Consider the following 115,343-nt stretch of genomic DNA (forward strand, 5'->3'; position numbering starts at 1 on the left):
TGTCGCACCAATACAATGCAGTTCACCACGTGCTAGCATTGGTTTTAGCATATTTCCAGCGTCCATTGCACCGTCCGATTTTCCAGCACCAACTATTGTATGAATCTCATCGATGAACAAAATAATTTGACCTTCACTGTCTTTCACTTGTTTTAAAACTGCTTGCAGACGCTCCTCAAATTCTCCGCGATATTTTGCTCCAGCGATTAAGGAACTCATATCTAGCTCAAAAATTTCCTTCTCTTTTAACCCTTCAGGAACGTCCTTGCGTACAATGCGCTGTGCAAGCCCTTCTACAATGGCAGTTTTACCTACACCTGGCTCTCCAATCAGGACAGGATTATTCTTCGTTTTTCTTGATAAAATACGAATAACATCTCTAATTTCCTGATCGCGACCAATAACAGGATCCATTTTCCCTTCCTTAACTGCAGTAACTAGATTTCGACCATACGTTTCTAAAGGACTTTTTTCATCCTGCTGTTTCATTTGCATATACAAACATCTCCTTTTGAAGTAGTTTGACCTTCTTTGACTAATGTAATTATACGACCTAGCTAATCACTTTGTAAAGAAATATGGCTATCTACGTCTAACTAAGAAGTTCGAGTAAATATGCTATTATAGTAGAAAGTGCAAACACGACTTCGAATGTGAATAACGGAAAGGAAGTAATAATCATGACTGAACAAAGTTCCAATTCACAAGGCATACATGCACTGTTTGAACAATTTGGTGCAAACTTAAAACTAGAAAAGGATCGCTCCGTCTTTTTAGAAGGTCAAATTGCGGAAGATGTCTACCTCATCAAAACAGGTACCGTTCGCATAAGCAAGGATACGGAAAGCGGTAAAATATTGACTTTGCGAATTTCAGGAAATAGCACATTTATCGGAGAAGCATCTATATTTTGCGATACTATTTATCATTCAGTTTCTGCTAATACGATAGAGCCGACTGAATTATTAGTGTTGTCACGTGCCACACTTGAAAAATATTTATCGGAGTGTTCTTCTCTCATGATGGAATGGATCCAAATCATGCAAACGCATAATTTAAAAAATGAAACTCGCTTTAGAGATTTGTTGCTGCATGGGAAAAAAGGTGCGTTAATGTCCACATTGATACGACTAACAAATACGTACGGGGTAAAACAAACGGATGGTAGCATTCTCATTAATCATGCTATGACCAATCAGGAGCTGGCTAACTTCTGCGCTACAAGTAGAGAGGTCGTTAACCGAATTTTAAATGATCTAAAGAAAAAAAATGTGCTTTCGTTGGATAAAGGGATGATCACGATTCATGATCTACATTTTTTAAGGACAGAAGTAGAATGTGATAATTGCCCACTGTATATTTGCCGAATTGACTAGGTTGGGTGGATTTTAAGAATACCCGGGCCAAAAAACTCCTATTTTTGAAGTACAAAAACCAGATATGCCGTTGATTGTAGTGTAGATCTTACTCTTTCCATCTTACTCTTTCCGTGGGCACGGCTCGAGCCTGTGGTCTCTCCCTCGTGCTGTCCCACATGGATTATTTACTAAAATTTACCCAATCTCATAAGAAAAAGTCGAATCTTTAATTCCGATTCGACTTTTTTCGTTCATGTATATAGTTTTTATCTTATACCTAAAGCTATTTTAGCGTAACGAGACATATTTTCTTTTGACCACGGTGGATTGAAAACAATATTAACATCTGTCTCTTTTACTTCTGGCAGTTCGCCAAGGGCTGTTTTTACTTGATCGACAATCTGTGGACCCATTGGGCAGCCGATTGATGTTAAAGTCATTGTAACTTTTGCAATATCATCATCTGCTAATTGTACATCATATACTAAACCTAAATTGACAATATCAATACCTAGTTCAGGGTCGATAACGTTCTCAAGAGCGGCCATCATACTATCCTTCATATCTTGTTCTGCATCTTGACTCATATTGAAAACCTCCTCTATTTTATCCCGGTTTAACAGGCTGTAATACCCCTATCTCAACTTTTTAAAGAAAATCAAGAGAAAAGTTAGGGATAAACAGCCTGTAAATCCCCGATTGGTTCAACTAACCATCAGCGGGGAAGAAGTAAATCCTCGCTGATGAAAGTTTCACTTTATATCTCAATCATATCAAACTCATCTGTTTATGCCAAACTGTTTGCTAGCCACTCCATAGAAGCTAACATTCCTTTTCTTGACACAGCGTGCCCTGCCAATTTTTCATTCATCAGTACTATATTTTGTTTATCATATTGTTTTCTGAGAGACGCGATAAATTTGGCAGTTGGTTCATATGGTACAACTGGATCTTTTTCTCCGTGCCAGAAAAACAAAGGTGTTTCGATCAGGTTGTCCGGATGGCTAGAGGCATCAAAATTAGATAATGTGTCCAACATCTTTGTTCGCTCATCTGCACTTAATGGCACCTTGAATCCTTTTTGCTCTACGGATGCAATTTGTGCCTTGGCAAGTTCTACATAACCAGGAGTTCCCATCAAAATGACTGCCGCATCAATCCATGGATAGATCGTTAAACAGCCTAAAGTAGTTATTCCTCCCATTGATGTACCGGCTAAAGCGATTTTTTGTTCTGTTAAATAGTTACGTTTTTCTAATTCCTGTTTAATTGTATTAACTTCTTCAATAGATGTTAATACAATTTCCCAAAAGCGCAAACTTATCTCTACTTCATCTAATTTTTCATCTCGTTGACCATGTAGATGTGCATCAGGTAAAATTACCCGACATCCCTTTTGTACTAGCTGATATGCGTAATGTAGGTTATGCTCTTTTGCACTTTCAAATCCGTGTAAAAAGACGACAATTGGAGCATCCTTCTTTATTTCTTCATTTTGAATATGTAATAACGGAATGCTTCCCCAAATCTCAGTAGTGACTATCATCTATACCCCGCCTTTCTATTATTATTCTACCAAAGTAATTCTGTGAGTACAAAGAGGTTGAGTTTTTTCATTTTGACGTTATTCATTGAAAACGATACACTTTAAAGTAAGATAGAAGGGAGTTTTTTTATGAAACCGCATTTAATCGTGTTAGATTTAGATGGAACTTTATTGACCGATGAAAAAGTAATTTCAACAAAAACTAAAAACATTCTGCAACTGGCAAAAAATGAAGGACATGAAGTGATGATCGCAACTGGAAGACCGTATAGATCCAGCGAAATGTATTATAAAGAGCTTGGTTTAAGCACACCGATTGTTAACTTCAATGGTGCATTTGTTCATCATCCTAGAAGTTCTTCTTGGAAAACTGTACATACACCGATTGATTTAAAAGTTGTGAAAGAAGTAGTGGAGGCTGTAGAAAGCTATTCCATTAAAAACATGCTTGCTGAAGTTCTCGATGATGTATATTTACACTATCATGATGAAAAAATTCTTTCTGCGTTTTCATTAGGAAACCCTCAAGTAACTACTGGTGATTTAAGATCACTTTTAAAAACTGACCCAACAAGTTTACTAATACATGCTGAGGAAGATTCGGTCGATTCGGTTCGTCAGCATTTAAGAGATGTACATGCAGAAGTCATTGATCATCGTCGTTGGGGTGCACCATGGGATGTCATTGAAATTGTACGCCATGGATTAAATAAGGCAGTTGGATTATCGCAAGTATCCAAGTTTTTAAACATTCCAAAGGAACGTATTATTGCATTTGGCGACGAAGATAATGATTTAGAAATGATTGAATATGCGGGTGTCGGCGTAGCAATGGGAAATGCTATAAGCCCACTTCAGAACATTGCCAATGAAGTAACATTAACAAATAACGAAGATGGTATTGCAGAATTCTTAATAGAGAGATTAAACTTAAAGAAATAGTAGAGATACAGGAGGATGGGAAATGAGAATTATCGCTGATAGCGCCACTGATCTACCAAAAGCTTTTTTTGATGACAATAAAGTCCTTTTAGCGCCACTAAGAGTTCATATCGATGAAGATGAATATGAGGACATTATTGGTATTGATTCTTCTGCAGTTTATACAGCAATACGTGAAGGAAAGCAGCCAAAAACCTCACAAGTTTCACCCGAGTTATTTTTACGTTTGTTCGAGGATCTTGCAAAGTCTGGTGAGGAAGGATTATATATTGCCTTTTCATCCGCTCTTTCCGGAACCTATAGTACAGCTATGATGATGCGCGAGCAATTATTAGAAACGTATCCAGATTTAAAGCTAACAATTATTGATTCACAATGTGCATCGCTTGGCTATGGGCTAGTTCTAAAACAAGCAGTTAAATTACGTGATGAAGGAATGGATAACGCTCAATTAATTGAAAAAGTACGTTTTTATGCTGAGCATATGGAGCATTTATTCACAGTTGAAGATTTGGATTATTTAGCACGCGGAGGACGAGTTTCGAAAGCGAGTGCGTTTATAGGTGGGTTATTAAATATTAAACCGCTACTTCACGTAGAAGATGGTAAGCTAGTACCTATCGAGAAAATTCGTGGGCGTAAAAAAGTCTTTAAACGCATGCTTGATCTTATGGAAGAGCGTGGTGAAAATTTTAGTGATCAAGTTATTGCTATCAGCCATAGTGACGATGAAGCAACTGCTTTAGAATTGAAACAAATGATTGAAGACAGGTTCCATCCAAAAAGCATTGAAATCCATCTCATCGGCTCTACTATTGGTGCTCATGTTGGTCCTGGAGCTATAGCATTATTCTTTTTAAATAAATTATCTTAAATTGTAAAAAAAAGATCTATATAATGTAGATCTTTTTTTCATGGCGAATACTTTCCCGTTAGCTCCACATACTACCATTTACATGGAGAAAATCTGTGAAAATAAATGCTAGGAGTGAAATAATGGGTATTTTAAGTGGAAATCCTAAAGATGAGCCGCTACATTATGGTGAAGTGTATGCCATATGGACAAACTTAGCAGTAAATAACGGGCTAATAGCTGCATATCAAACTTTCTATAATCATACAGGAGATGACGATTTAAAATCGTTAATAGAAGAGTGTATCAAGGCTATGGAAGAGGAAAATAAACAAATCGAAAAAATACTCAAAGAAAATGCTGTTGGTTTACCACCAGCTCCACCAGCTCGCCCCGATGCTCGTCTTGAAGATATTCCAGTTGGTGCACGATTTAATGATCCTGAAATTGGCGCTGCCCTAGCAATAGATTCAGCTGCTGGTTTAGTAGCCTGCAGTGAAGTAATGGGACAATGCATCCGAGAAGATATAGCAATGCTTTATGGGCAATTCCATATGACAAAAGCCCAAATTGGAGCTAAAATACTCCGCTTAAACAAAAGCAAAGGCTGGTTAGTACCGCCTCCTCTTCATGCTTTTCCTAGTAAATAGGAGAATTTTCTCGCTCGTGACGGTTTAGTTGGAATAATGCTCCATTTAGTTGGAATTTTTGGTTGTTTAGTTGGAATTTAGAGCTCTTTAGTTGGAATAGGATCATTTTTACAATGCACTTCCTTTAAAAAAACTGTCCTACCTAATAAATAGGTGGACAGTTTTTTTAGTTCTTCACTTTTTGCTCTTCGTCTGCTCGACGCTGCTTTCCTTTTCGCCAAACAATAATTAAGAATAACATAAACAGTAAATAAGCAACCGCCATGGCTGCGATGTAGGCTCCATTCAGGCCATTGTCGTCTTTCACTTGATACACTTCGACTATTTCTCTATCTAACACTAAACGGTACGAACCATCGGCGGTAGCACGAATGATATCCGATTCAAATAATCCACGCAATTCTTTATCGTCGCCGATTTCCTCGCTATCAATATCTATTCTTTGTGTCACACCTGTATTATTAACGACAATGATAAATGTTTCTTCATCTGAGAATCGTTTGTAAACAGCGTATCCATCTTTATTTTCCAGTAGCTCTATTTCACCAGTTCGCATCGTTTCTGAGTTTGATCGAATGGAAGCCATGTCTTTTATATATTCAATTAGCTCCTCATCTACACGAAAATTCATGATTTGATGGCTATCTTGTGCAGTCTGTCCATTCATAGCTATCTCCGTACCGTATGTCATATAAGGTACACCTGGTAATGTTAGAAAAGTACCCATCGCCATTTTAATACGAGTAGGCGGGAACTTATTCTCTAAGGCGCTATAATATGTGATTCTTTCCGTCAATAAATGATCTACCATCAAAAGATTATTTTCATTCGCTAAAGAGATAGAGTCGGAAGGTAAATCTGTATTTTTGAAAGTTTCCCGGAAATCTAGCATTAGCTGCTCTGAATAGTCCACGTCAAAATCAGCTTCTGACTCCTCTAGAGCAATGACGTACATAGGATCGCGAACTTCTTTTAGAGCAGCGATTACATCATTGATAAAGGAAGTAGGTGCTCCTTCTAATTCAGACAATTTAACTCCGTCTATTTGGTAAGTTTCTGCAAAGTTTACAATCGTATCGATAAGAGCCTGCTGCACGTCATTATTAGTCAAATCAAGCTGTATTTGACTATCTTCTTTTGAGAGGATCCATTCACTCTTGTCAGTGTCAGTTGCCCAAATATGGTTCTGACTATAATTATTTAGAGGAAACTCAACCATAATTTTCATATTTTGTTCGTGCGATTTGTCTAATAGCTCGTTAAATTCTTCTGGTGTCCCAAAATGTCTTTCCAATTCATTAAAATCTAAAATTCGCTTACCATCATAAGATTCTGTTGCAAAAACAGGACCAATCGAAATAATAGTGAAGCCCATATCTTTAATGTGTGTCATTTTTTCCATAACACCTAGGAAATCTCCACCTGCGAATGCATTCGGATCCTTGGGATTGGTATCATAATCGTTCGTTCCTACTTTATTGAAATAACGATCAACATACAAATCATAAATACTTTCATTATGTATAGAGTTATTTATTTCTGCTTTGCCTACTTGAGTTGTCGCTAGAAAAACAGTGCTCATTAGCAAGCCAGATATAATCCATCTTGTTACTTTCAAGGTAAATCCTCCTTTGACGCATATACATCCCATTTTATCAAAGCTATGTTTTAATCGCTATCGTTTCGCAATTAAAGGAATAAATATCTAACATATTTCGTCCAAACTGTGACAGTCTTTCGATAAAAAACGGGCAAAACAGCCAGGTTCTTTAAGAATAAAATCCAGATATTCCGTTGATTGTAGCGAAGGTCGGACGTTTTCCGTGTGCATGGCTCGAGCCTGTAGGAACTTTGTTTGACCAATGTCTTTGTGACGAGTAACCGCAGAAGCATATATATTCAAGCGAGGAGTCTGAGGCAAAGCTTAGCTAGAAAGCGCCCACCTGAAATGGAAATTATAGGATTATTTATTCTTACTAGTCCCTTAATCAAGTGTTCACGAGACATTTTTATAGTTATCTTTCAAAAAAGCCACCAATCATTTCGGTGGCTTTTGGGTTTTTTGGAATTCTTGAAGGATATGTGATTGGAGTTCACCTGGAGAATTTGTGTTGTTTTTTTGTAGGTTGTAAATGACCAATGCCGTAGCTAAAAATGCAATCATTAGGACAAATACTAATAGTAGCAATGTTATTCCCATTAACAGTTCCTCCTCTCTTGTACTCTCAAAAAAGCTTAATAAGGAAAAGAAGCTCCCACTAGTGGAAGCTTCCCAATACTTAAGCTAAGAAATTAATACCCATTGGTAATTTGAACCCAAGGAAAAGTGCGATAAAGAAGAAAACAAATACTAGCACTAAGAAAGTTGTGTACGGTTTTCCTTTTGCTTTTTTCACTAATGTCATTTCCATCATACCAATTACTAGTATGCCTGCTAGGAATTTTAATCCATAAAGCATTCCTTGACCGAAGTCCATACCTTTGATAAACAAAGCAACTCCAGTAATGATAATTAAGATGTAAAACAAACGTAAAATCATATGAACTACTTTCGGATTTGCAATCGCTAATGCTACAAAAAATAGGATTAGTGCGACTACCCAAGTGGTAATGTGTAAATGTGTTGATGCTAAGAAATCCATTTTTTCCACCTCAATTATACTTGTAGTTTACTACTATCCTATTTAGTGTAACATGTTACTCGAATTTGTTCACTAATGTACCTATTCCTTCAATCGAAATTTTGACTACGTCTCCTGATTTTAAGAAACGTGGTGGATTAAACCCTTTCCCTACACCAGCAGGAGTTCCAGTTAAAATAACATCTCCCGGTTCAAGGGTAACTGACTTGGAAATTTCCGCAATGATTTTTTCAACTGAAAATAACATGTCGGACGTTTTTCCATTTTGACGAATTTCATCATTAACTTTTGTCACAACTGCTAATTCCTGTGGTTTCGGCAACTCGTCTTTTGTCACTAGGTATGGTCCCATCGGACAAGACCCTTCTAAACTTTTCCCTAAGAAGTATTGCTGATGCTTCGTTTGCAAATCACGCGCTGTTAAGTCATTGGCAATTGTATAACCAAAGATATAGTCATATGCGAGCTTTTCAGGAATATTTTTTCCTTGTTTACTAATAACGATTGCAAGTTCACCTTCGTAATCGTAGGAATTTGTTATATCCGCATGTAAGGAGAGCGTTTGTTCATCTGCAGCAATGGAAGTTGGAGACTTCGTAAATACAACAAAATCACTCGCTATTCCTCCCATTTCTTTCGCATGATCTGCATAGTTTTTACCGACTGCCATAATGTTTTTAGGTGTACGTGGAATAGGTGAAAGCCATTCGATTTCTGTAAAAGAACGTTTAAAGTTATTTGGATTTTCAGCCTTTAACGCTGCTTCTACTAATTTACGGATTTGTTCGACAAAATCCATCCCTAAACCTACACCTTCTACAATGGTAGCTGGAAACTCAGGTAATACTTGGAGCGTCTCCTGAATGTGCAGTACATCCCATACTGCCTCTTCTTTTTTGACTTTTGGTCCGAAGTAAATTTCATCTTGTAAACGGTAGGATAACAGTTTCATCTTTTGGACACTCCCTTAATAGTTTTGACTCTATCTATAAGTCTATTACAAATTAGATTTCTTTTCATCTATTTTCGACAAACTATTCGAATAAGTCAGTTTTCTCCACAACAACTCCACAGGGCCTTGCTTATATTTCATAAACCAAATCTCTGCGAAAACTATTTGTAATGCGTAAATACCGACTGCCATCCAAGTACCTGTGGTTATATCAATCTTTCCATATAAACCAAAACCATAGGCATAAAAAATAGTTGTGGCAATTATCGATTGCAGTAAATAGATGGTCATAGACATTCTACCAACCTTGGAAATTGGAGAAAGTATTTTTGCTCCAATTGGAATCGAGCAGATCATGGCAATGACTCCTGCATAAGCAATTGCCTGTAGTGGCCCACCAAAAGTGTCCTGGATATACATAGTTAGTGCATCTGCTTCCTTAAAATAAGGAACCCACTTAATAGACGTACCCACAGCGAATGCCACTACTACTGTAACAAGCCAAAAAGCTTTTAACTCTCTCGCTCTTTCGATCAGCTTCCATTTTGCTGCTGCTGCACCTAACAAGAGGAATGGAACAATAGTGATGAACATTAATAAGAACATTGCACCATTACCATTCATATATAGCCAATCATCTAATCGTTGCCAAAATATATCCATCCAAGACCCTTGTCCGTAAGCAAGCATACTGGCTTCGATTTTCTGTATGCCCGTATATATAATCATGTCATTGGGACTAACCTTGGAACCCAAGTAAAGTAAGCCACTAAGTAAACCATTTGGTATTAAGAACAAGAAAATACTTATAAGAAATAACCATAGAGGCTTCAATCTAATCATAAGTAATAAAACAAATCCTGCTAATGCATATGTTATCAATATATCTCCTGCCCAAATTAGAAAAGCATGAATACATCCGATTAATAGTAAAACGGATAATCGTCGAACAGCAAATTTAGAAAAATGGCTGCCATTTGCTTCAGCCTTCATAAATTGCATAGCCAAACCGTATCCAAATAACATCGAGAATAATGGATACACACTACCTTGTACAAAAAGGTCAATCATCTTAAACGTCTCATAATCACTTGGATTTTGATACCAAGTATATGGATTAATATAAATATATGGAGTATGGAAAAACAACATATTCACGACAAATATCCCGAGTAAAGCGAACCCTCTCATTACATCTATAGAGATGATACGTTCCTTTACTCCTGTTGGTTTGATCAACAAACTTTCTCCCCCTATAATGACAACGTTCTATTTACATCAAATAAATATAGTACTTTTTCTTTTATGTGCACTTGTAAAATTGCCTCAATTGCCTGCGAATATAGAGACAATTGAAGTTGATAGCGTTTATGCATTTCTTGTTGTAATAACGATTCATCCTTAACTAAATGCATCACTTTGTCCGTTTTATAGTCAAGTAAAACCCAACTTCCATCATTCTCTAAAAATAAGCAATCGACGACCCCTTGAATAATCTGTTTGTCGCCCTCTGTATCCTCTAATGCATACGTGAAAGGAAACTCTCTCATAACTTCTTTAGCATTTCGGAGCCGTTCAGCGATATTTGAATGGAAGAATGGAACGATCTTACTAGGAACAATGGCAGCCTGTTCAGCTTTCGTTAAAATTTCCCGTTCAGCAAGCCTTTCAGCAAAAAGGAGAACCTGCTCCTCATTTTTTTCTTCCTGCAGATCGACGTTTTGCATAAAGGCGTGCACTGCAGTACCAGCTTCTGCACCCGTCAATGTTGTTTCCTGCTGTAAGAAAAAAGGACGCTTCGCAATTTTTTTCAAACTAGTAGGACTAGACATTTGAAAATAGTCATCGTCTGAGCGTTCCATCAGCTGCTGTATTTTCTTCATCTCGCTTACCGTTTGCTTAGAACGTTTATGAGTAGATATTTCATGTGAATAGGGAGTATCGAAACGAGACTTAACTTCCTTTAAATACGTACCTTTTGCAGGATCAATTAGCTGGTCCAAAGCTGCAACCTCTTTTTCCTCCACTTGTACAATACGTTTTAAATCATCCACACATTTAGTAATAATTCTCCATTTGGACTCACTATCCACTATATTTGCTTCATTTACAGTCGATAACTGGCGGAAATTTGTATGTCTTGCTAATGCTGATCCGATCCAGTCTAAATAGCCTTTTGCTTTTGCCCGCATATAGCCTGGCAACATTTCATCACTCATAACATTTTGAGCATCTGACCATTTTTCCAACGTTTTGGTTAAGTCTTTAATAGATCCAATGAGGAATAAATGCTCTTTGGCACGTGTCATAGCAACATATAAAACGCGCATTTCCTCTGCCTTCAATTCCATTTGCTTTTTTTCCTTCATAGATAAAAATGGCAGCGAAGTATAAGAAATTCGCTTTTCAGGATCAATGGCTTTCACCGCAAGACCAAATGACTGGTCAAATAAGTAGGACTCATTAAAATCCATTTGGTTAAAGGGTCTACCCATACCAGCTAAGAATACAACCGGAAATTCTAAGCCTTTTGAAGAATGAATTGTCATTAAACGAACGACATTTTCCTTTTCTCCTATAGCACGTGCAGCTCCTAAATCATCCCCTCGTTTACGCATACGATCGATAAAGCGTAAAAAGCGGAACAACCCTCGGAAAGAAGTCTTTTCATAATCGATTGCTCGGTCATGAAGGATACGAAGGTTTGCTTGTCTTTGCTTACCATTTGGCATAGCACCTACTATTTCGTAGTAATGCGTGTCCAAGTATATTTGCCATATTAAATCTGCGAGTGAGCCTCTTCTACTTAGATCGCGCCAATCTTCATACCGAAGTAAGAACCTTTGTAGCTTCTCAGCAGTATCTGACGCCAGCCCAGCTCCACCAATAGCTACAAATGTTTTTAATGCATCGTAGAAAGGTTCCTTTGGAGCAGATAATCGGATAAGTGCTAGCTCTGATTCTGTTAATCCTACAAATGGCGACCTGAGAACGGATGCTAGTGATATGTCCTGATAAGGATTATCGATTGTACGAAGCGTATGAAGCATGATTAACACTTCAATTGCTTCAAAATATCCCTTCGAAAGCTCTGCATATAAAGGAATACCAGCTTCTTTAAACTGCTCGGTAACTTCCCTAGACCAAGTCATCGATCGCATTAATATGACCATATCGCTGTACCTGACAGGACGATGAGCTTTTTTCCATGGATCATAAACAGTTGCTTCAGATTGAATCATCTCGTTTATTTTTGAAATGATATAACGGGCTTCGGCTTGTGATTTTTTTAGTTCCTCTTCTGCTATAGCTTCGATTGTTTCTTCCTCTTCTGTCGGTTCGGCACTGCCATCTTCTACTTCATATAATAGTGCTAGCTCAACAGGTGTTTCTGTTTCTTCATAAGGTGCCCCAGGTTTTAACGAAGCAGCTTCATCGTATTCAATTTCCCCAACTTGTTCACCCATAATTTGACTGAAAATATAGTTGGTCGCATGCAGCACCTCCTTACGACTGCGGAAGTTTGCATTTAAATCTATTTTGATACCCGAATCTATTGGAAGATCATTGAATGTTAGATATTTCCCTAAGAATAGCATAGGCTCTGCTAGACGGAATCGATAAATGGACTGCTTCACGTCCCCTACCATAAACATATTCCCTGTATTTTCATCGCCACTTTTCACAAACTGTAAAATGGTCTCCTGCAGTAAATTTGTATCCTGATATTCATCCACTAGCACTTCTTTAAAACGAGCCGTATATTCTTTTGCTATATCTGAAGGTATAAGTTTCCCATTTTCATCGTGCTCAGATAGAATATCTAAAGCGTAATGCTCCAAATCTGAAAAGTCGACGAGCCCTTTTTCATTTTTAGCTGCGGTATACCGCTCGCCGTAAGCTATAGTCAGTTCCACTAGTTTTTGCAACTGCGGTGCCATTAATCGCATTTCCTCTAGCAATCTTTCTGGTGTTCGAGTGAAATAATTATCCTTTAAGTCATTTACAATTTTCTTTACTTTAGTGCGTTTGTTTGTCGCTTGGTTTTTCAAAGCTTCATCACAGGAGTCTTTTTTTATCGCAGCTGCTCTTCCCCATTTAATTCCTTGGAAATAATGAAAAACGCTTTTCCACGAGCTATTCTTCATCAAATCTACTGCTTCTTGAATCATTTGCTGATCGATCATAGCAGTTTCTGCAAGAGGTGTTGGACCATTTGGATCTTTTGCAAGTCTACGAATCTCCTCTGTTATAGCGATTGCCTCTTCTAAATGATGAATAATTGCAAGCTTCAATGGACCAATAAATGATAGCTCATCAATGGTCATATCTTCCGGGAGGTTATATGCTTCCGGTATTGCCAGCAACCATTTCCCAGGCTCTGGATGTACGCGCGAATAGGAATAAAGTTTTTCAATCATTACTTCTATCGATTGATCGTCACGATCGGACGTAAAGCTATCAGACAATCGGTACATCGCTTCTGGATTGTCGACATGATAAGCCTCTTCTAGCACTTCAGCTAACATATCGTCACGCATAATTGCTGCTTCTGTTTCATTTGCAATACGGAAACCTGGATCTATCGTTAGCATATACGCGTATTGCCTTACGATATTTAAACAAAACGAATGCAATGTAGAAATTTGTGCTTTGTTTAACAGACTTAGTTGTTTTCGCAAATGATTCGATGTTGGATCGTTGGCAATGGCCTTCTCTAGCGCTTCGCCCATACGATGGCGCATTTCTGCAGCAGAAGCATTTGTAAAGGTAACGACTAATAACTCATCGACATTGATAGGAGATTCTTTCGAAATAACTTTTTGAATGAGTCGGTCGATGAGAACAGCCGTTTTCCCCGAGCCTGCAGCGGCGGAAACAAGCACATCTGAACCCGTTGCCCAGATAGCCTTCCATTGTGCAGGGGTCCATGTTAGCTCTGCCGGCATATTAGGAATGTTCATTTGGACTCATCTCCTCTCGAATTTTTTCTGCTACTATTTCTGGCTGATCTACCTTCAATACACGAACTTGTTGATTAGGATCTTGCGGATCGAATTGGCAAACACTGCGATAAGAGCAATAAGTACATGGCATTTTATCTTTTATTCGATAAGGTAAAACGCGTGTATCTCCAGCATTCATGCCGTTCCCTGCTTGCTCATGCTTCTTACGAACAAAGGATTGCAGCAATCTCATTTGTGCCGGTTCTACTACTTTGGACGATGATTTAGAAAGGTTACCGTCTTTGTTCATACGAACGGGAATAACTTTAGAAAATCCTGAAATCTGATCATCCATTTCCATAATAACTTCTGGATTATCGAGCAAAAGACCATTCATTTTATAGGATTTATAAACGGCATCCTCTAATTCAGCCTCTTCCATTTCCTTTTGAGACTGTATGAAAGGGTTATGCATATGAACATATAAAACTCCTGCTGGATCCGCATCTTCGTGTAGCCATATATCGGCATTTTCTACAGCAACGTCTAAATACGTTAACATTTGAAGAGAAATACCATGGTAAACCTCGTTCAAATCAATACCTTTTTTAGAAGATTTATAATCGACTATCCGAACAAACATATTCCCGTTAATATTAGCTGCATCCACTCTATCAATTCGACCACGTAATTGCATTTTGCGATTTCGCTTCAAGGGAATTTCCAATGCTGGTAATTTCTCTCCAGGACCAAATCCTGCTTCTATAGCAATTGGAACAAATCCTGAGCCTTTCGAATGCTTACTTAAAGCGATTAATGTATTGGCAACGATCTGTTCCAATTTACGTTGAATATATCGGTAGCGGTTTGTACTTAATAATAATTGGTGCACAAAGACTGGTACGATATAATCGACCGCTTGTCTAGCGAGCTGATAGCATTGCTGGGAGGTTAGCTGTGACCATTGTATATCGAGACGTTGCGTCTCATCGGCGATCCATTTTAGCGCCGCATGGAATAAGTCTCCCATTTGTGGTGCTTCTAATTTATACTCTGCACGTTCTTCTAGCTTTAAGCCATAAGATGCGTAATGTGCAAACGGGCAGCTATAATATTTCTCTACACGAGATACGCTAGAAATCATCGTTTCCCCGTATAGAGCAGCAGTCATTTCCTCATTTAATCTTTCAGTTTTATTGCCATGAATTAAGGGCGTAGTAATTCTTTTCACTAATTTCGACCAATATGGATCCTCTAAATAATATTGGTAGACAGACTGCCACACTTCGGATAATTCCCCTGTTTCAAGGGCTCCTCGAAGTTGCATAATAACATATGGCAAAGTAGGACGTGGGTGACTGATGGAATTCAAATCCAATTCATCGGTTGGCATATCGCTTGGATCTACTACAGCAATTTCAATCGGCAAATTACTTATCATTTGCTGAAGCTTTTTGATGTATGTGGAAGGTAACAGCGCTTTTCCTTCATTATCTGCCATTGGATAGGATACGAATAAGAAATGGGATGGAGTGACGAATGCTTTATAGATTAAATAATTTTCGTCCATCAATCGCATTTTCGACGTTGGCGCAAGTTCAAATCCTATTTGCGTGAACCATTCACGTTCTGTATCTGTTAGTAGCCCTTCATGATCCATCCGTTTTGGATATACCCCATCATTTACTCCAAGCACAAATGCTGCTTTTATATTTGTTAAACGAATGATATCCACATTCCCAACAATTACTTGATCAATCGTAGGCGGAATGCTAGAAAAAGCAAGCTGGTCATAACCCTCATCTAAAATTTTTGTTACTTCCTCTAGGGACATTTCCTTTTCCCCAAACATCAATACAAACTGATCAATAACATTTACCCACTCATTCCAAACTTGCTCATGTTCGGAAGCTAACAGTAATTGACCGTTTTCCTCTTCTGATCGCTTCAAGCTTTGCAGTTTTTCATATACGTTTAGTTTTTCTATAAATGCATAGATAGCAATTGCATAATCCTTGCCTGTTTTACATTGTTGCAGCTGATTGAAAAGCACTTTAATCGGTTCGACGATCAAGTCTCTTATTTTATGGATATCTGCTTGAATACTCTTTTCTTCATCTGTCTGCACTTTGGAGTAAAATTCCAAGCCACGATATTTTTTATAAACCCAGCGCCTTTCATCCATCCATCTATCTCCGTAGATTCCGAATGCGAGTACAAAATTCTCTAAACGATCCGCACGCTCTCGCCAAATTTTTTTAGGAACATCTAACGGGAAAAATAAATCTGTCTTCACCGCTCGAAAAACCGGTTCATACTTCCAGTCTGTTCGAATTATCTCTAGAATGGTCCGACTTAGTTCGATTAGCGGATGATGTAGCATCGGTTTCTTTTTACTAACGAAAACGGGAATATCATACTGCGGAAAAATAGTCTCGATTAGCCCTTCATACGTATCTGCATCTCTATGCAAAATCGCCATTTCGTTATATCGAACATTTTTCTGTTGCATTAGTTCACGTATTTGTCTTGCTACAGCATGCATTTCCGCACGGCGATTGGAAGCTTCCGTTATTCGGATACTGCCCTCTGAGTTTGTTTGTTCGGGAGGTAGTTGATCCAGATTTGCTTCGATATGTGCAATTTCATGTGACTTGAAGCGCTTCTGTTCACTCAGATGGGCGGTCTCTTCTAATTCCACTTGTTCCTTTTGTGCAATTTCTAAGAGCCTAACGCAAGTATTTGCAGGTTGGTAAAACAGCGATTGTTCATCTATAGCATCCTGTATCGATTCCATCGGAAGTGCAATGGTCAGACGCTTCACCTGTATCATTAATTCCTCGATAATCTCTAATTCTCTCGTTGTAAAGGAAGTGAAACCATCGATATAAATTTCTGTTTTGGCTAGCAGGGAAGAGTCTTTTATTTTCGTAGCTAATAAGGTTAAGTACCCTTCCCCGTCAATATAACTAACTCCTAGCTTTTCCTCCATCTTTTCAAGCATTAGCATTATATCGGAGGATTTATCTAATAGCGTTTTGGGAGCATTTACATGTTCCAAATTGCTTAGGGCATTTGCCATTGTAGAGTAATCCATACAGTATCTACTAAACTCTTTTAGTAAAACTTCGATTTGATCGGTGAATCCTCTTTTCGTTGCTGCTCGTTTAAACAGCGTAAATTCGTCTTTGTGGTTATCAAGCAAGCTACGAATGAGCATACGGTAACCGAATCCACTTATTTCTTCTTTGGCAATTCCGCCAGTTTCTTGGAGAACACGCCATGCTAATCGTTTAAATGTCGTTACTTGCGCTCGAATTAGTCCTGGAAGTCCCGATTCTGCTGCAAGGTCATATTCACTGGAAAATGACATCTGGTCAGGTACTATGTAGAATATTGGATCTCCGAGAGGAGCTTTTTGTAGTTCGGCTATTATTTCTTGATGGATGAAAGTTGTTTTTCCATAGCCTGATCGGCCACTAACTATTCTTAACGACATTGGTTTTAGTCTCCTTTCTTGAGAAGAAATTAATATTCTAAAAGTTTTAAAATAATAGCTGAGAATTGACTCTGTGAATTGCGTTTCAGGCGGATGCTTTCCGCGGGCGAGGCTAACAGGATGTTGGTCACGAAGGCATTGCCACACGAAGTGGCGTTCTTAGCCTTCGTTCCTTTATCCGCCTCCTTTGGAGTCTCACCTGGACACGCTTTTCCCGCTGGAGTCGCCGCCTTTCACTCCAATCAATAAGTGAGTAAGTTTAAATTGTAAGATTGGGAAATGATAGTGTTATAAAAAAGATGATTGGAAAAGTTTAGTTAAAGAATGAAGTTCAAAATCTTTAGATTAGCAGCTTTTAGCTATTTAGAAAATACCTTACCAAGCCTTCTCTGCTTAAGTACCAGTTACTCGCTTTGGATACTTCCTTACTCGCGCTCATCCATAGTTTACTATCGCTACTTTATCAGTTAATCTAGCTTATGGTTCGTTTACTCGCGAAACGGAAAATTGATCCACTTTATTTATTCGTCCTAAGTAGTATCAAAAAAAAGAATAATCTCCTATCTCTATTGTACAAAACATACAACAGAGAGGGAAATTATTCGGAATAGAATTGAGTGGTTGCTTGGGACAATGGCCAGTAGCGTGCCTGCACCTCTCCAACCACTTCTGTTGTATCTACAAAGTGAAAATACCGACTATCCATGCTGGATATACGGTTATCACCTAAAACAAACAGCTTATCAGGTGGAACCCGTTTGCTTCCAGTTAGTTCATCCAATTCAAAATCCTCCGTAAAGTTTTCATCGGGATTGTCATATGCACTAAAAGACTGAAGGTAGGGCTCTTTTACTTTTTTATTATTTATAAAAAGCTCATCGTTCTTATAGCTTATCATGTCTCCTGGTAGACCGATTACACGCTTCACATAATCTTCCTCTTCATCTCCATGGAAAATCACAATATCCATATGATCTATTTTAGAAAGCTTATTCACCAATACTTTATCCTTGTCATGCAATGTAGGCATCATTGACTGACCGACTACTTCGTAATTTGTCACCAAGAACATTCTAATGAACATTACGAGTAAAATTCCAATTACTAAAGCTGTCAGCCATTCCAACATTTCTTTCTTAAAATTATTCAAAACTTTCTCCTTTTTTGCTTTTTCTTTCGTTACCGATTGATTTAAAATCGGCTTCTACTTTTTTATTTATCCTTTTTTCGATGGCTTTTCCGACAAACCACAGGATAGCGATTACTAAAACGACGATGGCAGTTTGAACAGGCTGGGTGATCAACGCTTTAATGTCAGCTCCGATAAAACTAACGACGAAAATCATAATGAGCTTCCCTAAAGCTAACGTCCAGAAATAAGTATTTTTCTTCATATCGGAAAGTCCTGCAACTATATTGACTAATGCAGAAGGTGTGAATGGGAAACAAACGAGTAAAAAAAGAGGACCAAATCCATTTCGCTCTACCCATTTTATGAGCTTTTGGATTTTCATATGTTTCGTTATAAACCCTAATACACGAGCTCGTCCATATTTTCGAATGACTAAGAATACGGCATACGATCCGGCCACTGATCCTATCCAGGATATAAGAAATCCGAACAATAAACCGTAGGCAGTGACGTTTGCGACGATAAATACGACTAACGGTAAAAATGGTAGGAAGGCCTCTAAAAAGGGCAGTAAAATACCGAAAAGTGGTCCAAGTGCTCGATATTCCTGTGTTAAATTCGTTAAAGTTTCTAATGAAAACCAGTCCGGCATTTGGCTCTCCTCCAAAATATGTATATTTATACTATTCCCAATATTACTGTACATAAAACTAGCTACTTATAGTATAATTTGTTGATTATGTATATAGGTGGTGAAAGATTTGTGAATAACAATTCATTTTTTTCGGGATTGAAAGCTGGGATTAGTATTGCGATCGGTTATTTTCCGGTTGCGCTGACATTTGGCTTGCTCGCTAAAACGACCGGACTTTCGATTTGGGAAGCCACTGCTATGAGTATTTTCGTCTATGCGGGAGCAGCGCAATATATGTCCCTTACGCTTATTTCAAAAGGGGTTGACCCTATTTTAATCGTTTTAAATACATTTGTCGTTAATATTCGTCACTTCTTAATGACGGCGGCACTAAACGAAAAGATGCAAAGTGAAAAAAGGTGGATTAAAGGGGTTTACGCTTTTGGTATCACAGATGAGAGTTTCTCGGTATTAGCTACCCAAAAAGAAAAGAAAATAGCTACTCCCTTTGCGTTTGGTGTAGCAGTAATAGCATATAGTAGCTGGGTTGTTTTTACTGCTGTTGGTCATGTTATTGGCGCAAATCTCCCAGCATTTTTACAAGCAGCGATGTCCATCGCTCTGTATGCCATGTTCGTAGGTCTACTCGTACCATCAATGCGAGGTAATAGGAAAGTAGTTATGCTAGCGCTGGTAGCAGCTATAATAAATGGATTCTTTTATTGGACCGGACTATTATCGACTGGTTGGTCTATCTTAGTCGCAACATTGGCATCTTCTATTTTTATCGAAATAATTTATACAAAGCGTGGAAAAAATTTACCGAAAGGGGCTTAAAATAATGGGTATGTGGTATTGGTGGACAATACTTGGAATGGCAGTAGTTACATATATTCCGAGGGCATTTCCTCTCACCTTTTTAGAGGGGAAAGAATTGCCTCCGGTCATTTCTGGTGTATTACGCAATATTCCGTATGCCGTGCTGGGTGCTTTAATCTTCCCAGCCATTTTATATGTTCAACAAGATAATTTATTATTTGGATTGATAGGAACGGCTGTTGCTTTTAGCTTAGCTTTTCTTTTTTCAAATGTAATGGTTGTTGTCCTTGGAACAATTGGAGTCCTAGCTATATATAGTTTATTGTTTTAATAATTTTGTACATAGTATTAAACGCAAAAAATCCGCTCTACTCTGAGCTCAGAGTGGCGGATTTTTTTTATTAGTATTCGTATTCATATGGGTACTATACCAGAAGCCAATTGTAAGAGATGCAGCGTCGATCATATAAATCCACCATCGATGCGTGTAGCCTGCATAGACTGACGCGGTGAAAAGGGCGACAGTTAATATTAACGCAACATAATGATTGAACGTGATGCGTGTAAACAATATGACAAGTAATGCAGGGGCAAAAATAGCCAATATTATTTGGGTTGTGAGTGATAGTGATTCCATAATTTCTCCTATCTTACTAGGATAAGACCTAGTCGATAATGATCATGTCTAAATAGTATGTGCTGGCGAAGACGTAATTCCCCATTTGAGTCCAATACTTCTAGCCTGCAATGCGCTGCGTTTATTTGGACTGCTTCATATAATTCCTGTTCGTTTTCAACCTTCTGTCCGTTTACTTTTACGATACGCTCACCTATTAATAGACCCATTTTCTCCGCTGGAGAATCTGATAGAACACCCGCAATCATAACACCATTCGATTGTGGTGAGACTGCATAATTGCCTGTCTTTTCTTGTTGATACTTGATGATTGTTATAAGCAATCTTGCTAGAACACCGATTAATAGAGCAATTGCACTAACTAGCGGCTCAAAATAACCGATAGCAGCAATTATTGTAATAACGATCCCTAGCTGCCAAACCATCTTCCCGTAACCTGTAAAAAAATGAATAGGTAGAGAATGTCGAGATTTTTGTTGGAAGCCAATTACAAATGGAAATAAAATTAAGGAGAAAGCATTTTCTCCAAGCGAAAATTGTGGCCAATAAGGTAGATAGGTTGGAATTACATCGCCCGGAATGATTAGTAATATAGGTAATAACCATAATCTTTTCACATGATAGACAATTGCTTCCATGCCTCTAGCAGTTGTCACTAGCTTTGGAGAAGCTTGTGTAGCACCATGTTTTTGAATAAGTACACCTTCCACGATTAATAAAAACCCCGCTATAATAGCTATTGGTACAATTCCAGCCTGTAGAATATCCTGTCCAGAAAAAGTCCATGAAAAAACGTCAAAAGACCAGCTGTATGAATACATCACATAGACAGTGGCTGCACCTAATGCAATTGCATAAACTGCTGAACCAAACTGGTATGTAAATAAGAGTACAAATATTATCAACCACGCACTATAGATCCATAGCCATGTATTTGGAATAACTAAACCTATAACAATACTAATGGCAGACAAAATAAGAGCCCAAACTAACCCGTCAAGTAAAAATCCCTTTGTTTCCGTCCAACCCCAAAGTAATCTAGTGCGGAACTGCCTTCTTTCTCTCTTCACTCGAACATATCCGATCAATACCGAGAAGAGAAGCGTAATATATACTGCTGGATGAAGGAAAAAACGTCCAATTCCTTTAACCAATTCGATTAATACTTCTTGCACCATACGCATCCCCCTACTTGCAACTATACTTCCTATTATTGTAACAAACGTAGAGGGCTTTGCGTATAGGATTTTGTATTTACTTTGTTATTTCAAATCATGCAGTAAATAACTAACTCCCATTTGGAACTGTTTATCGTTATCTCTGCTAGTTTTATAATCTAGAATTGTTTCTGATATAGACTTAAATAGTGCATCATCAATCTCGTTTAAATCAGCTAAGCTTCTCTCTTGACGATACTTTTCAATAGCGTCTTCTGTATCTTCATCAAAATAACCATCCTGGCGACTTAAATTATAGCCAAGTGCTCCTAATACCTGTTGCACATACTTTATCTCTTCGCCAAAATCACCAACTCTAAAATTACCTTGATAATATTTTAAATCCATCGTATACAATTCATCTGGCTCTACCTGTAAATCAGCTTGAATTCCTTTATGATGAATCCACTCCTGTTTCGGGGTTAGCCATTTATGAGTAGAAATTTTTAGCTTCCCGCCGTTTTGCAGATCACGAGTTTCTTGAACTGTCCCCTTACCAAAACTTTTTTCTCCCACAATCATCGCACGCTTATTGTCCTTCAGTGCCCCGGCCAAAACTTCACTGGCAGAAGCACTACCACCATTTTGTAATAGCACAGCAGGAATCTTGTTTAAATACTGATTGTCCTTTGTTTCTGTATTTAACATTTCCAGTACACCTTTGGCATCTTGCATATAAGCGAAAGTAGAGCCATTCGGCAATAAAGTACCTATAATAGTAGAAACACTGTATAAATAGCCGCCTGGATTTCCTCTTACATCAATAACAAGACCATCAATCCCTCGTTCTACTAATGCTTTTGTTTGCTTCTCCCATTCTTCTCCTGTCTTCTCCCCAAATAATGAGATATTAACAACACCGATTGAATAATCATCTACTTCATAAATATCACTAGAAACCGTATGCATCGCTATCGTGTCACGTTTCATATGTAATTCGACATGGCGATTCTCACTAGACCGATAAACAGTCATTTTAATGCTAGTACCTTTTTTACCACTTAATAGCTGCATTAACTCAGTCATTGACTTTCCTTCAACTCGTTCTTCATTTACACGAACAATTTCATCCTGAGGCTTTAAGCCAGCTTTAAAGGCAGGAGAATCCTTTAACGGTGCAACTACGACAAATTTCCCTTCGGAGAGCATAATCTCTGCACCTATTCCAACCCGTTCCTCGGCAAGTGATGCCTCTTGGTTCGCTGCTTCTTCTTTTGTTAAATACGTACTATGTGGATCCTCCAATGCTTCTGCCATTCCACGAATAGCACCTTCCACGATTAGATTATCATTTTTAGAGAATACCGCCTCTTTTTTGATTAACTGAAACGCCTGATCAATAACCTGACTATTGCTGACGCTTTTTTGTTCTGTAGCTGAAGGTTTCATCAACCACATATACCCGATACCTAAAACAACAACTACTATCAATCCATAAAGAAAAAACCGACTTTTGCGCAAGTTCAACCTCCTACTTTTCCACTAATATATGTGTGAAAAAAGGAATTTAATACTTGCCCAATAATCGATTCTTAATTTAAATTATTAATATAGTCTGTTAACATTTGCTCATCCATTGGTCCAACAATCTTATTTTGTATAGTTCCAGTCGTATCTATCATGTAAGTAGTAGGAATCGTAATCGCTTGATATGTATCACCAACTAAACCTTCTTCATCTAAAGGAATAGGAAAACTTAACGCATAATCCTCTTGAAACGCCTTCACTTTATCTAGCCCTACATCCGTACTCGTCAGATTGACCGCTAAAATTTCTACATTTTCTTTTTCAGCCATATCCTCGTAATAATTTTGCATATGTGGCATTTCTGCTTTACATGGCGGACACCACGTTGCCCAGAAATTTAATACTATTTTCTTTCCTTTATAATCTGCGAGTGTGACTACCTCGCCATCTAATGTAGTCAGTGTAAAATTAGGTGCAGCATTTCCTTTACCTAAGCCCTCATTGGCAGCATTATTTGCCATATCGGTACCCATTTGTTCACCAGCAAAAGCTTCTTGTTCATCTATATTATCTCTCACAAAGGAAATCGTTGCGATTGCTACCATTGCGGCAACAACAAAAAGCCCAATAATTTTCTTCTTCATATTATACCTCCTGTTGGTACGATAATATTTCACTGCCCTTATTATATGTTATTTACTCCGTTAAATACGAATTAATTGGACTGGAAATATGACTATGTAGTGAAAAGTAAGCGTACAAGATGCATAAATAATCTGTCTCGTAAATAAAAGATTCATTATAGAGAGTAAACTACCAGTGTACACGAGTAACTAATAAACGACGAGAGTATATGCTCCTTAAGAGCGAGTAATAGGCGTAAAAGTAGAACAATAGAAAAGAAACTTTCAGATACGGATATGCGCTTACCGCACGCTTCGCATGGTGAACCTTCAAGGATGATCGCTTGCAGCTCCTTCATCCTTTTGAAGTCTAATTCCCCGCGCTCATGTAGTTTGGAAGGTGCACATCCTGTTTAGCACCGGCGATACCTTATTGATTTTATAATAGTAGTTTTTAATTATTTCCTTTTTATTTAACCATATCCAATCATCGTTTTTATAATACTAAGATAGTCCAATTATTAAGTTAATATCTACTCACTTATTGATTGGAGTGCAACGTGGCGACTCCAGCGGGAACAGCGAGAAAGTCGAGACCCCACAGAGAGCGTAGCGAACGAGGAGACTGGACCTCGCCCGCGGAAAGCGTCCGCGTGAAACGGAAATCACAGTATTACTTGTTTACTGTTATTTAGAATTTTACTATCATACTTACAGTGAAGCTGCTTTATCAATTTACTATTTAATCAAAAAAAACGCTTCTCCACGAATGGAAAAGCGTTGTATTATTATAAAGAAATATATCTCATTGGGTTAACAGAGTTTTTCGCCATACCTTCCCAGTTACCTGCATGAATTTCAAAATGTAAATGAGGTCCAGTAGAATTACCAGTAGTACCTATTGCACCGATAATCTGACCTTTTGATACAACTTGTCCAACACCAACTTTAATACTGCTTAAATGTGCATATAACGAAGTGAAAGTCTGACCATCGATAGAATGTGTCACCATAATTACATTTCCGTATGTGCTAAGCGGAGAAGCATAAGATACAACCCCATCTGCTGCAGATACTACGGGTGTACCAGTACTGTTCGCAATATCAATACCGTAATGGGTTTTTGTCCCTCCATAAATCGGATGAGTTCTCGTTCCGTATCCAGAAGTGAATCGTCCAGATGCAGGCTTTGTCCAAGAACCAGACGATACATTTGGAATTACAGTGGAAGAACCACCGCTAGCTGCTTGCTGACGTTTTCTTTCTTCTGCTGCTTTACGTTTCTTTTCTTCTGCTGCTTTTCTAGCAACCTCAGCTAATCTTTTTTGTTCAGCAACAATTTTATTTTGCGTTGCTTGGCTTAAGTTTAGAATTTCATCATATTCTGTTTCTAATACTTCTTTTTCTTCATGTAATTTCGCTTGTTCTACTTCCAATTGGTCTACTAATTTACCTTTTGAAGCTTTTTGGCCGTCTAGAGAAGCCTTTAAACTAACTAGCTTGTTTTTGCTGTCTTCTTGCTGTTGAAGTTTTTTCTCGAGGCTCACTTGTTGTTCTTCTAATTGTTTTTTATCATCAGCCTGTTCTTGTAGGATTGTGCGATCTGCATCCATCAATGTATTGACTGCAGAGAAACGGTCGATAAAATCGATGAAGCTATTGGCCCCTAGTAATACATCTATATAGCTAACAGATCCTCCACTAACTTGAACAGCGCGAATACGCTCTTTTAATAGTTCATCACGTTCTTCGATTTTTCTTTCAAGCTCTTTAATTGAAGCACGTAATTTTTCAATTTCAGTTGTCGTTAATTTGATTTCATTTAACACTTCGGAAATCTGTGTTTCAGTGTTAATAATTTTTGAATCTAACTCTTTTATTTGTGCCAAAATTTGATCCATTTTTGATTCATTTTGATTAATTTTACCTTCAGTTTCTTTAATAGTTGAGTTAATATTACCTTTCTTTTGCTCTAACTGTTTTTGTTCGTTCTTCAAATCATTTAACGTATTTGCAAAAGCACTCGGAGTCGTTATTAAAAGTGCTCCTGTAGTTGCTAAAGCTATAATTCTTAGCAACCATGTAGACTGTTTTCTCAAAATTTCTTGCTCCCTTCAATTTACCAATTACACACGTAGAAATTTACGGACCGACATGAAACTTCCCCATACCCCAATAAGTACTCCCATTAATAATATTAAGCCGTTTACTTGATAGATAAATGGCGAAAAATCTAACAGTTCAAATAGTTTTCCCTGTTCTAACTTTGGAGCTAGCAATTTAAAGACATTATAGTAGAGTACTGTTACTAGCGTAATAGGAACTATCGCACCTAATATCCCTAGCCACATACCTTCTAAGATGAATGGAATACGTATAAACCAATTCGTTGCCCCAACTAGCTTCATAATTTCAATATCTCTTCTTCTGGCAACAATCGTAATACGAATCGTATTAGAAATTAGGAACATTGCTGTAAATAACAATGCCAAAATCAATACTAACCCCACGTTTCTACCAGTGTTCAAAACTGAGAATAGTTTTTCTATCTTACCTTCTCCATACTTTACTTCAAACGTATTATCGAGACGTTCTAATTTCTTTGCAACTGCTTCTGTTTCCTGAGGATTGTTAGCTTTAGCATAAAATACATTATGTAATGGATTTTGTTGTTCAAATAATCGTAAATCGTCACCAAAATCAACTACTAATTTATTTAATTCGTCTCCTTTTGGAGAATATTTCACTTCTGCGATTCCTGTTGTCTCTTTAATCTCTTGTTCTAGCTTTGTTATAGAAGCTTCATCGGCAGTTAATTCGACATAAACTTTAATCTCTACGTCTTTTTCCAGATCATCCGCTACTTTGTTTAAGTTCATCATAATCATCACGAAGACTCCAACAAGTAATAATGTAACTGTTACTGCACTTACTGAAGCAAATGTCATCCATCCGTTGCGACTAATGCTTTTTATACTTTCTCTGAAGTGTCTTCCTATAGTTCTACCCTTCATAACCGTATTCTCCTCCGTATTCGTCTCGAGTGATTAATCCACCCTCAACTGCTATAACACGGTGTCTAATAGTATTAACAATTTCTCTATTATGCGTTGCCATAATAATTGTTGTTCCTCGAGCATTTATTTCTTCGAATATATTCATAATTTCCCATGAGGTTTCTGGATCTAAGTTTCCCGTAGGCTCATCAGCGATAACAAGCATTGGCGTATTAACGATGGATCTTGCAATAGAGACACGCTGTTGTTCTCCACCTGAAAGCTCTGTTGGAAACATTCTTGCTTTGTTCTTTAGACCGACTAACTCTAATACATCTAGCACTTTTTTACGTATTACTTTAGGAGTTTCTTCTATAACCTCTAAAGCAAATGCCACGTTTTCATATACATTTAAACGTGGTAATAATTTAAAGTCTTGAAACACTACACCGATTTGGCGTCTTAAAAGTGGTACTTTACTGTTTTTGAGTGTAGCTAAATTTACACCATTTATCAAAATATCACCAGAAGTTGGACGCTCTTCTCGATACATCATTTTGATGAATGTCGATTTCCCTGCTCCACTTGGTCCTACTACATATACAAATTCGCCTTGCTTTATCTTTATATCGATACCGTTTGCGGCAACTATACCATTTGGGTACTTTTTGTAGACATTTATCATTTCTATCATTAATAAACCACCTAATTAATTTCGTCATAAAATGCAACACGCCTATTATAACATCTGTAGCTCATTTTTTTGTTACAATAAGATTTCAATTTATAGGTAAAATTAATTATGTTACCTAAAATTCAATCTATGTTTTTGCCTAACTAGTGAATTTTACTGACATACATTTTACCTACTTCCTCTAAATTCTACAGCATCCGAGGATATTCCTTCTTTTATTTCAAATAAAAAATCAGCTACTCAAAAGAGCAGCTGATCTCACTTACAGTTATACTTTTTTACATTATTTCTTAGCTGCTAACCACTCAGCTACTGCCTGAGCTTCATCGCCAGAAATAATTCCACCAGGCATTGCGCCTCTACCGTTTTCAATAACATTTAAAATTTCATCTTGTGATAGGCGTGAACCTACATCTTTTAAGGCTGGGAAGTTACCTTGCCCTTCTAAATTTTGACCATGACAGCTAATGCATTTTGCGCTAACAATTTTTTCTGCATCAACAGAGGCTGTTTCAGTTGTTGTTCCAGTGTTTGTAGATGTATCCTTAGAAGTATCGGCATTATCATTACCGCCACCACATGCAGCTAGAACTAACCCTGCTCCAAATATTAAAGCTAATAGTTTTTTGTTCATGTTACTACCTCCTTAAAGTGTATTTGGTTGCATAATTATTATACCAAACCTATGATCTTTTGAAACCTTCTCCCAATACCTCATAGGCATCCGAAACTATGACAAAAGCAGCAGGGTCAATAGTCTTGACGATATGTTTCAACTTTGTGAATTCTGTTTGATATGCCACGACCATCAAAATTGGTCGTTCCACATTTGTATATCCACCGTAAGCTGGGAGTTTTGTTACACCGCGATCAATCTCGGTATAAATAGTATCCCTAATTTCATCTTGTTTATTCGTAATTATATAAATCATTTTTGATTGACTAAATCCTAATTGGACCAGATCAATCGTTTTTGTCGTAACAAACAATGCTATTAGGGCATATAGGGCCTTTTCGATATCAAAAACGATTGCAGCGCTTAGAACTATTAACCCATCTAATATAAGTACACTAGTACCAAGGGAAAATCCTGTATACTTCGTAATAATTTGTGCAGCTAGATCCGTCCCACCTGTGGACGCACCGCCTCTAAAAACGATACCCAGTCCCAAACCTACAGTAATTCCTCCAAATAAAGCTCCTAGTAGCGGATTCATTGTCCAAGGATCCCAATTTGCAGTCACTAGCACCACCGCCGGCAACACTAATGTACCTACAAAGGATTTAATACCAAATTTTGCACCTAAAAAGAAAAGTCCTGCTATAAACAAGGGAATATTGAAAGCATACTGCACAAGTCCTGGCTCCCAACCAAAGACACCTTTTAAAATTGTACTAATTCCGCTAACTCCACCAGAAGCTACTTGGTTTGGTAATAAAAAGACGTTAAATGCAACAGCAATAATGGCTGCGCCAATAATTACATATACATAATCCTTCGAATTTTTTATAATGGGATGTGGTTCTTTATATTTTCTACGGTTAATATTAGTTTCCATTTTAATATCCTCTTTCATCCATTTTCTTGTTTGCCTGCACTAGTATAACAAGGGAAAAGTTATTTGTGAACTTCATCAAGATAGCGTGTTGACGAGGTGAAGTGAATGAAAATGAGGAGTTGTGGAAGGTTATATATATATGTTATCTCTCGACTATAGAAATTTATACATACGCAAATGATGGTTATTGTCAAAAGCAGTATATTTAGTTTTCATAGAGCTTTGGACAGACTTTTAGCTATATTATTAACGTTTGATTTTTTAGAGATGCTGATATGCCAGATGTCTGTCCGTCGCCCTCTTTCAACCTTAGGAACTAATCGACGGTGATAGTTCATCGCTCACCCCGCGAAACGCGTCCACCTTAATGGAAATCAGCAGTAATACTAGGGTGATCTTAGTCTTTTAATGGTTTCTTGTCTTTAAAAAAAGAGCATGTCTCGAGGACACACTCTTTCTATAACATTTATTTATTATTAATGCTTTGAGCTTCTTTGTAGGTCTCATCTATATACTTAGCAATCGCTTGTTGATCTTCCGTTATTTGAACAAGTGTAGCGTTAAATTCCTCTACAGTCGCTGTGCTTTCTTCAATAATTGCCGCGAACTCATTCGTACTAATATTAATGGATTCCGTATTATTAGAAATAACATCTACATCTTGCAAGAATTTAGCTAACTCGTCTTGTAAATTCTTCATTGTTAAATGCAGTTTATTAAATGATTTATTTGATTCGTCAACTGTAGATACTTGAGCGTAAATTTGATTTACACCATTTTCTAGCTTGTTTAGAGCTTCTTGATTATATTTATTTAACTGATTTAAATTGTCATCAATTTTTTCTAATGATTGATCAGTAACACCGGCAAGTTTTCTAATTTCATCTGCAACCACCGCAAATCCTTTTCCTAGTTCTCCAGCTCTTGCAGCCTCTATCGATGCATTTAATGCTAGAAGATTAGTTTGTGCTGTAATTTGACGAATATCACTCGCAAAAGTATTTGTTTCATTAATCTTTTCAGAAAGACCATTGAATGTTTTATTTAGTTCAACGAAAAAGACTGTAAATTGATCAATTTCTTTTTTCATTTTTTCCATAACCGTTGAGCCATCCGACGCATTCTGTTCTGCTAATTCAGCCTGTTTAACAATCTCCTCTAAATGATCAGCCATTTCTTTTACTGAATCAGAAGTTGCCTCTGCACTTTTTACAATATCAACAACGTGATCAGCTTGTTTTTGGGAGCCAATACTAACTTCCCCAACAGCCACAAGCATTTCCTGCTGTGCATTGTTCGTGTTGAATGTATTTGTGCGTATTTGCTCCAAATTAGTAGTAATAACAGATACTGCAGTTTCCAGTTTTTGATGTAGGAAAGCATCTTCATCAGACTTCACTTTAGCTGCTTGAATCAGCTTTTCGACATTAGTGAATAACTTCTTACTTTGTCTTACTTGCAAGAAAATACCTAGAGCCATGATAAACTGGATAAAGAAAACATTTACAGTTCGGCCTTCAAATATACCTGAATTATCTAGCACCACATTTAAAGCCATTGCTCCTAAACTCAGTATGTATCCAAATAAAAAAACACCTTGGTTAGAATGCAAGCTACTTAAGATTAAGATAAAAAGTGCTAAAACGATTGTGGCAATACTTACTTCATTAAAATAACTCATACTTATCGCTGTTATCGCTCCGGAGAGCACAACAAAATAAGGAAAAACACGTGCAATTTGTATTGACTTTCTAGCAACAAAATACAAAGTAATCGTTATAACAAAAGGAATTCCAATTGAAATTATGACAACTGCTGCCTGTTGAATAATAATTTGTACTAGTAATCCTAGACCTCCTGCTAATCCATAAGCTAAAAACAGTATGAAGTTTTTTCTCATTAAATCTTCGTTTTTCAACTCATTAATATTCATTTCTTTTTCCCCCACGCTTTTATTCTGAAAAATTAAAAAACCGATGTTATATAATTATAACATCGGTGTGTAAAACGTCTATTAATTTATTTTTGAACGTAGATATGCGTGAATAAACGGATCAATCTCACCATCTACCACTGCATGAACATTACCACTTTCTTCATTGGTACGATGGTCTTTTACCATTGAATATGGATGGAATACATAAGAACGTATTTGACTTCCCCATCCAATTTCTTTTTGTTCTCCACGGATTTCCAATAATTGAGCTTCTTGTTCTTCAATTTTCAGTTGATATAGTTTTGATTTTAATAATTTCATCGCTTGTTCACGGTTTTTAATCTGTGAACGCTCTGTTTGGCATGTAACAACAGTGTTCGTAGGTAAATGGGTAATACGAACAGCTGAGTCCGTCGTATTAATATGCTGCCCACCAGCACCTGTTGCACGATACGTATCGACTTTCAAATCTTCTGTACGGATATCGATTTCAATTTCATCCGTAAACTCTGGCATAACTTCACAGGAAACAAATGAAGTATGTCGGCGCCCTGAAGAGTCAAAAGGAGAAATACGAACAAGACGATGGACGCCTTTTTCGGCTTTTAAATAGCCATATGCATTATGTCCTTTGATGAGTAACGTTACCGATTTAATACCAGCTTCATCACCTGGTAAATAATCAATCGTTTCTACTTTAAATCCATGCTTGTCTGCCCATCTTTGGTACATACGGAGCAATATAGAACCCCAATCCTGTGACTCGGTACCACCAGCACCAGGATGCAATTCTAAAATCGCATTATGCTTATCGTATTCTTCACTCAATAACATTTGCAATTCAAAATCACTAAGCTTATTTGTGAATTCTTGTAGTTGATGGCCAAGGTCTTCTTGTAATTCATCGTCTGGCATTTCTTTGATTAATTCCAAAGTCATCTCTAAGTCTTCTTGCATCGACTCCAGATTACGATACTCTTCTACGATGGCTTTTAATGCATTGGTTTCATTGATTACTTTTTGAGCACCTTGTGCATCATCCCAAAAATCAGGAAATGTCATCATCTCTTCTAATTCTTGAATACGAACCTCTTTGTTTTCTAAGTCAAAGAGACCCCCTAAAGTCTTTTAACTTTCCTGAAGTTCTATCTAGCTCGTTACGTACTGTTGCAATTTCTATCATTTGTTTTCCTCCGACTTTCGTTTATCTATTAATTCACTGCACCATGGCAGTTTTTGAATTTTTCGCCGCTACCACATGGACATGGATCATTACGTCCTACGGAAACTTGCTTGCGTACTGGTTGTTTCTTTACTGGTCCGCCTTCTTCTTTCGGATTGACAGCCTGCCCTTTTGCTACTTCTTCACGTTCTAGGTTATTGCGAATTTCTGCTTTCATCGCATACTTCGCAACGTCTTCTTGGATAGAATCGACCATAGCTTCGAACATTGCAAATCCTTCACTTTGGTATTCGCGAAGTGGATCCGTTTGACCGTATGCACGTAAATGGATTCCTTGGCGAAGCTGATCCATTGCATCGATATGATCGATCCATTTCGAGTCAATTGAACGAAGTAATACTACTTTTTCGAACTCACGCATACGTTCAGCAGTCATTTCTTCTTCCTTCGCGTTGTAGAAGCGAATTACTTCTTCTTTTATTTTTTCAATCATCTCTTCAGGAGTTAAATTTTCTAGCACTGATTGAGTTATTACCCCTTCAGGCAATAAATTCGCTTGAACGTAGTCTTCAATCCCTTTTAAACTCCAGTCTGCCTTATTCTCAGAGCTCGTATGAGAGGAAACTAAACGATCAATTGCTCCGAATAGCATAGACTCTACAAGTGCACGCATATTTTCTGTTTCTAATACTTCGTTACGTTCTTTATAAATGATTTCACGCTGTTGACGTAATACATCATCATATTGTAACAAACGCTTACGTGAATCGAAGTTATTACCTTCTACGCGTTTTTGCGCTGATTCCACTGCACGAGATACCATTCTCGATTGAATTGGTTGAGAGTCATCCATTCCAAGCTTAGACATCATAGCACGCATATTATCAGAGCCGAATCTGCGCATCAATTCATCTTCCATGGAAAGATAGAACTGTGTTACCCCTGGATCTCCTTGACGGCCAGAACGTCCGCGTAATTGGTTATCTATACGACGAGATTCATGTCGCTCGGTCCCAATTACTGCTAAACCTCCGACCTCAACTACGCCATCGCCTAATTTAATATCTGTCCCACGACCAGCCATATTCGTGGCAATCGTAACAGACCCTAAATGTCCAGCAGTTGCAATAATTTCTGCCTCATGTTCATGATTTTTAGCATTTAATACATTATGCTTAATGCCATGTTTCGTTAACAATTTAGAAATAATTTCAGAGGTTTCGATCGCTACAGTACCTATTAAAACAGGTTGGCCATTTTTGTTACGTTCTGCGATATCAGCAGCCGCTGCTTCGTATTTGCCATTCATCGAAGCATAGATTAAATCTGCACGGTCATCCCTAGCAATCGGACGGTTTGTTGGAATCGCAATAACATTCATATTGTAAATATTACGGAATTCTTCCTCTTCCGTTTTTGCTGTACCCGTCATACCCGAAAGTTTGTCGTACATACGGAAAAAGTTTTGGAACGTGATCGTAGCCATCGTCATTGATTCATTTTGGATTTCTAATCCTTCTTTTGCTTCAATTGCTTGATGAAGACCATCGCTATAACGACGACCTTTCATAAGACGACCCGTAAACGAATCGACAATAACAACATCGCCATCCTGAACGACATAATCGACATCCAAATGCATAGAAGCATGGGCTTTTAGTGATTGATTGACTGCATGATTTAAGCGAACATGAGTCAAATCAAATAAATTATCTATGTTAAAAGCTTTTTCTACTTTCTCTACACCAGTATCCGTTAGAGTTACACCTTTTGTAGATTCCTCATAAGAATAATCTACTTCCTTTGTTAATGTACGTACAAATGCATTTGCTTGTTTATAAAGCAGTGCTGCTTTGTTTGCTTGTCCGGAAATGATTAAAGGTGTTCTCGCTTCATCTATTAAGATTGAGTCAACTTCATCAATTACTGCATAGTGAAGCGGTCGTTGAACCTTATCTTCTTTATACAAAACCATATTATCTCGTAAATAATCAAACCCAAGCTCGTTGTTCGTGGAATAAGTAACATCCGCCGCATATGCTTCACGTTTTTCTTCTTTTGACAAAGAATTTAAGTTCAATCCAACAGTTAACCCTAGGAAATTATACAATTTCCCCATCTCAGCAGCATCACGGCTAGACAGGTATTCATTTACCGTCACGACATGTGCACCAAGGCCAGTAATTGCATTTAAATAAATAGACATTGTAGAGGTTAGCGTTTTACCTTCCCCTGTTTTCATCTCCGCAATATTACCTTCGTGAAGTGCAGCTGCACCCATAATTTGAACACGGAATGGGAACATTCCAAGAACACGTTTAGATCCTTCACGTGCTACTGCAAATGCTTCTGGTAATAAACTATCTAAGCTTTCACCTTTTGTATGACGATCACGAAACTCATCTGTTTTCGAACGAAGCTCATCATCAGACAAGGCTTCCATCTTACTTTCAAGTGCTTCTACTTTATCTGCCATTTTTTCTAAGCGTTTTAGTTCACGTTTATTCAAATCGAACACTTTGTTTAATACACCAAGCATCTATTTTCACTTCCCATTTAGTCTTACTCTCCATTTTACCATTCGTTGTAAAGTCACGCAAATAAGGTTCACTAATAAAGAACAAAAACTTAGTTATGCAGTTGATTGTAGCGAAGGACGGACGCTTTTCATGGGCACGGCTCGAGCCTGTAGTCTCTCCCTCGAGCTCTCCCACTGGAGTCCCCGACCTGCGCTACAATCAATTAAGAAGAGATGCTTAAAGTATCGTATAAATAATCGGGCTTTCTCTATCCTAATGGGATAAATTAAATGCTGCTTTGTTCATCTATCATAAGATAAACCGGGCAAAAAAAGGTACTGTCTTTTAACAACAAAAACCTAGATATGCCGTTGATTGTAGCGAAGGTCGGACGCTTTCCGTGGGCACGGCTCGAGCCTGTAGTCTCTCCCTCGTGCTGTCCCACTGGAGTCGCCGACCTGCTGCGCTACAATCAATAATAACCTCTTTTCTATAAGGAAAGTTCCATACATATTACTTTAAATTAAAGACTGTTTTTTGCATCTATCATTGGACTACAGTCCTAAGTCAAAAAAGATTACCGGTAATTTAAATGGAATTAATTGTTTAATAAAATTTGCCCAATCTTTTTATGTTAGGGATATGCTATACCAAATCTCTCCGTTTGTACTACACATTAATTGATTTTCTTTACAGGTGGCGACTTCGGCAGAAACTATCAGGAGGTTGGTCACGAAGGCGTTGCGATCGCGTTGTGGCGTTCTTAGCCTTTGTACTCCACCTGAAACGGAAATCATGGGAGTATTCATTATTACTATTCCCTTGAACCAAGTGTTAACGGACATTTTTATATACTTTTTATCTAATAAAAAACTTTCCTCATAAGTATGAGGAAAGTCGGGATGTTAAATTATTTGATTAATTTGTTTCGATTAAGCCATATTTTCCGTCTCTGCGTTTGTAAACAATATTTGTACCATTAGATTCTGCATCTGTGAAGATGAAGAAATTATGACCAAGCATGTTCATTTGTAATACTGCTTCTTCTTGATCCATTGGTTTTAGGTCGAACTGTTTTGTACGGACAATGTTATATTCGTCCTCTTCTGAATGTTCAGTTGCTCCCTCTGGTGGATCAATTGTTGCAAAAAATGTTGCGACACCTTCACGCTCACGGAATTTGCGATTCACTTTAGTTTTATACTTTCTAATTTGACGCTCTAATTTATCAACGATTAAATCGACTGCAGCGTACATATCAGCATTGCGCTCTTCTGCTCTTAGTGTTAAATTTTTCATAGGAATTGTTACTTCTACTTTTGTTTGTTTGTCGTTATACACCTTTAAGTTAACGTTTGCAGTTGCTTGAATTTCTTCGTTGAAGTAACGGTCTACTTTCTCGATTTTCCCTTCAACGTATTCACGTATTGCAGGAGTCACCTCAATGTTTTCTCCACGAATGTTAAAGTTCAGCATGTAAACTCCTCCTTTAATTTAACTCTATATATATATTTCAACACCACCTTTAAAATATCCTTCTTATTTTAAAGTTTTTATTTATTTTTTGTCGAAAGTTGTAATAATATTTACTTATTTAGTTCCATCTCTTTCCGTCTACGGTTTTTAAGCTCTGCAATAATCATTTTTTCACTATCATCATCCCCAACAAGCTTAATGCCATATTCATGACCGAAAGATTTTCGATGGGACCATACAAATTCTCCAACCATTGAAATAGGATTTGTATCTAATGTAAAATTCAATTCCACATAATGTAACTGTTCTATAGATATAAATAATTCACTAAACATTTTCACACCATTTGGGCTAATATCTATAATTTTGCATGCACCTTTTTTAGACAATTCCACTTCAGCATCGCCTTGATGTTGTTTAATCAGTCGAAATGTCGCATCACATGGTTCTCCAAATGTATACCGAAAATATTCATTGCGATTATATTTCAAATCCTTTCCCCCGTTCGATGGTTAAGCTACTACCTTTATTTCATTATGCAGAATTCATTTGAAATTTTCAAACGATATGAGAATAAAAAAAGTTCTACCGTAAATTATACGATAGAACTGATATGGATATGTTTATTTGTTTACTGCCACTGTCACATCAGTAACTCTTTTTGCACCTACATAACGTTTACCCCAATAATAAGGATCATTGACTTTAGCGATACTTACACCTTTCGAAGACGAAGAATGGATAAATTTGCCGTCACCGATGTATATACCGACATGTGAAACGCCCTTACCAGACGTATTGAAGAATACTAAGTCTCCAGAAGTTAGATCACTTTTATTTACTTTAGATCCTGAAGAGTACATTCCAGAAGAAGTTCTTGGAAGTCCAACTCCTAAATCTTTGTACACATAACTAACAAATCCAGAACAATCGAATCCTGCTTTTGAAGTTCCGCCACCACGATATTTAATCCCAATCAAATCTTTAGCTGTTGCTACTAATTCCGATGAATTGACAGAACTTGCTGCTTCTGTATTACCTGCGAATGGAGCTGTAACTAATAGTACTGATAATAGTATGATCGCCATGACTTTTTGCGACAGAGATTTTAAGTTCATTGTGTTCCCCCAAGATCTAAAGTTTTCTGATTATTTCTCTAAATTCATCTTACCACTCCTTAAACCTTTTTAATTTTACAGTTATGTAACAATTGTGTTACAAGAGAAACTCAGTGTTTTCAATGTTTTCTCACAAAAAAACCTAACAAGTAGATTGTTTATTACTTGTTAGGTAGCTTTTATATTACAAATCTAGTGCTTGATTTTTCCAAAATAATTGCCTGATCACTGACATCATTTATCAATTTTGAGAGTTTTTCGATTGTCTCTACATTAGACAAAAGCATGTTTTCTGTATGTTCCATTTGCGCTGTATTATTTTCAATAGATTCTATTAATGCAAATATGAGTCTCACAGAAGTATTCTTTTCTTCTTCAATTGTTAAGATAGAATCTTTCATATGTTCATTTTGATTTTTGGAATCACCTATATAAGCAACAATTTTATCCATTTTTTGATGGAGCATTTCAAACGTAGTTGCATTATTTTTTGATGCAGCTAGTCCATCTGCGAAAACATTCGCCATCTGTGTACCTTGTTGAGTAATAGCATTAGATATTTCGTGAATTTTATTAGCTGTTCCAGAAACCTCATCTGCAAGTTTCTTCACTTCTTCTGCTACAACTGCGAAGCCTTTGCCATGCTCTCCAGAACGAGCTGCTTCAATTCCAGCATTCAACGCAAGTAGGTTTGTTTGCTTAGAGATTGATTGGACAATTGTTGTCATACGTGCAATTTCCTCTGTTCTATTTTGAAGTAACTCTCTTTCTTGGTCTGCTTCTTTAAATAATGAGCGCAATTTTGCGGATTCTCCAGCAGCATTTCTCATTGCCACTGCACTGTCATCTGCCATTTTTACTGCAATAGCGGAATACTCGTTCAGCTCAATAACTTTTTCCGTTACCTCTCCAAAAGTACGGGAGAATTCCTCTAAAAAGGAGCGGATGCCGATAGATGCTTCCTTTTGCTCTAGCATGCTGCCACTCGTCTCATGAATAGCTAGTTTAACAGTATTTGTACTATCTACTGTATTGGTGGAATACGCTTGTAGTTCTACGCTATTACCACTTAATTTTTCCGCAGTGTATTTAATCGTTTTTACGATGTCTATGAGGTTTCCACGCATTTCATTCATCGCACGAGATACTTCTCCAATTTCGTCGTTTGTTAATATTTCTAAAGGTTGACTATTTAAATTCCCATTTGATATTTCCTTTGCAGATAAAACGACATGTGCCAGCTGTGTTTTTATTTGTCGATTTGTTAATAAAACTAGAACAAGGGAAAGAAGACCTGCTATTAGGAATGCAACAACTACAATGGCAATTGTATTTTTCTGGCTTTCAGACATTTCTTCTATTAAGAGCTGCCTTTCATCCGATTCATGCTGTCTCGTTTCTTCTAATAGAATGGTTAGGCTTGTATATTTTTCATTGATGGACTGAAGCTGTCTTCTTTTAGCAACATTTTCTTTGTTGATTACTGATTTCTTTAAATTATTCTCATATGTAGTTTGAATAGATTGTAACGTTTCTGAGAAATTTCCCCAATCAACATTAGGCATTTGCTTACTAGATTCGACTAATAGACTTGCTAAACTTGCTTTCTTCGCTTCGTAATCTTTGTCGAATTGATCTAATGGATCTCCAGCAAAATTAGATATAGCGATGTATAAACTAGCTACTTCAGATCGCATAATATCCACACTTTCGACGTTTTGTGAGGACGTTTCCATTTCATCCGCTAAGTTTTGATTGTGTATTACTTGGACGATCAATAAAATAGTCATCAACCCAAATAAGATAAAAGAACTAAATATTGCTATTAAATATTTCATTCGCAGTGGAATAGTAGACCATTTTTTCATAGGTATTCCGACCTCCCAAGTTGAAATATAGCATAATCCTTCAAAGAAATGAGCGTGTTTTCAGAAACTTTACATTAATTTTACAAAGACAAATTTGAAAATTAATTAAAACCAGTTTTTAAAATCATCAATATTTCGACAACACATAAACAAAAGAATCTTGACACTCTAATCTTGTCGAAAAGCATAGTCGAGAACACGCAAGAAATGACATATTAATTAATCTGGAAGGTCCAAGTCGAATCCAAACAGATTGTGTCACAAAGGTAGACCAAATTGTTGGTGATAAAAATGAAGAAATTATAAAAGAGGAAGAAAAGGATTAAGTAACTAATTCCGATAAGAAGGACCGACAAATAATAGTTGTCGACGGCGGTATGCGGAAGGGTATTATAATTGAGGGAGAAGAAGAAAAATGACTCCGATTAACTCGGAGTCATTTTTTTATTTCACCGTTAATTTTATTTTATTTTGCGAAGGGTCTTTCACCGTAAATGTCCCATTTTCTTCTACAATCTCTGTTCCGAATGCTTTTACTTTAGAAACTGCAGCCTGTAGCGCTTCGTTGGAAGGATAAACTACGGAGAAAGCTTTTAACCCTACTACGTTTTCTGGTGTAGGAGGTGCTCCTACTCCTGCCCATGTGTTTAAACCAATATGGTGATGGTATTTACCTGAACCCATAAATAATGCACCTGGATAGTTAGGTGTAATAACGTCAAAACCTAACGCATTATAAAACTTTTGCGTTTCAGCTAGTTCAGAAACGTGTAAATGAATATGTCCCATTACAGTCCCTGCTGGTAGTCCATTCCATTCAGTATTTGCACCTTCAGCTAATATACTTTGAGCATCAATTTGAAGAGTTGCCATCTCAACAAATTCATTTTCCCATTTCCACTCAGTATCTGGGCGATCACTGTAAATCTCAATTCCATTTCCGTCTGGGTCATTTAGATATAGCGCTTCACTTACTAAGTGATCTCCAGCTCCAATACGAATGTTAAGCTCAGCAAAATGTCTTAAAACTGCTCCTAAATCCGCACGTGTTGGTAACAATAGAGCAAAATGATATAATCCCGTTGTTTTTTGCTGTGTCGGCAAAATATCTGCTGGTTGTTCAATAGAAAGTAGTGCTGTCTCCCCATCGGCAGTTAGATAGATTTTGTCGGATTGCTGTTCTAGCACTTTAAAGCCGATGATATTCTCATAAAATTCTAGAGAACGTTGAAGATCAACTACCTTCAACTTTACTAATTCTATAAATGTATTTGGTTTATTGTGATATTTCATGTTAATTCCTCCAATAAGGTTTGATTTTATAGTTACTTTTCGTAAGTAATTATATTTTAGTTAGTGCATTAAGTCAAGTGATGAGATTGAATTATGTTTCGCCGTTCCGAATAGCATATTAGAGGTATAGATCGCAAGTAGAGGAGTCGGATCCCAATCTCCTCAGAGGTTGATGGAGATATTTTATTTTGCGTAACGTTTTCTGCACTTTGGCACAACATTTTTATTTTGCGCAACACTCTAAGCAGTATCCGCAACATCCCTAATTTTCCATAACAAAACACCACTAGCTTCAAAAGGCTAATGGTGTTTCAATATTCTTATTTAGCTAATGGCATATTTGTACATAATTGTTGGCATTCGGCTAGTTTGCTAACGTCGAAATTGCCACCACTTACGATAATGCCGACGTTATTTGAGGATGATGGAACTTTGTTATTCAACACTGCCGCTACAGCCGCAGCAGCTGCACCTTCGATGAGCGTTTTTTCGCGTTCGAGCGTAAATAGGATAGCTGATGCTATTTCTTGTTCACTCACGGTGATCACATCGTCCACTAGTGCATGAATAATGTTCATGGTCAAATTCCCTGGCGTTTTCACATTTATGCCTTCTGCGATCGTTTTGCCTTGGAATGGTAGCAGACCGTCTGCTTTTCCTTTATACGCTATAGCAATTGCTGAGGCGTTGATGGATTGGACGCCGATAACACGAATATCAGGACGGATTGATTTGACTGCAAGGAGTGTTCCTGCGAGTAAGCCTCCTCCACCTGCTGGAACAACAATCGTGTCTAGCTCTGGACGCTGCTGAAGCATCTCCATTGCTACGGTTGCTTGCCCCTCGATAACGGCTATATCGTCAAAAGGATGGATGAAGGTTGCTCCTGTTCGGAGTTGTTCCTCACGAGCAGCTATATATGCTTCATCAAAGTTCTGACCGATTAATTTGACAGTTGCACCATACCCTTTCGTAGCATTTACTTTCGAAACGGGTGTTCCAAGTGGCATGAAAATCGTGACTGGCACATTTCGCGCTGCTCCAGCAAAAGCAACACCTTGTGCGTGATTACCAGCAGAGGCTGCGATTAATCCTTTGGCACACTCTGCTTCACTCAACTGTGATACTTTATTCATAGCGCCTCTAATCTTAAATGACCCAGTTTTTTGCAGGTTTTCTAATTTCAAAAACACATTTTTCTCGGTAATTTTATTGAATGTGGACGATTTTTTGCACGGTGTGCGATGCACGAACTCCGCTACTTTTTCAGATGCACGATATAAACCTACAGTGTCGTATGAATTCCCAACAAAACCATCTCCTAATTAGCTGTTTTTTGAAGCTCTATTTATCCTTATTTATGCTTGCGCTACTTTTTCTTCATAAGCTTTAATTTTATCTTCGTATTGGAAGGTTAATGAAATTTCGTCCCATCCATTTAGAAGCATTTTCTTTTGGTACGGATCAATGTCAAATGAATAAACGACACCGTCCGCACCTGTTACCGTTTGTGCTTCTAGATTAACTGCTACGTTATATACTTCTTTGCTTAATAATGTTTCCACTTCTTCCACCGATAGCTTAATCGGTAAAATTCCGTTTTTCATGCAATTATTATAGAAGATATCCGCAAAACTTGGTGCAATGACTACTCGAAAACCATAATCCAAAATGGACCAAGGAGCATGCTCTCGGGAGGAGCCGCAGCCAAAGTTGTCATGTGCCACTAAAATAGTAGAATCTTTATAACGCTCATCATTTAATACGAAGTTCTTATTTGGCTCGCCAGTTGCATCGAAGCGCCAGTGGTAAAATAGGTATTTACCGAATCCTGTGCGTTCAATACGCTTTAAAAATTCCTTTGAGATTATTTGATCCGTGTCGACATTTTTTTGATTCAAAGGTGTTATGACACTGTTTATTTCATTGATAGGCTCCATTGGTTTTCCTCCTTCTTAAACATTTACCAGTCCGAATTTTCGAATATCCACAATATGACCTTCGATCGCAGCAGCTGCTGCCATGGCTGGGCTCATTAAATGTGTTTTGGAACCAACTCCTTGGCGACCTTCAAAGTTTCGGTTAGAAGTAGATGCACAATGCTCTCCTGCCGGAACGATATCATCATTCATCGCTAGACACATACTACATCCAGATTCGCGCCATTCAAATCCTGCTTCAAGGAATACTTGGTCAATACCTTCTTGCTCTGCTTGTTTCTTAACCGTTTGAGATCCTGGAACGACAATTGCTTTTACAGTTGGATGTACTTTGCGACCAGCAATTACGTTCGCTGCTGTGCGAAGATCACTCAAACGTGCATTTGTACAAGATCCGATAAATACATTGGTTATTGCTATATCTTCTAAAGGTATTCCCTGTTCCAAGCCCATATATGCAAGTGCTTTTTCATGTGCTTGCTGGTCACTTGCTTCCGCAAAATCGGAAGTGAACGGAATATTTTGTGATACGCCTGAACCCATGGAAGGATTTGTCCCCCATGTGACGAATGGTTCGATTTCGTCTGTAGATATCTCTACCGTTTTATCATAAACAGCACCCTCGTCAGTTGCTAGTGCCAACCAACGTGCTGCTTCTTTTTCAAAAGCTTCCCCTGAAGGCACATGCTCACGACCTCTAAGGAATTCAACAGTAGTCTCATCTGGGCTAATCAAACCTGCGCGAGCTCCTGCTTCAATCGACATATTACAAATGGTCATGCGCTCTTCCATAGATAGCTTACGAATTGCTTCACCAGTATATTCCACGATGTACCCTGTACCCATATCGATACCAAACTTCGAAATGATTGCTAAAATAATATCTTTTGCAGCTACTCCATAGCCAAGCTCACCTGTCACTTTAATTTGCATTGTTTTCGGTTTAGCCTGCCAAAGCGTTTGGGTAGAAAGAACATGCTCTACTTCACTAGTTCCGATACCAAAAGCAATTGCACCAAAAGCACCGTGTGTCGAGGTGTGACTGTCCCCACAAACAATTGTTTTACCAGGCTGCGTTAAGCCAAGCTCCGGTCCGATAATATGCACAATTCCTTGGTCTGGATGATCCATATTGGCAAGTGGAACACCGAATTCTTCACAGTTTTGTTGAAGTGTAGAGATTTGCTTTCGAGCGATAACATCTTTAATCTGCTCTCTGTTTCGAGTTGGAACGTTGTGATCCATTGTTGCATAACAAAGATCTGGTCGACGAACCTTCCGATTGTTTAGTCGTAACCCTTCAAAGGCTTGGGGAGATGTCACTTCATGGATTAAGTGTAAATCGATATAGAGAAGGTCTGGTTTACCTTCTTCCTCGTACACAATATGTTCATCCCAAATTTTCTCAATAATCGTTTTTGCCATTTAGTCCCTCTCCTTTTGGTTAGACATAAGAAAACATAATACTATCTGATACAAATTCTGAGTCTAATTCTTCAATTACTTTAGCTGTCCATTCAGTAGTAGAAAGTACTCGTTTCCCTTTCATCTGAAGGTCACCTGTGAAATTCCCATCATTTAAAACATTAAATACGGCTTCTTCAATAGCTGCCGCTTCTGTTTCCATTTGAAACGCTTCACGTAGCATCATAGCTGCTGAAAGAATAGTTGCAGCTGGATTAGCTTTATTTTGTCCAGCAATATCAGGAGCAGAGCCATGGACTGGTTCATATAAACCAAAACCATCCTCTCGTGTACTTGCAGATGGTAGCATCCCTAAAGAACCAGTAATTACGGAGGCCTCATCACTTAAAATATCCCCAAACATATTTTCCGTTACAATTACGTCAAATGAATCTGGTTTCGTAATCAGCTTCATCGCTGTTGAGTCCACAAGCATATGCTCTACTTCTACATCTGGATAGCCTTGTTTTTTCTCTTCAACGATTTGACGCCATAACTTACTAGAATCCAATACATTTGCTTTATCCACAGAAGCAAGCTTGCCACGACGGCTTCTTGCTAATTGGAAAGCAGTATCTACAATTCGCTCAATTTCTGGACGTGTATAAACCAAAGTATCTAATGCGTAATCATTTGTTTTCTTCCGTGGCTCAGCAAAATATAGACCACCTGTTAATTCGCGAACTATAACTAAATCCACTGATTCTGCTACTTCCTTTTTCAGAGGAGAAGCTTCTAGTAATGCAGAAATTGCTTTTACTGGACGAATATTCGCATACAAACCAAAATGCTTACGAATAGCTAGCAACCCTTTTTCCGGGCGTAAATGAGATGGATTTTGATCCCACTTTGGCCCACCCACTGCGCCTAAAAGGATGGCATCACTTTGACTACATGCATTTATAGTTTCTTCTGGAAGTGGGTTTTCACTGGCATCAATCGCAGCTCCACCGATCAATCCGTATTGCAAGTTGAACGTATGGTTATAACGTTTTGCAATGGCTTGAAGCACCTTTACTGCTGCTTCTGTTACTTCTGGACCGATTCCATCTCCCGGTAATACCGTTATCGTTTTTTCCATCTCATTCACTCCCATTTTTTTATTGATTTTATTTAAAAATGTCATTGATTTCTGTTCCAGGCGGACGCTTTCCACGGGCACGTCTTCAATCTCCTCGTCACTACGAAAACATATGCTCCTGCGGTCACTCGTCGCAAAGATATTAGTCCAACAAAGTTCGTCTAATATCTTTCCTGCGGGGCTTTCAGCTCGTGCTGCTCCCGCTGGAGTCGCCGCCATTCACTACAATCACTTAATTATTGTCCTACTGCCGCTTGTTCTCTTATTTGTACATTTACTAATTGACGATTGATAGCATTGATATAAGCTCTTGCCGATGCTTTCAGTACATCCTGAGAAGCATTTCGACCAGATGTTGTTTTTCCGTTGAAGGTTAAGTTGATAACTGCTTCACCAAGTGCATCGCGTCCTTTAGATACAGAGGAAACACGATAGTCTAAAATACGAACCTCGCCGTTAACTATTTTTTCAAGTGTATTGAAAATTGCTTCTACTGCACCAGATCCAGGACAAGTTTCCACTACGCTCTCACCAGATGGTACTTTTACTGTGATAGTAGATGTTGGGACATTGTTTTCATAGTGGACGATTAATTCCTCTAATTCATACACTTCCACTTCTCCACTTTTCACTTGTTGATCAGTCAATAAAACAAATAAATCCTCTTCCGTAATTTCTTTCTTACGGTCTGCTAATTTCTTAAATGCTACAAACGCTTCATTTAACTTTTCATCGCTTAATTGGAAGCCCATTTCCGTTGCTCTCGAGAAGAATGCATGACGGCCAGAGTGTTTTCCAAGGACAAGCTCAGTCGCTACATCCCCGATTAAATCCGGGGTAATAATTTCATACGTTTCCGGATTTTTCAGCATGCCATCTTGGTGAATACCAGATTCATGTGCAAATGCATTTTTTCCAACAACCGCTTTATTCGGCTGAATAACAACGCCTGTCAGCTGACTAACCAACTGGCTAGTACGTTTCGTTTCTTTCAATAAAATACCGGAATCGGCTTGGTAATAATCACTTCGAATATGTAGTGCAACAGCTACTTCCTCAAGTGCTGCATTACCCGCACGTTCACCGATACCATTGATCGTACCTTCTACTTGCGTCGCTCCATTTTCGATAGCTGCCAAAGTATTGGCAACAGCCATTCCTAAGTCATCATGACAATGAGCAGATAATTTCACTTTTTCGATACCTGTTACGTTTTCACTTAAGTATTTGAATAGAGCTCCATATTCAATAGGGGTTGCATAGCCTACTGTATCTGGAATATTGATCGTTGTTGCGCCTGCTTTAATTACTTCATTCATAATACGGACAAGGAAATCCTTGTCTGAGCGAGTTGCATCTTCAGCTGACCATTGTACAAGTGGAAAATATTTTTTCGCTAGCTTCACAGATTCAACTGCAATTTCAATCACTTGCTCTGGTGTTTTATTTAACTTATATTGCATATGAATTGGAGATGTTGCGATAAATGTGTGCAGATGCGGTTGCACGCCACCTTTTAACGCCTCCCATGAAGTTTCAATATCACTTTTGATCGCACGAGCCAGACCAGTAACGACTGAATTTTTCACAGTATCTGCAATAAGTTTTACCGCCTCGAAGTCCCCAGGTGATGAAGCAGGAAATCCTGCTTCAATAATGGAAACACCGTACTTTTCAAGTTGACGAGCAATTTCTACTTTTTCTTTCGTATTTAGATTAATACCAGCTGATTGTTCGCCATCACGTAGCGTTGTGTCAAAAATGTCAATTTTGCGCACTAGTCACCACTTCTTTCTTGACTTTTTTCCCTTCATTGATGAAAGGCATCATTTCACGTAATTTTGCTCCAACTACTTCGATTTGGTGCTCAGATTCTGCTTGTTTAATAGCGTTATATTTTGGACGATCTGTTTCGTTCTCTTTAATCCATTCTCTTGCGAATGTACCGTCTTGAATGTCTGTTAATACGTCTTTCATACGATCTTTTACAGATGAGTCAATGATACGTGGTCCAGACACGAAATCTCCCCACTCAGCTGTATCTGAGATAGAAGAACGCATTGTAGCCATTCCTCCTTCGTACATTAGGTCAACAATTAGTTTTAATTCGTGCAATGTTTCAAAGTAAGCAAGCTCTGGTTGATAACCTGCTTCTACTAATGTTTCGAAACCTGCTTTAACGATTGCCGTTGTACTACCACAAAGTACCGCTTGCTCACCGAATAGATCTGTTTCTGTTTCTTCTTTGAATGTTGTTTCTAGAACGCCTGCACGAGCAGCTCCGATTCCTTTTGCATAAGCAAGTGCTAGATCTTTTGCCTGACCAGTCGCATCTTGATAAACAGCGAATAATCCTGGTACTCCTGCTCCAGCTTCGAATGTTCTACGCACTAAATGACCAGGACCTTTTGGTGCTACTAGGAATACATCCACATCTGCTGGAGGAACAATTTGACCAAAATGTACGTTGAAGCCATGAGCGAATACAAGTGTCTTACCAGCTGTCAATGAAGGTTGGATCTCCGCTTCATACACTGCTTTTTGTCTTTCATCTGGCAATAAAATCATGATAACATCTGCTTTTTCAGCTGCTTCTTTTACCGAATATACTTCAAGACCATCTTCTTTTGCTTGGTCGAATGATTTACCTGCACGAATACCTACTACTACATCAAATCCTGAATCCTTTAGGTTTAGTGCGTGTGCGTGACCTTGAGATCCGTACCCGATGATTGCGATTTTTTTGTCCTGTAAAAGTCCTTCGTTGATATCTCCGTTATAATACATTTTAGCCATTGTAATTTCCTCCTTGAATTTGGGTTTTTTTTATTATTTTAAAATGGATAGCTGTGGTGTGTTAACCTTTTGTGTCTCACGAACAAATGCAGTTACGCCTGTTCTAGTCAACTCTTTAATGCCATAGGGTTTAATCAAATCGATAAATGCATCAATTTTTTCAGGGCTGCCTGTAACTTGGAATGTGACAACATTTTTCCCTGTATCAATAATGGAAGCTCGGAAAGGTTCGATGATGCTATTAACCTCTGCTCTTACAGCTGGAGGCGACACGACTTTCACGAGCGCCAGCTCTCTTACGACAATTTGTTTTTCAGTAATATCATTTACCTTCAACACATCTACTTGTTTTTGCAGTTGCTTTAATAGCTGCTCAAGCTTTTGTTCATCCGCAACATTTACGACAAATGTCATTTTAGATATTTCAGGATTTTCTGTATGACCTACTGTGATGCTTTCTATGTTGAACTGACGCTTCATGAGAAGACCAGTAACACGGTTAAGAACTCCGCTTTGATTGATCACGGTAACAGTTATGATTCGTTTCATTCTGGCTTCACTCCAATCATTTCATGCAGTGCTGTACCTGGAACTACCATTGGATAGACACATTCTTTTTGCACTACTCGGCAATCGATTAATACTGGCTCATCGGATTCTAATGCTTCTTTTAATTGCACCTTCGCATCTTCGAACGTTTCGATCTTAATGCCCTTAATGTCGTAGGCTGCTGCTAGTTTAACGAAATCTGGTTGAACCGGAATTAGTGATTGCGAGAATCTTTCACCGTGGAATGCTTCCTGCCACTGGCGTACCATGCCAAGTGCTTGGTTATTTAAGATAATTACTTTTACTGGAATTCTTAGCTCTTGTAAAAGTGATAACTCCTGTAACGTCATTTGGAAACCTGCATCACCAACAATTGAAATTACCTTTGCGTCAGGTTTCGCTAACTGTGCCCCAATTGCTGCTGGGAAACCAAATCCCATCGTTCCAAGTCCACCAGAAGTTACCCAGTTATGCGGCTTGTTGAACTTGTAGTATTGTGCTGTCCACATTTGATGCTGTCCAACGTCAGTCGTAACAACCGCATCTCCATTTGTATACTCATGTACTAGCTCTAAAACTTGCTGTGGAAGCAACCCACGTTCCTCGCTTGCTTGATAATGGAATGGATATTGCTCTTTGGAAATATTCAAGCTCTCCAGCCAAGCTGCTGTATTACCATTTGGTGCACCGTGCGTAAGCAATGCTTCGAGCGCTTCTTTTGCATCCGCTACGATTGGAATTTCTGTCGGTACATTTTTTCCAATCTCAGCTGGATCAATGTCTATATGAACTACTTTTGCGTTCGGTGCAAAGTAATTTAAGTTTCCTGTTAATCGGTCATCGAATCTAGCACCTACATTGATAAGCAAATCACATGTTTGGATTGCCATATTCGCTGTATAAGTCCCATGCATGCCTGCCATTCCTAGGAAAAGTGGATGATTTCCTTCGATCCCTCCCAGTCCAAGAAGTGTATTCGTTACAGGTATTTGATATTTTGTTGCAAATGCAACTAATTCGTCTGATGCCTTTGCGAATAAAACACCTGCTCCTGCAAGGATCAACGGCTGCTTGGCAGTAGAAATAGCTTGCGCTGCTTTTTGAATTTGTAAAAAGTTCGGTTTTGTCGTTGGTTGGTACCCTGGAAGATTAACTTCCTGCGTTTCTTCCTTAGGCGTTACGAACATTCCCGTAGCCATATTTTTAGGTATATCTACGACAACTGGTCCTGGACGACCTGTAGAAGCAATATGAAAAGCTTCGTTAATGATTCTTGGGAAATCAGCTACATCTTTTACTTGGTAATTATGTTTTGTAATTGGCTGCGTGATGCCGATAATATCTGCTTCTTGGAATGCATCTGTACCAATCACCGTTGTAGCAACCTGCCCTGTAAATACGACAAGTGGGATTGAATCCATCATCGCATCGGCTATGCCTGTAACTAAATTTGTAGCACCCGGTCCAGAAGTGGCAATTACTACCCCAACCTTTCCAGAAACACGTGCATACCCTTCTGCTGCGTGAATAGCTCCCTGCTCATGTCTTGCAAGAATATGCTTAATCGGATTTTTGTACAATGCATCATAAATAGGTAAAACCGCACCACCTGGATAACCAAATATTACTTCTACCTGATGCTGCTTCAACGTTTCGATAAAGACATCTGCACCATTCAATTGCATTGGAGCCTCAGCGGTTACAGGCTCTTCATAAACTCGCTCAGTTTCCTCAACGGTTAACTTCATCATTAATTCCTCCTTTTGAATCAAATCGTCCAGTTTACTTAAAAATTTGTCCGCCTTAGTGATTTACATCATTAAAGTCTAATTTATAAAAAGAAAAGAATTTCACCCCACACAAAGAAACCTTCGTTCTTTTGTATAGGGATGAAATTCTTTTCATGGTACCACCCTAGTTCGTAGCGCAACCGCTACCTCGCAGACAGCAGGCAAGTCGCCCACCATCCATTTATAACGAGAGTAGCTAAACTACACCCGGAAGTATCTAAAAGGTTTCCCGTTCAACACTTCACTCCGAGGGGATGTCGCTAAAGGTTGTATTGCCGGTTCCCAGCCCACCGACTCTCTGTAAATACAAGGTTCCTTTAACTTTTGCCTCATCAATGATTTAAGTATTTTTTTATAAATTTTCTATGTTTCGATTAGATTTTCATTACTCCACCAGTACTTGCTGATGTTACTAGTTTTGAATATCTTGCTAGATAACCTTTTTTAATCTTTGGTTCAAATGGCTGTAAGTTCGCTTGTCTGGAAGCTAATTCCTCATCGCTAACTTGTAAATCTATCGTTCTATTTGTTAAATCAATAGCGATTACATCATCATTTTGCACTAAAGCAATCGGACCGCCATCTGCAGCTTCTGGAGAAATATGTCCGATAGAAATTCCTCGAGACGCTCCGGAGAAACGACCATCTGTAATTAGTGCTACCTGAGTACCTAATCCGCGACCTTGAATTGCGGAAGTTGGAGCAAGCATTTCTGGCATCCCTGGTCCGCCTTTTGGACCTTCATAGCGGATAACCACTACATGACCTGCTTGAACGATACCGTTATCAATAGCTTCTTGTGCAGCTTCTTGTGAATCAAATACAATTGCTTTGCCAGTGAATTCTTTAATGGAAGGATCCACCGCACCGACTTTAATAACTCCGCCTTCAGGTGCAATATTTCCGAATAGTACGGATAACCCACCTACAGGACTATATGGATTTTCTTTTCGGCGTATGACTTTATCATTCGTAATTTCTGCTTCTTTCACATTTTCATAGAGTGACTTACCAGTAATCGTTAGTCGATCTGGATGAACAGCTCCAGGAATTTCACAAAGTTCTTTTATAATGGCACTAACTCCTCCTGCAAGATGTACATCATGCATAGAGTAATCAGATGCTGGCATAATTTTCGATAAGTAAGGAATACGTTTCGCGACTTCATTGATCTCTCGCACGTCGTATTCAATTTCAGCTTCGTGTGCAATTGCTAATGTGTGGAGAACAGTGTTTGTTGAACCACCCATTGCCATATCTAGCGCAAATGCATCATCGATTGTTTCTTTCGTTATTAAATCTCTTGGCTTCACATCTTCTTTAACCATACGTACTAGATGGTGCGCCGCTTCTTTTATGAGGCGATGACGTTCGTCGGAAGTTGCAATAATTGTTCCGTTACCCGGAGGCGTCATTCCTAGCATTTCCATTAACGAGTTCATGGAGTTAGCTGTGAACATCCCTGAACATGAACCACATGTTGGACATGCATTTTGTTCAATATCTAACAGTTGCTCCGCTGTCATGCCGCCTGACTTATAAGCTCCAACCCCTTCAAACACAGATGTGAGTGAAAGTTGTTTCCCGTCAGCTGAAGTACCAGCTTCCATTGGACCACCTGAAACAAACACAGATGGGACATTTGTTCTGACAGCTGCCATAAGCATTCCTGGTGTAATTTTGTCACAGTTCGGTATGTAGAACACTCCATCGAACCAGTGCGCATTAATGACTGTTTCAGCTGAATCTGCGATAAGCTCACGACTCGGAAGTGAATATCTCATCCCGATGTGACCCATTGCAATTCCATCATCTACACCAATCGTGTTGAACTCAAATGGAATTCCTCCAGCTTCACGAATTGCTTCTTTCACGACCTCTGCAAACTTATTCAAATGCATATGGCCAGGAATAATATCAATATACGAGTTACAAACACCGATAAACGGCTTCTCCAAATCTTTCGTCTTGACCCCAGTTGCGTAAAGCAAACTTCTATGTGGAGCGCGATCGACGCCTTTTTTAATCATGTCACTTCTCAAATCAATCGCTCCTATACTTTCCGCTTTTAAAGCGTTTAGCTTTGCAGCTCTGAATATTATATCTTGTGAATTTTCTCACAATAAATTATATATTGTTGATATCATATCGCCTTTAAAATGCCAAGTCAACACCCTTTTTGTTAATTGTCAGTCATTTTCGAATATTCATTTATATTGTAATCGCTTACATATGCGATATATCGCATTTTGTATGAAAGTAAAATAATTGTGAACTTTTTGTTAAAAATATAAGGGGATGGAAGATTTTAAGTATTTTAAAGGAGGAAATTGGTTAATCACAAGTGGAATGGTGCGAATGGCAAGTTAGGATGACGTAATCGCAAGTCGCACCCGGCAAATCGCAAATTAGACATTGCAAAACGCAAAATCCGCTTTGAGAATCGCAAATGGACAAATAAAAGGCCCTTTCTCAACGAAGAGAAAGGGCTATATATTACCATAAGTTAGGCTTAGCAACCATAAACCATAACATGATGAGTAATAACAAAATATATTTCCACACAGCAGACCTTAATTTTTTTATCAGTGTATCCAAATCAATAGTTCCCGCACGGAATGCACGAATATTCGGCTTAAATGCTTTAGCTAAAAATACGATGGAGCTTACCATGACGAGAATTGTCATAATGACCCAGGAAGTGGTCCATGGCCAATTCCCCTGCCACACAAGAAGTATTCCCGAACCAACCAATACATGGCCAGCGTGTTTTACAAGCCGAATCGCCGCTTGAAACACTTCTAATGCTGTATCAAGCATCTCATCACTTTTGCCTTTCATCCTATTTAATAAGGGAAAAAGAACAAAAAATGGTCCAATCGATAATACTGCACTAATCACATGTATGAAAATAATGAATGTATACATACCGAAACAACTCCCTACTGCAAGTATACAAGATATTCAGCAAAAACTCTGTGACGAGTTATGGAATATTAGAGCCTCGTTGCAGGCAAAAATAGAGGGCTCCCTTTTATTTTTTGGTTAGTATGGAGATCCCTAGAGCTCAATGTTTTTTGGTTATACGCAACGTTGGTAGTGATTTACGCAATGTTTTTCAGTTATGCGCAACATTATAGGTGGTTTTTTCAACATCTTGATCCTTTTACGCAACGCTTTTGGTTCTCGCAACATTCAATGTGGTTTGCGCAACGTATTCCGGTTATGCACAACATTACGCAGCTTTCTCGCAACTAGTTTCTATTGAAAGTCCCATAAAAAAAATCCTATGCCATATAAAACAGCATAGGATAGATAGATTTAATTTAAATCTTAAAGTGACTAACATTATTTTGCAGAGCTTCTGCTAAATCTGCTAAAATTTGCGCATTGGACGAGATTTCTTCGGTTGCAGCAAGTTGTTCTTCCGTAGCTGCACTTGTTTCATTTGCTCCATCTGCAGCCAATGATGCTAAACGCTGCACTTCTAGCGATCCTTCGGAAACGGATTCAGCCATCGCTTGAATTTGTTCGATTGCAGCAGAAACTGATTCCACTTTAGAACCAACTGATCCAACTGCCGTTTCTATTTCATTAAATACTTGAAGGGAATCTGTTGTTTTTGCAAGTCCCTCCTCTACTTTGTCTCCACCTACAGTGATCGCTTTCACTGCATCGCCAGAGGCTGTTTGAATCATTTGCACCATTTTTTCAATTTCTGATGCAGAATTCTTTGATTGCTCTGCAAGTTTACGAACTTCTTCTGCAACAACGGCGAATCCTTTTCCATACTCACCAGCACGGGCTGCTTCAATTGCTGCGTTCAAGGCAAGTAAATTCGTTTGCTCCGAAATATCTGTAATGAGAGCAGTAACTGTATGAATTTCGTTTGAATGCTTTGCCATGTTTTCCATGATAACTGTTGTATCTTTAAACGTTGTATGAATATTATTCATTTGACCAGCAACATCTGAAACGACATCTGAACCTTTTTTCACCAGATTTGTCACAACGTCTGCAGCCTGGAGCATTTCTTCGTTATTCACAGAAATTTGTCCAATACCTTGTGATAACTCAGCAATCGAACTAACAGAGGTTTCCATATAACGCACCTGTTGTTCACTAGTGGCCATTTGTTCTTCTGCAGATTTAGCTACCATTTGAGAGGAAGCAAGACTTTCCTCCGAACTTGCAGAAAGCTCTTCTGCGTTTGCTGCTAATTGCATCGATGAATCACGGACACTAGAGACAATTCGCAGTAAATCATTCGACATCTTATTGAATGATGTCGCCATTACACCGACTTCATCACTATTCTTAATAATAATTGGTTCAACTGCTAAGTTGCCCTTTGCAATTTCTTCAATTCCCGCTGTCACCTTTTGGATTGGTTTAGAAATAGATTTTGCTATAAAATGAGAAATTAAAATACCAATAATAATCGCTGCTATAGTTAGAATAATTAACCCGTACCTTGCCTTCTCTTCAAACTTGTCTAACTCAACTCTTGCATCTGCCATATTTTCTTCTTGAATTTGTTGTAATTCAGCTAAAATAGCAAGTACTTCATTATTAATTTCCGTAGATTTTGCTGCATATTGTTCAAATGGTTTATTTGCTGATCTTAACTCAATAATTTGGTTGTTGTTTTCAAATAACTTTACTGTTTCTGTTTGAAGTTCTTTCAACAACTGAACAGATTCTGCATCAGTAGCCTTTTCTATTAAAATTTTTGCTGCAACTGACCCTTTTTCTATTTCTGCATCGAATTTATCCACAGAATCTCTACTACCAAACATTACAAACTCTAATACCGCAGTAGCCATATCTTTCTGGATTACTGTAATATCTTCTACTAGTTCAACCTTTTCTATATCATAGTCTAGTAATTCCTTATATCTATCCGTTAAGATTTTCGTTCCGAATTGAGTAATAATACTGGTTAGTACTAGTAATAGTAAAACCACACTAAAACCAATCCACATTTTCTTTGAAATTGACAATTTCATATGTATCTCCTTTTTCCTATATAAATTATTGTTATATAATGCTTATGTAACTATTTTATTATACATAATTGAAGGGTATTTGGACATATAAGAAAATAAAAATTATCAATAAAAAAACCTATGTCTTTAATAAAGACATAGGATTGATAGATTTACATTAGATTTTAAAATGACTAACATTATTTTGGAGAGCTTCTGCAAGATCTGCTAAAACTTGCGCATTGGACGTAATTTCTTCTGTTGCAGCGAGCTGTTCTTCCGTAGCAGCACTTGTGTCATTAGCTCCTTCTGCAGCCTGTGCGGCTAGACGTTGCACTTCAAGCGAACCTTCGGAAACAGATTCAGCCATCGCTTGAATTTGTTCGATTGCTGCAGAAACGGATTCAACTTTGGAGCCGACTAAACCTACAGCCGATTCTATTTCAGTAAACACATGAAGCGAATCAGTTGTTTTCGCCAGGCCATCTTCTACTTTATCTCCGCCTACTGTAATTGCCTTGACTGCGTCCCCAGAAGCTGTTTGAATCATCTGTATCATGTTTTCAATTTCTGATGCTGAGTTTTTCGATTGCTCTGCAAGCTTTCGAACTTCTTCTGCTACAACCGCGAAGCCTTTTCCATACTCTCCAGCCCTTGCAGCCTCAATTGCCGCATTTAAGGCAAGTAAATTCGTTTGCTCCGAAATATCTGTGATGAGGGCAGTAACAGTTTGGATTTCGTCCGAATGCTTTGCCATATTATGCATGATAACCGTTGTATCTTTAAATGTCGTATGAATATTGTTCATTTGACTAGCAACTTCAGAAACGACATCTGAACCTTTTTTCACAAGATTCGTCACTTCGTCTGCTGCTTGTAACATTTCTTCGTTATTAACAGAAATTTGATCAATTCCTTGTGATAACTCACTCATTGAATTTACTGAAGTATCCATATGTCGAACCTGTTGCTCACTAGTGGCCATTTGTTCTTCTGCAGATTTAGCTACCATTTGAGAGGAAGCAAGACTTTCCTCCGAACTTGCAGAAAGCTCTTCTGCGTTTGCCGCAAGCTGCATAGAAGAATCACGAACGTTGGTGACAATTTGTAGCAAATCTGAGCTCATCGTGTTGAAAGCTATCGCCATTGCTCCAACTTCATCTTTATTTTTGATATTAATTGGCTCAACTACTAAGTTACCATTGGCAATTTCAGACATGCCAGCAGTAACCTTTTTAACTGGATTTGATATACTTTTGCTTATAAAATATGCTACAACCACTCCGGCGATAATACTAGCAATCCCTAGTACAATAATAATCATTTTTGCAGTCGCATCAAAACTATTAACATCTGCTCTAGTTTGTTCCATATCATCTAATAAAAATTGTTCCATCTCTTGTAAGATCTTTAACGAATCAGCATTCATTGTTTTTGCATCGGCCGTATGTTTATTGACCATTGTAGAATCATTACGTTGTTTTGCAGCAATAATTTCTTCCGATTTAGTTTCAAAAGTTGCACTTTTTTTCTGTAAATCTTCCATTAATGCTTTTGTTTCTGGCGAAAATAGTTTACTTGACAATTCTTCCTCTAACTTACTTGCCTCTTTTAAATGCGTAGCTACACCTTTTCTAGAAGCATCTGTATTAAATAACAAAAAATCTAACAAACTACGTGTAGTATCTTTTTGAGCAATTTCAATTTCTTTTATTAAATCTAATTTGACAACTCGATCATCTAATAGAAACTGATATTTCTCTCCATTATTGTCTAATGATACGAATGCAACTACCGAAGAAATAACTAATAACAGTAATATTGCCGAAAATCCAAACCACATTTTTTTACCTATTGTCATTTTCATAAGGGTCCTCCTGTTGTGTACATCATCAATCATTTTTCCAAACTAACTATATGAAATCGTTTAAAAGATACAAAATGCTCTTTCCAATACACCGAATTTAAACTTGCAACTTCTACACCTTTTGAGCCTGCATGTATAAATTCATTATTACCTATGTAAATTCCCATATGAGAAATTCCTTCTTTATAGGTATTCTCAAAAAAAACTAAATCTCCAACAACTGGACTAGAAACAGTCGCACTTTGCGCAAAATAGCCTTCACTACTCTGACGAGAGATATTCAAACCTGCTTGGTTATGTACAAAATAGATAAATCCACTACAATCAAATCCGGCTATTGTATTACCTGCATACAAATACGGAATGCCTTCTAGTCGTTTTGCAAAATCTACTATTGAAGGATAAACAGCTTGTCCCTTTATAGATAAATTCCTAGCTTGCTCCACAAGCGGCATATTAATTAGCTGACTTTCTTCTTTTACTTGAATAGGTACATCCACCGGTTTCTGATTCAGGGTATTCTTACCTATAGTTATAGGTTTAGAAGCAATCACTTTTGTTGGTGCTTTAGTCTTAGCTGATGGCTTTGTTACAAACAATTTTTGTTTAATATAAATACTATCTTTGGTGAGTTTATTCCACGAGCGAAGGTCTTTGAGTGTTACTTTGTTGGACTTAGCTATTTTCGTTAAAGTGTCCCCTTTTTTAACTTCATATGACTTATTAGCACTGGCTGTTGATGTAAATGAAATTAGTAAAACTGTTACTAATAGCACTTTCTTGAACATATAGCACCTCCTTCTAATTAACTATTAAATTCATCATACCATTTCTACTAATTAATAACATTATAATTTTCATTAAATTTCCCGGGCAATACTTCTAGTCAAACTTTTCAAAATATAGGATGATAATTTAATATTGAATAAAAAGAATCCATAAGGAGGAACCAGCTTTACCTAGCATAAAAGAACTGCCAAGTGAGAAAGTCTGGTTACTAATTGTACAAACAATCAATGATAATCCTGCACCGATTCATAACGAAAATGTACGTTACCAATTTGAGTTAACAGACGACTAGTCAAATAACAGACAGCTTATTTTCCATAATGATCAAGCCACATTATCTTACGATCTATCTCATAAAGCTGACTGTACATTAAGCACCGCTGATTTTAAGAAGCTGATCACCGGAAACTTGAAAAGTACCACGGCTTTTATGTTTGGGAAGCTTAAAGTGGACGGGAGTATTGGACAGGCCTTGAAGTTGGAGAAATTATTGAAAGAGTATGTGTTTGATGAAGAGAAGATTGTATAGAGAAATACAGCATTTGGGAAAACAATCATAAGGGGATAAACTTATGGTTATTATATTATTGCAAAAATTATTATTAAATTATATGCTAATATATCTTCAGTATAAATAACGCTTATAGATTTCCGATATATTACATGTACATAATATAAAATAGAACGTTGGTGAAAAAATGAGAATTCAACATAACTTAGCAGCTCTTAATACGGCAAACAAATTAACCCAACAACAAAGTAAGACTTCTAAAAGTTTAGAAAAGCTGTCTAGTGGTTTTAAAATCAACCGAGCTGGCGACGATGCTGCTGGACTTGCAATTTCTGAGAAGATGCGTGGGCAAATTCGCGGATTAAATATGGCTGGCAAGAACATTCAAGACAGTATTTCTTTGCTACAGACCGCTGAAGGTGCAATGAACGAAATTCATTCCCTTCTTCAACGAGGCAGAGAATTATCCGTTCAAGCTGCGAACGATACGAATACAGAGGAAGATCGTGCATCTCTACAAATGGAAGTTGATCAAATCCTTGATGAGATTAATGGCATTTCTAATCGAACGGAATTTAATGGCATGAAGCTGTTACGGGGTGGCGGGACTATAGCACCTCCTACAGGAGGAAGTGGCACTGGTTCTGTTGCTTCAGATGCTGCACTTGCATCTAGACAAGAGTTAACTGATTCGCTGGTAAGGTATATGCTTGAATCATCAGAAGATGCTGTGTTCAACGCCTTTGGCATCGGACCACCCGATGGAACTGAAATAACTGTATCCTATGAGAACCAGTCTCCTGGCGGAGCTGTGGCTTGGGTAACAACTTGGATGGATGGAACTGGAAAAGGAGTTAAATGGGAGCTTACAATAGATGAAGCAGACTTTTTAACAGATTCTCCTTTATGGATATCAAAAGACCGTATAGTAGCGCACGAAATGGCTCATGCGATGATGTCCGCTTCTGGTATGACATGGACTTCGATCCCTACCTGGTTTAAGGAAGGAAGTGCAGAATATTTAAGTGGAGCTAATGAAAGATTAAAAGGCAGTCTTTCTATTTTAGGAAGTGCGCAAAATGTTGTAAATGCTATTAATACAAGCTCATCTTCATCCCATTTTTATTCAGCAAGCTATGTAGCTACGAAATACTTGGATTCCTTGTTGCAGGCAGAAACACCAAGTAAAGATATAAAGTCCTTCATGCAACAGCTGGCTACTGGTGATACATTTGCTACAACAATACAAGATCAATTAGGTATGACGGAGAGTCAATTTAAGTCTGATTTTATTAGTAATGGGGCAGCATTTATTTCGAATCTAAATTTATCTGGCTCGGGTAGTATTCTTGGTGATACTTTAGCTGATATAGATGTTATACCTGATGCAGACAACGCAATTACTGGAGATCACTTTAAATACGTTTGGTCTTCGAATACTGGAAATACTGGGACAAGTCCACTTGTTTCTTCTACAATCAGTGCGAATGGAGATATTAAATTTCACATTGGGGCAAATAGCGGACAAGCTATTAACGTAAACTTAGCAACGATTACATCTGACTCATTGAATCTATCTTCAGTCGATGTAAAATTATTTGCTGAGCAAACTATTTCTGTTTTTGATTCTGCTATTGAATCAATTTCAACAGAACGGTCAAAATTAGGCGCAATTCAAAATCGTCTGGAGCATGCATACAATGCTACAGTAAATACTTCTGAAAATTTAGCAACAGCTGAGTCTCGCATCCGCGATACAGATATGGCTAAAGAAATGATGGACTTTACGAAATCGAATATACTTATGCAGGCTGCCCAATCTATGCTTTCGCAAGCCAACCAACAGCCGCAAGGAGTATTACAATTATTAGCATAAAAAAACACCGACTTTCAAATAGATGAAAGTCGGTGTTTTTTATTTTTTATTATCGAAATACATACCATCTAGTGTTTGTGTGGCAGCGTATGGATTGGAATAGGCGCTCTCATGCCTTTTCTTTTGTTGAAGATCTTTTATATCTCCTTTTATACTAGCCATGAACTTCTCTAAGCGTTGATTTATCCCTTTATCCAATACTACCAAGCGATCATAAAAAGAACTTACTGATAAATCTTCATCACCTATAGATCGAATTGCTGTTTCTCTGACATCTAGTAACTGGTTGATTTCTTCAATATACGCTATTCTATTTTCCTCGGCGGGAAGATTAGTCAAGTGAGAATATAACTTTTCTGAAACAGTTAAGAAGTCTTCTACCTCTTTCATTACGCATGGTCTCCAGTAAATTGTTTTTGACGATTTATCTGAATCACTTGTTTCCAAGTATCTCGAAATTCCAAAGCATAACTTTCTACTTCCTCAATAGCTTGAACATCATTTTTAATATTAGCCTCAATCAGGCGATGATTCATATATTCATACATTTGCATCATTGACTTAGAAATTTCAATATTCATATTTAAGGTCACCATAAGCTCTTGAATAATTTTTTGCGCCTTTTGCAAATTAAGATTTTTTTCTTGAATGTTATTTTCAGTAATTGCAACCTTTGCTTTACCTAAAAACTTTAAACATCCATTATATAGCATCAATGTTAATTCACCTGGTGATGCAGTACTTACACTATTATTTTTATAAGCTTGGTGAGCCGATTGGGTTGACAAAATAGCACAACTCCTTTAATTTATACCAAAAATATTATTGCTGACCAAATCCCATTAGATAAGAAGACTGAGAATTTGCTTTGTTAATAGCCGTTTCCATTGCAGTAAACTGCTTCCAATATCGTGATTCGATATCTTCTAAACGACGTTGGAAACTTGATATTCGGTTATTCATATCTATTAACGACTTACCTAGAGAGTACTGAGAATCAGTCTGGGTTATTTTCCCAGCCTTTGTCTCAATAGTCCTAGTATAGTCTTTTAAAGACTCACGCAGACGTTGAACTATCCCTCTCGTATCTTTAATTGCATTTTTTTCCCCTGATTGAGAAAAAGTTTTTACAACTTGGTCAGGATTTTCGGTTAGCGCTTTACGTAGTTTATCCTCGTTAATTACTAATTTACCACCGTCTGAAAAAATACCTGATGTAGTAATACCCATTTCTGCAAATGTATCCATGATATTCGCTTCGTTACCTACACGACCATAGATTGCATTACGCATACCAGAAAGACCATTACTAACAATAGAATCGCTTCTTAAGAGACCACTTTTAGCTTTTTCATCCCATTGCTTTTGCTCTTCATCAGACATATCTTTTCTCTGTTCTTCAGTTAATGGTGGAAAGTCACGATATTTTTTTTCTTTAAGAGAATCATTCATTCCACTTATTAGTTCATTGTATTTGTCCACAAATTCTTTTACTTTTCCGATCATAGAATCCACATCAGTTTTAGAGCTTAATTGCACAGCAGCTATTGTTGGTGTTGCTAGAGGATCTGTAAATATCTCTTCATTGAATTTTGAACTTAGGGTAACATTATATCCTGATATAGAAAAAGTATTAGATGTTCTTTCCGTATCTAAACCATTCACACGGAATTTAGCATTCTTACCCGCAATTAAATCGGATGAAAAATTAATACCTAATTTCCCAAAAAGATCTCCTACGTCTTCAGTAAGCTGGATCTCATCTCCTAATTTGTTATCACCACTGTTCTTTGCTGTAATAGAAAGTCTTCCATTTTCAAATAAAGCGGTTACCCCTGCATTACTACTATTAATCTTAGATATAACTTGATTTACAGTATCAGTTGCCTTTATATCAATTTTTGTTGCAGTACCTGCTAAAGATCCATCTGCTTTGATGGCTTTTAAGGAAATTGAGGTATCTGCAATATTAAGATCACTCATTTTAGTGCTTCCCATAGCGCTTGTACTAGCACCGACTGCTCTTGCAGCAGTTGCTAATTGTGATACTCCTTCCAGAGATAAATTTCCAGATGCTGATGAAGTAGCCGTTGCACTCACTAAATTTGAATTTGTACTTGTAACGGTTTTTTTATTAAAGTTACTAGATAATGAAAAATTTTCAAACAAGTACGTATCGAAAGTTTTTAACTTTGTATTAATAGATCGGTATGCATCACGTTGCCATTCTGTTGTTGTTTTCTTTTGATTTAATTTATCCAGGGGAATACGTTCTGCAGTCATTAATTTTTCAACAATGCTATCTATATCCATCCCTGATGCTAAACCACCAATTCTTAATCCTGTCATTTTGACTACCTCCTAAATCTTTTCATCTACAATCATTCCTAAAAACTTCTGCATTGTATAAAATGCATCTAATAGTTTACGGGGTGGTATCTCTCGAATAACTTCATCGGTTTCCGAATCGACTACTTGTACAAAATAACGTTCTAGTCCTTCGTGCATGACAAACTTTGAATTATGATTTTGTAAAGTCATAAATTCATTTAATGCATCTACAGCTTTTTGTACTTTATCTTTTGGAAATCCGTCTTTTTCGTTAGCTTGCTGCTCAGCATACATGATTTTTTTTAGAGAATCTTCGGTTATATTAGATCTTGTTACTTCCACCAATTTTTCTGTTCTTGGTTGTGAATTAACTGCAACTTCCTTTGATTGCGCCTGTGCTGATATACGCATACTAGTCTCTCCCCTCATGTTCACAATGTTATTAATTATATTATCGGCGTTTCATAATAAATTTTTACTTTTTAGCAAATTTTTCATTTAATTTACCGATAATAATGTTGTAAACAATATAATTCACATGGAGGTGAATAAATTGAAACTACAAAACCAGGCAGGGATTGCCTTCTCAGTAAATCGTTATCAAAAGAATCAAACATCTATTACCAAAACATTAGAAAAACTATCTGGTGGGGATAAACTAACCCGGGCAGCAGATAATGCGGCGGGTCTATCAATTTCAGAAACTATGCGTGGACAAATTCGGGGATTGTCAAGAGCACAGCTTAATATGCAAGATGGGCTTTCTGTACTGGAGACAACAGATGCAGGGCTTCAACATGTAAGCGACGTGCTCCAACGTGTTCGAGAGCTTGCTGTACAATCGGCTACTGATACAATGACCGATGAAGACCGTGTGGCAGCTCAAGAAGAACTTGATCAGCTACTACAGTCTATTGACGACACCGCAGATAAGATGGAGTTTAATACTCAAAATATACTCGGTGACGTGCGACCGCTTTACATACATGTGGGTGCCAATACGGGTCAAACACTCCGCATAGATACAGTAAACGTAAGTACAGCTTCTCTTGGTATCGAAATTGCTAAACTTTCCACTAGGGAAGAAGCAGAAGATTTAATCACAAAAGTAGATAATGCCCAATCAATTACTTCTAAACACTTGACAAACACAGGTTCCGATTATGAAACGCTTACTCATCATAAAGATAATGTTTCTAATATTGAAATTAGTCTACAAAAATCAGAATCACTCATACGTGATCCTGATTTGGCTCTTGAAATGATGGAATTTGTTAAGCAAGGAATTCGTCAAAAAGGCGATGTGTTGCTGATAAAACATACGAATGAGAATGTTAGTGATTTGTTGAGGTTGTTTTGATTAATTAAAAACGATACACCTAAGCAATTGGCATAGGTGTATTGTTCTAGTATTCAATATGTAAGGATCAAATTAGATAGTCAAAGCTCCAATTTTACATGATTTTTAGTATACTTAAATTGAGAATCAGCTATAATACCTTTGAAAATTTTTTTAGAAGCACTTACCGTATGATTATATGTATTCTCTCCTAAGATACTATAACCGATTCTATGTTTGCACTTTTCCAGTCTGTTTTTATAAACTTTCCAGCAACAGCTCCATGGTGAGATACAACAACTATTTGAGTTTCATCTGGGAATAAGTGAGAAATAATAGCCTGTTTCACTATTTTCTAAATTTATTTTGTTTTGCTAATAAATTTAAAGTATTTGATTTTAAATAATTATATAGAGCATTTTCTCCAAAACTAAAATCTCAGAATAAATTTCATCAGAATTTGAGGAGTTACTTTGAGATTCCTCAATTTTCACTAAAATCTCATTTAACTTATCCTTATTTGTCGATAAATTCTTATTACCTATTTCCAATTTTAACTCGTCTAAGATTCCGTCGATTTCTTTTAGATTTCTTTTCCTTTTTACAATTTCATCTGCTGTATCTGAATTTAAATCATTAAGATATTTCATATTCTGAGTTAATTCATTTATCTTTACTATTATTTCCTTATTATGCGAACTAGTATCAGAAGATTGAATAAATGAAAAAATAATTGCAATTATAGCAAGAAATATAGAAAGAAGTGTTCCCCCAAGTGTTAACTGATTAGTTAACATACTTGAATCATTTGTTCGCCAAACACTAACTACAGTTAAAATAATAATAAGAATTAATATCCAATATGTCATATCCTTTTTTGTAGGAAAGTTTCTCATTTTATCTATCATTTCTTTTTAATTAATTAATTAATTAATTAATGAATGAATGAATGAATGAATGTATTTATTTATTTATTTATCTATTTATTTATCTATTTATTTATCTATTTTTCATTCTCGGCAGCAAGCACAATTGAGCGATGGTGTCTACTCGATATTGCTAAGCTTTACTAGAATTGAAACGAAAGATCAAATTTCTAAAATGGATAATGCATTTACCATCATCTCTAAGTAAGTGCCAAATAAACGACCCTAGATGATAAAAGTTATTTCAAACAATAGGGTACAATTTGTTGCAATCAATCCGGTTTAACCAGAATGATGAATGCCCATTATTATAACCTTGCACCGTCGTAAATGCCCCAATAAAATTGTTACTCTTTAAAATAGGTTCTAATTGGCTAATCATCTGCTGGGTATTTTCTCCGCCACCAAAGGCAGGGGTGTACCATCTTGGAGTTATACCTAGTTCGTTCTTTATAAAACGGGCACAAGGTTCAATTTCATTCTCATAAAACAATTGAGCCTCCCCCCCATACGGAAGATGATTCACACAATGAACTCCAATAGACATTCCACTAGCTTTCATTTTCAAAAACTCACCCTTAGAGATATAAAAATCCTCAATAAACTTTTCTGTTGATCCATATAGCTCAAAAAGCTTTCCCTCAAGAAATTTGCGGCTTTGATTTTCCGACCATAAAAAGTTGAACACATACTTATTATATCTTCTGTAAATACTTGGTTCGTACTGATAATAATCGCTTAATAGAGTTAAATCTGGAATATCGAAGCAAGCATTTAATTCTTTCCAAATTTCTTCATCTGAAAAGTTGGATAAAATCGTATGTACAAGATGAAAAATTGGGATTTTCTTTTCAACTAATGGTCCCGACATTACGGTAAAATAAGCCGGTATCCCCATCTCTGTGAGCATCTCAAAAGCATTGTAATATTGATCCTTTGTAGCATCATCAAATGATAATACACACTTGGGTTTACTGGATTTCTTCCCTAAATCATCCGGGGTAACAATTTCATAGTTTTTAGCAGCCCACTCAACTTGGGCTCTGAATTCAGCAACTTCTATTGGGACGCTACCTATCCATTCCGATTTGTTTCGTACATAATGATACATAATGGCAATATCTTTATTCATAATTACCTATCCTTTATCAATTCGGTCGATCTTGATCCGAATCACTTTTTGTAACATACCATAGTTGATCCAACATTGGATTAACCTTATTTCGTAACTTCTCAGATAAATAAATTGCAGAAATCATTTGAGTATTTTCTAAATCTATCGGTTGAAACCTAGATGGAACTACAAATTTATCATTGGAGGATTTTAGTATCCTTTTGAATCCAACAGATTCTAGCCCCCAGCTACTAATACTAGAGAAACAATAAAAGTCAAAGAATAAGATTTTCGGGTCTAATTGAATAATTTTGTTAGATAAAGAAACTGCACTATCTTGATCAGTAGCCATAAACTCTACAATTCTTCCTAGTTTATATCCGCCCTCAATTTGTTCAATTCTAACAACCGCTAAACCTTTATAAATACTATTTTCACTACAAGCAATTACTTTATAATCAAAAGTAGGGTGTTCAAAATAACGCCATTTCAGAAATAAATAATTTCTAGCTATACCTATAGATTTCTTAGCAAATGAACCCCAGTAAAAATCATTCCAGGAAGCTTCATTTAAATCGTCCAATATATCGCATTTATAAGAAGTAGATACTTCATATGGCTCTACTTCTTTCCAATAACGAAGTGAAGTTGTATCTCCATTTAGCATAATTTGGGCAGTTTTACCCTTATTCAAAACGCCAATCCATCTTGGTGTGTCTTCTTGAACATTCCAACGCATTAACTTATAAATCTTAGATCCATCTGCGCTAACACCTAAAGATAGAATCATATCTGGATTTAAATTTTGAACAAAATTAATCAAAGCTAATCCCGCTCCAGAAGCCCTATGTTCAGGAGCAACAATCCAATTTGTTAGACAACATCCAAGACCTTTCTTCCCTACTTGATTGAACTGAAAGGGCATGATTCCTAATAATCCGATAACTTCTTTCCCTTCCCAAGCACCTAAAAAGCTGAAATGTCCATCTTTCACAATTAAATTCGTATTTGGATTGGAATGAAACATATACTTTAATAATTCCTCATCACGCGACAAGATATGATTTTTCGACCAAAGAACATCAATTGCACTTTTCAACACTTCTATCTCATCTAGTCTAAAAAAACGAATATCCATTTTTCCACCTTTTTCTACATATAAATGCTACTCTTCAATTAACTCAATCAACATTTGCGTCCTTAAATATAGAAAAGCAATTTTACGCTGATCAAAAGCTATTGCCTCGACTGGTTTTACTACTAAGATAGCACCCTGCTCTTGTAAAAAATGAATAGCCTTTTCAATATCCCTTGTTGTAAAACATTGATGATACATTCGAATACCTTTTTTCAAGTAGTTATTAATAGGAGACTCTTTGTCTAACGGCTCTAATAGTTCTACTCGAAAGTGATTAATGACCATGAAAATACCTTTAACTTTTTGCGTTTTATCCACAAATATAGTTGATTCCTTCTTATATCCAAGCATCTCATGCGAACGAATTTCAGTCTCTAGCTTTTTACAAGCTAATCCAATGTGATGAAAAGAAAATATTACATCATTACTCATTTACTATGCTTCTCTTCAACTAATTTATAAATATCTTCAGCATTCATAACTTTTGTCACTTCATCACTACTAAAGCGAATATCAAATTCTTCCTCAATGGCCATAATAATTTCTAAATGTTTTAAGGAATCCCATGTTGCATTACTTTCACGATCAAAAAGATTTGTATCACTAGCATTCACTTCTAAAGTTTCTGCAAGTATTTCATTAATTTGCTGTTTCAATTCATTATTCATAATGGGCTAAAACCTCCGCTGTATATAGTGCTAAACGATTTTCTAATAAACTTTGTACTTTAGCAATTTCTTGTTTTTCACCAACTTCGAGTGACAATAGCCAGTCCAAACCTGGTTTATTTTTCGGTCCTTCACTAAAATCAAATGAAATCGATTCTACACCAAATTGTTTCAAACGATTCAATATGTGCAGCAATGCACTCGATTCTACTAAACGCCCTAAAGCTCTACAACTAAATAGTGTTTCTGTAATGATTACATGTTTATCTTGAAGCTTACAAACAAATATGCCAATGATTCCGCTATTACTTAAAATATCCGATAATCCAATTGTATAAATCCTTATTTGCTTGTCGTTTATAAAATGTTCTACTTCGTTAAGAGAGTATCTTTTTAACGCCAAATTAAACTGGTTCGTTTTATTACTTAACTCATAAACACGCTGAACATGATCAGGGTTATTTTCGTGAATCTCTATTTTCATTTTTAACGTTTCTAAATAAGCCGTTTCATTGGTTGCTGACGCAAGTAACTCGTCCCTTTTTTGGTTCGCCAAAATATCATCTTGTCTAAGATTCGCTGCTGCATCATGTTTAAGTGTATAAAGTCCAGGGTAGTTTAGTAGACGATGAAACGTTTCTTTCCCTTCTACATCAGCTAAAATAACATGTAAATTAGGAAGCTGTGTTTTGACTTGCGTAATTTCAGCCATATTATCATCTACAAATAATACTGCTGAGGCATCAATATTAATCCTTTGAATAATTGAGGAAATATTGGATGCTTTATCTTGCCAATTCGCTTTGATAAAAGTGAAGTCTTGTTCTGTTAATAAGAAATCTTTGCGTTTATTGAATAACTCCACAACATCTGCATGTTCATTTTTAGAACTGATCGCTAAAATAATCCCGCTCTGTTTTAACGAAAGCAACGTTTTTTGAAGTGCAATATGTTCCTCTTTCAAACGAATGCCATCATAACCATCCTCCCCTAATACACCTGAATACATTGTATTATCTAAATCCATAATAATCACTTTTAAGCGAGGACGGAAAATAGCAGGAAATAATTGCAATCCCATATGTCTTGCGATATCAACTGTGAAATTATTGGAAAACGGATAGTTACTAATTTGATCGTTACGTAAATCATAAATAGCTATACCTTTTTTAGAAGCTAGAAAATCTAAATCAATGATTTCAAGCATCGTAATTTCCTCAGAAGCACGTTGTAATAAATCATTCAATTGTCTAAACCAATTTCTTCTACCTATAGATGGAGATAATAATTGCTCTTCTTGTTCTAAAAAAGCTGGCCAATTATTGATTAATACCGGCTTATTCTGTCCACCAGCTTTAATTCTATTAATAACCCAATCGACCGTCTCTCTCGGAGACATTTTATCCACATATAAACGCCAATCCATCCAAACAATTCGAATATCTGAATTTTCTTCAGAAGCGATTTGAGATAATGCAGTATCATAATCAGAGTATGAAAAATGAGCTTGGGTATCCCAAATTTGCGTAAATGGAGATAACATGCTCTCGATATATTCGAAAGGGAGAGTTCGTACGACTTCAACCTTTTTTACAATGTTGGTTTCAATCTGTACATACTCTTTCTTTAGCTGTCTTAAATTGATAATCTGATTTAATTTGTTCATATCTATTAAAAATTTATCGAATTGGAATTTCATTTTGTACACCTGCATTTTTTCTATTTTTTGGTATTATATATTTTTTTCAAAAAGCCCCTATAAAATATTAGCGTTAGAATTATTACATATGCTAGCTTCCCTTGAAATAAAACAATAAAAAGTCGAACAAAACTTTTTTAAACGGAAAATAAAATACTACAATCTTAACTTATGTAGAACCTCATTTATTAATGTTGATGAAGTACCTTTATAGTAAGGAAAGAATATAATTTTTATTCCTTCTTTTTCAAATTCTTTCTCGTAATCTAACCATTTGTCTGTGTTGTACCAATCATCCCCTACAAACATATAGCTAGCCTTAAGTTTTTTACACATTTCTAACTTATCCATATTATCTTGAGCAACCACTGCATCAACATATTTGAGACTTCTAATTATTTCAATACGCTCTTTGAAAGGAATAACAGCTTTCTTGTTCTTATAGGCTACTAATTCATCAGTTGTTACTCCCACTATTAGCTTATCACACATATTTTTGGCATTTTTTAGTAAGTTTAAATGTCCTACATGAAAAAGATCGTAAACTCCTGCAGTATAGCCAATTACAAGTTTATTCACTTTTAATAGCTCCAATTCTTATTAAAGTATTCTCTTATAAATAATTCAACATTTAAAAACATCCAAATAATTTGACCAGATCTCTGATTAACTTTTGCATCTTCAATCAAAAATGTAAGTTTATCCTGTTCTAACCAATTAGACTCTTTTAAAATTTCTATTGCCATTTCACTTAATTCATTAAACCATTCGGATAATGGCACTGGAAACCCTACTTTATTCCTATATATTACTTCGTATGGCAAATAATCTTCGGCAACTTTTTTCAAAATATATTTCGGTATATCTCTTTCCTCACTATATAAATTAGCATCTTCAAACCTTGCAAGATGTTCATCATTTTCTGATACCCACCTTAATTTCAAGGTGTATGGAATATGTGTATTTACAAATTCTATTAATTCATGATCTAAAAATGGTGGTCTAGCTTCAACCGAGGCTTTCATTGTGGTTGTATCAACTCTTTTCAGTAATCCTTTGACATGATAGTCTTGGAAAAATCTAAAAACAGATTCTTCATTATTATGATTGCTAAAGTCTTCTGAAATTTTACTATCGAAATATGCTCTCAAATTTTTAGATGTATTTAAATACTCATCCCTAAAATCTCTTGATACATATTCATATTTTTTTATAAAATTATGATAAAAATCTACATCTTTAAGATTTTGATTATTATAATCAAACGGATATCTATAGATTTTACCATAGCCTCCAAATAACTCGTCCGCACCCTCACCAGAAATAACAACCGTGATATCTCGGCTTAATTTTTCAGACATAATAGCTAAAGGGATTTCATTAGGAACTCCTAATGGTGAATCACTGAATTTTATAAGTTTTGCCCACTCGTTGTAATAATCCGAGAAATCTAAAATTATTTTATGATGTGACGTCCCATACCGATTAGCAACAATATCTGAATAAACAAATTCATTATTATCTTGAAAACCAATGGTATAAGTTTGAAGCTTACGTTCACTATTTTTAGACAAAATAGCAGTTGTAAGACTAGAATCGACGCCGCCACTTAAATATGCACCAACATTCACATCTGAAATCGCCCATCTTTTAATTGTCTTTTCTATTTCCTCTTTTGTTAATTGAATTAACGATTCTTCATCAAAAACAGTATCAAAATTGTGATGAGGTAATTCATAGTATTTTACATTTTCACATTTTAAATCTTTATCAAAAATCAGGTACTCTCCACCACACACTTGAAAAATATTTTTAAAAAAAGTAAATGGTTCCCTTACATATCTATTACCTAAATATTCGTCTATAGCATCTTCAAATAATTCTGGTTCATATAATCCACTATTCAAAATTGCTTTGATTTCGGAACCAAATATCAGTTTTTTTTTATCAACAGTATAATATAAAGGCTTAATACTCAAGCGATCTCTTATTAAATATGTTTGTTTCAATTCTCTATCATATAAAGCTATAGAAAACATTCCATTTGCATTTTCCAAAAACCAATTAATACCTTTTTCTTGTACTGAGGCCAAAATTACTTCAGTATCACCACTAGTTTGAAAAGAATAATTTAGCTCTTTCTTTATTTCTTTATAATTTAAGATTTCACCATTAAATACTATACTCCATCTATTATTTTGGCTTGTCATAGGTTGATTAGAAGCTATCTCTAAATCAATAATTGATAATCTTGCATGTGCTAATATACAATTATCCTCTATTTTATTAACTTCTATATGGTCAGGTCCTCTATGTTTCAAAGACTGTATCATATTATATCCTCTTAATTCAATTTTATCTGTATAGTCTATTCCAACAATACCAGCTATACCGCACATAATGAGTTTCCCTTCTTAAACATTCTAAGATTTAATCTTTGATCTTTTTAGTTTTAGTATTTTTAAAATATATCTCTAGTAATATTCTTACTATTTAATTTAGTTATACAAGACTGTATGATTAATTTAATTTAAAAGTACCTTATTCTATTTCACTCACTTAATTTTTTATATAGTATTTTTTGTAATTCTGGAACAACATTTATTGTAATTATCTATCATGATTACCTAGTATAATATAGTAATATTTTTGATAAGAAGCTAATTTTTCAATCTAATTATATCTATATTTTTGGTAATCACCTGATCTATTTCATTCCATACTCTCACTGATGATTGATTATCTTTATACTTATGTACAATATCACAAAGTTTTTTCCTATCTTCTGAAAAATTATCTTTCGTAAAAAATAATGTATTTATTTCCTTAATGAACCCCTCCATATTGTAAACTTTTGCACCAGGAGTAATAATTTCATGAGTGTCTATCAAAAAACCCCTTTTTTCCGAGTATTCATTATAATCAGACATCGTGAAAATGATAGGTAAATCTATTAATAAAGTATCAAAATAAACTGAAGAATAATCAGTTATTATTAACTTAGCGCATGAAAGGAGTTCATATAAATGAATCTTTCTCTTTTCTAATTGTGTGTCTGATAACAAAATTATTGTTTCATTATCAAATACTTCGCTATCCATGAATTTTTTCTGTTCATACGGATGCAATTTTACTATCAAAACAAAGTTATTACGCTTAAGATATTTTTTTAACACATCTAAGTCTTCATCTATGAAACCAAATAATCCTGTGAATTTAGAAGAATCCAACTCCGATTTTCCTCCATTTCTCCAAGTTGGCATATAAAATAAACACTTTTTACCTTTCAAATTAGAGTAAGTCAAGTTTTCTAACTTCTCAATACCTCCGCCACTAAATAAAAAATCGTTTCTAGGCATTCCAGTTATCCTATACCTGTCAATTTCTGCGGGATAACAACTGTTCAATACAGTTGTATAAAACTCAGAATAAGAACAAATTAATTGAGTATATTTTTTATAATTTTGAGAGAGTGATTTTAAAATAAGATTATCACTTGATTTATGTCTAAATCCAACTTGTTTAATTGGAAATCCATGCCATAATTCAATGTTGATTTTTCTGTTTGTATATATTCCCTCAAGATTTGAAGAACATATCACATCATAATCCTTCAATTTTTTAATTTCATTCGATTCGATTATATCAACATTATATTTATTTAATATATCTTTAGGTACCTTTTTATACAATGGGTAGCCATTATAACCAGAGTAACCTTTATTTACTAATGCTATTTTTATCTTTTCATGGTAACCTCTATTTTCTTTATACAGGCCATTTAATTTGTATTGAAGATTTTCCTCTTTAAAAGTTGACAACGCCTCCTTTAAGTAAACAGGAATTATACATTCTTCTTTTATCCCCATTTCTTTTAATCTACAAAATATTTCTACTACATGTTGACTTGCTATTAATATTAAGTCATAATCTTTATTTACTATTTCTTCAGGTTTAATAATTTTTTTGTTATGAAATGTTAATCCTTGTTTTCGGATATCATTATCTGAAAACGCAATTATTTCTATTTTTTCTTCATCTAATTCTTGAATAATATTATTAGCGCCGCTCCCTGTTCCGAAAATAATAATTTTCTTCATCCTAAAATCTCCTTAATGTAATATAGAAAAGCTATTAATTCTTGTTACTTGAATTAATAGCCTCAATATAAATAATACAAGAAACTGTAAATCAATTTAATTAATCAATAAATTTTGAAATAGATATTCATATGGATAATATATTCAAAATTAACAATATTAATTATAAAAAGTTATTTAATGCCTTTATTATCTCATTTGTCTCTTCTATTGTTTGAACTTGTGATAAAGGTAAGCTAAGGACTTCTGAATGAATTTGTTCAGAAATCGGTAACTTCATTTCAGAAATATCATTATATGCTTTTTGTTGATGAGGAGGAATTGGATAATGAATAATTGTCTGTATCCCCTTCTCTTGTAAGTATTTCTGCAAACGATTTCTTTCTCCCGTGCGAATTACGAATACATGCCAAACCGCTTGCTCCCAATCTATTGGATATGAAGGTAATGTAATAAGTGGATTTTTGATACCCAATAAGTATGCCTTAGCAATCTCCCTTCTTTTTTCATTATCTCTATCTAAAAATGGTAATTTAGCTCTTAAAAACGCAGCTTGTATTTCATCTAATCGATGATTATTTCCTTTGTATAAATTTTCATATTTTATATGAGAGCCATAATTTCTTAATGCTCTCAACCGCTGATCTAAACTAGCATCATTAGTTGTAATTGCTCCCGCATCCCCCAAAGCTCCGAGGTTCTTACCTGGATAAAAACTAAATCCTGCTGCATCACCTAAATTTCCTGTACGTTTTTCTCTATATTTTGCTCCATGGGCCTGTGCTGCATCTTCAATAACTTTTAAATTATGATTTTGTGCTATTTCGCAAATTTTATCCATACTATCTACTAAACCATATAAATGCACCGTAATTATTGCCCTAGTAGATTTAGTTATTTTTTCTTCTATTAAGGTAGGATCAATTAAATAGTTATCTAGGGATGGTTCTACTAAAATTGGTGTAGCACCTACTTCTGAAATGGCTAAAATAGTTGCTATATATGTGTTTGAAGGAACAATTACTTCATCACCAGGTCCAATATTGTAAGCTTGCAAAATCAGTTTCAAAGCATCTAAACCATTACTGACCCCGATGCAGAATTGTGTACCACAATACTTAGCAAACTCCTTTTCAAATTGTTCAATTTCTGACCCTAATATATACCAGCCGCTATTAATGACTCGTTTAGCAGCTATATTTAATTCACTTGAGTATTGTTCATTTATTTTTTTTAAATCTAAAAATGGAATCAAAAACTATCCCTCCATTTAAAATACTTTACATGATTCTCTCTGAAAAACGTGCTATTTTTTCCAATTTTCTTCTTACTGTATTCTCGTAATTTTGTTTATCTAGTCTATGGACTATAAGATCTCTTTTCTCACCTCTTATAGTAACACCACCTCTTTCGATTCCTTCTTGTAACAATCCACAACTATCATGGAAGGATACCACTTTTTCATTTTCAATTATTGTTCTACAATAAACACTTTGCAAATTTAATTTATAAAAGGCAATATCATACAAAATTAATACAATTGTTGGGGCAAGTAGATATTTTTCGGATATAATCCATCTTCCCCATTCAGCTTCCTTTTCACTCACATTATATAGACCGATAGTTCCCAATTTACTACCTCTAATGTCCTCTACACAAAAATAGTAATCCCCTTCAGTTTCCTCATACTTAATAATCCATTCGTGTTGATGTAGAAGATTTTGATCAGTATCACCTATATACTTTACATTTTCCGTATTTAATCGCAATTGATGTATATATGGTGCATCTTCTAAACATACTGGCCTTAACCTAACTCCATATTTTTCTATACAGATATCATGTTTCATATTGTTTCACCAAATTCTTGATTTCTGTCCAACGTTTACATCTAGAATGTTGTTGGAATTCCATTATTTTTTTAAAACTACAAAAATCTCAGCTGATAAATGTGGAAACTTATCTCCTAATTTAATAAATCCTTCGACCATGTCTTCAGACCATTGTTCCTCAATTTGCCTATTAGTTAGTGGTTTCAGCATTAGTCCACCAAAATCAATAATCGAGTATTTGGCTTCTAAACAATGTTGTTTCAATCCATCGAGTGTGTATACTCTTCTATGTCCTAGAAGTAAATCTTGCTCGTTTAGACTATCACATGTTGGTATAAGATTCATTTCCACCGCCACTTGTCTATGTATAGAATCTGCATTAGGTACTGCAATTAGCAATACACCGTCTTCTTTTAAAAGAGAACTTATCTTCTGTAGTACTTGTACTGGATTATCTAGATGTTCTAAAACATGACTCATGATAATTACATCAAACTTTTTATCAGATTTATAATCTTCAAAATAGGATTTATGATACTCGATATTATTCTTATTTTCCAATCTAATTTTGCATTCATTTAACATAGTTTCTGAACCATCTACAACAGTAACCGACTTAAACGAATCAGCTAATAATAGAGTCATTTCACCATCACCGCATCCAAGCTCGAGTACATGGTTTCCTTTAAAATACCGACTAAGTCTACTGAATAGTTCTTTCCGCATCTTAGAATAAAGGCCCTCCCAACCCGAAATTATATTTAAATGATAATTTGAAGCTGTTTTTTCTAAATCTTTTTCATAGTTCATTAATTTCACTCCCAATTTTTTTTATGAATCATTATGTAATATTAATATTTTCCTTTCGGGTTATAAAAAATATAACACCTAAAGTAAACTAAGAAAGGTTTTATAATCCCTAATATAATCATTTTCATCATAATTTTCATTAGCTAAAACCATCAAAACACAATCTGGACTGAAATCATACATTTCACGCCAAACTAGACTTTCGATTAATATACCCTCGCTAGCATTATTTAGATTAAAAATATTTTCTTCAAAACCGTTATCTAATCTTATTTTACAAGAACCACTAGTACAAATTAATACTTGTTTTAAATTTTTATGTGCATGTAAACCTCTTACAACATCCGGTTTTGTATCGAAAATATAATAGATACGCTTAATGTCGAAAGGGATATTTTTCAAACTTTCTAATGATATTAAAGACCCTCGTTCATCTCCATGGATTTTAAATGTCATTTTTTGGAATAACGAATTAATTTTACTCACCTCTAATATCTATCTTTTAAATGTTTTAGGTAGTAGTGCATAGTATTCATCAGTATTTTCTTTGAAATTAACGCTTAAGTATTCTAAATATTCTTCTTTCTCATTAAAAGGTAATTTTTCATAATACCATGCCCAAACCTTACTAAATTCGAAATTTCTACTTCTATTTTTAAAATACAAAAAAGCAATTGAATTATCCCGTTCTTCCATTAAAACATTCTGAGTTTGCTCATTTGCAAGCTTTGACTCATTAAACGCTCGTTTATACAAATGATCTAATATGTCCGAATTTGAATTCCAAACATGATATTTATAGACTCTTTCATAATACTTTTCTATTAAATACTGTCTTTCAGATATATCACATATTAGTAACTCTAGCTTTTTTTCCAATTCTTCTAATGAATTCACTTTGAAATCATCATCTAATGAAATATCACTTACTTCACAAGTAGATACATTCCTTTTTACACTTATAATTGGAAGTTTATATTTTACTGCATCTAATAATGAGGTTAACGAGCCAATCGGATAAGAATCTAAATAGATATCTGCTGAGATATAAAATAATTCAATATTTGTAATCTCACCTAATACGAGCACTTTACCTTTAGTTGCCTCGATTATTTCCTTCCAGTAACTTTCTGATGAGTGCGGCCCAATAAAAATAAATTGTAAGTTATTAAATTTATTAGCTAGGTTTATGATTACATCCGATAGTCCATTGTTATCTATTGTTTTGTACTTATAAGAACTTGCGACCGAAAATATTATTATTTTATCTTGTTCTATTCCTATCTGTTTTCTAGCTTCCCTCTTTGAAATATTTATAGGCTTTTTTAATATAATTGGTATTATATATTGATTTTTTGGTAGAATATCTCTTCTTAAATTGCTTGTCTTAGCACCTTCATCACGAAATTCTAAAACTAAATTAGAGATACTTCTTCCTACCCAAAAACGATGGTCTGCATGATTCATAAATATAATTGGCTTATTTAAACCAGATAAAGCGATAACAGTTTGGACATCTTCAGGATGAATATGTAAGACGATAAAATCATATCTCAAAGCAATTTCCCTAATAGTTTTAATTCTATGTACATCATTGTCATTAGTAACTATTTTAGTAATATTAAAAGTATTCGAATAGCTATTTAATAACTCGTCTGGAAAATGGTTATTTGGCATATTCGTTAATAATATATCATTCTTTCTATTAGAGCTTTTGTCATTATCAATCCAATTTAATAACAATCTAGTATGTCCACCCGTATCAGCTACTTGCGTTGCAATATGTAAAATATTATCACAATCTTTTCTTGACTTTCCTATTTCATTTCTTGGATTAAACAAATTAGATGATATTTGTTTTAAGAGATTTTCCAATACAGCATCATAAAAAAAACCTGAATGAACCTCAGTAGCATATCTAGCGGCTATTTCACAATATTTAATCGAAGTTGATAAATCATTAATATTAAAATAATATTTTGCTTTATCTAAAAAAAAATTGTATTTTATTTTTCTTTCTTCAAAAATAATATTACATGGATAGTCCATCAATCTTCTCTCCTCTATATAGTGCTATCATTCCAAAGTTACTATATGAATGTCCCCAATAACAATATAAAAGATACACACTAGACTTCGAATCCGCACTAAAACAGAATAACTAATAATAAAATTAATTATCTTTTTCATATGTTACTGTTCTATTTATTACTTAAAAGAATATTCATATATTTAACTTTGATCTTTTAAAGTTATTAATTCATGATTAAACAAAATCATATATTTCCATGCATCTTTTTCCTTCAATATTCGTCCATTTCACGTTTAATTTATTTGTATAATTCTTACCATCTTCAAATCCGTATTGCTGTATTAATTCCATTATTTCATCTTCGTATGCAGATGCAATTAGTATCATTGGATTACTACTTGTAATGAATCTATTATCTAATAACCAGTTAAAAACACTGTAACCTTCAATAAGGCTATTATGCTTTTCTACATTTGAATCAATAAACCCAACAAAATTAGTCTTTATTGGTAGCTTATCAAATGTAGCTATTCCACGCTTACCAGCACCCCAAATGTACAAAGGTGTTTCAGGTTCTAAATAAATACTTTTATTTAATTCTTTTTTGTTTTTTATTCCTGTATAATCTTTCACAAGATATTCCCCATTGGTAAAGTTATTTTTAGTTTCCAAAGTCGCCTCCAAATATAACTTTCCATTTTTCATATCCGGTTCAAGGTGTGCTCCTTCAGCCCATTCGTTCCATGCATTAATAAAAACTATTTGTTTTTCAGTTTCATAGTTTTTAACTTTCTCCATTGATTTATATAACCAATAACTATACTCATTTGGATCTTCGTTTTGAATTACAATTGCATTTTCCCTTCTCCGGGCAGTATTGTCCCAATTTGGAAAAACTGTAGGAAAAATTGTTAGGTTTTCGGGATATTCCATATTTAATGAAGTATCTACAAATGATTTATAATTATATACATCGGTTTTTGTTAATCCAACATTTAAAGTTTTACTTCCTTTAAAACTTTTCGGTTCAAAATTGTAAATAGCATTAAAACCTAATTCTATTAATTCATCATACGTTAGTTTGTTATAGTTAGTATTAGCTGCCACTGTGTAAATCCCTTCAAATCCAGCACCAATACTATACTCATTCCATTCAGCAATAATAGATTTTAAATTTTCAATATCCATTGCACTATAAACTAAAAAAATAGGCTTTCCATCAATTTTTAAATATCTAGGATCATTAAAGTAGGGTATTAACCAATCCATATGTTTTTTTGCACTATAAGTTTCGTAGTTTTGTGAAATCAGTATTTCTTTTTCTTTACCATCCCATCTTCTCGACCAATTTTCGTTTGCCCAGCACAAACAAAAAGATGTTTCTACATTAGGATTTTCTAACATCATTTCTATAGGTTTTTCTAATAGCAACTTTTCATTAAACCAATAATGGTAGTAACAAAATGCATCTATCCCATACTTTTTGGCTAATTTTGATTGTTCTTCCATAACCGATGGTAATCTTAAATCATAGAAACCTAACTCCGATGGCAAATGGGGCTGATAATGTCCTTCAAATAATGGTTTACTTTTTGTTACATTAGTCCATTCAGTAAATCCTTTTCCCCACCACTCATCATTTTCTTTAATTGGATGAAATTGAGGTAAGTAAAATGCTATAAGTTTCATAAAAAGCTCCTCGTATATTAGTAGTAAGAGCTCTTTCCGATAGAATTTCCAGTTGATCTGGACAACTGGTGGATCTGTTGGATTTCCTATAGGAAGTGAATGCCAATTGGCTCCCTCGCTCTGATTTTATGTTTTATGTTTTATGTTTTATATTTTATTTTTTGAAATGAAATATATATTGCATCCCATCACCTATATAACCTAAAACATAGTCGTAGTAACAAATCATACTAGTATCCAAAAAGCCGATATCCTTTGAAAAGTCCAAAAAATCCCATCCTAGATCTGTAAATACTAATGATCCATTTTCTGACAATGGATTACCGTGATATTCTTCAGGAAGATAATGTATGTATTTTCCGTCAACTAATTCCGCCCTTTTTCGAGTTTGTTCTAAATTAAATTTAAATGGCACAGCTATAATTAATTGTCCACCCTTTTTTAATACTCGATAGGCTTCTTGTAATGCACGATTTAAATCCTGCACATGTTCAAATACATCATTTGAAATAATTAGATCAATTGTTTCATCATCAAAGCTTAAATTCCCTGCGTCTTCGTGGCGCAATCCATCATAAATTCTTCCAGGGTGTAAATCAGAACCTAAATATTCGCTACCAACTACCAATTCCTCATATTCTTGCTTAAATTTTTTATAAAATCCCGTTACTTGTTCATAACAGTAAATAGACTTATAATTATTATCTCTAATAATATTTCTTGCATACTGATAAATAAACCTTTGTCTATTATTTAACATACAATTAGAACATCTTAAACTATCTCTATAATTAGGCAAATTATTGTAAGAATACTTCCAACTCAAACGAAATTGAGTTAAACTATCACAAACTTCACAATAGCCATCTTGTAACCATAAACTGTGTTCTTTATTTTTACGTGCAATTGCTTTTTCAAGCTCCTTTCTAGGGTGAGCATATTTTTGTATATACTGCTCATAGGACTCTCTGGAAGTTATTTTTTGGAACATTTTATTCCTCCTATTTATAAATTCATTTTTAAAGAATTCCGCCAATTAGGTGCCTTTCCAAATCCATTGATTTCTAACATCAATGGTTTCAATACACTATAATTTGGTCTTTTTGCTGTACTAGGAAATTCTCCAGTCGTACAAGGAATCACTTTTATTTCTTTCCCAGCAAATTTAAAAATTTCATACGCAAATTCATACCAAGAACATTTACCTTCATTTGAAATATGATAGGTACCATACTTCTCAGTAACACATAACTCAGCTAACTTCTCTGCTAAGTCTACCGCATACGTCGGTGAGCCAATTTGGTCGGCTACTACTTTAATTTCGTCCATTGTTTCTGATAGCTTTAGCATTGTTTTTACGAAATTATTTCCATGTGCACCATATACCCAAGATGTTCTTACAATAAAAAATTTATTATGCAGTTCACGGACATATTGCTCACCTGCTAGTTTTGACTTACCATATATAGTTTGTGGGTTAGTAGGTTGAAATTCATCAATGGGTTCTGTTGCTGTACCATCAAACACGTAGTCTGTGCTTATGTAAATAAGCTTTGCATCTATTTTATGTGCTGCAACGGCAACATTTCTCGTTCCAATTGCATTTACTTGAAAGGCTTTGTCTGGCTCCAGTTCCGCTTGATCTACTTTTGTATATGCAGCCGTATGAATAACGACATCTGGCCTTATGGAAGTAATCACTTCATCTACTTTTTCTTGATTCGTAATGTCCATTTCATCACGACCAAAACCGTATACGTCATAGCCGTTTTCTTTTAGAAGAAGAACAACATCTGTTCCAAGTTGTCCTTTTGCTCCTGTAACTAACACCTTCATTTTTTATCACCATATTGTTTTAGGTAATGATTCTCATAAGAACCAGATTTGATATTTCCCCACCATTGACGATTATCGATATACCATTGAATGGTCTCTATAATACCTGCGTCAAATGTATATTGTGGAATCCATTCAAGCTCTGATTGGATTTTTGTTGGATCAATTGCATATCGACGATCATGTCCTAATCGATCTTCAATATAATTAATTAACTCCTTTGGTGCACCTAGCTCCTCCACAATCATATGCACAATTTCATTGTTGGTACACTCATTATTTCCACCGATATTGTATACCTCACCAGGTTCACCTTTATGCAGTATTAAATCAATCGCGGCGCAGTGATCCTTAACATGTAACCAGTCGCGAATATTCTTGCCATCCCCATAAATCGGTAAATCCTTACCTTCCAATGCATTCGTTACCATTAATGGAATAAGCTTTTCTGGAAATTGATATGGTCCATAATTATTGGAACAGCGTGTAATATTCACATTCAAACCAAATGTTTCAAAATAAGACCGTACTAGCAAATCTGCTCCAGCCTTACTAGCGGAGTAAGGACTATTTGGAGCAAGTGGTGTTTCTTCTGTAAAATAACCTTCTGCCCCGAGACTTCCATAAACTTCATCAGTAGATACTTGAATATACTTTGTTAAATTATTTGCTTTCGCTACATCTAAAAGCGTTTGAGTCCCAAGCACATTCGTTTTAACAAAAACATCTGGTTCTTTAATACTACGATCGACATGAGATTCAGCAGCAAAATTAATAATCACATCAATTTTATGAAATTTCACTAAATAATCTACTATATCTCTATTACTTATATCGCCTTTTACAAAGGAATATCGAGTATTATTTTCTAATGTTCTTAAATTTTCTAGATTTCCGGCGTATGTAAGTAAATCAAAGTTCACAATATGATAGTCCTCATATTTTTCTAACATGTAATGTATGAAATTACTTCCTATAAATCCTGCTCCACCGGTTACGAATAGATTCATTTTCATTTCTCCCATTTAAAGTTATTATCTGCTTCTTGTAATGACGGATGATGTGCATCTTTTTCAGATAGAACTGGTTGCTTAAATGGCCAATCGATATTTATAGTAACATCATTCCATGCAATCCCTCGATCGTGTTCTTTTGAATAATATTCATCTACTTTATATTGAACTTCACAATCCTTCGTAATCGTACAAAAACCATGTGCAAAGCCTTTTGGTACAAATAATTGATGTTTGTTCTCAGCAGATAATATGAAGCCCTGCCATTTTCCGTAAGTAGGTGAACCTTTTCGAATATCTACAATAACATCGTAAATTGCTCCACTTGTAACACGAACAAGTTTCGTTTGAGCTTTTGGTTCCAGTTGATAATGTAATCCCCTTAATGTTCCGGGTGTAACCGATAGCGAATGATTATCTTGAACAAAATCAATCTCTAACCCTATACTTTGAAACAGCTGTTTACTGTAGCTTTCCATAAAAAAACCACGATGATCACCGTGTACTGAAGGAGCTAAAATAAAAACATCTTCAAAGTTGGTATTAATCTTCTCCAAAATTAGCTCCTCCTTATAATTGATATAATGATAAATTCCGATTTGCTAAACGAATTAAATATTGACCATACTGGTTTTTCTTCAATGGCTCAGCCAATAGTAGTAGTTGTTCCTTAGAAATATAGTCTAAAACATAAGCAATTTCTTCTAAACAAGCAATTTTTAAACTTTGACGCTTTTCTATTGTTTCGATAAATTGAGATGCTTCAAGTAGTGATTCATGCGTTCCTGAATCAAACCACGAATACCCTCTACCTAGTAATTCGACGTGTAGCTCGCCTCGTTCTAAATATGCCTTATTCACATCTGTGATTTCTAACTCACCTCTTGCAGAAGGCTGTATATTTTTTGCAATCTCGACTACATGATTATCATAAAAATATAAACCTGTCACAGCATAATTTGATTTTGGCTGTTTTGGTTTCTCCTCGATTGAAACTGCTTTACCATTTTGGTCAAATTCCACCACACCAAATCGCTCTGGGTCATGAACATGATAGCCAAATACTGTCGCACCGTTTTCTCGATTGGCAGCATTTTTTAAAAGTTTTGTTAATCCATGTCCATAAAATAAATTATCACCTAGAACTAACGCAACATTATCATTCCCAATAAATTGTTCTCCAATAATAAATGCTTGCGCTAATCCATCTGGAGATGGTTGTACAGCATAAGTTAGTGAAATTCCCCACTGGCTACCATCACCTAATAACTCTTCATATAGTCCGATATCTTGAGGTGTTGAAATAATTAATATTTCACAAATACCAGCTAACATTAACACTGAAAGTGGATAGTAAATCATCGGTTTATCATATATTGGAAGTAGTTGTTTGGAGATTGTTTTTGTTAATGGATAAAGTCTAGTTCCACTACCACCTGCTAAGATAATTCCTTTCATTTTTCTCCCTCCCATCAGTAAATTAATACACTCGATAAAAATCTTTATATAACTCTAATCCAAAGTCATTAAGTTGCTCTTTTATTTCTGCATAATACATCGAAGCAATTACAATAAAAGGAAACTTTTGCTCGGTAGCCAATATTTCTAAAGGACTACATACATCATATTGACCAAACCTAGTTCCCCATTTATTAGAATCATTATCCAAAAAATTAGTAATGGGTATGTTTAATTGTTTCAAAATATCTATGGCTCTTTCGCCTTTAGCACCCGTTCCAAAAATATAAACAGGACGTTTATTCGAATTTCTATATCTGGAAAAGTATTGGTTCAAATGCTCTTTACTAATTTCGAAAGACTCGTCATAAGGATCTCCATAGTTAATTACTGCTGACCACTTCTTTATAAAATTATCTACATCATCCTTAGGTGATTTTTTACCTCTTGAGATACCTTCATAATGATACAGTCTAATAGGTGAACAAATTGTATATAAACCTTTTTGATCTAACTTCAAACAAAAATCAATATCATTTAAGACAACTTTCAAATTCTCTTCAAATCCATCAACTAGTCTAAAATTATCACTACTAACTAATAAACAAGCTCCAATAACAGCTGAACATCTTCTTTTATTATTTATAAAAGGTAATTCCTCAAGTTCCGCATTACGATAAGGCTGCCAAGCTCCATTTTTATGTACATTAACTCCAGCGTGTTGAATAGTATTGTCTGGATATAATAAGACTGCTCCAACTACACCTACATTTTCTTCCCTTGCTGTCTCAACCAATTCATAGATTGTATTCGATGTTATAAATTCTATATCATTATTTAAAAATAACAAATACTCACCTATTGCAAAACTAGCACCAAAGTTATTTAAAGCTGAGTAATTAAACGGCATGTCATTATTATATACTTTGATATGTTTATAATCTTTTAGTTCTTCAAAATACTGAAAAGTCTCTTTTTCATCACTATTGTTATTTACAATAATTATTTCTAGATTTTCATAATCATTATTATGTAAAAGTGAATTCACACAATTCCGTAAATAATCTACTTTATTTCTCGTTAAAATAATAACACTCACTAATGGTTGCAATGACACGAGCTTAAGTCCTTTCTAAAGATATTCTAGATATCCCACTTCATGACAGTCTTTCCAAAACTCTTTAAACTATCTATTTCAAATGCATGATGTACGTTTGCAATATCCGATACTGTAACCGTGTTCGTTACTAAACCACTTAAATAGTCTCCGATACGATTTATTTTCATGAAATCCATTGCACTTTGAAAATCATTTACGCCGCTTCGACTATCACCTACTAGTACGAGTCCCTTTTCCAACATCATTCGTACGTTCAATTCTATTTTCTTTTCTGTTACGCCCAAAGCTGAGATTGTACCACCTGGCTGAATAATATCAATAATTTTATTCAATACCCCACTTTGTGCTTCTCCACCTACACATTCAAAGAAATGATGAACTTTAATAGCATCAATATTTTCATGTATTAAATACGTTTCATCCACAAACGAAAACATTTCTAGCTTTTCTGAATGCTTTCCGAATACAATGATTTTGCTATTTGGTAATGATTTTTTCAATAATAGGGACATCAGAAAGGCAATATTGCCATCTCCCCATACACCAATTACATCATTAAATCCATGTGAATACATTTGAAACCTTTTAAAAGCGTGGGTACAAACTGAAAGTAACTCTGTAATAGACAGTAAATGTTCATGGATGGAATCATGAGCTCTAATTACAAGTTCTCTTGGCTGGGCAATAAGTTCTTGCATGAAACCATCATAACCACTAGAACGAAATCTAGCATTTGGACAATAATTTTCTCCTATTTTCTCGTTTAACTCACTAATTGATTTTTCATACCCTAAAAATGACCCAGGTATATTAGGGATCATAACTACTTTTTCTCCATAATTAAACTCTTTCAATGGATCATATTGCACTTCCCCAACTGCTTCGTGAATAAGTGCCATTGGTAGTTTTTGTTGCAATACTGCTTTATCCCTCGCTCCTTTATAATAACGTTGGTCAGCATGACAAATGGACAAATAAGTAGGGCGTATAATAAGACTATTATTTAGCAACTTTATATCCTGCATTTTAATCTCAAAAGTTTTTGGCTTTACTAGTTGAATTACCTGATTAATCACCTTTGCCATCCCTTTCAAGTAAAGCTCTAGCTATTGTTAAATCAAAAGGGGTAGTTATTTTAAAATTAAGTTGCTCACCTTTAACTAAATAAACAGTTTTATTTAACAAACGATATAATTTTGCCACGTCCGTTGTGTTATCTAAATTTTTTTCACTGACATTATTATAAATATCTATTAATTCTTGTATTTTAAAGGATTGAGGTGTTTGACCATGATAGTATTTAGAACGCTCGGGAATCTCTGAAATTTGTTCCCCATCCTCGGAATATACAATGGTATCGATGCTTGATATAACAGTATCTACTGCACTGAATTGTAACGTTTTTTCTATATTTTCTTTAATAATTTTATAGCTTATAAATGGTCTTACTGCATCATGCGTTAAAATAATATCATTTGAAGTCAACTCGAAATTATTTTGTAAAAAAGATAACCCTCGTTTCACTGTATCATGTCGTGTGCCTCCACCAGTAATTACTTCAAACACTTCTGCATCTGGTGCAAAGTTTTTTTCTATTAAATCACGCGTATAAGCAAACCAGCTCGGATGGGCTGCTATAATGATTTTTTCAAATTCTTCTTTTAATAAATAAAACTTTTCGAGTGTGTGCAATAATATTGCTTTATTATTCAATAACAAAAATTGTTTAGGTACTTGTACATTCCCCATTCGCTGACCGGTACCTCCGGCAAGAATTAAAGCAAAATTCAATTGAATCACTCTCCTAATTACATTCCGAACTACTACTTTATATTTGTAAATAATAATTCTTTTGTCTTAGCATTTACATAAGGTACCAATACTTTATCAAATACTGATTTCTCTAAAGGTTGATCCATATCATAAAATCCACTCACCTGTTGGTTTGCTAAAAATACCGAACGATATTTTTCTTTACCGAAAATAAAAATATTACTAAATCGGTTCTCATTATAGAAGTCATTAATGTAACCATTAAACACGTTAACCTCACAAGTTTGAACTATAAGTACTTTCTCGTTTACTTTAGGTTTATGTAATTTGTATTGTTGTTCTGGATTTTTCAAATGTTCTTTGTTTAAAACTGGATGAATTAAACCCTTACGATTTTTGGGTATAATGCAATCAAACATTTCTAATATTAAAGGATACACATCTAAGTTACGCATCCCCTTTAATTTCCCTTGTTTGAAATTTTCACCGTTTAAAATCATAGTTCCTTTAAGGGAATGAAGAGAAGTTAAAAACCCTCCGGTTCTAGCTTGCATTAAAATGTTATCTCCTAAAAATAAACATTGATCTGCCAAACCAAACGATTCCTTTTGCAGTTCAATATCACAATTTGGAAAATGGTCTATAAATGATTTCTGCCCATGATCTGATAATACAATGACATTTTCCGGTTGGAATATATTTAACATCTCACCTACAAAATCATCTACTAATTTAATGGCTTTTTTTAGTTGTGTTCGATTAAAATCATGCATCGTAAAATGTCCCAAATAATCAAAAATACCGTTATAAAACCAGAAGAGATCTACTTTTTCTTTTTCATTTACTTTTCGAATATTAAGTAAAGAGTAATCGAGCATATCTTTCAAATATTGATAACCTTCTTCAAAATAATTTTCATCTAATAAGTTATTTACTAGCTGTGGATTATTAAATAATTCCTCCCATGTATATCCGAATTGGTCAGGTGATTTTGGCGTAGGGCGCTTCGGAAATTCACCTTCAAATAAATCGATTAAATGCTGGTCCTTTTCACATAGCATGTGTCCATCAATTGCAATTTCAGGATCTTCAAAGTGCTCATCAAATGCAAGTTCACCACTAACCATATAACCATCAATTGGTTCTGGAGGAGCTGTTACTAACCCTTTCCACATACCAACCTTATAGCCGTTTTCATTTAATATTTTCCATATTGTTTCCGTAGAACTATAATCATACAATCTAGGAAGTTTACCAGAAGGTTGATAGATTCCTTTAATTATTTGATGCTCCTTAGGGCTCAAACCGGTATAAAGCGAAGTCCAATTATCATGCGATCCGTAGCCGTAAACATATCCATCATATTCTCCTGATATTCCACTGATAACTAGCTTTTTTAAGACAGGATAATCTTCCAAATTATTAAAGACTAGTTCTGGCATTAATGCGTCTATTCCAATTACTAATAACTTCACTAGTTACCCTCCAAAAAAATACAAATCTAAATTAAATTTAATTTTCGTTCAAATTCCTGTAAATCTTCATAGCCATCAATATCCACATGATACTTTTCATCCATTATGTATGGTAATATATTGTCATTTAAACTTGTATTCAAATTGAAAATATCATTAATTTCATTTATATAGATAGCTCCATTTACAATATAAAAAGAGGGAAGTTCTTGCCTTCGAACAGTGCTATTTGTTTTTATAAGAGAAACTAAATTGCCTGTTGAATCGATTTGCCTCATTAATATTGGATGTTCATGTACGATACTTACACTGACTAAACTAGTTGCTCGCTTCTTATAAATCAGTTCTATTGCCTCATCAATATGAAATGTTTGGCGAAGCGGCTGTGTAGGCTGCAATAATATTACATAATCAAAGGTACGTCCTATTGTCTGGTAGTACTGAATCGTATCGATTAGCACTTCTATGGATTTGCTGTCATCTTGGGCTAAATGGTTTGGTCGTAACCGAGGTACTTTTATTCCACATTTCTCTGAAACAGCTGCAATCTTCGAATCGTCGGTTGAAACATGAATTTCATCTATGTATTTCGAATTTTTCGCAGTGTCAATTGTATATTGAATTAATGGTTTTCCATTGACAGGAATAATATTCTTGCCAGGAATTCCTTTACTACCGCCCCGTGCTGGTATAACCGCCAATAATTTTTTATCATTAATCACCTTTAGCACCTACTTAATTTTTAAAAGATGTCTGCAAAACGTTTTTGGATAGCTGTGTTCCAAATCGTGTTATTTTTTAATATTTCTATAAATCGTTCGGCACTTTGACCTTCCCCGTATAAGCTAGATGTGTACTCTTTATGAGCAGGGACTTGCTGAATTGCATTCAAAACAGATGACTCCATTTCATCTACATGTTGAATATATAAATCATTTGTTACATATCTACCTTTTTGTCTGCTTCCTATATCAATCGAAGGAGTACCGTAAACGATAGATTCTCTAATGCCTGCACTAGAATTACCAATCATAAAATCTGCGTGCTTCATCAAAGTTAAAAAATATTCGAACCGGATGGAAGGGAAAACTTTGAAATTCTTCATTCCATCCAACTGTTTATAAGAATTTATAATAAATTCATTTCCCAAATCATTATTTGGGTAAATAACAACGAAATTTTTTTCAGACTTAATTAATGCTTGTACAACATTGTTGGTATTTTGGCTTAAATACTCGATTTCTGTTGTTACTGGGTGATACATTACAATGGCATATCGGTCGAATGGAATATCATAACGAGCCTTTACTTTATTAATATCGGGTAAATGAACAGAATGCATAATATCAATATCTGGAGAACCAATAACAAAGATATTCTCTTCATTTTCTCCTAATTGAATGATTCGCTTTTTCGACTCCGTATTACTCACCATATGAATATGTGCTAATTTTGTAACCGCATGGCGAATTGATTCATCTATCGTTCCTGAAACCTCTCCGCCTTCAATATGTACTACTAAAATATTATTAAAAGCTCCAACAATTGCACCAGCTAAAGCTTCTAATCGATCACCATGAATAACTATCATATCCGGTTTAACTTCCAAAACATAATTGCTTAAACCTTGAATCGTATTACTTAGAGCAACTTCCATAGGAGTATTCTTTGTTTGATTTATATAATGATAAACGTTTTTAAATCCATCTTTTTCAATTTCTCTCCATGTAGAACCATATTTGGATAGCATATGCATACCAGTAACAAATACAAACAGTTCAAATTCTTGATCCTTCTTTACTTTTTTCATTAATGACTTTATCTTGCCGTAGTCTGCTCGTGTACCTGTTAAAAATAATATTTTCTTCAATTGGAACCCTCCCTACTACTTCACATCAGAGAATCTTAAATGTTCCTCTTTTGAAATAGCACGATTCACTACTTTTCCAAGCAAACTATTGTAATGCTCTGCACGAATTTCACCAGTGCCTGGGCGTTTTACCCATATATTCTCTTCAGATAAAATCTCGCCTTCTTGTATATCTTTAATCGCAACTACCGTTGCAAAGGCAAAGTCAATTGTAACTTGTTCCTCCGTTGCAGGCTCTTTTTTTCCTCCACGCATTAATGCTATTTCAGCGGAACTACAAATTAACTCAGTTAATTCGTTTGGATCCATCGAACAAATTATATCTGGACCAGGTCGGTTTTTCGAATCGGTAAAATGTCTTTCCAGTATAGAAGCACTTAGAGCAGTTGCAGCTAAACAAGCATTGTTATTGAGTGTATGATCAGATAAACCTATAACTGCATTTGGGAAAGCCTCTTGTAATTCTTGCATCCCACCTAAACGAACCAATTCCGGTGGAGTTGGGTACACATTCGTACAATGCAATAATGCATATTGAATTTTATTACGCTCTAAAATATCCACTGTTTTCTTAATGCTTAAAATATCATTCATACCTGTCGAAACAATCATTGGCTTTCCAAATGATGCAATATGTTCAATGAGTGGGTAATTATTACACTCCCCTGAACCGATTTTATATGCTTGAACCCCCATTCGCTCAAGACGATTTGCAGCAGCTCTTGAAAAGGGTGTACTAATAAAAATCATCCCTTTACTTTCCACATAGTTTTTCAGTTCAATCTCATCTTCTTCATTTAATGCGCATCGAGACATTACTTCATAAATCGAAACATCTGTATTCCCAGGAATAACATTTTTCGCGCTTTCACTCATCTCATCTTCCACAATATGCGTTTGATGTTTTATTATCTCTGCCCCTGCTTCAAATGCAGCATCTACCATTTCCATTGCTACTTTTAAGCTTCCTTCATGATTAATACCAATCTCAGCGATCACGATTGGTTTATAATTAGAGCCTATTTTTCTTCCATTTATTGAGATAAAAGGATTCATCGTCTTACTCCTCTATTGTATTTACTTAAACAACTTTTCGAAATCCGTAATTGGTAATTTTTCTGCCCATTCTTCTAATTTTTTGGGTGATATATAATTTGTTTCTCTTATTTTTGCACCATTCCATGCTGTATTGAACACATTTGATTTTGAAAGCGGTACATTTTTTTGGAACCATCTATAATACGTATTTAAGCTTCTTGAGGCATTTATGAATTCACCACTGTTAGCTAAAACTTTTTTATAAGTATAGGCTTGCTTTGTTTGAACTCCAGAAGTTGCTAATGATGCATGTGTTTTTACACCTTTGAAGCCTAAATCTTGACCAAATAATATAATATTTTCGAAACCTAAATAATTCGCTAAGGAAAAGCCTAATGTAGCAACAGAACCACCTACACTTAAAGTCTCTACTTCCCTCTTTAGTGCTAAACTTTCTGAAGCCTCGTAGCCTTGTTGATATAAGACTATTTTAGGACCCATATGCAATTCTAATGCTTCCTTACTTGCAGTAGCAGAATAAAAAAGTCTTCCCGTATAATTCGTATTTAAAAGTTGATGTTTGACAACTTCTTTTGCGTCAGATATAACTACTGCATCCGGTGTCAAGTCATGAGCCAGTAACATTTTTAGTGTAGATCCCATACAGATAATATATGCTTTACAAATAAACTTTTTTAAAGTATGAATAGTATCTTCTAACGATGGTCCAGATGATACTAAACAAGCCGTCTCTTTAGTAAAGGCATCTTTATATTTAGAGACAGTTGGATGATTTAATCTAGTCGTATATTCAAAATTATTCTCCATACGCTTTTCAATAACATCAAAGCTCATTTGCCGTAATTTAATATCTTCTAAAAAATCAGTAAGTTTATGTTTAGAGCCGATAGCCTTAATCCATTGGATTGGGATAATTATTTGTGCTGTAATAATATCTGTTACATCTTCTTTTGTAGATAATGAAATGATATGCACTCTTTCATTTTGTAAGATTGTATTGTCCCCATATTTTTCTAACATTTCAAATTCATTGACATCAAACACTAAAACATAAATTTCTGCTTTTGTATTGTGATCCAACAATGCTTTTAAATGATACCCTAACCCTAGGCCAACTAAAAATATTTTGTCTGCCAATCTATTTTTTTCACTTAATATAAATCGATATGCATCATCAATCGGTTTATATTTGCTGTAGATGTAAATATCATTAAGCTTTAATGTATAATCTCCATCTTTTGCCAACTCAACACTCCAGTTCATTAATAGCTCCGTCCTCTACATTCTATAGGTAAAGATTTCAAGCAACTGATATAGCAGATAAATGTTCTTCAAAGAATGGTTGTAATTCATACTCAAACATATCCGCAACTATCACATAATCTTGTATACTTAATCCGTCGTTCACTTCTTCTAAATATTCAAAAATCTTTGATACTTCTAATGGAATAATTGCATTATTTTTTTGTAATATTGTATTCATTTCATTCAGCCAAGCAACACCTTCACTAAATTGTCGAATCATATCAATTGCTTTTAATACCGAGTCTTCCCTTAAATGATTAGCGATTTGTTGACAACCAGCGGGTAATTTAGCAGCATAATTAATATAACTTTCTTTGCTAGCTTGAATCATTTCATTTAATTCACTCATTTAACTTGTCTCCTTTAAATTATTTACAACGTCTTCTGTCATTCTTTTTGCTTTTATAAATAATTCTAGTAATTGATTTAACAGTTCATCATTTTGATTATATATCCTATTGTACTTAATATTCTCAGTTTCAAATTCAGCTGGTTTAAATCCATTTAAAACATTAGTCACAATTTTATGAGCTGATAAGTTTACAGAGACTTTGTTACAGAGTATTTTAAACGCCCCATCATTTAAATCCATTCTTCTCAAAATACTAGAGTTAAATTTCCTCTTTGATCGTGTAGAGTTTAACAATTTTATATTGTCTAGAAGCAATTTAATACCTTCCTCATAAGCTGCAACTTCATTCATTAATTTCATTAGTATTTTATTATGTGTGTATTTTAAATTTGAATCCATATCAAAAATGCTCATGTCGATTTCAAGATTTAAAAAACGTTTAGTAAAATCTTCTAACCTCATATTTTGATATCCAACTATATTTACACCGCCCTCGGTGCTATTATAAATCGCCCCTTTATTTTCTAAATCATTATAAATAATTTCAAAGACTTCTTTCATCGCCAAAAAATTATGACCTGTTAAAACTTTCTCCCCATTATAACCTTCTATCTCAAATAAATTACGATCTTTTATAAAGTGCTCTGTAATTTGAAATACATTTTTATTTGTTGCATTATGAGAAAGGTTATTTGTGTATGCTAAATCTTGACCAACCATTGTAATTGGTCCACTAGATAAAAAACGAGCAAAACTTAAAGCAAAAGTAGCAACACTTCCCCCTCCAGCTAATTTTGTAGCTTGGTTGCCTGTCAACTCGATATAATGATCTTCCATCATATAACAGTCCGTTGATAAATAGTGATAGGCATCTTGATTAAAATATTTACGAATTTTGTATCTAGTTACTAAACCATATATTAATTTAGCTTTAGTGAATTTTAGATCTTCAAATAATTTATAATTAGATTCTTTTCCATCCATTACAACTACAAAATCAGGCTCTAAATCATTTTTCATTAGAGAGGTAACAGTAGATCCAGCAGCAATCAAAATATATTTTTGACGGTACTGCTTCATCAAATCTAGTTGCTTTGTTAATGATGGTCCACCCGATGCTATAATTATTGGATAGTCTACTTTATTTTTCAAGTCATCAATTCTCTTATCTTTATTTAAAAATTCTAGATTTCTTATATAATTCTCTTGCCAAATATCAGAATGTTGATTAATTGTATTCTCAAAAATTTGCTTGATTAACATTTTATCTCGTACAATTCTAGCGACTTTTAGATAATATGTTGGAAATAACTTACTGTAATTAGGTAAGCAAATAAGTTTAATTTCTGTCCATCCTACCAATTTATCTCTAATAAGGTTATTCAATACGTTATCAGAAAAATCTAGATGAACTTTCTCATCATGATTTAAATCTGTAATAGGATCTATCACAAGTATATCTTGCCCATCCCCTGATAGATTATTAAATGCATTTGTATAATATCCTAATCCGCCCCCAAAAACTACATGAAATGAACCTTTTTTGTAATTTTTCAATGCAAAATTTTCTGCTTCTTTTAGGGGATTGTACTTACTATGTATATAATAGTTATTTATCTTTAAAGTTGGTATATCAATTTTAGATTGTTCAATTTGAATTACTAAATTCTCCATAAAAACACCTCTTCTTTATCATCGGCATTTTATAGAAAAAATCGAGTAATAAAGTAATATTTACTTTAGCTTTTTAAAAATCGGTCATTAGTTAATCTACGTGCCTAACTTTCAAATCATAACAACTAGGTCTAAGGTAGAAACAAAAAAACCCCTTCTTCATAGGAAGAAGAGGAATTTCATTTTTTAATTATTGAAGTAATTGAAGAACACCTTGTGGTTGTTGGTTAGCTTGAGCAAGCATAGATTGAGCTGCTTGAGTCAAAATATTATTTTTAGTAAATGCCATCATTTCTTTAGCCATATCTACGTCACGAATACGAGATTCAGCAGCGGTTAGGTTTTCAGAAGTAGCACCAAGGTTGTTAATAGTATGCTCTAATCGGTTTTGAATAGCACCTAAACTAGAACGTTCACTTGAAACTGTTTCAATAGCTGTATTGATTGCATCAATAGCACTATTTGCATTTGCTGTAGTACTCACAGAAATACCAGTTCCCGCAGCCGTACCACTAACTCCAAGAGTACCTGCTGTCATATTACCAATTGATAGGGAAATTGATTGACCATTATTTGCACCAATTTGGAAACTACCAGTAAATCCACCACTTAAAAGATTTTGAGTATTGAATTCAGTAGTATCAGCAATACGAGTAATTTCTTTTGCTAATGCATTAACTTCTGATTGAATAGCTGTACGATCTGCACTAACGTTTGTATCGTTAGAAGATTGTACTGCTAGTTCACGCATACGTTGTAAAATAGCGTGTGTTTCGTTAAGAGCACCTTCAGCTGTTTGAATTAACGAAATACCATCTTGAGCGTTTTTAGAAGCCATGTCTAAACCGCGGATTTGTCCACGCATTTTTTCAGAGATAGCAAGACCAGCAGCGTCGTCTCCAGCGCGGTTGATTTTGTATCCTGAAGATAATTTCTCAAGGTTTTTAGAAGATTGTGATTGATTAGCTGTTAAGTTTCTGTGTGTGTTTAATGCTGAAATATTGTGTTGAATTCTCATTGTGAGATTCCTCCTTGAATTTTGTTTAATATAGTTCCACGTCCTTGTGGAATTTGTTTGGTAGAATAAGGTCGGCCGCCCGATTTCTGCCTTACAATAGTATTATCGTACTTGATTGAGAATGTTTAATAGTTTTTTAAATATTTTTTTTAGAAATTTGTTCAAGTAACGATTTAGAGATATTTAATGATTCTTTATTTTGTTGTTGAATACTCTCATAAACCTCAGAACGATAAACTTTCACATTTTGGGGAGCAACAATTCCTAATTTTACTTGATCACCATCTACACTTAATATTTTCAGTTCAATTTGGTCACCTATCATTATAGACTCATCTTTTTTTCTAGAGAGGACAAGCATTAACTCACGCCTCCTTCAATCGGATAACGTAATGGGTTGGTAATTGAATCTTGTAGGACAAGTTGTTTTGCTACTTTTTGTTTGTGGTTTATGACTACTGGAGCCTGTAAATTTATAGTAGAACTATTGAATGGTTCTTTTAGTGTGACAATAGAATAAGTAATTAAATCTTCGGGATCTGTTATTTTAAGTTCTTCCTTATCTTCATCTAACAGATTAAATTCGTAATCCTTTTTAAAGACAAAAGGTAGTGCTATTATGAAACCTACTTCAACATGTTCGATAGATTGTAATATTGCAAATGGAGAATCTTTTTCTAGCGGTAGAATAACGTATTTTTGTATACTTTCAAATCCTGGAATTCCATTTGGAAATTGAATTATTTCATTTTCCTCAATGTTCATTTCACCTAAAAATTTTGTTTCTATTTTCATTATTTTCTCCTTCTAGACAATTACGTCAATTTCGATTGATGGGTTTTGTAACATGTAGCCAGACAGTTGACCTTGTTTGTATTCGTGAATTGGCTTATTTAATTGCGCGCTAATTTGGGGATCCTGTTTTTGTACATTAATATCTAATTTCGCTGGGATATAATCCAATTTAACCGACCCAATTGAAGGAATAAACTCTATTCCTAAGGCTTTTTTATTTGGAAATGTGTTTTTCTTTGCAATAGAAACTATTGCATTTGGATTATGCGCAATATCCATCATTTGATTTCCTTCACTGACACGTCTTGCAATTCCTTGCATTGCTTTTTGACGACCTTCGGCTGCAAAATTTGCCGAAGACTCTAATGGACCAATCATCCCAACGTCTCTTCTCGCTTGGGAAGAATCGATTCTCATCACCCCGTCTGTAGTTCTAATATCAACAATTGCTGCGGGTTGCTCAATATGTTGAGTCGCTTTCGGTTGTCGAATGGTTTGTTGACCTTTTTCGATATTGAGACCAAGTTTAGCATCAGTTGTTCGGATTTGAATTTGTGGTATGTTCAACTATCTCACCTCTAAAGAAAGCGTTTGAACAATTTGTCCAAACGCTTAATATTATCTAATAAAATCTACTAAGGTAGCTTGAATTATCTTAGCACCGACTGAAAGAGATGCTTGATGAATAGATTCTTGCGTCACCATTTCTGTAATAACTTTTTCATAATCAATATCTTCATTATCTGAGAGTTGTTTCGTTACCACTACTTCTTGTGTTGCCAATCTATTTATCATCATTTCCACACGATTTTGACGTGCCCCAATGTCCGCACGATTTTCAAGAACGGTATTTTGAGCTTTGCTTATTTCACCTAGACGGTTACCAATTGTCTCGCCATTTGCCCCAGCAGACAAATCACCTTGTATGTCCGTGAGCAAGTCATCTATTTGTGCAAACATTTCAACTGCATTAGTGTTTACGTTTAAGTTTACGCCATCGTAAACTTCTATTTCTACTGAATTTTTATATCCTGTGTTGGAAGCAATAGAGTTCGAAATATCAATAGCAGAACCCTCAATCAGATTTACACCTGCAAAAGTAGTATTCCCTGTATCATCTTTTCCATAAACAGGACTTAACGTATTCGTGCCACTAAACAAATACTTTTCTCCGACTTTTGTATTGGCTAAATCACGTATTTGAAGTTTTAGTTGATCAATTTCTGATTTTATTTTTTGGCGATCCTCAGGTGTGTTTGAGTCGTTTGCCGCTTGAGTTACTAGCTCCTGAGTACGGATTAGAGCTATACCTACATGATCTAACGTATCGTCAGATGTGTCTAACCAGTTGTTAACTTCGTTCATATTACGTTGGTATTGTTCAACCTTATTTAAGTTTGTTCGATAGCCAATGCCTTTTACAGCAATTACTGGGTCATCTGAAGGTCTTGTAATTTTCGATCCCGAGGTAATTTGATTTTGAAGCTTCCCCATTTTAGAATAGCTGTTTGAAAGATTACGTAGCATATTACTAGAAAGCATGGATTGTGTTACACGCATTTATTTATCTCCTTCCTATAGACCTACTCTGCCCATGCCGTTTATGATTTTGTCTAATGTTTCATCAATAACTGTAATCATTCGAGCATTGGCATTATAAGCTTGTTGGAATGTAATCATGTTAGTCATTTCTTCATCAAGAGAAACCGAACTTACAGAAGCCCGATTGTTTTCCACTGTCATTCTTATTGTAGTTGCATTACTTGACATTCTAATTGCCTGCTCTCCATCTACACCAAGTTGACCTATAATTCCTTGATAGAATGATTGAACAGTTGCCCCACTTAAATCGCCTAATTTATTAAATTTCATATTTGCTAATTTAATCGCATTTTTTCCATTACCCACTTCACCTTGTGCGTCAGAAACTGCGATTAGATTTGGATTCTTTATAATTTCCTCAAGTACCGTTATTCCAGCAGCCCCTGTTCCACCAAAGAAATTCTGGTCTTTAACACTAGCAACTGTACCTTCCGCTAAAGTATAGCCATCGAAGTGTATGGCATTAAATTCCTTTATAAACGCATCGGCCATTTTATCTAACTTTGCTAGTGTTTCCGAAAAATAACCGTCCATAGGGGTACCATGACCATATGAATCAATTAATGATAAAAGTTTTCCTTTAGAACCATCCAAATTATCATATCCAATGGGAGCTCTTGAACCAGTTAATGTACCAATATCGGTAATAGTGAACTGTGAAAAACCATTTGTAAGATCAGTACCATCAATTGCTTTGTTAGTAGTATCTTGAGCTGTAATCTGCGAGTAATTCTTTCCTTCAACTAAACTAATTTTACTTCCATCTTTTAATTTAATACTAACTGTCAAGCTACCCTCTGCAATAGCCAGTGCATTTCCACCAGACGGGACACGCGTAGTTTCTACAGGGAAGTATTGTGATAACTCATCGATAAGTGTATCACGTGAATCATACAAATCATTTGGCATATAACCATTTGGTTCAACTGCTTGGATTTGTTCATTTAGAAATGCAATTTGCTTTAAAATAGAGTTTATATCATCCGTAGAAACTTTTATTTCATTTCCAATATTCGCTTGAATATCAGAAAGTTGTTTATGTGTGTAATTAAAGGAATCTGCAAGATGAAGTGCACGTTGGACTACAACTTTACGTGTTGCTGCATTCTCAGGACTACCACTTAAATCCTGAAGAGAATTCCAAAATTGGTCAAAAGCTGCGTTTAAGCCGTAATCAGATGGTTCTGTAACGATATCTTCAATTTGACTTATGGCAGATGAACGTGATTCCCAATAGCCGAGCTTTGTTGTTTCTTGGCGGTATTGACGGTCAATAAACTCGTCACGTATACGCTGAACAGAATGAGCTTGTACACCTGTTCCGATATGACCAGCAGTTTTTGGAGCATTAAGTCCTGTTCCTGGATAGCCTAATGTTGCTTCCATGTTCACGCGTTGTCGTGAATAGCCTATTGTATTGGCATTGGAGATGTTGTGTCCTGTTGTATAAAGTGCGGATTGTTGAGTGAATAAACCGCGTTTACTTGCTTCTAGTCCCATAAATGTGGAGCGCATGGGTTGGCCTCCTTAAGCTTGTGAGTCGAAGTGTGCCTTACCTATGGAAGGAACCTGTACTTCGGATTTCGAGTAGTTTATTTGGTCGGGCTTTGGTCGTAACATATCAAGCGTCATATTGACGAATTGCAGTGATTGGAATGTTAGTTTTTGGTTTAAATCATTTTGGTGTTTTAATGTTTCTAATGTTAATAGTAAATTATTGCGCGCTTTTGTTAGTTGAGCTTTTTCTTCGTCTGTGTTGGTATTTTCCAAGACAAGTGCAACAGTTGGGTTGTCAGTAGGAGCAATTCCTTTTGCTCGAAGGTAATCCGTTACCTCTAGTTGACGCTGTTGTTCAAGCTGTGAAATGCCTGCTACGTGTGCTTGCTCATCCTTGAGCAGCTGGTTAAGACTGTCCATGTCCCCAATTTTGATAGCTTCTGTTTTTTTGTATGCAACTTCAAGTAAGCTTTTGTGAAGCATATCTAGTTTGCTAAGTGATTGCAATATGATATCGATGGACATGTTTGTATGCTCCTTTTATCAGATACGGTAATAATTTAGGATATTAGATGCTAGTTTCTTCGCATCTACTTTGTATGTTCCTGCATCGATATCTGCTTTGATCGCTGCAACTCGTTCTGCTTGTTCTACTTCAACTGGTGATTTTGTTTGCATGCTTTTCGCAGCAGACGAAATTTCTAGTTGATCTGCGGTTGTTTTAGTTGTTTGCTGTGTTTTTTCAACTTGTTGTTGATTGCGTTTGTATGGGTTTATCTGGCTTAAACCAACATTTGTAATTTTCATCGAGTTTCTTCCTCCCCTTATCTGTTCGAAGTGTCTATGTATTATTTCGGCTTGAAATATGAAGTGTTTAGAGTAATTTGAACGATTTGTGTGGAATAGGTCTTGAGAATTAACGTGTCGTGCGGAATTGAAGGGTCTTTTGGGGGAACTAGGACAGTTTTGGGAGTAATTCATTTCAATCTAAGTAAAAACTCCCACACGAGGTGAGAGTTTATTTTCTCTTGCTATCTGCATGGTACGTACCACTTTCTTGGTTTGCTACTCTGTCACGGAATTCTTTTGCTGCATCAAATTGACGAAGACCGGATTTTAATTCTTCCGTACATGAAACGCATAGTTTCCCTGAGTTTGTGATTTTCCCACAATTGTCGCATGGATAACCTAAGTTTGGGAACAGTGCAGGCTGCAGACGATTTTTACGTACCCATTTGTGTAGTAGGGACTCTTCCACACCTGTAACTTCTACAATTCGTTCTACTGTTGCTGCTCGATTTTCACGTTTGCGAAGAAAGCGATATACTACTTCGAAAAGTTTTTCTTCGTTCATAGCGCAGTTATTACATACATCTCTCATTCCTGTATAGTTAAAAAACTCGCCACACGACGGACAATTTTTTAGTTCACCCATGTCGTTACCTCCACAATATATTCTCTTCCTTTATATCGGTTGATTAGCCTTTTATTAAAGTGATGGCATCGACTCTTTTCGCTCCTGAGTCCTTTAAAATCTTTGCGGCATGGTGAATGGTTGCTCCAGTCGTGTATATATCGTCGAATAAAATATAATTTGAGTCTTCGATTGTTTGGGTTGCTTCAAAAAGATTCGCTGTTTTTAAACGTTCGTTTTTTGTTTTCTTTCCTTGAGCTTCAGTGGTAATTTTAGAAAGTAAGTGTTGATAGGAAATTTGTGATGCATTTAGAAGTTCATCGACTTGTGAGAATGTGCGTATTATTAATTTTTCTGAATGCATTGGAATGGGGACGACAATACCTTCTTTGGACTCAAATGCCTGCTGAAGTTTTTGGGCAAATACTTTAGCTAATGCAACGTCCTGAAGGAATTTGTATTGATGTAGATATTCTTTCATGGCTTCATTATAGATGTATAAACAAAAGACTGAGTCGACTGCTCCTTCATAAGTGGTTCCTTGAAAATGAGTAAAATCGATGTTCGTTTGGGATTCCTCAAATTTTCCCGAGCATCTTGTGCAAGTAAATGAATCTATCTCGTATAAAAATAACTTCGACCAGGATGGTGGAGATTTGTAAGGAGTTCTACAGATTAAACAATTCAAGCTCGATTCCACCCTTCTATCGCATCCTGTGCTTTATCCATTTCTCTACTTATGCCATGGTGAAAAAATACAATATCTCCGTCTGGATGCTGCGCTGACCTTCCGACTCGTCCACTTATTTGAATGAGCGCACTGGAAGTATAAATCGGTTGTTCTGCTCCGACTATGGCCACCTGTACATTCTCAATCGTTACCCCTCGTTCTAATATCGTCGTTGTTAGTAAACCAGGTATCTTCTTTTCCCGTAATTGCATGACTAGTTCTTTTCTTTTTGGATGCTCGGCATGGACTCTAGGTATATCTCCTGGGAAATTTTCTAGCATTTCTATAGTAGGGAGAAAGATAAGAAACGGGGTTTTGGTTTCTATTTTTTTATTAATCCATGCTTGTAGTTTTGGATGGATTTTTCCTTTTTTTAGTTGTCTCCTATAGCCCCAAAGACTATCAAGCCTAGGTACTGGAAGGTTGTGACCGTGATATCTTCGTGTGAGAATGGATTGGTTCGTTGTTATTAATGTTTTTGTAGGAGTGGCGGTAACGTAATGAATGGCAGCAAGTGGTTTGGCAGCTTTCGTGACTGCTCGTTGAAGTGTTTCGTCAGCGTAATAAGGAAAAGCGTCTGCTTCATCGACAAATACGACGTCGAAGGCATGTTCAAATCGATAAAGCTGATGAGTTGTTGCGAGTACTAATTCAGCGTAGCCGTATTGGTCTGGTGCGCCTCCGTATAGAGCATGAATTGTTGTATTTGGGAAGACTTTCTGAAAGCGAGGGAATAATTCTAGAATAACATCTGTTCTCGGAGCGGCAACACAAACTCTTTTGCCTGTCTGTAAGCTTGCAAAAATAGCTGGTAATAAAAGCTCAGTTTTCCCTGCGCCGCATACTGCATGAATTAAGTGGGACTCATTTCGTTCGACACTAGAAAGTAGTTCTTCACTTGCCTTTTGTTGAAGTAAAGTTAACTGGCCATTCCATGCAAACACATGAGCGTTCGCGCCGCGTGCAAGCTGCTTGTCCCAAATGAGTAACTCGGAACAACTACTCACCCGTCCCATTCGTATACAATGGCGGCAATAAGTACATATTTGGTTACAGCGAGCACAGTTGAATGAGTGAAAGTAGGATTGATTTGCGTTGTGGCATCTGTTGCATACGTTCTTCTTTGATTGCCAAAAAAGGTTGGGTTCTGTAAATGTAGTGATGCCTTGCCTTAGGTGGATGTGTCCGGAGTTGATATGGGCGTTGATGACTTCGCGTGGGAATGGGGTGTGTTCGCGAAGCCAAATGCGGCCAGTGAGAAATTGTTGCAGCTGTTCGTTCATAGGCATTCTCCTCGTTAGTTTTTGTACCAACCTAGACCCATTGAGCCTTCCCCAAGGTGCGTACCAATTACGGGACCGAAATAGCTGATGGTGAAATCTACGTTCGGCATAGTTGCTTGGAGTTCGTCTTTCCATGCGATCGCTTCGTTTTCGTTGTTTGCATGTATGATGGTTGCTTTTATATTAAATTTATTCGAGTCTTCTTGAAGCATGTCCGAAATACGTTTCATCGCTTTTTTACGCGTACGAACTTTTTCAAACGGAACGATGACTTTGTTTTGGAAGTGTAAAATTGGTTTTACTTGTAGTACAGAGCCAATTACGCGCTCGAAGCTATTTAGCCTTCCTCCACGATGTAAATGGTCTAAGTTATCAACCATGAAGTATGCACGCATTGTTTGTTTCAATGTGTTTAGCTCTTGGATGATTGAGTCTGGAGTTGCACCTTTTTGTGCCATTTCAGCAGCCTTAAGGACGTAGAAGCCTTGGACCATGCACGAAATTTCGGTATCGAATGTGTGTATGTCGATGGAGTCTACTATTTCTCCCGCTTGTTGTGCTCCAGCAAGCGTTCCGCTGATGCCACTTGAAAGGTGGATAGAGATAATTGCATCGTAATCTTTTGCTAGTTGTTCATATGTCTCGATAAATTTCCCTATGGCTGGTTGGGATGTCTTTGGGAGAGCTCCACCAAGCCTGATTTTATCGTAGAATTCTGTGGTGTTGATATCTATTTCTTCCTGGTAGGTGTTATTTCCGATGACAACGCTTAGCGGCACCATATGAATATTCAGTTGGTCACGAATTTCTTTCAGGATATATGCGGTGCTGTCGGTTACGATTGCTGTCTTCATTTTATAAAATCACACTCCTATTTGTAGTTTACTGAATGTGGGTAAAAAATGGAAGCATAAAAAAGCCCCAAACATGATATTTGTCATATATGTCTGGGGAATGCTTTTTTATTCAGTTGATTCACCTATATAATAGACACTTGAAACTAGCCAATTGCCGTCTTCTTTGACAAATACAGTCACTTGGCGACCGTTTTGGCTAAGTTTAGCGCCTGAGTCGATTTGTTCTAGTGAAGTATGAATGTTCGAAAATACTTGAGCTTGTGAATTATTATATTCGATGACGGTGATATTTTCGGCAGTCCGTGTCGTGTCAAAATCATGGAACGTTTTTTCAACCATAATTTTTTCGTCATCGTAGTTGAAACCTTCAGGATTTTTTGAGATTGTTTTCATGTAACGTTCAACATCTTCTTCGTTGAATGATTCCATGTATTCTGTGAAGGAATCAATTAGGGCCGATTTTTCCTTTTCTGGTACATTCGTCGCTTCTTCAATATTGCCACCCGACATTTCGAAGCCTATAGAGGTTTCGCTTTTATCTTCCACACCGTGATCGGTTGTTGTTTGTGTGTTTGATGGAGCGATGTCACTTGCGGAATTAGAGTTTTGTTCTGCATCATCATTGCTATTGCATGCTGCCAGTGTCAGTGCGATGGCTGCTAGTGTAATCGTTTGAATAATTTTCATAGATGTCTCCTCCTGCTGAAGGTTATTTTGTCACATTTAAGACGAAAACTCAATTATTAAGTTCCCACCAATAATAGGTAGAATATTCTGGTATCTGAATGTAAGATATAGGTAGAAAGGAGCTGAAGCATTGAGTGGACATTTTGCATTATTGAAAAGGTTGGACGATGAATCTGGAATGATTGATTTTATTCGTGAGAGATTCGAAAACAGGAAGCTGGAGTTCGAGGCGAGGTTCGGCTTGTTGATCGGTTGAAGGAGCTTCGATTACCTGGTGAGTTACGCGTTTTTTCGGATGTCTGTTTGGATCTCGGTGATTGGAAAGTGCAGATTGACTGTCTGATTGTAACTGACCGGTGCTGTATTGTACTAGAGTCGAAGAATATAAGTGGACGCTTGTATTTTAATGAAGAGCTAGATGAATTTTATAAGGAAGAAAACGGACTAGAGACCCCCTTTTCTAATCCATATTTTCAATTGATGAGGCATATCCGCTTCATGAAAGAATTTCTACGCAACACTCTCCCCCAAATGAAAGTGACTGGCGCTGTCATTTTGACCGCGAAGTCCTCCCGTATTTTGCAAAAACCTACCCATTATCCCATTTATAAATTAGAGAGCATGGTTGAACGAGTTAATAAGATGTACACTAGTTGCGACGGTGCTAGTTTTTCAGAGGAGGAGTTACTTAAGGTTCAAAAGCTGATACTTGAGAAGAGATCGGTTTTTGTATATTCGCCGCTCTGTGAGCATTATCGTATTCCCGTGAGTGAAATCCGGACGGGTGTGGAGTGTCCGAATTGTGGTGTGTTGGGGATGTTACGTACGGGAAAAACTTGGACATGTACCAGTTGCAATAAGCGTGATAGAAATGCTCATAAAAAAGCTGTTGATGATTATTTTCTTCTTATTAATAACAGAATAACGAATAGAGAATTTCGAAAGTTTTGTAAAATCGAATCTATTTATACCGCTTCGAGAATGTTAGGTAATATGGATTTGCAAGTGCATAAAGCTGGCGGAAGAACATATTATTCGAAAAAGTAGGATTATATTTTGGTGTTATTTTTTATAGAGTGAGAATCGCAAGTTGAGTGGTGCTAATCGCAAGTTCAGGACTTCAAATCGCAAATCAAATCGGAGTTTTATGCGAATCGCAAATTCAGCACTTCGAATCGCAAGTTCCATCTCTCGAATCGCAATATACTTCAGCGTAATCGCTAGTTCAGCACTGCTAATCGCAAGTGGACTCACTCTTTATAGAAGGTAACGAAAAAATAACCCCTCTCGCCAATGCGAGAGGGGTTCACTGTTATTATCGAACTTCTACCCAGCCGTTTTTGATGCCGGTTACTACGGCTTGAGTGCGGTCGTTGACGTTCATTTTTTGAAGGATGCTGGATACGTGATTTTTCACGGTTTTTTCGGAGATGAATAATGTTTCTCCGATTGTTCGGTTGCTTTGACCATCTGTTAGTAATTGCAGTACTTCGCATTCACGTTTTGTTAGTAAATGGAATGGACGACGAATTTCTGTTTGATGGAAGCTTCCTTTGTTTTCTCGCTCGCTTAAGCGACGGAATTCTGCCACAAGGTTACGTGTTACTTTTGGATGTAGGTAGGATCCGCCTTTTGCTACTACTTTGATAGCTGAAACGATGGCATTTGCATCCATTTCTTTAAGCATGTATCCAAGTGCACCAGTTTTTAATGCGTGTGAAACATATGATTCGTCATCATGAATCGAAAGGATGATTACTTTTGCTTCAGGGAATTTTTCTAGCAATTCTCCTGTTGCCTCTACCCCATTTTTAGTAGGCATATTAATGTCCATTAATACTACATCTGGTACGTGCTTTTCATACAGACTTAGGACGTCATTGCCGTCGTCACCTTCTGCGATAACTTCGAAAGAATCTTCAAAGTCTAAAATACGTTTTACTCCCTCGCGGAATAGTTGATGATCATCTATGATTATTATTTTTGTCATGTTCATTTCCTCCTATAGTTAAAAAGCCATATTTACTATTCCTCATTTAATGGGATGCTAAACAAAATTGTAGTTCCTTTGCCGGGGGATGAAATAACTTTCATCGATCCTTCTAACAAATCCACCCGTTCTTTCATTCCAATTAAACCAAAAGATTTTTCTTTTGCTACCTCTGGATCAAATCCAGCCCCATTATCTTTGACGATAATATTTATCTTTTGTTTCAACCACTCAACTTTTACCCAAGCTTCTGTAAATTTCCCATGTTTAGTTCCGTTTGTTAAACACTCTTGGACTATGCGGAATATGGCCACTTCAAAATTGGTTCCTAATCTTTTCTCTTCTCCAAAGGTTTGGAAATGGATTTTACCTGTTGGATTGTATTCTTCAATTGTCATTATATACTTTCGAAGCGTCGGTATTAACCCCAAATCGTCTAATGCCATTGGTCGAAGGTCATAAATGATGCGACGGACCTCTGACAAAGCATCGCGAACCATTGTTTTTAGGTCAAGAATTTCTTTCATCGCTTCCGCTCCACCGCGCTGCTCATATGTAAGATTGATCAAATCTGTTCTAAGTAGTACATTCGCTAGCATTTGCGCAGGGCCATCATGAATTTCCCTTGAAAGTCTTTTGCGTTCTTCCTCTTGTGCTTCGATAATTTTCAGGGTGAAATCTTGTTTAATTTTTGCATTTTCTAATGCTTCTCCTACATTTTTCAAATCGGATGTTAAGTAATTCATAACGATATTCACCTGATTGACCAGATGATCGGCACGCTCAATCATTTCTAACAAACCTTGTAATCTGCGTTCTAAATCATCTCTTCGCATTCTTAGCTGCCGTTCCTCACTACGCTTGATGAGAAGATTTATTTGAATTTCATTTGCAGTTTCATAGGCTTGGCGAACTTGTGGTTCATCGTATGAGTCAAAATTCTTAGAGACTTCAGCTAACCGATTTCTAGAAAGCTTCGATTTCGCTTCTAGTAAATCCCCTTCAATAATAACCGCCTCGATATCTCCACGAATAATTTCTAACTCCACTTTCATTTCTTCAAAGCTTTGTCGACTTTGTTCGCTTATAATGAATATATCCTTTTTCGAATGGTCCATCACTTCGACCATCCGATCGAAAATAACATCTAACGACTGCGTTTCAAAATTCATATTCGTCATCTGTTTTTTCTCCTTTATGCGTCCAAATGAGTCCTCATTCACAAATGATGACAAATCCTATTATAGCACTAAGTGACTAAAAATAAATTAAAATTACTTTACAACTATGTTTCAATAGAATCAGGAGGGGAAATATATCTATGAGAAAAGATTACAAAACTGTACAAGGCTATGGTGAGAGTGAAATCGTCATTCAAAAATCACGATTTATCACATATATTAACCGAGCGGAATCCGAAGAAGAAGCACAGGATTTTATTAATAATATCAAAGAAAAGCATAAAAGTGCTAATCATAACTGCTCCGCATATATTATTGGTGAGCATGATAATATACAAAAAGCAAATGATGACGGTGAACCAAGTGGTACTGCGGGTGTACCAATGCTCGAGGTGCTTAAAAAGCAAGGGCTCAAAGATACAGTAGTTGTTGTCACTCGTTATTTTGGTGGCATCAAACTCGGTGGTGGTGGGCTTATCCGTGCTTACGGGAAAGCCACTACAGAAGGAATTGATGCTGCAAAAGTAATAGAGCGTAAACAGCATCATATATTGAAAGTATCGATCGACTATACGTGGTTAGGAAAAGTGGAAAATGAAGTGCGCAATTCTGTCTACCCTTTAAAAGAAATAAATTATGCAGAGCTTGTAGAAGTTTTGGTTTATACAAAAGCGGATGAGGAGCATGCCTTTACAAGTTGGATTGCTGAAATGACTAATGGGCAAGCGCAAATTGAACTTGTCGACAAAGAGTTTCTAGAATTTGTGTTGAATTAAATTTACCTATTATCAATTCCATAGTATAATTAAGGTCATGTCAAATTTAATGAAACTATTTTGTCGATTCTTCGTCCTAAAGCTGTATGAAGAATAAAGGGAGATTATAAAAATGAATAGAAGGTTATATAAAAAGGAGAAAAAGAAGAGCAGTAAAAAACGCAAAATATTAACTATTTCACTCATAATAGTTGCGTCCATGCTTATTTCTTTATCCACCTATGCAGTCTACTTAACTAAGAAAGCCGAGTTAGCAGCTGGCAATGCATTTCAAATTGCGGGCGATCGTGAAAAATCTACTTTGCGTGAAGAAAAAGTAGAACCATTAAATGACAATGTTTCAGTTTTATTTATTGGTATTGATGACAGCGAAGAACGTAATCAGGGCGATGAAAACAGTCGTTCGGATGCCTTAATGCTTGCGACATTAAACAATAAATCTAAAACAGTAAAGTTAGTAAGTATTCCACGTGATTCATATGTTTATATTGATGAAGTCGGTTATAAAGATAAAATTACCCATGCCCATGCATATGGTGGTACACGGGTTGCAATTGAAACAGTCGAAAATTTGTTAGAAGTTCCAGTAGATTATTACGTGAAGATGAATTTTGATGCATTTGTTGATGTTATTGATGCTTTAGGAGGAATCGAAGCCGAGGTTCCTTATAAGTTATTGGAAAAAGATGAAAACAATAAACGAACTGTTCAACTAGAGCCAGGGTTACAGGAATTGGACGGACGAGAAGCATTAGCTTTAGCGAGAACGCGAAAGCTTGATAATGATATCGAACGAGGTAAACGTCAACAAATGATACTTTCTTCTATAATTAAGAAAGCTAGTTCAGCTTCTTCCTTTACTAAATACGGTGAAGTGATAGATGCGGTCGGAGAAAATATGAAGACTGATTTAACATTCGATGAAATGAAATCCTTCTTTGAATATATTAAAGGTGGCGTTCCTCAAATCGATACCTTATCACTTGAGGGCTACGATGATATGTCTACAGGAGTTTATTATTGGAAGTTAGATGAGGAAAGTTTAGAGGAAACTCAAGATTTACTGAAAAGCCATCTTGGTTTACAACCAGAAACAAGCAATATTTCAGACAATGAATCCGATACAAACAATAACTACGCAGTAGATGATCGTCCATAACTGTTAAAGAGCTCTGAAGAAAATTTCTTCAGAGCTCTTTATTTTCATTCAAATACAAAAAAATCCTTTCATTCTACAAACTAGAATGAGAGGATTTTTTTCATGATTTACCTATTGTTCTCACTAAATTAATGAGTGGTTTGTAATTCTTCCCTGCTAAACCAACTGCTTCTACAAAAAACTCAATTGCGATAAGCATGATAACTAATAGTAAGATTGCTCCCCACATCGTTGCTTGGGAGAATATCAATGCAGCAATTCCAAACATTGCTGCTATTGCATAAATAATTAGTACCGTTTGACGATGCGTGAATCCTACATTTATCAAGCAATGATGCAAATGAGATTTATCAGGAGCCATCAATGGCTGTTTTGAGCGATATCTTCGAACAATCGCAAAGAATGTATCCGAAATAGGTACACCAAGCATAATAATAGGAATGATCAAGGCAAACATCGTTACACCTTTAAATCCTAATAAGGCAAGGATGGAAATCATGTATCCAAGGAACAATGCTCCGGTATCTCCCATGAATATCTTCGCTGGATAAAAGTTGAATACTAAGAAACCGAGCGTGCTTGCAGCTAATATAGCTGCCATTGTAGCAACGAATGGATTGCCCATCATAATAGCCATTCCAGCTAAAGTTAAAAGAGCTATCGTAGAAACACCCGCGGCTAAACCATCTAGACCATCGATTAAATTTATTGCATTTGTAATGGCAATAATCCACAAAATAGTAAGTGGTATTGCAAAATATCCAAACTGTAACTCAAAATCTAAAAATGGTATGTTAATAAACTCAATTTGTAATCCACCATATATGGCAACACTTGAAGCTGCTAGAAGCTGTCCAAGTAGTTTTGCTTTTGCAGTAATCTCAAACATATCATCTAAAGCACCTGTAACAATTATGATTAACGCTCCAAGTAACATTGCTTTGTCATACTGACCATCTGGTCTATATACGAAAAATGCGACGAGAAAGGACAAAAAGATAGCTAGTCCACCGAGTCTCGGCATAATATTAGCATGTACTTTTCTATAGTTTGGCTTATCGACCGCTCCAAAGCGAAACGCTAATTTCTTTACAAGTGGTGTAAATAGTACGGATGCGACAAATGCCAACACAAGCGTAAAGGCAAGCATGTCTCTCCTCCTCATCTATATCAAATCATATGTATTATATCACGCTTTTATCAAAATGAAACATTTTTTGTGGAATATTAAATTTTTACTAATTTAAAAGCTTTCGTTCAATTGCAAGTAAAATAGAATTTTCCCTAGAAATTTGATAGAATGTATTAGTGTGTTTAAGTTAAAGGAGAATTCAAATGATTCCATGGTTAAAGCAGAATAATAATACAAGTGCTAGGCAATTAAAAAAGTACTTTAAAATAGTAAAAAAAATTAATGAACTAGAAGAAAAATTCGTTCATTTATCTGATGAAGAACTGAAACAAATGACGTCCATTTTTAAAGAAAGACTAGATAAAAAAGAAACACTTCAATCAATAATACCAGAAGTTTTTGCTGTAGTCAGAGAAGCTTCTAAAAGAGTTTTACAGATGCGCCACTTTGATGTTCAGCTTTTAGGCGGTCTTGTTTTAGCAGAGGGCAATATAGCTGAGATGCCTACAGGAGAAGGTAAAACATTAGTAGCCTCTCTTCCATCCTATCTAAAAGCCTTAGAATCAAAAGGTGTTCATGTAATTACAGTAAATGAATACCTAGCAAAAAGAGATTTCGAACAAATTGGACAAATCCATCGATTCTTAGGATTAACTGTTGGGATCAATATACCAATGATGACTCCTGAAGATAAGCAACAGGCTTATTTGGCTGATATCACGTATGGTGTAGGAACGGAGTTTGGTTTTGATTATCTTCGCGATAATATGGTGAGCAATCTAGCTCAGAAGGTTCAACGTCCTTTCCATTACGCAATCATAGATGAAGTTGACAGTGTGCTGATTGACGAAGCTAAAACACCTTTAATCGTTGCAGGTAAAACGAGTTCTAGAGCTGAGCTACATTCAATAGCTGCAATTCTTGCTAAACGTTTTAAAATAGAGCAAGATTATGATTTTGATCCTGAAACAAAGGCAACTTCGCTTACTGAGGCAGGCATTGAAAAAGTTGAAGCTGCGTTTAGTATTGATAATCTGTATGATTTGGAACACCAAACTCTATATCATTATGTTATTCAGGCCGTTAGAGCACATGTCATGTTCGAACGAGATGTAGATTATATTGTGAAAGACGATAAAGTTCATTTAGTTGATATGTTCACTGGTCGTATTATGGAAGGTCGATCATTATCGGATGGTTTACATCAAGCGATTGAAGCGAAAGAGAATGTCACTTTAACAGATGAAAACAAGGCCCAGGCTCAAATAACTATTCAAAACTACTTCCGTCTGTATCCTAAGCTTTCTGGTATGACAGGTACAGCTAAAACGCAGGAAAGTGAATTTAGACAAGTATATGGTATGGACGTAATTCAAATCCCAACAAATAGACCGAAAATTAGAGTTGATAAATCCGATTTAGTATTTAATACAAGTGATGATAAATATGCAGCCGTTGCAAAAGAAGCTAAAGCTCGCCATATGAATGGTCAACCTGTTCTTATTGGAACTACTTCTATTTTACAATCAGAAAAGGTTGCAAATTATTTAGACAAAGAAAACTTAAATTATCAGCTTCTGAATGCAAAAAGCATTGAACAAGAGGTCGAGCTGATTTCGGAAGCTGGTCAGCTAAACCAAATCACGGTTGCTACCAATATGGCAGGTCGAGGCACAGATATAGTTCTTGGAGAAGGTGTCGCAGATATTGGGGGTCTCTTTGTTTTAGGAACTGAAAAACACGAAAGCATTCGTATTGACAATCAGTTAAGAGGAAGAGCTGGGCGTCAAGGCGATCCAGGGGAAACACAGTTCTTCATTTCCCTAGAGGACGATATTTTTGTACGGTTTGCAAAAGAAGAAGTCGATAAAATGCAAAAGGTTATTAAGACTGATGCAGAAGGACTTATAAATAACAAAGACATGAGCGAGTTTGTTTCAAGAACACAACGAATTGTCGAAGGATCTCATTTTTCTATGAGAGAGTATAATTTAAAGCTGGACGATGTTATTAACGATCAACGTAATGTTGTTTACTCTTTACGCAACAAAATTCTTCAAAAACAAGATACGGTAGCGTTGCTTCATACTATGGTAGATGAAACAATTAACTTTGTCATTTACGAAGCTTGCCCTGAGGATATAGACTCTTCAGAATGGAATATTTCTTTAATAGAGAGAAATTTAAATTCTCTATTTATAGATCAATTTACTGTAGATACTAATAACCTGAAGATTAAAGAGATTCAAAAACAAGTTTTACCTCACGCTTCAAAGCTTAAAGACTTTATCAGTAATTCTGTAGAAGAAAAAGAACTTGTAGGTACAATCACAAGTGTTATGTTGGGATATGTAGATAATATTTGGATTCAACACTTAGAATCTATGACTCGTTTAAAAGAAGGGATTGGACTTCGCTCGTACCAACAAGAGGATCCTATTAGAATTTATCAACGAGAAGGTCTCGAACTTTTTGAAAAACATTACCAGTCCATGCGACTTTCCATTGTCATTGAAATTATAAATTTTGTTAAGCTAATGGATAAAACGAAAGAGGAGGACAACAATTGAGTATATTCTCTTTGTTCAAAAAAACGAAAACGGCTGGAAAAGATAGCACGATTAACTCGGAGGAGTTATTAGATATAGAGATTTCGGAGAGTAATTCAATCAAAACAGAGCTATCCTATCACCCAAGCTGGAACGTTCCAAAAGAACAGCAATACGTGTTTCAATTTCTGTTAAATGAATTAGAGCCACTGAAACCAAACCAGTTATCATTATCGGGTCTGGAAATTGATAAAGAGGATGATTCTTGGCTTGTAAAAGCCTTTTTCCGAACATCCTTGGCAAAACCAATCGAGTTAGGCTCAGTTGAGTTACTGTTACTAGATACTTCGAATAATGTGATAGCTTCACAACAGTTTGACTTTAGTGAACTTGGTGAAATTCCTGGTAATAGTGCTCGTCCATGGGTGTTTAAGTTTGATAAACCAACGATAGGCTCTGAAGAATTGCCTGCTGAAGGTTGGCAGCTTGCATTTAACTTAAAATCCTTTGAGCCTCATAAATTGGAGCTACATGAAAGTTGGGAGAAATCTCTTCCAAAAGAGCAAAAAGAGGCTTTGGAACAATTGGTTAGCTCGCTACCATCTCTAAAAGAGGACGAAGTAAATATTACTGGAGTTCAGTTAAAAGAACAACCAGATGATGGTTTAGCTGTTACTGTCTTTATTAGAAACGGATCCAACAAGTCACTTAGTTTTCAGCAACTTCCGTTAGTGCTATCAGATGCGAATAACGATATCGTTGCCCAAGGTTCGTTTAAATTAGATAACTTTGAAGTACAATCTAATACAACAAAGCCTTGGACCTTTATTTTTCCAAAAGAGCTTGTAAATAAAGAGGCAAAAAACTTAACTAAATGGACCGTTAAAATCAATCAATAAAAGAACAAAAGCACAAGCACCTATGTCAGCCCCAAAAAGCGCTGGAAGAATAGCAATAAAGGCGTGGCGCCCCTTGCCTTTATTGCTAGGCTGAGGCGACTCAGGTGGGCTAGGCGCTAGAGTCTGGATGAGGATTCACTTTTGTGATCGACATGCCAAAGCTTTTATTATTCCCTATAGAAAAATAAAAGCTATCGATTTATGGGGTTTCCATAAATCGATAGCTTTTTTAAGTTGGACAAAAAACTAAATGGGCTGCCAACAAAGAATATTCATCCTTTGTTAACAACCCATTTCAGTTTGCTTAATACGATTACCAACCAACCGAGACATTTTTTCATTTATATTATACCAAGAATTCTTTCTACTACTATATTTTAACACATATTTATATATTGACAATAGAAAGCAGCAATAAAATGAAAATCTTTCTTATATTTTTTCAATGCTTATAGCAATTTAGAATACGTATTTCTAGTATCTTTTTCAAGCTGGTTAAGTGAAAACTTTTCTTTTGCATGTTGATAAAGTTTTTCACCCTTCAGATGAATATCGCCTGAAAGTTTAGATGCGTAAAGTTCCTTTAAGGCTTTAACTACCATGTTTAGATTACCTATTGGAACAATATATCCATAGTCCTCAGTTGGCAGCAAAGCCCCTACTCCACCAACATCTGTAGTTACAATTGGTTTCTTTGCACGGGCTGCTTCTAGTAATACAAGCGGAAAGCTTTCGCTATTTGACGTAAGCAACAAACAATCCCCTAACTCAAGAATAGCATGGATATCATTTCTAAAGCCTGTTAAATGAATATAATCCTTTCCAGCTACTTTCTTTGCTAGTGCTTGTCTTTCTGGACCATCTCCAACACAAACTAATTGTACGGGGATACCTTCTTCTTGTAATCTCGTAATTGCATCTATAGCTAAATTGTGATTTTTAATAGGATGA

108 protein-coding genes and 1 pseudogene (2 of these 109 running past the window's edge) are annotated in these 115,343 nt (G+C 35.9%); 15 read left to right on the forward strand and 94 right to left on the reverse strand.

From position 1 onward, the window contains the following. A protein-coding gene (locus ACIQX2_RS02000; RefSeq protein ID WP_402846428.1) for an ATP-dependent Clp protease ATP-binding subunit crosses the window boundary here: on the reverse strand, positions 1-495 show its 5' end (the start). It extends 1,638 nt beyond the left edge of the window; the window shows 495 of its 2,133 coding nt (coding positions 1-495); it begins with the start codon at positions 493-495; the stop codon falls past the left edge of the window. Between the two features lie 185 nt (positions 496-680). Here ACIQX2_RS02000 and ACIQX2_RS02005 point away from each other — a divergent pair, with 185 nt between their 5' ends. Next, positions 681-1,376: a Crp/Fnr family transcriptional regulator gene (locus ACIQX2_RS02005; protein WP_402846430.1), complete on the forward strand. Its 696-nt coding sequence runs from the start codon at positions 681-683 to the stop codon at positions 1,374-1,376. 248 nt (positions 1,377-1,624) lie between these two features. On the opposite strand, the gene ACIQX2_RS02010 is transcribed toward ACIQX2_RS02005, so the two are convergent. Then, complete coding sequence (locus tag ACIQX2_RS02010; protein ID WP_402846433.1) at positions 1,625-1,945, reverse strand: metal-sulfur cluster assembly factor; 321 nt, start codon at positions 1,943-1,945, stop codon at positions 1,625-1,627. 200 nt (positions 1,946-2,145) lie between these two features. Then, positions 2,146-2,904 (reverse strand): serine aminopeptidase domain-containing protein, encoded by a 759-nt coding sequence (locus tag ACIQX2_RS02015; protein ID WP_402846435.1) that lies wholly within the window; start codon positions 2,902-2,904, stop codon positions 2,146-2,148. 129 nt (positions 2,905-3,033) lie between these two features. On the opposite strand from ACIQX2_RS02015, the gene ACIQX2_RS02020 reads away from it, so the two are divergent. The 3 genes from ACIQX2_RS02020 (at position 3,034) to ACIQX2_RS02030 (ending at position 5,349) form a co-directional block, all read left to right on the forward strand. Continuing rightward, on the forward strand, positions 3,034-3,846 hold the full coding sequence (locus ACIQX2_RS02020) for a Cof-type HAD-IIB family hydrolase (protein ID WP_402846438.1): 813 nt from the start codon (positions 3,034-3,036) through the stop codon (positions 3,844-3,846). A 22-nt stretch (positions 3,847-3,868) separates the two neighbouring features. Beyond that, entirely contained in the window at positions 3,869-4,720 is an 852-nt protein-coding gene (locus tag ACIQX2_RS02025; RefSeq protein ID WP_402846440.1) for a DegV family protein, read from the forward strand. Positions 4,721-4,842: 122 nt separating this feature from the next. Next, positions 4,843-5,349: a DUF3231 family protein gene (locus ACIQX2_RS02030; protein WP_402846442.1), complete on the forward strand. Its 507-nt coding sequence runs from the start codon at positions 4,843-4,845 to the stop codon at positions 5,347-5,349. A 166-nt stretch (positions 5,350-5,515) separates the two neighbouring features. Here ACIQX2_RS02030 and ACIQX2_RS02035 read toward each other — a convergent pair whose 3' ends face one another. The 9 genes from ACIQX2_RS02035 to ACIQX2_RS02075 all read right to left on the reverse strand — a co-directional run bounded on the left by ACIQX2_RS02035 (position 5,516) and on the right by ACIQX2_RS02075 (position 19,172). After that, positions 5,516-6,967, reverse strand: a complete 1,452-nt coding sequence (locus ACIQX2_RS02035) for an alpha-amylase family glycosyl hydrolase (RefSeq protein ID WP_402846444.1) — start codon at positions 6,965-6,967, stop codon at positions 5,516-5,518. Positions 6,968-7,387: 420 nt separating this feature from the next. Further along, on the reverse strand, positions 7,388-7,549 hold the full coding sequence (locus ACIQX2_RS02040) for a hypothetical protein (protein WP_402846447.1): 162 nt from the start codon (positions 7,547-7,549) through the stop codon (positions 7,388-7,390). A 79-nt stretch (positions 7,550-7,628) separates the two neighbouring features. After that, entirely contained in the window at positions 7,629-7,991 is a 363-nt protein-coding gene (locus ACIQX2_RS02045) for a YisL family protein (protein ID WP_402846450.1), read from the reverse strand. Positions 7,992-8,046: 55 nt separating this feature from the next. Further along, a complete protein-coding gene (locus tag ACIQX2_RS02050; RefSeq protein ID WP_402846452.1) occupies positions 8,047-8,943 on the reverse strand; it encodes a fumarylacetoacetate hydrolase family protein in 897 nt (298 codons plus the stop codon). Between the two features lie 45 nt (positions 8,944-8,988). Continuing rightward, on the reverse strand, positions 8,989-10,185 hold the full coding sequence (locus ACIQX2_RS02055; RefSeq protein WP_402846454.1) for a DUF418 domain-containing protein: 1,197 nt from the start codon (positions 10,183-10,185) through the stop codon (positions 8,989-8,991). An 11-nt stretch (positions 10,186-10,196) separates the two neighbouring features. Further along, complete coding sequence (gene addA, locus ACIQX2_RS02060) at positions 10,197-13,907, reverse strand: helicase-exonuclease AddAB subunit AddA (RefSeq protein WP_402846456.1); 3,711 nt, start codon at positions 13,905-13,907, stop codon at positions 10,197-10,199. Then, the gene (gene addB, locus ACIQX2_RS02065; protein ID WP_402846458.1) at positions 13,894-17,388 is read right to left on the reverse strand and encodes a helicase-exonuclease AddAB subunit AddB; all 3,495 of its coding nucleotides are present in this window, start codon (positions 17,386-17,388) and stop codon (positions 13,894-13,896) included. Before addB ends, addA begins: the two co-directional genes overlap by 14 nt. 598 nt (positions 17,389-17,986) lie before the next feature. Then, a complete protein-coding gene (gene lepB, locus ACIQX2_RS02070) occupies positions 17,987-18,538 on the reverse strand; it encodes a signal peptidase I (protein ID WP_402846461.1) in 552 nt (183 codons plus the stop codon). Further along, a complete protein-coding gene (locus ACIQX2_RS02075) occupies positions 18,531-19,172 on the reverse strand; it encodes a TVP38/TMEM64 family protein (protein ID WP_402846463.1) in 642 nt (213 codons plus the stop codon). The genes lepB and ACIQX2_RS02075 overlap by 8 nt, the downstream gene beginning before the upstream one ends. 111 nt (positions 19,173-19,283) lie before the next feature. Between ACIQX2_RS02075 and ACIQX2_RS02080 the strand changes: the two genes are divergently transcribed. Both ACIQX2_RS02080 and ACIQX2_RS02085 read left to right on the forward strand, forming a co-directional pair. Beyond that, complete coding sequence (locus tag ACIQX2_RS02080; RefSeq protein WP_402846465.1) at positions 19,284-19,991, forward strand: AzlC family ABC transporter permease; 708 nt, start codon at positions 19,284-19,286, stop codon at positions 19,989-19,991. 4 nt (positions 19,992-19,995) lie between these two features. Next, positions 19,996-20,304, forward strand: a complete 309-nt coding sequence (locus ACIQX2_RS02085; protein ID WP_402846467.1) for an AzlD domain-containing protein — start codon at positions 19,996-19,998, stop codon at positions 20,302-20,304. A 48-nt stretch (positions 20,305-20,352) separates the two neighbouring features. On the opposite strand, the gene ACIQX2_RS02090 is transcribed toward ACIQX2_RS02085, so the two are convergent. From ACIQX2_RS02090 to ACIQX2_RS02240, 31 genes and pseudogenes are all read right to left on the reverse strand, one after another. Then, on the reverse strand, positions 20,353-20,610 hold the full coding sequence (locus ACIQX2_RS02090; RefSeq protein WP_402846470.1) for a CsbA family protein: 258 nt from the start codon (positions 20,608-20,610) through the stop codon (positions 20,353-20,355). A gap of 8 nt (positions 20,611-20,618) precedes the next feature. Continuing rightward, positions 20,619-21,788: a PDZ domain-containing protein gene (locus ACIQX2_RS02095; protein WP_402846472.1), complete on the reverse strand. Its 1,170-nt coding sequence runs from the start codon at positions 21,786-21,788 to the stop codon at positions 20,619-20,621. 84 nt (positions 21,789-21,872) lie between these two features. Continuing rightward, a complete protein-coding gene (locus tag ACIQX2_RS02100) occupies positions 21,873-23,288 on the reverse strand; it encodes a S41 family peptidase (protein WP_402846474.1) in 1,416 nt (471 codons plus the stop codon). Positions 23,289-23,359: 71 nt separating this feature from the next. Beyond that, positions 23,360-23,938 (reverse strand): redoxin domain-containing protein, encoded by a 579-nt coding sequence (locus tag ACIQX2_RS02105; protein ID WP_402846476.1) that lies wholly within the window; start codon positions 23,936-23,938, stop codon positions 23,360-23,362. A gap of 767 nt (positions 23,939-24,705) precedes the next feature. After that, positions 24,706-26,016, reverse strand: a complete 1,311-nt coding sequence (locus tag ACIQX2_RS02110) for a murein hydrolase activator EnvC family protein (protein WP_402846478.1) — start codon at positions 26,014-26,016, stop codon at positions 24,706-24,708. A 27-nt stretch (positions 26,017-26,043) separates the two neighbouring features. Further along, entirely contained in the window at positions 26,044-26,931 is an 888-nt protein-coding gene (gene ftsX, locus ACIQX2_RS02115) for a permease-like cell division protein FtsX (RefSeq protein ID WP_402846480.1), read from the reverse strand. Then, on the reverse strand, positions 26,921-27,607 hold the full coding sequence (gene ftsE, locus ACIQX2_RS02120) for a cell division ATP-binding protein FtsE (protein WP_402846482.1): 687 nt from the start codon (positions 27,605-27,607) through the stop codon (positions 26,921-26,923). Before ftsE ends, ftsX begins: the two co-directional genes overlap by 11 nt. Before the next feature lie 283 nt (positions 27,608-27,890). Next, positions 27,891-28,241 (reverse strand): cytochrome c551, encoded by a 351-nt coding sequence (gene cccB / locus ACIQX2_RS02125; protein WP_402846484.1) that lies wholly within the window; start codon positions 28,239-28,241, stop codon positions 27,891-27,893. 49 nt (positions 28,242-28,290) lie between these two features. Then, a complete protein-coding gene (locus tag ACIQX2_RS02130) occupies positions 28,291-29,166 on the reverse strand; it encodes a YitT family protein (protein WP_402846486.1) in 876 nt (291 codons plus the stop codon). Positions 29,167-29,632: 466 nt separating this feature from the next. Further along, on the reverse strand, positions 29,633-31,099 hold the full coding sequence (locus ACIQX2_RS02135; protein ID WP_402846488.1) for a methyl-accepting chemotaxis protein: 1,467 nt from the start codon (positions 31,097-31,099) through the stop codon (positions 29,633-29,635). Positions 31,100-31,180: 81 nt separating this feature from the next. Then, positions 31,181-32,285, reverse strand: a protein-coding gene (gene prfB, locus ACIQX2_RS02140) for a peptide chain release factor 2 (RefSeq protein WP_402846490.1) whose coding sequence is annotated in 2 segments (ribosomal slippage) — positions 31,181-32,218 and positions 32,220-32,285 — 1,104 coding nt in all. Because the reading frame shifts where the segments join, the coding sequence is not laid out codon by codon here. Between the two features lie 28 nt (positions 32,286-32,313). Further along, positions 32,314-34,824 (reverse strand): preprotein translocase subunit SecA, encoded by a 2,511-nt coding sequence (gene secA / locus ACIQX2_RS02145; RefSeq protein ID WP_402846492.1) that lies wholly within the window; start codon positions 34,822-34,824, stop codon positions 32,314-32,316. After that, entirely contained in the window at positions 34,787-34,999 is a 213-nt protein-coding gene (locus tag ACIQX2_RS02150) for a hypothetical protein (RefSeq protein ID WP_402846494.1), read from the reverse strand. The genes secA and ACIQX2_RS02150 overlap by 38 nt, the downstream gene beginning before the upstream one ends. Before the next feature lie 723 nt (positions 35,000-35,722). Continuing rightward, positions 35,723-36,280, reverse strand: a complete 558-nt coding sequence (gene hpf, locus ACIQX2_RS02155) for a ribosome hibernation-promoting factor, HPF/YfiA family (RefSeq protein ID WP_402846496.1) — start codon at positions 36,278-36,280, stop codon at positions 35,723-35,725. Between the two features lie 110 nt (positions 36,281-36,390). After that, positions 36,391-36,771, reverse strand: coding sequence for a PilZ domain-containing protein (locus tag ACIQX2_RS02160; RefSeq protein ID WP_402846498.1), 381 nt, complete (start codon positions 36,769-36,771; stop codon positions 36,391-36,393). A gap of 132 nt (positions 36,772-36,903) precedes the next feature. Next, positions 36,904-37,398 carry a C40 family peptidase gene (locus ACIQX2_RS02165; protein WP_402846500.1) on the reverse strand — a complete coding sequence of 165 codons (495 nt, stop codon included), beginning with the start codon at positions 37,396-37,398 and terminating at the stop codon, positions 36,904-36,906. A gap of 179 nt (positions 37,399-37,577) precedes the next feature. Further along, positions 37,578-39,266, reverse strand: a complete 1,689-nt coding sequence (locus tag ACIQX2_RS02170; RefSeq protein WP_402846502.1) for a methyl-accepting chemotaxis protein — start codon at positions 39,264-39,266, stop codon at positions 37,578-37,580. 444 nt (positions 39,267-39,710) lie between these two features. Continuing rightward, a complete protein-coding gene (locus tag ACIQX2_RS02175) occupies positions 39,711-40,559 on the reverse strand; it encodes a VOC family protein (protein ID WP_402846505.1) in 849 nt (282 codons plus the stop codon). A gap of 401 nt (positions 40,560-40,960) precedes the next feature. Beyond that, a pseudogene (locus ACIQX2_RS02180) lies at positions 40,961-41,809 on the reverse strand (threonine/serine dehydratase family protein); the annotation flags it as partial. A 108-nt stretch (positions 41,810-41,917) separates the two neighbouring features. After that, on the reverse strand, positions 41,918-42,499 hold the full coding sequence (gene leuD, locus ACIQX2_RS02185; RefSeq protein ID WP_402846507.1) for a 3-isopropylmalate dehydratase small subunit: 582 nt from the start codon (positions 42,497-42,499) through the stop codon (positions 41,918-41,920). Between the two features lie 15 nt (positions 42,500-42,514). Beyond that, a complete protein-coding gene (gene leuC, locus ACIQX2_RS02190) occupies positions 42,515-43,924 on the reverse strand; it encodes a 3-isopropylmalate dehydratase large subunit (protein ID WP_402846509.1) in 1,410 nt (469 codons plus the stop codon). Between the two features lie 19 nt (positions 43,925-43,943). Further along, positions 43,944-45,044 (reverse strand): 3-isopropylmalate dehydrogenase, encoded by a 1,101-nt coding sequence (leuB, locus tag ACIQX2_RS02195; RefSeq protein WP_402846511.1) that lies wholly within the window; start codon positions 45,042-45,044, stop codon positions 43,944-43,946. A gap of 236 nt (positions 45,045-45,280) precedes the next feature. Then, positions 45,281-46,822: a 2-isopropylmalate synthase gene (locus ACIQX2_RS02200; RefSeq protein ID WP_402846513.1), complete on the reverse strand. Its 1,542-nt coding sequence runs from the start codon at positions 46,820-46,822 to the stop codon at positions 45,281-45,283. Beyond that, positions 46,809-47,840: a ketol-acid reductoisomerase gene (ilvC, locus tag ACIQX2_RS02205; RefSeq protein ID WP_402846514.1), complete on the reverse strand. Its 1,032-nt coding sequence runs from the start codon at positions 47,838-47,840 to the stop codon at positions 46,809-46,811. The genes ACIQX2_RS02200 and ilvC overlap by 14 nt, the downstream gene beginning before the upstream one ends. A gap of 33 nt (positions 47,841-47,873) precedes the next feature. Beyond that, entirely contained in the window at positions 47,874-48,389 is a 516-nt protein-coding gene (gene ilvN, locus ACIQX2_RS02210; RefSeq protein ID WP_402846516.1) for an acetolactate synthase small subunit, read from the reverse strand. Beyond that, positions 48,386-50,140, reverse strand: a complete 1,755-nt coding sequence (gene ilvB, locus ACIQX2_RS02215) for an acetolactate synthase large subunit (protein WP_402846518.1) — start codon at positions 50,138-50,140, stop codon at positions 48,386-48,388. Before ilvB ends, ilvN begins: the two co-directional genes overlap by 4 nt. Positions 50,141-50,553: 413 nt before the next feature. Next, positions 50,554-52,221, reverse strand: coding sequence for a dihydroxy-acid dehydratase (ilvD, locus tag ACIQX2_RS02220; RefSeq protein WP_402846520.1), 1,668 nt, complete (start codon positions 52,219-52,221; stop codon positions 50,554-50,556). A gap of 454 nt (positions 52,222-52,675) precedes the next feature. Then, entirely contained in the window at positions 52,676-53,107 is a 432-nt protein-coding gene (locus ACIQX2_RS02225) for a hypothetical protein (protein WP_402846522.1), read from the reverse strand. Positions 53,108-53,505: 398 nt separating this feature from the next. Continuing rightward, positions 53,506-55,188, reverse strand: a complete 1,683-nt coding sequence (locus ACIQX2_RS02230) for a methyl-accepting chemotaxis protein (RefSeq protein ID WP_402846524.1) — start codon at positions 55,186-55,188, stop codon at positions 53,506-53,508. A 157-nt stretch (positions 55,189-55,345) separates the two neighbouring features. Further along, positions 55,346-57,034: a methyl-accepting chemotaxis protein gene (locus ACIQX2_RS02235; RefSeq protein ID WP_402846526.1), complete on the reverse strand. Its 1,689-nt coding sequence runs from the start codon at positions 57,032-57,034 to the stop codon at positions 55,346-55,348. 29 nt (positions 57,035-57,063) lie between these two features. After that, the gene (locus ACIQX2_RS02240) at positions 57,064-57,822 is read right to left on the reverse strand and encodes a C40 family peptidase (RefSeq protein ID WP_402846528.1); all 759 of its coding nucleotides are present in this window, start codon (positions 57,820-57,822) and stop codon (positions 57,064-57,066) included. Between the two features lie 311 nt (positions 57,823-58,133). On the opposite strand from ACIQX2_RS02240, the gene ACIQX2_RS02245 reads away from it, so the two are divergent. Together ACIQX2_RS02245 and ACIQX2_RS02255 are read left to right on the forward strand one after the other, a co-directional pair. Beyond that, positions 58,134-58,352: an SCP2 sterol-binding domain-containing protein gene (locus tag ACIQX2_RS02245; RefSeq protein WP_402847475.1), complete on the forward strand. Its 219-nt coding sequence runs from the start codon at positions 58,134-58,136 to the stop codon at positions 58,350-58,352. 169 nt (positions 58,353-58,521) lie between these two features. After that, a complete protein-coding gene (locus ACIQX2_RS02255) occupies positions 58,522-60,210 on the forward strand; it encodes a flagellinolysin (RefSeq protein ID WP_483880194.1) in 1,689 nt (562 codons plus the stop codon). 39 nt (positions 60,211-60,249) lie between these two features. Here the strand turns inward: ACIQX2_RS02255 and fliT are convergent, their stop codons facing one another. From fliT to ACIQX2_RS02275, 4 genes are read right to left on the reverse strand one after another with little or no spacing between them, the layout of a single operon-like run. Continuing rightward, on the reverse strand, positions 60,250-60,600 hold the full coding sequence (fliT, locus tag ACIQX2_RS02260; RefSeq protein ID WP_402846530.1) for a flagellar protein FliT: 351 nt from the start codon (positions 60,598-60,600) through the stop codon (positions 60,250-60,252). Beyond that, positions 60,600-60,998 carry a flagellar export chaperone FliS gene (gene fliS / locus ACIQX2_RS02265; protein WP_402846532.1) on the reverse strand — a complete coding sequence of 133 codons (399 nt, stop codon included), beginning with the start codon at positions 60,996-60,998 and terminating at the stop codon, positions 60,600-60,602. The genes fliT and fliS overlap by 1 nt, the downstream gene beginning before the upstream one ends. 34 nt (positions 60,999-61,032) lie before the next feature. Next, the gene (locus tag ACIQX2_RS02270; protein ID WP_402846534.1) at positions 61,033-62,559 is read right to left on the reverse strand and encodes a flagellar hook-associated protein 2; all 1,527 of its coding nucleotides are present in this window, start codon (positions 62,557-62,559) and stop codon (positions 61,033-61,035) included. A 12-nt stretch (positions 62,560-62,571) separates the two neighbouring features. Beyond that, the gene (locus ACIQX2_RS02275) at positions 62,572-62,952 is read right to left on the reverse strand and encodes a flagellar protein FlaG (RefSeq protein ID WP_402846536.1); all 381 of its coding nucleotides are present in this window, start codon (positions 62,950-62,952) and stop codon (positions 62,572-62,574) included. A gap of 142 nt (positions 62,953-63,094) precedes the next feature. Between ACIQX2_RS02275 and ACIQX2_RS02280 the strand changes: the two genes are divergently transcribed. Beyond that, on the forward strand, positions 63,095-63,901 hold the full coding sequence (locus ACIQX2_RS02280; RefSeq protein WP_402846538.1) for a flagellin: 807 nt from the start codon (positions 63,095-63,097) through the stop codon (positions 63,899-63,901). A 377-nt stretch (positions 63,902-64,278) separates the two neighbouring features. Here ACIQX2_RS02280 and ACIQX2_RS02285 read toward each other — a convergent pair whose 3' ends face one another. From ACIQX2_RS02285 to ACIQX2_RS02495, 43 genes are all read right to left on the reverse strand, one after another. Further along, the gene (locus ACIQX2_RS02285) at positions 64,279-64,788 is read right to left on the reverse strand and encodes a hypothetical protein (RefSeq protein WP_402846540.1); all 510 of its coding nucleotides are present in this window, start codon (positions 64,786-64,788) and stop codon (positions 64,279-64,281) included. Between the two features lie 262 nt (positions 64,789-65,050). Further along, the gene (locus ACIQX2_RS02290) at positions 65,051-65,938 is read right to left on the reverse strand and encodes a polysaccharide deacetylase family protein (RefSeq protein ID WP_402846542.1); all 888 of its coding nucleotides are present in this window, start codon (positions 65,936-65,938) and stop codon (positions 65,051-65,053) included. A 16-nt stretch (positions 65,939-65,954) separates the two neighbouring features. After that, on the reverse strand, positions 65,955-67,058 hold the full coding sequence (locus tag ACIQX2_RS02295) for a hypothetical protein (protein ID WP_402846544.1): 1,104 nt from the start codon (positions 67,056-67,058) through the stop codon (positions 65,955-65,957). Between the two features lie 27 nt (positions 67,059-67,085). After that, a complete protein-coding gene (locus ACIQX2_RS02300) occupies positions 67,086-67,490 on the reverse strand; it encodes a VOC family protein (RefSeq protein WP_402846546.1) in 405 nt (134 codons plus the stop codon). Next, complete coding sequence (locus ACIQX2_RS02305; RefSeq protein WP_402846548.1) at positions 67,487-67,726, reverse strand: acyl carrier protein; 240 nt, start codon at positions 67,724-67,726, stop codon at positions 67,487-67,489. Before ACIQX2_RS02305 ends, ACIQX2_RS02300 begins: the two co-directional genes overlap by 4 nt. Continuing rightward, the gene (locus ACIQX2_RS02310) at positions 67,719-69,425 is read right to left on the reverse strand and encodes an HAD-IIIC family phosphatase (protein ID WP_402846550.1); all 1,707 of its coding nucleotides are present in this window, start codon (positions 69,423-69,425) and stop codon (positions 67,719-67,721) included. The genes ACIQX2_RS02305 and ACIQX2_RS02310 overlap by 8 nt, the downstream gene beginning before the upstream one ends. Before the next feature lie 156 nt (positions 69,426-69,581). Further along, complete coding sequence (locus ACIQX2_RS02315; RefSeq protein ID WP_402846552.1) at positions 69,582-70,004, reverse strand: FAD synthase family protein; 423 nt, start codon at positions 70,002-70,004, stop codon at positions 69,582-69,584. A gap of 2 nt (positions 70,005-70,006) precedes the next feature. Further along, the gene (gene asnB / locus ACIQX2_RS02320; RefSeq protein WP_402846554.1) at positions 70,007-71,824 is read right to left on the reverse strand and encodes an asparagine synthase (glutamine-hydrolyzing); all 1,818 of its coding nucleotides are present in this window, start codon (positions 71,822-71,824) and stop codon (positions 70,007-70,009) included. Positions 71,825-72,085: 261 nt separating this feature from the next. Next, the gene (locus ACIQX2_RS02325; RefSeq protein ID WP_402846556.1) at positions 72,086-73,525 is read right to left on the reverse strand and encodes a CDP-glycerol glycerophosphotransferase family protein; all 1,440 of its coding nucleotides are present in this window, start codon (positions 73,523-73,525) and stop codon (positions 72,086-72,088) included. A gap of 163 nt (positions 73,526-73,688) precedes the next feature. Next, positions 73,689-74,780: a DegT/DnrJ/EryC1/StrS family aminotransferase gene (locus tag ACIQX2_RS02330; protein WP_402846557.1), complete on the reverse strand. Its 1,092-nt coding sequence runs from the start codon at positions 74,778-74,780 to the stop codon at positions 73,689-73,691. Positions 74,781-74,805: 25 nt separating this feature from the next. Next, complete coding sequence (locus ACIQX2_RS02335) at positions 74,806-75,375, reverse strand: GNAT family N-acetyltransferase (protein WP_402846559.1); 570 nt, start codon at positions 75,373-75,375, stop codon at positions 74,806-74,808. Between the two features lie 63 nt (positions 75,376-75,438). After that, entirely contained in the window at positions 75,439-76,167 is a 729-nt protein-coding gene (locus tag ACIQX2_RS02340) for a class I SAM-dependent methyltransferase (protein ID WP_402846561.1), read from the reverse strand. 78 nt (positions 76,168-76,245) lie between these two features. After that, a complete protein-coding gene (locus ACIQX2_RS02345) occupies positions 76,246-76,653 on the reverse strand; it encodes a sugar 3,4-ketoisomerase (protein ID WP_402846563.1) in 408 nt (135 codons plus the stop codon). A gap of 9 nt (positions 76,654-76,662) precedes the next feature. Further along, entirely contained in the window at positions 76,663-78,216 is a 1,554-nt protein-coding gene (locus ACIQX2_RS02350; RefSeq protein ID WP_402846566.1) for a glycosyltransferase family protein, read from the reverse strand. 217 nt (positions 78,217-78,433) lie between these two features. After that, positions 78,434-79,888: a glycoside hydrolase family 99-like domain-containing protein gene (locus ACIQX2_RS02355; RefSeq protein WP_402846567.1), complete on the reverse strand. Its 1,455-nt coding sequence runs from the start codon at positions 79,886-79,888 to the stop codon at positions 78,434-78,436. A gap of 154 nt (positions 79,889-80,042) precedes the next feature. Further along, the gene (locus tag ACIQX2_RS02360) at positions 80,043-80,879 is read right to left on the reverse strand and encodes a class I SAM-dependent methyltransferase (RefSeq protein WP_402846569.1); all 837 of its coding nucleotides are present in this window, start codon (positions 80,877-80,879) and stop codon (positions 80,043-80,045) included. Positions 80,880-80,893: 14 nt separating this feature from the next. Beyond that, positions 80,894-81,724 carry a dTDP-4-dehydrorhamnose reductase gene (gene rfbD / locus ACIQX2_RS02365; RefSeq protein ID WP_402846571.1) on the reverse strand — a complete coding sequence of 277 codons (831 nt, stop codon included), beginning with the start codon at positions 81,722-81,724 and terminating at the stop codon, positions 80,894-80,896. After that, on the reverse strand, positions 81,721-82,734 hold the full coding sequence (gene rfbB / locus ACIQX2_RS02370) for a dTDP-glucose 4,6-dehydratase (RefSeq protein WP_402846573.1): 1,014 nt from the start codon (positions 82,732-82,734) through the stop codon (positions 81,721-81,723). Before rfbB ends, rfbD begins: the two co-directional genes overlap by 4 nt. A 2-nt stretch (positions 82,735-82,736) precedes the next feature. Continuing rightward, positions 82,737-83,294, reverse strand: a complete 558-nt coding sequence (gene rfbC / locus ACIQX2_RS02375) for a dTDP-4-dehydrorhamnose 3,5-epimerase (RefSeq protein WP_402846575.1) — start codon at positions 83,292-83,294, stop codon at positions 82,737-82,739. A gap of 13 nt (positions 83,295-83,307) precedes the next feature. Beyond that, positions 83,308-84,195 (reverse strand): glucose-1-phosphate thymidylyltransferase RfbA, encoded by an 888-nt coding sequence (rfbA, locus tag ACIQX2_RS02380; RefSeq protein ID WP_402846578.1) that lies wholly within the window; start codon positions 84,193-84,195, stop codon positions 83,308-83,310. 22 nt (positions 84,196-84,217) lie between these two features. Continuing rightward, positions 84,218-85,312, reverse strand: coding sequence for a glycosyltransferase (locus ACIQX2_RS02385; protein WP_402846580.1), 1,095 nt, complete (start codon positions 85,310-85,312; stop codon positions 84,218-84,220). A 26-nt stretch (positions 85,313-85,338) separates the two neighbouring features. Then, positions 85,339-86,391 carry an alcohol dehydrogenase catalytic domain-containing protein gene (locus tag ACIQX2_RS02390; RefSeq protein ID WP_402846583.1) on the reverse strand — a complete coding sequence of 351 codons (1,053 nt, stop codon included), beginning with the start codon at positions 86,389-86,391 and terminating at the stop codon, positions 85,339-85,341. After that, positions 86,384-87,106, reverse strand: coding sequence for an IspD/TarI family cytidylyltransferase (locus ACIQX2_RS02395; RefSeq protein ID WP_402846586.1), 723 nt, complete (start codon positions 87,104-87,106; stop codon positions 86,384-86,386). Before ACIQX2_RS02395 ends, ACIQX2_RS02390 begins: the two co-directional genes overlap by 8 nt. 32 nt (positions 87,107-87,138) lie before the next feature. Then, the gene (locus ACIQX2_RS02400) at positions 87,139-88,563 is read right to left on the reverse strand and encodes an alkaline phosphatase family protein (RefSeq protein ID WP_402846588.1); all 1,425 of its coding nucleotides are present in this window, start codon (positions 88,561-88,563) and stop codon (positions 87,139-87,141) included. A gap of 26 nt (positions 88,564-88,589) precedes the next feature. Then, on the reverse strand, positions 88,590-89,285 hold the full coding sequence (locus tag ACIQX2_RS02405) for an acylneuraminate cytidylyltransferase family protein (RefSeq protein WP_402846591.1): 696 nt from the start codon (positions 89,283-89,285) through the stop codon (positions 88,590-88,592). A gap of 20 nt (positions 89,286-89,305) precedes the next feature. After that, positions 89,306-90,433 (reverse strand): UDP-N-acetylglucosamine 2-epimerase, encoded by a 1,128-nt coding sequence (neuC, locus tag ACIQX2_RS02410; RefSeq protein ID WP_402846593.1) that lies wholly within the window; start codon positions 90,431-90,433, stop codon positions 89,306-89,308. 15 nt (positions 90,434-90,448) lie between these two features. Continuing rightward, positions 90,449-91,489 carry an N-acetylneuraminate synthase gene (gene neuB / locus ACIQX2_RS02415; RefSeq protein ID WP_402846595.1) on the reverse strand — a complete coding sequence of 347 codons (1,041 nt, stop codon included), beginning with the start codon at positions 91,487-91,489 and terminating at the stop codon, positions 90,449-90,451. A gap of 21 nt (positions 91,490-91,510) precedes the next feature. Continuing rightward, positions 91,511-92,755: a motility associated factor glycosyltransferase family protein gene (locus ACIQX2_RS02420; protein WP_402846597.1), complete on the reverse strand. Its 1,245-nt coding sequence runs from the start codon at positions 92,753-92,755 to the stop codon at positions 91,511-91,513. 37 nt (positions 92,756-92,792) lie between these two features. Beyond that, the gene (locus ACIQX2_RS02425) at positions 92,793-93,146 is read right to left on the reverse strand and encodes a hypothetical protein (RefSeq protein ID WP_402846599.1); all 354 of its coding nucleotides are present in this window, start codon (positions 93,144-93,146) and stop codon (positions 92,793-92,795) included. Next, positions 93,147-94,823 carry a motility associated factor glycosyltransferase family protein gene (locus tag ACIQX2_RS02430; protein WP_402846601.1) on the reverse strand — a complete coding sequence of 559 codons (1,677 nt, stop codon included), beginning with the start codon at positions 94,821-94,823 and terminating at the stop codon, positions 93,147-93,149. 190 nt (positions 94,824-95,013) lie between these two features. After that, complete coding sequence (gene hag, locus ACIQX2_RS02435; RefSeq protein ID WP_402846603.1) at positions 95,014-95,841, reverse strand: flagellin Hag; 828 nt, start codon at positions 95,839-95,841, stop codon at positions 95,014-95,016. Between the two features lie 136 nt (positions 95,842-95,977). After that, entirely contained in the window at positions 95,978-96,202 is a 225-nt protein-coding gene (gene csrA, locus ACIQX2_RS02440; protein WP_402846605.1) for a carbon storage regulator CsrA, read from the reverse strand. Beyond that, positions 96,202-96,636 carry a flagellar assembly protein FliW gene (gene fliW, locus ACIQX2_RS02445; RefSeq protein ID WP_402846607.1) on the reverse strand — a complete coding sequence of 145 codons (435 nt, stop codon included), beginning with the start codon at positions 96,634-96,636 and terminating at the stop codon, positions 96,202-96,204. Before fliW ends, csrA begins: the two co-directional genes overlap by 1 nt. 12 nt (positions 96,637-96,648) lie before the next feature. Further along, on the reverse strand, positions 96,649-97,203 hold the full coding sequence (locus tag ACIQX2_RS02450) for a DUF6470 family protein (protein WP_402846609.1): 555 nt from the start codon (positions 97,201-97,203) through the stop codon (positions 96,649-96,651). Positions 97,204-97,254: 51 nt separating this feature from the next. Continuing rightward, entirely contained in the window at positions 97,255-98,196 is a 942-nt protein-coding gene (flgL, locus tag ACIQX2_RS02455) for a flagellar hook-associated protein FlgL (protein ID WP_402846611.1), read from the reverse strand. Between the two features lie 15 nt (positions 98,197-98,211). Further along, entirely contained in the window at positions 98,212-99,753 is a 1,542-nt protein-coding gene (flgK, locus tag ACIQX2_RS02460) for a flagellar hook-associated protein FlgK (RefSeq protein ID WP_402846613.1), read from the reverse strand. A gap of 12 nt (positions 99,754-99,765) precedes the next feature. Further along, positions 99,766-100,260, reverse strand: coding sequence for a flagellar protein FlgN (locus ACIQX2_RS02465; protein WP_402846615.1), 495 nt, complete (start codon positions 100,258-100,260; stop codon positions 99,766-99,768). Between the two features lie 18 nt (positions 100,261-100,278). Beyond that, positions 100,279-100,542, reverse strand: coding sequence for a flagellar biosynthesis anti-sigma factor FlgM (gene flgM, locus ACIQX2_RS02470; RefSeq protein WP_402846617.1), 264 nt, complete (start codon positions 100,540-100,542; stop codon positions 100,279-100,281). A 211-nt stretch (positions 100,543-100,753) separates the two neighbouring features. Further along, a complete protein-coding gene (locus ACIQX2_RS02475) occupies positions 100,754-101,170 on the reverse strand; it encodes a TIGR03826 family flagellar region protein (protein WP_402846619.1) in 417 nt (138 codons plus the stop codon). A 43-nt stretch (positions 101,171-101,213) separates the two neighbouring features. Next, positions 101,214-101,837 (reverse strand): ComF family protein, encoded by a 624-nt coding sequence (locus ACIQX2_RS02480; protein WP_402846621.1) that lies wholly within the window; start codon positions 101,835-101,837, stop codon positions 101,214-101,216. Further along, positions 101,834-102,886 (reverse strand): ATP-dependent helicase ComFA, encoded by a 1,053-nt coding sequence (locus tag ACIQX2_RS02485; protein WP_402846624.1) that lies wholly within the window; start codon positions 102,884-102,886, stop codon positions 101,834-101,836. Before ACIQX2_RS02485 ends, ACIQX2_RS02480 begins: the two co-directional genes overlap by 4 nt. A 290-nt stretch (positions 102,887-103,176) precedes the next feature. Then, complete coding sequence (locus ACIQX2_RS02490) at positions 103,177-104,016, reverse strand: DegV family protein (protein WP_402846626.1); 840 nt, start codon at positions 104,014-104,016, stop codon at positions 103,177-103,179. A gap of 108 nt (positions 104,017-104,124) precedes the next feature. Then, positions 104,125-104,706: a nuclear transport factor 2 family protein gene (locus ACIQX2_RS02495; RefSeq protein WP_402846628.1), complete on the reverse strand. Its 582-nt coding sequence runs from the start codon at positions 104,704-104,706 to the stop codon at positions 104,125-104,127. Between the two features lie 130 nt (positions 104,707-104,836). Here ACIQX2_RS02495 and ACIQX2_RS02500 point away from each other — a divergent pair, with 130 nt between their 5' ends. Both ACIQX2_RS02500 and ACIQX2_RS02505 read left to right on the forward strand, forming a co-directional pair. After that, entirely contained in the window at positions 104,837-104,962 is a 126-nt protein-coding gene (locus ACIQX2_RS02500) for a hypothetical protein (RefSeq protein ID WP_402846629.1), read from the forward strand. Beyond that, positions 104,959-105,753 (forward strand): NERD domain-containing protein, encoded by a 795-nt coding sequence (locus ACIQX2_RS02505; RefSeq protein WP_402846630.1) that lies wholly within the window; start codon positions 104,959-104,961, stop codon positions 105,751-105,753. The genes ACIQX2_RS02500 and ACIQX2_RS02505 overlap by 4 nt, the downstream gene beginning before the upstream one ends. 268 nt (positions 105,754-106,021) lie before the next feature. On the opposite strand, the gene ACIQX2_RS02510 is transcribed toward ACIQX2_RS02505, so the two are convergent. After that, positions 106,022-106,696: a response regulator gene (locus ACIQX2_RS02510; protein ID WP_093059501.1), complete on the reverse strand. Its 675-nt coding sequence runs from the start codon at positions 106,694-106,696 to the stop codon at positions 106,022-106,024. Between the two features lie 35 nt (positions 106,697-106,731). Then, complete coding sequence (locus tag ACIQX2_RS02515; protein ID WP_402846633.1) at positions 106,732-107,877, reverse strand: sensor histidine kinase; 1,146 nt, start codon at positions 107,875-107,877, stop codon at positions 106,732-106,734. 140 nt (positions 107,878-108,017) lie between these two features. Here ACIQX2_RS02515 and ACIQX2_RS02520 point away from each other — a divergent pair, with 140 nt between their 5' ends. Together ACIQX2_RS02520 and ACIQX2_RS02525 are read left to right on the forward strand one after the other, a co-directional pair. Beyond that, positions 108,018-108,653, forward strand: a complete 636-nt coding sequence (locus ACIQX2_RS02520; protein ID WP_402846634.1) for a YigZ family protein — start codon at positions 108,018-108,020, stop codon at positions 108,651-108,653. A gap of 112 nt (positions 108,654-108,765) precedes the next feature. Then, entirely contained in the window at positions 108,766-109,812 is a 1,047-nt protein-coding gene (locus ACIQX2_RS02525; protein WP_402846636.1) for an LCP family protein, read from the forward strand. A 100-nt stretch (positions 109,813-109,912) separates the two neighbouring features. Here the strand turns inward: ACIQX2_RS02525 and ACIQX2_RS02530 are convergent, their stop codons facing one another. Further along, on the reverse strand, positions 109,913-110,962 hold the full coding sequence (locus ACIQX2_RS02530) for a glycosyltransferase family 4 protein (RefSeq protein ID WP_402846638.1): 1,050 nt from the start codon (positions 110,960-110,962) through the stop codon (positions 109,913-109,915). 185 nt (positions 110,963-111,147) lie between these two features. Here ACIQX2_RS02530 and secA2 point away from each other — a divergent pair, with 185 nt between their 5' ends. Both secA2 and ACIQX2_RS02540 read left to right on the forward strand, forming a co-directional pair. Beyond that, positions 111,148-113,514 (forward strand): accessory Sec system translocase SecA2, encoded by a 2,367-nt coding sequence (gene secA2, locus ACIQX2_RS02535; RefSeq protein WP_402846639.1) that lies wholly within the window; start codon positions 111,148-111,150, stop codon positions 113,512-113,514. Further along, a complete protein-coding gene (locus tag ACIQX2_RS02540; protein ID WP_402846640.1) occupies positions 113,511-114,392 on the forward strand; it encodes an accessory Sec system S-layer assembly protein in 882 nt (293 codons plus the stop codon). Before secA2 ends, ACIQX2_RS02540 begins: the two co-directional genes overlap by 4 nt. A 449-nt stretch (positions 114,393-114,841) precedes the next feature. Here ACIQX2_RS02540 and ACIQX2_RS02545 read toward each other — a convergent pair whose 3' ends face one another. Beyond that, positions 114,842-115,343 carry the 3' end of a glycosyltransferase family 4 protein gene (locus ACIQX2_RS02545; RefSeq protein WP_402846642.1) on the reverse strand. It continues 590 nt past the right edge of the window, so 502 of the gene's 1,092 nt are visible here — the last part of the coding sequence; its start codon lies beyond the right edge, outside the window; its stop codon occupies positions 114,842-114,844.

Source organism: Psychrobacillus sp. NPDC096623, from assembly GCF_044762655.1.
Taxonomy (GTDB): domain Bacteria; phylum Bacillota; class Bacilli; order Bacillales_A; family Planococcaceae; genus Psychrobacillus.

Excerpts from the sequence above, each read along its gene's own strand:
- ACIQX2_RS02005 (WP_402846430.1), top strand. The coding sequence starts at position 681 with ATGACTGAACAAAGTTCCAATTCACAAGGCATACATGCACTGTTTGAA.
- ACIQX2_RS02010 (WP_402846433.1), bottom strand. The coding sequence starts at position 1,945 with ATGAGTCAAGATGCAGAACAAGATATGAAGGATAGTATGATGGCCGCT.
- ACIQX2_RS02015 (WP_402846435.1), bottom strand. The coding sequence starts at position 2,904 with ATGATAGTCACTACTGAGATTTGGGGAAGCATTCCGTTATTACATATT.
- ACIQX2_RS02020 (WP_402846438.1), top strand. The coding sequence starts at position 3,034 with ATGAAACCGCATTTAATCGTGTTAGATTTAGATGGAACTTTATTGACC.
- ACIQX2_RS02025 (WP_402846440.1), top strand. The coding sequence starts at position 3,869 with ATGAGAATTATCGCTGATAGCGCCACTGATCTACCAAAAGCTTTTTTT.
- ACIQX2_RS02030 (WP_402846442.1), top strand. The coding sequence starts at position 4,843 with ATGGGTATTTTAAGTGGAAATCCTAAAGATGAGCCGCTACATTATGGT.
- ACIQX2_RS02040 (WP_402846447.1), bottom strand. The coding sequence starts at position 7,549 with ATGGGAATAACATTGCTACTATTAGTATTTGTCCTAATGATTGCATTT.
- ACIQX2_RS02045 (WP_402846450.1), bottom strand. The coding sequence starts at position 7,991 with ATGGATTTCTTAGCATCAACACATTTACACATTACCACTTGGGTAGTC.
- ACIQX2_RS02050 (WP_402846452.1), bottom strand. The coding sequence starts at position 8,943 with ATGAAACTGTTATCCTACCGTTTACAAGATGAAATTTACTTCGGACCA.
- addA (WP_402846456.1), bottom strand. The coding sequence starts at position 13,907 with ATGAACATTCCTAATATGCCGGCAGAGCTAACATGGACCCCTGCACAA.
- addB (WP_402846458.1), bottom strand. The coding sequence starts at position 17,388 with ATGTCGTTAAGAATAGTTAGTGGCCGATCAGGCTATGGAAAAACAACT.
- ACIQX2_RS02075 (WP_402846463.1), bottom strand. The coding sequence starts at position 19,172 with ATGCCGGACTGGTTTTCATTAGAAACTTTAACGAATTTAACACAGGAA.
- ACIQX2_RS02085 (WP_402846467.1), top strand. The coding sequence starts at position 19,996 with ATGGGTATGTGGTATTGGTGGACAATACTTGGAATGGCAGTAGTTACA.
- ACIQX2_RS02090 (WP_402846470.1), bottom strand. The coding sequence starts at position 20,610 with ATGGAATCACTATCACTCACAACCCAAATAATATTGGCTATTTTTGCC.
- ACIQX2_RS02095 (WP_402846472.1), bottom strand. The coding sequence starts at position 21,788 with ATGGTGCAAGAAGTATTAATCGAATTGGTTAAAGGAATTGGACGTTTT.
- ACIQX2_RS02105 (WP_402846476.1), bottom strand. The coding sequence starts at position 23,938 with ATGAAGAAGAAAATTATTGGGCTTTTTGTTGTTGCCGCAATGGTAGCA.
- ftsX (WP_402846480.1), bottom strand. The coding sequence starts at position 26,931 with ATGAAGGGTAGAACTATAGGAAGACACTTCAGAGAAAGTATAAAAAGC.
- ftsE (WP_402846482.1), bottom strand. The coding sequence starts at position 27,607 with ATGATAGAAATGATAAATGTCTACAAAAAGTACCCAAATGGTATAGTT.
- cccB (WP_402846484.1), bottom strand. The coding sequence starts at position 28,241 with ATGAACAAAAAACTATTAGCTTTAATATTTGGAGCAGGGTTAGTTCTA.
- ACIQX2_RS02130 (WP_402846486.1), bottom strand. The coding sequence starts at position 29,166 with ATGGAAACTAATATTAACCGTAGAAAATATAAAGAACCACATCCCATT.
- ACIQX2_RS02135 (WP_402846488.1), bottom strand. The coding sequence starts at position 31,099 with ATGAATATTAATGAGTTGAAAAACGAAGATTTAATGAGAAAAAACTTC.
- secA (WP_402846492.1), bottom strand. The coding sequence starts at position 34,824 with ATGCTTGGTGTATTAAACAAAGTGTTCGATTTGAATAAACGTGAACTA.
- hpf (WP_402846496.1), bottom strand. The coding sequence starts at position 36,280 with ATGCTGAACTTTAACATTCGTGGAGAAAACATTGAGGTGACTCCTGCA.
- ACIQX2_RS02165 (WP_402846500.1), bottom strand. The coding sequence starts at position 37,398 with ATGAACTTAAAATCTCTGTCGCAAAAAGTCATGGCGATCATACTATTA.
- ACIQX2_RS02170 (WP_402846502.1), bottom strand. The coding sequence starts at position 39,266 with ATGAAAAAATGGTCTACTATTCCACTGCGAATGAAATATTTAATAGCA.
- ACIQX2_RS02175 (WP_402846505.1), bottom strand. The coding sequence starts at position 40,559 with ATGAAATATCACAATAAACCAAATACATTTATAGAATTAGTAAAGTTG.
- leuD (WP_402846507.1), bottom strand. The coding sequence starts at position 42,499 with ATGGAGCCTATCAATGAAATAAACAGTGTCATAACACCTTTGAATCAA.
- leuC (WP_402846509.1), bottom strand. The coding sequence starts at position 43,924 with ATGGCAAAAACGATTATTGAGAAAATTTGGGATGAACATATTGTGTAC.
- leuB (WP_402846511.1), bottom strand. The coding sequence starts at position 45,044 with ATGGAAAAAACGATAACGGTATTACCGGGAGATGGAATCGGTCCAGAA.
- ilvC (WP_402846514.1), bottom strand. The coding sequence starts at position 47,840 with ATGGCTAAAATGTATTATAACGGAGATATCAACGAAGGACTTTTACAG.
- ilvN (WP_402846516.1), bottom strand. The coding sequence starts at position 48,389 with ATGAAACGAATCATAACTGTTACCGTGATCAATCAAAGCGGAGTTCTT.
- ilvB (WP_402846518.1), bottom strand. The coding sequence starts at position 50,140 with ATGATGAAGTTAACCGTTGAGGAAACTGAGCGAGTTTATGAAGAGCCT.
- ACIQX2_RS02225 (WP_402846522.1), bottom strand. The coding sequence starts at position 53,107 with ATGTATACATTCATTATTTTCATACATGTGATTAGTGCAGTATTATCG.
- ACIQX2_RS02230 (WP_402846524.1), bottom strand. The coding sequence starts at position 55,188 with ATGAAATTGTCAATTTCAAAGAAAATGTGGATTGGTTTTAGTGTGGTT.
- ACIQX2_RS02235 (WP_402846526.1), bottom strand. The coding sequence starts at position 57,034 with ATGAAAATGACAATAGGTAAAAAAATGTGGTTTGGATTTTCGGCAATA.
- ACIQX2_RS02240 (WP_402846528.1), bottom strand. The coding sequence starts at position 57,822 with ATGTTCAAGAAAGTGCTATTAGTAACAGTTTTACTAATTTCATTTACA.
- ACIQX2_RS02255 (WP_483880194.1), top strand. The coding sequence starts at position 58,522 with ATGAGAATTCAACATAACTTAGCAGCTCTTAATACGGCAAACAAATTA.
- fliT (WP_402846530.1), bottom strand. The coding sequence starts at position 60,600 with ATGAAAGAGGTAGAAGACTTCTTAACTGTTTCAGAAAAGTTATATTCT.
- ACIQX2_RS02270 (WP_402846534.1), bottom strand. The coding sequence starts at position 62,559 with ATGACAGGATTAAGAATTGGTGGTTTAGCATCAGGGATGGATATAGAT.
- ACIQX2_RS02275 (WP_402846536.1), bottom strand. The coding sequence starts at position 62,952 with ATGCGTATATCAGCACAGGCGCAATCAAAGGAAGTTGCAGTTAATTCA.
- ACIQX2_RS02285 (WP_402846540.1), bottom strand. The coding sequence starts at position 64,788 with ATGATAGATAAAATGAGAAACTTTCCTACAAAAAAGGATATGACATAT.
- ACIQX2_RS02290 (WP_402846542.1), bottom strand. The coding sequence starts at position 65,938 with ATGAATAAAGATATTGCCATTATGTATCATTATGTACGAAACAAATCG.
- ACIQX2_RS02295 (WP_402846544.1), bottom strand. The coding sequence starts at position 67,058 with ATGGATATTCGTTTTTTTAGACTAGATGAGATAGAAGTGTTGAAAAGT.
- ACIQX2_RS02300 (WP_402846546.1), bottom strand. The coding sequence starts at position 67,490 with ATGAGTAATGATGTAATATTTTCTTTTCATCACATTGGATTAGCTTGT.
- ACIQX2_RS02305 (WP_402846548.1), bottom strand. The coding sequence starts at position 67,726 with ATGAATAATGAATTGAAACAGCAAATTAATGAAATACTTGCAGAAACT.
- ACIQX2_RS02310 (WP_402846550.1), bottom strand. The coding sequence starts at position 69,425 with ATGAAATTCCAATTCGATAAATTTTTAATAGATATGAACAAATTAAAT.
- asnB (WP_402846554.1), bottom strand. The coding sequence starts at position 71,824 with ATGTGCGGTATAGCTGGTATTGTTGGAATAGACTATACAGATAAAATT.
- ACIQX2_RS02325 (WP_402846556.1), bottom strand. The coding sequence starts at position 73,525 with ATGAAGAAAATTATTATTTTCGGAACAGGGAGCGGCGCTAATAATATT.
- ACIQX2_RS02335 (WP_402846559.1), bottom strand. The coding sequence starts at position 75,375 with ATGAAACATGATATCTGTATAGAAAAATATGGAGTTAGGTTAAGGCCA.
- ACIQX2_RS02340 (WP_402846561.1), bottom strand. The coding sequence starts at position 76,167 with ATGAACTATGAAAAAGATTTAGAAAAAACAGCTTCAAATTATCATTTA.
- ACIQX2_RS02350 (WP_402846566.1), bottom strand. The coding sequence starts at position 78,216 with ATGGACTATCCATGTAATATTATTTTTGAAGAAAGAAAAATAAAATAC.
- ACIQX2_RS02355 (WP_402846567.1), bottom strand. The coding sequence starts at position 79,888 with ATGAAACTTATAGCATTTTACTTACCTCAATTTCATCCAATTAAAGAA.
- ACIQX2_RS02360 (WP_402846569.1), bottom strand. The coding sequence starts at position 80,879 with ATGTTCCAAAAAATAACTTCCAGAGAGTCCTATGAGCAGTATATACAA.
- rfbD (WP_402846571.1), bottom strand. The coding sequence starts at position 81,724 with ATGAAGGTGTTAGTTACAGGAGCAAAAGGACAACTTGGAACAGATGTT.
- rfbB (WP_402846573.1), bottom strand. The coding sequence starts at position 82,734 with ATGAATCTATTCGTAACCGGTGGAGCAGGATTTATAGGAAGTAATTTC.
- rfbA (WP_402846578.1), bottom strand. The coding sequence starts at position 84,195 with ATGAAAGGAATTATCTTAGCAGGTGGTAGTGGAACTAGACTTTATCCA.
- neuB (WP_402846595.1), bottom strand. The coding sequence starts at position 91,489 with ATGAATCCTTTTATCTCAATAAATGGAAGAAAAATAGGCTCTAATTAT.
- ACIQX2_RS02420 (WP_402846597.1), bottom strand. The coding sequence starts at position 92,755 with ATGAACTGGAGTGTTGAGTTGGCAAAAGATGGAGATTATACATTAAAG.
- ACIQX2_RS02425 (WP_402846599.1), bottom strand. The coding sequence starts at position 93,146 with ATGAGTGAATTAAATGAAATGATTCAAGCTAGCAAAGAAAGTTATATT.
- ACIQX2_RS02430 (WP_402846601.1), bottom strand. The coding sequence starts at position 94,823 with ATGGAGAATTTAGTAATTCAAATTGAACAATCTAAAATTGATATACCA.
- hag (WP_402846603.1), bottom strand. The coding sequence starts at position 95,841 with ATGAGAATTCAACACAATATTTCAGCATTAAACACACACAGAAACTTA.
- csrA (WP_402846605.1), bottom strand. The coding sequence starts at position 96,202 with ATGCTTGTCCTCTCTAGAAAAAAAGATGAGTCTATAATGATAGGTGAC.
- fliW (WP_402846607.1), bottom strand. The coding sequence starts at position 96,636 with ATGAAAATAGAAACAAAATTTTTAGGTGAAATGAACATTGAGGAAAAT.
- flgL (WP_402846611.1), bottom strand. The coding sequence starts at position 98,196 with ATGCGTGTAACACAATCCATGCTTTCTAGTAATATGCTACGTAATCTT.
- flgK (WP_402846613.1), bottom strand. The coding sequence starts at position 99,753 with ATGCGCTCCACATTTATGGGACTAGAAGCAAGTAAACGCGGTTTATTC.
- ACIQX2_RS02465 (WP_402846615.1), bottom strand. The coding sequence starts at position 100,260 with ATGTCCATCGATATCATATTGCAATCACTTAGCAAACTAGATATGCTT.
- flgM (WP_402846617.1), bottom strand. The coding sequence starts at position 100,542 with ATGAAAATTACAAATGTTGGTTTAAGCCAGATAAACCCATACAAACGC.
- ACIQX2_RS02475 (WP_402846619.1), bottom strand. The coding sequence starts at position 101,170 with ATGGGTGAACTAAAAAATTGTCCGTCGTGTGGCGAGTTTTTTAACTAT.
- ACIQX2_RS02490 (WP_402846626.1), bottom strand. The coding sequence starts at position 104,016 with ATGAAGACAGCAATCGTAACCGACAGCACCGCATATATCCTGAAAGAA.
- ACIQX2_RS02495 (WP_402846628.1), bottom strand. The coding sequence starts at position 104,706 with ATGAAAATTATTCAAACGATTACACTAGCAGCCATCGCACTGACACTG.
- ACIQX2_RS02510 (WP_093059501.1), bottom strand. The coding sequence starts at position 106,696 with ATGACAAAAATAATAATCATAGATGATCATCAACTATTCCGCGAGGGA.
- ACIQX2_RS02515 (WP_402846633.1), bottom strand. The coding sequence starts at position 107,877 with ATGACGAATATGAATTTTGAAACGCAGTCGTTAGATGTTATTTTCGAT.
- ACIQX2_RS02520 (WP_402846634.1), top strand. The coding sequence starts at position 108,018 with ATGAGAAAAGATTACAAAACTGTACAAGGCTATGGTGAGAGTGAAATC.
- ACIQX2_RS02525 (WP_402846636.1), top strand. The coding sequence starts at position 108,766 with ATGAATAGAAGGTTATATAAAAAGGAGAAAAAGAAGAGCAGTAAAAAA.
- ACIQX2_RS02530 (WP_402846638.1), bottom strand. The coding sequence starts at position 110,962 with ATGCTTGCCTTTACGCTTGTGTTGGCATTTGTCGCATCCGTACTATTT.
- secA2 (WP_402846639.1), top strand. The coding sequence starts at position 111,148 with ATGATTCCATGGTTAAAGCAGAATAATAATACAAGTGCTAGGCAATTA.